Annotated in this window: 92 protein-coding genes and 1 pseudogene (2 of these 93 only partly in view); 58 read left to right on the top strand and 35 right to left on the bottom strand. The window is 62.6% G+C overall.

Going from position 1 to position 115,343, the window contains the following annotated elements; genetic code table 11:
• Window positions 1-877, bottom strand: partial view of a LysR family transcriptional regulator gene (locus tag BMZ57_RS15990; protein WP_010211237.1) — the 5' portion only. 65 nt of this gene lie to the left of the window's left edge; 877 of the gene's 942 nt are visible here — the first part of the coding sequence; its start codon is at window positions 875-877; the stop codon falls past the left edge of the window.
• A 109-nt stretch (window positions 878-986) separates the two neighbouring features.
• On the opposite strand from BMZ57_RS15990, the gene BMZ57_RS15985 reads away from it, so the two are divergent.
• Window positions 987-2,486, top strand: coding sequence for a CoA-acylating methylmalonate-semialdehyde dehydrogenase (locus tag BMZ57_RS15985; RefSeq protein WP_010211236.1), 1,500 nt, complete (start codon window positions 987-989; stop codon window positions 2,484-2,486).
• A gap of 232 nt (window positions 2,487-2,718) precedes the next feature.
• On the opposite strand, the gene BMZ57_RS15980 is transcribed toward BMZ57_RS15985, so the two are convergent.
• The 4 genes from BMZ57_RS15980 to xylA all read right to left on the bottom strand — a co-directional run bounded on the left by BMZ57_RS15980 (window position 2,719) and on the right by xylA (window position 7,828).
• Window positions 2,719-3,855 (bottom strand): sugar ABC transporter permease, encoded by a 1,137-nt coding sequence (locus BMZ57_RS15980; protein ID WP_021493353.1) that lies wholly within the window; start codon window positions 3,853-3,855, stop codon window positions 2,719-2,721.
• Window positions 3,856-5,403 carry a D-xylose ABC transporter ATP-binding protein gene (gene xylG, locus BMZ57_RS15975; RefSeq protein WP_175439642.1) on the bottom strand — a complete coding sequence of 516 codons (1,548 nt, stop codon included), beginning with the start codon at window positions 5,401-5,403 and terminating at the stop codon, window positions 3,856-3,858.
• Between the two features lie 5 nt (window positions 5,404-5,408).
• Entirely contained in the window at window positions 5,409-6,410 is a 1,002-nt protein-coding gene (xylF, locus tag BMZ57_RS15970; protein ID WP_069672696.1) for a D-xylose ABC transporter substrate-binding protein, read from the bottom strand.
• A gap of 101 nt (window positions 6,411-6,511) precedes the next feature.
• On the bottom strand, window positions 6,512-7,828 hold the full coding sequence (xylA, locus tag BMZ57_RS15965; RefSeq protein ID WP_010211232.1) for a xylose isomerase: 1,317 nt from the start codon (window positions 7,826-7,828) through the stop codon (window positions 6,512-6,514).
• 139 nt (window positions 7,829-7,967) lie between these two features.
• On the opposite strand from xylA, the gene BMZ57_RS15960 reads away from it, so the two are divergent.
• Window positions 7,968-9,143 carry a XylR family transcriptional regulator gene (locus BMZ57_RS15960; RefSeq protein ID WP_010211231.1) on the top strand — a complete coding sequence of 392 codons (1,176 nt, stop codon included), beginning with the start codon at window positions 7,968-7,970 and terminating at the stop codon, window positions 9,141-9,143.
• On the opposite strand, the gene BMZ57_RS15955 is transcribed toward BMZ57_RS15960, so the two are convergent.
• The 5 genes and pseudogenes from BMZ57_RS15955 to BMZ57_RS15940 form a co-directional block, all read right to left on the bottom strand.
• Window positions 9,140-10,405 (bottom strand): carbohydrate porin, encoded by a 1,266-nt coding sequence (locus tag BMZ57_RS15955; protein WP_069672695.1) that lies wholly within the window; start codon window positions 10,403-10,405, stop codon window positions 9,140-9,142. The two genes, BMZ57_RS15960 and BMZ57_RS15955, sit on opposite strands and share 4 nt — an antisense overlap.
• Window positions 10,406-10,462: 57 nt before the next feature.
• The gene (locus tag BMZ57_RS15950) at window positions 10,463-12,871 is read right to left on the bottom strand and encodes a glucose/quinate/shikimate family membrane-bound PQQ-dependent dehydrogenase (RefSeq protein ID WP_010211229.1); all 2,409 of its coding nucleotides are present in this window, start codon (window positions 12,869-12,871) and stop codon (window positions 10,463-10,465) included.
• A 210-nt stretch (window positions 12,872-13,081) separates the two neighbouring features.
• The gene (locus BMZ57_RS30165) at window positions 13,082-13,849 is read right to left on the bottom strand and encodes a methyl-accepting chemotaxis protein (RefSeq protein WP_370737454.1); all 768 of its coding nucleotides are present in this window, start codon (window positions 13,847-13,849) and stop codon (window positions 13,082-13,084) included.
• Between the two features lie 96 nt (window positions 13,850-13,945).
• Window positions 13,946-15,025: pseudogene (locus BMZ57_RS30160) on the bottom strand (cache domain-containing protein); the annotation flags it as partial.
• Between the two features lie 145 nt (window positions 15,026-15,170).
• Complete coding sequence (locus BMZ57_RS15940) at window positions 15,171-16,061, bottom strand: bestrophin family protein (RefSeq protein ID WP_010211227.1); 891 nt, start codon at window positions 16,059-16,061, stop codon at window positions 15,171-15,173.
• A gap of 300 nt (window positions 16,062-16,361) precedes the next feature.
• Between BMZ57_RS15940 and BMZ57_RS29530 the strand changes: the two genes are divergently transcribed.
• Window positions 16,362-16,514, top strand: coding sequence for a hypothetical protein (locus BMZ57_RS29530; protein WP_021493346.1), 153 nt, complete (start codon window positions 16,362-16,364; stop codon window positions 16,512-16,514).
• Here the strand turns inward: BMZ57_RS29530 and BMZ57_RS15935 are convergent.
• The gene (locus BMZ57_RS15935) at window positions 16,485-16,784 is read right to left on the bottom strand and encodes an ArsR/SmtB family transcription factor (RefSeq protein ID WP_032882858.1); all 300 of its coding nucleotides are present in this window, start codon (window positions 16,782-16,784) and stop codon (window positions 16,485-16,487) included. The two genes, BMZ57_RS29530 and BMZ57_RS15935, sit on opposite strands and share 30 nt — an antisense overlap.
• 90 nt (window positions 16,785-16,874) lie before the next feature.
• Here BMZ57_RS15935 and BMZ57_RS15930 point away from each other — a divergent pair, with 90 nt between their 5' ends.
• Together BMZ57_RS15930 and BMZ57_RS15925 are read left to right on the top strand one after the other, a co-directional pair.
• On the top strand, window positions 16,875-17,966 hold the full coding sequence (locus BMZ57_RS15930; protein ID WP_010211224.1) for an NADH:flavin oxidoreductase/NADH oxidase: 1,092 nt from the start codon (window positions 16,875-16,877) through the stop codon (window positions 17,964-17,966).
• A gap of 174 nt (window positions 17,967-18,140) precedes the next feature.
• Window positions 18,141-20,258, top strand: coding sequence for a TonB-dependent siderophore receptor (locus BMZ57_RS15925; protein ID WP_042571518.1), 2,118 nt, complete (start codon window positions 18,141-18,143; stop codon window positions 20,256-20,258).
• Between the two features lie 155 nt (window positions 20,259-20,413).
• Here the strand turns inward: BMZ57_RS15925 and BMZ57_RS15920 are convergent, their stop codons facing one another.
• Both BMZ57_RS15920 and BMZ57_RS15915 read right to left on the bottom strand, forming a co-directional pair.
• Window positions 20,414-21,136: a FadR/GntR family transcriptional regulator gene (locus BMZ57_RS15920; RefSeq protein WP_010211221.1), complete on the bottom strand. Its 723-nt coding sequence runs from the start codon at window positions 21,134-21,136 to the stop codon at window positions 20,414-20,416.
• Between the two features lie 48 nt (window positions 21,137-21,184).
• Window positions 21,185-22,921, bottom strand: coding sequence for an IlvD/Edd family dehydratase (locus tag BMZ57_RS15915; RefSeq protein ID WP_010211220.1), 1,737 nt, complete (start codon window positions 22,919-22,921; stop codon window positions 21,185-21,187).
• A 192-nt stretch (window positions 22,922-23,113) separates the two neighbouring features.
• Here BMZ57_RS15915 and BMZ57_RS15910 point away from each other — a divergent pair, with 192 nt between their 5' ends.
• Genes BMZ57_RS15910 through araH form a run of 7 tightly spaced genes read left to right on the top strand, consistent with a single transcriptional unit; the run spans window position 23,114 to window position 31,451 of the window.
• On the top strand, window positions 23,114-24,436 hold the full coding sequence (locus BMZ57_RS15910; protein ID WP_021493343.1) for an MFS transporter: 1,323 nt from the start codon (window positions 23,114-23,116) through the stop codon (window positions 24,434-24,436).
• A 15-nt stretch (window positions 24,437-24,451) separates the two neighbouring features.
• Complete coding sequence (gene araD1, locus BMZ57_RS15905) at window positions 24,452-25,441, top strand: AraD1 family protein (RefSeq protein WP_069672693.1); 990 nt, start codon at window positions 24,452-24,454, stop codon at window positions 25,439-25,441.
• A gap of 10 nt (window positions 25,442-25,451) precedes the next feature.
• Window positions 25,452-27,032 carry an aldehyde dehydrogenase (NADP(+)) gene (locus tag BMZ57_RS15900; RefSeq protein WP_042571520.1) on the top strand — a complete coding sequence of 527 codons (1,581 nt, stop codon included), beginning with the start codon at window positions 25,452-25,454 and terminating at the stop codon, window positions 27,030-27,032.
• A 36-nt stretch (window positions 27,033-27,068) separates the two neighbouring features.
• Window positions 27,069-27,932 (top strand): SMP-30/gluconolactonase/LRE family protein, encoded by an 864-nt coding sequence (locus BMZ57_RS15895; RefSeq protein WP_010211216.1) that lies wholly within the window; start codon window positions 27,069-27,071, stop codon window positions 27,930-27,932.
• A 37-nt stretch (window positions 27,933-27,969) separates the two neighbouring features.
• Window positions 27,970-28,974: a substrate-binding domain-containing protein gene (locus BMZ57_RS15890; protein WP_010211214.1), complete on the top strand. Its 1,005-nt coding sequence runs from the start codon at window positions 27,970-27,972 to the stop codon at window positions 28,972-28,974.
• On the top strand, window positions 28,971-30,473 hold the full coding sequence (gene araG, locus BMZ57_RS15885; protein ID WP_010211213.1) for an L-arabinose ABC transporter ATP-binding protein AraG: 1,503 nt from the start codon (window positions 28,971-28,973) through the stop codon (window positions 30,471-30,473). Before BMZ57_RS15890 ends, araG begins: the two co-directional genes overlap by 4 nt.
• Window positions 30,474-30,482: 9 nt before the next feature.
• Window positions 30,483-31,451 carry an L-arabinose ABC transporter permease AraH gene (araH, locus tag BMZ57_RS15880; protein ID WP_010211211.1) on the top strand — a complete coding sequence of 323 codons (969 nt, stop codon included), beginning with the start codon at window positions 30,483-30,485 and terminating at the stop codon, window positions 31,449-31,451.
• A gap of 53 nt (window positions 31,452-31,504) precedes the next feature.
• Here the strand turns inward: araH and BMZ57_RS15875 are convergent, their stop codons facing one another.
• Entirely contained in the window at window positions 31,505-32,653 is a 1,149-nt protein-coding gene (locus tag BMZ57_RS15875) for an aldose epimerase family protein (RefSeq protein ID WP_042571522.1), read from the bottom strand.
• A gap of 137 nt (window positions 32,654-32,790) precedes the next feature.
• Here BMZ57_RS15875 and BMZ57_RS15870 point away from each other — a divergent pair, with 137 nt between their 5' ends.
• Entirely contained in the window at window positions 32,791-33,558 is a 768-nt protein-coding gene (locus tag BMZ57_RS15870; protein ID WP_021493338.1) for an SDR family NAD(P)-dependent oxidoreductase, read from the top strand.
• A gap of 143 nt (window positions 33,559-33,701) precedes the next feature.
• Here the strand turns inward: BMZ57_RS15870 and BMZ57_RS15865 are convergent, their stop codons facing one another.
• A complete protein-coding gene (locus BMZ57_RS15865; RefSeq protein ID WP_021493337.1) occupies window positions 33,702-34,298 on the bottom strand; it encodes a glutathione S-transferase in 597 nt (198 codons plus the stop codon).
• Window positions 34,299-34,438: 140 nt separating this feature from the next.
• Entirely contained in the window at window positions 34,439-35,437 is a 999-nt protein-coding gene (locus BMZ57_RS15860) for an AraC family transcriptional regulator (protein WP_010211206.1), read from the bottom strand.
• A gap of 65 nt (window positions 35,438-35,502) precedes the next feature.
• Between BMZ57_RS15860 and BMZ57_RS15855 the strand changes: the two genes are divergently transcribed.
• Window positions 35,503-36,726, top strand: a complete 1,224-nt coding sequence (locus BMZ57_RS15855) for an MFS transporter (RefSeq protein WP_029529179.1) — start codon at window positions 35,503-35,505, stop codon at window positions 36,724-36,726.
• A 91-nt stretch (window positions 36,727-36,817) separates the two neighbouring features.
• Window positions 36,818-37,651, top strand: a complete 834-nt coding sequence (yghU, locus tag BMZ57_RS15850; RefSeq protein WP_010211203.1) for a glutathione-dependent disulfide-bond oxidoreductase — start codon at window positions 36,818-36,820, stop codon at window positions 37,649-37,651.
• Between the two features lie 114 nt (window positions 37,652-37,765).
• On the opposite strand, the gene BMZ57_RS15845 is transcribed toward yghU, so the two are convergent.
• Genes BMZ57_RS15845 through BMZ57_RS15835 form a run of 3 tightly spaced genes read right to left on the bottom strand, consistent with a single transcriptional unit; the run spans window position 37,766 to window position 40,492 of the window.
• Entirely contained in the window at window positions 37,766-38,692 is a 927-nt protein-coding gene (locus BMZ57_RS15845) for a sugar ABC transporter substrate-binding protein (protein WP_069672692.1), read from the bottom strand.
• 19 nt (window positions 38,693-38,711) lie between these two features.
• Window positions 38,712-39,491, bottom strand: coding sequence for a TIM barrel protein (locus BMZ57_RS15840; RefSeq protein ID WP_047542720.1), 780 nt, complete (start codon window positions 39,489-39,491; stop codon window positions 38,712-38,714).
• On the bottom strand, window positions 39,488-40,492 hold the full coding sequence (locus tag BMZ57_RS15835; RefSeq protein WP_069672691.1) for a Gfo/Idh/MocA family oxidoreductase: 1,005 nt from the start codon (window positions 40,490-40,492) through the stop codon (window positions 39,488-39,490). Before BMZ57_RS15835 ends, BMZ57_RS15840 begins: the two co-directional genes overlap by 4 nt.
• Before the next feature lie 186 nt (window positions 40,493-40,678).
• On the opposite strand from BMZ57_RS15835, the gene BMZ57_RS15830 reads away from it, so the two are divergent.
• Window positions 40,679-42,643: a sigma-54 interaction domain-containing protein gene (locus tag BMZ57_RS15830; RefSeq protein ID WP_069672690.1), complete on the top strand. Its 1,965-nt coding sequence runs from the start codon at window positions 40,679-40,681 to the stop codon at window positions 42,641-42,643.
• 10 nt (window positions 42,644-42,653) lie between these two features.
• Here BMZ57_RS15830 and BMZ57_RS15825 read toward each other — a convergent pair whose 3' ends face one another.
• Complete coding sequence (locus tag BMZ57_RS15825; RefSeq protein ID WP_010211198.1) at window positions 42,654-43,703, bottom strand: LacI family DNA-binding transcriptional regulator; 1,050 nt, start codon at window positions 43,701-43,703, stop codon at window positions 42,654-42,656.
• 162 nt (window positions 43,704-43,865) lie between these two features.
• On the opposite strand from BMZ57_RS15825, the gene BMZ57_RS15820 reads away from it, so the two are divergent.
• From BMZ57_RS15820 to BMZ57_RS15800, 5 genes are all read left to right on the top strand, one after another.
• Window positions 43,866-44,960 (top strand): fatty acid desaturase family protein, encoded by a 1,095-nt coding sequence (locus BMZ57_RS15820; protein WP_069672689.1) that lies wholly within the window; start codon window positions 43,866-43,868, stop codon window positions 44,958-44,960.
• Window positions 44,961-45,053: 93 nt separating this feature from the next.
• Window positions 45,054-45,374 carry a MocE family 2Fe-2S type ferredoxin gene (locus BMZ57_RS15815; RefSeq protein ID WP_010211196.1) on the top strand — a complete coding sequence of 107 codons (321 nt, stop codon included), beginning with the start codon at window positions 45,054-45,056 and terminating at the stop codon, window positions 45,372-45,374.
• A 2-nt stretch (window positions 45,375-45,376) separates the two neighbouring features.
• On the top strand, window positions 45,377-46,576 hold the full coding sequence (locus BMZ57_RS15810) for an NAD(P)/FAD-dependent oxidoreductase (RefSeq protein WP_069672688.1): 1,200 nt from the start codon (window positions 45,377-45,379) through the stop codon (window positions 46,574-46,576).
• Window position 46,577: 1 nt separating this feature from the next.
• A complete protein-coding gene (locus BMZ57_RS15805) occupies window positions 46,578-47,396 on the top strand; it encodes a sugar phosphate isomerase/epimerase family protein (RefSeq protein ID WP_010211194.1) in 819 nt (272 codons plus the stop codon).
• 50 nt (window positions 47,397-47,446) lie between these two features.
• On the top strand, window positions 47,447-48,403 hold the full coding sequence (locus BMZ57_RS15800; protein ID WP_029529177.1) for a Dyp-type peroxidase: 957 nt from the start codon (window positions 47,447-47,449) through the stop codon (window positions 48,401-48,403).
• A gap of 74 nt (window positions 48,404-48,477) precedes the next feature.
• Here BMZ57_RS15800 and BMZ57_RS15795 read toward each other — a convergent pair whose 3' ends face one another.
• Window positions 48,478-49,347: an undecaprenyl-diphosphate phosphatase gene (locus BMZ57_RS15795; RefSeq protein ID WP_010211192.1), complete on the bottom strand. Its 870-nt coding sequence runs from the start codon at window positions 49,345-49,347 to the stop codon at window positions 48,478-48,480.
• A gap of 180 nt (window positions 49,348-49,527) precedes the next feature.
• On the opposite strand from BMZ57_RS15795, the gene BMZ57_RS15790 reads away from it, so the two are divergent.
• From BMZ57_RS15790 to BMZ57_RS15765, 6 genes are all read left to right on the top strand, one after another.
• On the top strand, window positions 49,528-50,034 hold the full coding sequence (locus BMZ57_RS15790; protein WP_010211191.1) for a GNAT family N-acetyltransferase: 507 nt from the start codon (window positions 49,528-49,530) through the stop codon (window positions 50,032-50,034).
• Between the two features lie 256 nt (window positions 50,035-50,290).
• The gene (locus BMZ57_RS15785; protein ID WP_010211190.1) at window positions 50,291-51,847 is read left to right on the top strand and encodes an ABC transporter substrate-binding protein; all 1,557 of its coding nucleotides are present in this window, start codon (window positions 50,291-50,293) and stop codon (window positions 51,845-51,847) included.
• A 13-nt stretch (window positions 51,848-51,860) separates the two neighbouring features.
• A complete protein-coding gene (locus tag BMZ57_RS15780; RefSeq protein ID WP_010211189.1) occupies window positions 51,861-52,802 on the top strand; it encodes an ABC transporter permease in 942 nt (313 codons plus the stop codon).
• Entirely contained in the window at window positions 52,799-53,653 is an 855-nt protein-coding gene (locus BMZ57_RS15775; protein WP_010211188.1) for an ABC transporter permease, read from the top strand. Before BMZ57_RS15780 ends, BMZ57_RS15775 begins: the two co-directional genes overlap by 4 nt.
• Before the next feature lie 2 nt (window positions 53,654-53,655).
• Window positions 53,656-55,284: an ABC transporter ATP-binding protein gene (locus BMZ57_RS15770; RefSeq protein WP_038453125.1), complete on the top strand. Its 1,629-nt coding sequence runs from the start codon at window positions 53,656-53,658 to the stop codon at window positions 55,282-55,284.
• A 156-nt stretch (window positions 55,285-55,440) separates the two neighbouring features.
• The gene (locus BMZ57_RS15765; RefSeq protein WP_370737453.1) at window positions 55,441-56,679 is read left to right on the top strand and encodes an OprD family porin; all 1,239 of its coding nucleotides are present in this window, start codon (window positions 55,441-55,443) and stop codon (window positions 56,677-56,679) included.
• 170 nt (window positions 56,680-56,849) lie between these two features.
• Here BMZ57_RS15765 and BMZ57_RS15760 read toward each other — a convergent pair whose 3' ends face one another.
• Window positions 56,850-57,728: a GntR family transcriptional regulator gene (locus tag BMZ57_RS15760; RefSeq protein WP_010211184.1), complete on the bottom strand. Its 879-nt coding sequence runs from the start codon at window positions 57,726-57,728 to the stop codon at window positions 56,850-56,852.
• Window positions 57,729-57,869: 141 nt separating this feature from the next.
• Here BMZ57_RS15760 and BMZ57_RS15755 point away from each other — a divergent pair, with 141 nt between their 5' ends.
• From BMZ57_RS15755 to BMZ57_RS15745, 3 genes are read left to right on the top strand one after another with little or no spacing between them, the layout of a single operon-like run.
• A complete protein-coding gene (locus BMZ57_RS15755) occupies window positions 57,870-59,375 on the top strand; it encodes a serine hydrolase domain-containing protein (RefSeq protein WP_044286988.1) in 1,506 nt (501 codons plus the stop codon).
• A 12-nt stretch (window positions 59,376-59,387) separates the two neighbouring features.
• Entirely contained in the window at window positions 59,388-60,683 is a 1,296-nt protein-coding gene (aptA, locus tag BMZ57_RS15750) for an omega-aminotransferase AptA (RefSeq protein WP_069672687.1), read from the top strand.
• On the top strand, window positions 60,680-62,101 hold the full coding sequence (locus BMZ57_RS15745) for an aldehyde dehydrogenase family protein (RefSeq protein WP_069672686.1): 1,422 nt from the start codon (window positions 60,680-60,682) through the stop codon (window positions 62,099-62,101). The genes aptA and BMZ57_RS15745 overlap by 4 nt, the downstream gene beginning before the upstream one ends.
• Here BMZ57_RS15745 and BMZ57_RS15740 read toward each other — a convergent pair.
• A complete protein-coding gene (locus BMZ57_RS15740; protein WP_010211178.1) occupies window positions 62,088-63,026 on the bottom strand; it encodes a GlxA family transcriptional regulator in 939 nt (312 codons plus the stop codon). The genes BMZ57_RS15745 and BMZ57_RS15740 overlap by 14 nt on opposite strands.
• 173 nt (window positions 63,027-63,199) lie before the next feature.
• Here BMZ57_RS15740 and BMZ57_RS15735 point away from each other — a divergent pair, with 173 nt between their 5' ends.
• The 3 genes from BMZ57_RS15735 (at window position 63,200) to BMZ57_RS15725 (ending at window position 65,707) form a co-directional block, all read left to right on the top strand.
• A complete protein-coding gene (locus BMZ57_RS15735) occupies window positions 63,200-63,829 on the top strand; it encodes a TetR/AcrR family transcriptional regulator (protein WP_010211176.1) in 630 nt (209 codons plus the stop codon).
• A complete protein-coding gene (locus tag BMZ57_RS15730; protein ID WP_010211175.1) occupies window positions 63,826-64,503 on the top strand; it encodes a type 1 glutamine amidotransferase domain-containing protein in 678 nt (225 codons plus the stop codon). Before BMZ57_RS15735 ends, BMZ57_RS15730 begins: the two co-directional genes overlap by 4 nt.
• Before the next feature lie 79 nt (window positions 64,504-64,582).
• Entirely contained in the window at window positions 64,583-65,707 is a 1,125-nt protein-coding gene (locus tag BMZ57_RS15725; RefSeq protein ID WP_010211174.1) for an alkene reductase, read from the top strand.
• 74 nt (window positions 65,708-65,781) lie between these two features.
• Here BMZ57_RS15725 and BMZ57_RS15720 read toward each other — a convergent pair whose 3' ends face one another.
• Both BMZ57_RS15720 and BMZ57_RS15715 read right to left on the bottom strand, forming a co-directional pair.
• The gene (locus tag BMZ57_RS15720) at window positions 65,782-66,780 is read right to left on the bottom strand and encodes an NAD(P)H-quinone oxidoreductase (protein ID WP_069672685.1); all 999 of its coding nucleotides are present in this window, start codon (window positions 66,778-66,780) and stop codon (window positions 65,782-65,784) included.
• Entirely contained in the window at window positions 66,777-68,009 is a 1,233-nt protein-coding gene (locus tag BMZ57_RS15715) for a YbfB/YjiJ family MFS transporter (protein WP_044286991.1), read from the bottom strand. Before BMZ57_RS15715 ends, BMZ57_RS15720 begins: the two co-directional genes overlap by 4 nt.
• Window positions 68,010-68,121: 112 nt before the next feature.
• On the opposite strand from BMZ57_RS15715, the gene BMZ57_RS15710 reads away from it, so the two are divergent.
• A complete protein-coding gene (locus BMZ57_RS15710) occupies window positions 68,122-68,997 on the top strand; it encodes a LysR family transcriptional regulator (RefSeq protein WP_069672684.1) in 876 nt (291 codons plus the stop codon).
• Between the two features lie 101 nt (window positions 68,998-69,098).
• Complete coding sequence (locus BMZ57_RS15705; protein WP_010211169.1) at window positions 69,099-69,485, top strand: DoxX family protein; 387 nt, start codon at window positions 69,099-69,101, stop codon at window positions 69,483-69,485.
• 55 nt (window positions 69,486-69,540) lie between these two features.
• Here BMZ57_RS15705 and BMZ57_RS15700 read toward each other — a convergent pair whose 3' ends face one another.
• The 3 genes from BMZ57_RS15700 to BMZ57_RS15690 form a co-directional block, all read right to left on the bottom strand.
• A complete protein-coding gene (locus BMZ57_RS15700) occupies window positions 69,541-70,359 on the bottom strand; it encodes an alpha/beta fold hydrolase (RefSeq protein WP_010211168.1) in 819 nt (272 codons plus the stop codon).
• Window positions 70,360-70,446: 87 nt separating this feature from the next.
• On the bottom strand, window positions 70,447-71,838 hold the full coding sequence (locus tag BMZ57_RS15695; RefSeq protein ID WP_010211167.1) for an alginate export family protein: 1,392 nt from the start codon (window positions 71,836-71,838) through the stop codon (window positions 70,447-70,449).
• Window positions 71,835-72,731, bottom strand: coding sequence for a VOC family protein (locus tag BMZ57_RS15690; RefSeq protein WP_029529174.1), 897 nt, complete (start codon window positions 72,729-72,731; stop codon window positions 71,835-71,837). The genes BMZ57_RS15695 and BMZ57_RS15690 overlap by 4 nt, the downstream gene beginning before the upstream one ends.
• Window positions 72,732-72,878: 147 nt before the next feature.
• Between BMZ57_RS15690 and BMZ57_RS15685 the strand changes: the two genes are divergently transcribed.
• Window positions 72,879-73,946, top strand: a complete 1,068-nt coding sequence (locus BMZ57_RS15685) for an NAD(P)-dependent alcohol dehydrogenase (RefSeq protein ID WP_010211165.1) — start codon at window positions 72,879-72,881, stop codon at window positions 73,944-73,946.
• A gap of 131 nt (window positions 73,947-74,077) precedes the next feature.
• Here the strand turns inward: BMZ57_RS15685 and BMZ57_RS15680 are convergent, their stop codons facing one another.
• A complete protein-coding gene (locus tag BMZ57_RS15680) occupies window positions 74,078-74,377 on the bottom strand; it encodes a hypothetical protein (RefSeq protein WP_010211164.1) in 300 nt (99 codons plus the stop codon).
• Between the two features lie 217 nt (window positions 74,378-74,594).
• Here BMZ57_RS15680 and BMZ57_RS15675 point away from each other — a divergent pair, with 217 nt between their 5' ends.
• Genes BMZ57_RS15675 through BMZ57_RS15665 form a run of 3 tightly spaced genes read left to right on the top strand, consistent with a single transcriptional unit; the run spans window position 74,595 to window position 76,745 of the window.
• Window positions 74,595-75,239, top strand: a complete 645-nt coding sequence (locus BMZ57_RS15675; protein ID WP_010211162.1) for a TonB family protein — start codon at window positions 74,595-74,597, stop codon at window positions 75,237-75,239.
• Entirely contained in the window at window positions 75,236-75,781 is a 546-nt protein-coding gene (locus tag BMZ57_RS15670; protein WP_010211161.1) for an RNA polymerase sigma factor, read from the top strand. Before BMZ57_RS15675 ends, BMZ57_RS15670 begins: the two co-directional genes overlap by 4 nt.
• Before the next feature lie 37 nt (window positions 75,782-75,818).
• Window positions 75,819-76,745, top strand: coding sequence for a FecR family protein (locus BMZ57_RS15665; RefSeq protein WP_010211160.1), 927 nt, complete (start codon window positions 75,819-75,821; stop codon window positions 76,743-76,745).
• Here BMZ57_RS15665 and BMZ57_RS15660 read toward each other — a convergent pair.
• Both BMZ57_RS15660 and gspH read right to left on the bottom strand, forming a co-directional pair.
• Window positions 76,742-77,353 (bottom strand): type II secretion system protein GspJ, encoded by a 612-nt coding sequence (locus tag BMZ57_RS15660; protein WP_047542691.1) that lies wholly within the window; start codon window positions 77,351-77,353, stop codon window positions 76,742-76,744. The genes BMZ57_RS15665 and BMZ57_RS15660 overlap by 4 nt on opposite strands.
• Window positions 77,350-77,802, bottom strand: coding sequence for a type II secretion system minor pseudopilin GspH (gene gspH / locus BMZ57_RS15655; RefSeq protein WP_069672683.1), 453 nt, complete (start codon window positions 77,800-77,802; stop codon window positions 77,350-77,352). Before gspH ends, BMZ57_RS15660 begins: the two co-directional genes overlap by 4 nt.
• Window positions 77,803-77,895: 93 nt before the next feature.
• Here gspH and BMZ57_RS15650 point away from each other — a divergent pair, with 93 nt between their 5' ends.
• Window positions 77,896-78,327 carry a type II secretion system protein N gene (locus BMZ57_RS15650; protein ID WP_010211157.1) on the top strand — a complete coding sequence of 144 codons (432 nt, stop codon included), beginning with the start codon at window positions 77,896-77,898 and terminating at the stop codon, window positions 78,325-78,327.
• On the opposite strand, the gene gspI is transcribed toward BMZ57_RS15650, so the two are convergent.
• Complete coding sequence (gene gspI, locus BMZ57_RS15645; RefSeq protein ID WP_069672682.1) at window positions 78,314-78,679, bottom strand: type II secretion system minor pseudopilin GspI; 366 nt, start codon at window positions 78,677-78,679, stop codon at window positions 78,314-78,316. The genes BMZ57_RS15650 and gspI overlap by 14 nt on opposite strands.
• Before the next feature lie 148 nt (window positions 78,680-78,827).
• Between gspI and gspG the strand changes: the two genes are divergently transcribed.
• From gspG to BMZ57_RS15600, 9 genes are all read left to right on the top strand, one after another.
• Window positions 78,828-79,277, top strand: coding sequence for a type II secretion system major pseudopilin GspG (gspG, locus tag BMZ57_RS15640; protein ID WP_010211155.1), 450 nt, complete (start codon window positions 78,828-78,830; stop codon window positions 79,275-79,277).
• 8 nt (window positions 79,278-79,285) lie between these two features.
• On the top strand, window positions 79,286-80,155 hold the full coding sequence (gspK, locus tag BMZ57_RS15635) for a type II secretion system minor pseudopilin GspK (RefSeq protein ID WP_021493315.1): 870 nt from the start codon (window positions 79,286-79,288) through the stop codon (window positions 80,153-80,155).
• On the top strand, window positions 80,152-81,213 hold the full coding sequence (gene gspL / locus BMZ57_RS15630) for a type II secretion system protein GspL (RefSeq protein ID WP_042571537.1): 1,062 nt from the start codon (window positions 80,152-80,154) through the stop codon (window positions 81,211-81,213). Before gspK ends, gspL begins: the two co-directional genes overlap by 4 nt.
• A complete protein-coding gene (locus BMZ57_RS15625) occupies window positions 81,206-81,718 on the top strand; it encodes a type II secretion system protein M (RefSeq protein ID WP_010211150.1) in 513 nt (170 codons plus the stop codon). Before gspL ends, BMZ57_RS15625 begins: the two co-directional genes overlap by 8 nt.
• On the top strand, window positions 81,715-84,009 hold the full coding sequence (gspD, locus tag BMZ57_RS15620; RefSeq protein ID WP_069672681.1) for a type II secretion system secretin GspD: 2,295 nt from the start codon (window positions 81,715-81,717) through the stop codon (window positions 84,007-84,009). The genes BMZ57_RS15625 and gspD overlap by 4 nt, the downstream gene beginning before the upstream one ends.
• A gap of 352 nt (window positions 84,010-84,361) precedes the next feature.
• Window positions 84,362-85,780: a type II secretion system ATPase GspE gene (gspE, locus tag BMZ57_RS15615; protein WP_010211148.1), complete on the top strand. Its 1,419-nt coding sequence runs from the start codon at window positions 84,362-84,364 to the stop codon at window positions 85,778-85,780.
• Window positions 85,780-86,991, top strand: coding sequence for a type II secretion system inner membrane protein GspF (gene gspF / locus BMZ57_RS15610; RefSeq protein ID WP_069672680.1), 1,212 nt, complete (start codon window positions 85,780-85,782; stop codon window positions 86,989-86,991). Before gspE ends, gspF begins: the two co-directional genes overlap by 1 nt.
• Before the next feature lie 329 nt (window positions 86,992-87,320).
• A complete protein-coding gene (locus BMZ57_RS15605) occupies window positions 87,321-88,502 on the top strand; it encodes a substrate-binding domain-containing protein (protein ID WP_010211146.1) in 1,182 nt (393 codons plus the stop codon).
• 183 nt (window positions 88,503-88,685) lie between these two features.
• Window positions 88,686-101,258, top strand: coding sequence for a filamentous hemagglutinin family protein (locus BMZ57_RS15600; RefSeq protein ID WP_069672679.1), 12,573 nt, complete (start codon window positions 88,686-88,688; stop codon window positions 101,256-101,258).
• Window positions 101,259-101,333: 75 nt separating this feature from the next.
• Here BMZ57_RS15600 and BMZ57_RS15595 read toward each other — a convergent pair whose 3' ends face one another.
• The 3 genes from BMZ57_RS15595 to BMZ57_RS15585 all read right to left on the bottom strand — a co-directional run bounded on the left by BMZ57_RS15595 (window position 101,334) and on the right by BMZ57_RS15585 (window position 106,505).
• Window positions 101,334-102,920, bottom strand: coding sequence for a hypothetical protein (locus BMZ57_RS15595; RefSeq protein WP_044286997.1), 1,587 nt, complete (start codon window positions 102,918-102,920; stop codon window positions 101,334-101,336).
• Window positions 102,921-102,987: 67 nt separating this feature from the next.
• Entirely contained in the window at window positions 102,988-104,721 is a 1,734-nt protein-coding gene (locus BMZ57_RS15590) for a DUF8225 domain-containing protein (protein ID WP_010211143.1), read from the bottom strand.
• Complete coding sequence (locus BMZ57_RS15585) at window positions 104,718-106,505, bottom strand: tyrosinase family protein (RefSeq protein WP_080923194.1); 1,788 nt, start codon at window positions 106,503-106,505, stop codon at window positions 104,718-104,720. Before BMZ57_RS15585 ends, BMZ57_RS15590 begins: the two co-directional genes overlap by 4 nt.
• Before the next feature lie 158 nt (window positions 106,506-106,663).
• Between BMZ57_RS15585 and BMZ57_RS15580 the strand changes: the two genes are divergently transcribed.
• From BMZ57_RS15580 to BMZ57_RS15540, 9 genes are all read left to right on the top strand, one after another.
• Window positions 106,664-107,140 (top strand): Lrp/AsnC family transcriptional regulator, encoded by a 477-nt coding sequence (locus BMZ57_RS15580; protein WP_029529171.1) that lies wholly within the window; start codon window positions 106,664-106,666, stop codon window positions 107,138-107,140.
• 413 nt (window positions 107,141-107,553) lie between these two features.
• Window positions 107,554-108,147, top strand: coding sequence for a transposase (locus BMZ57_RS15575; protein ID WP_021493306.1), 594 nt, complete (start codon window positions 107,554-107,556; stop codon window positions 108,145-108,147).
• 59 nt (window positions 108,148-108,206) lie between these two features.
• Window positions 108,207-109,790, top strand: a complete 1,584-nt coding sequence (locus tag BMZ57_RS15570) for a ShlB/FhaC/HecB family hemolysin secretion/activation protein (protein ID WP_044288116.1) — start codon at window positions 108,207-108,209, stop codon at window positions 109,788-109,790.
• Window positions 109,791-109,814: 24 nt separating this feature from the next.
• The gene (locus BMZ57_RS15565) at window positions 109,815-111,614 is read left to right on the top strand and encodes a DUF2341 domain-containing protein (RefSeq protein WP_010211137.1); all 1,800 of its coding nucleotides are present in this window, start codon (window positions 109,815-109,817) and stop codon (window positions 111,612-111,614) included.
• Between the two features lie 11 nt (window positions 111,615-111,625).
• Entirely contained in the window at window positions 111,626-112,051 is a 426-nt protein-coding gene (locus BMZ57_RS15560) for an ExbD/TolR family protein (protein WP_010211136.1), read from the top strand.
• Window positions 112,052-112,054: 3 nt separating this feature from the next.
• Window positions 112,055-112,759, top strand: coding sequence for an energy transducer TonB family protein (locus BMZ57_RS15555; RefSeq protein WP_047542670.1), 705 nt, complete (start codon window positions 112,055-112,057; stop codon window positions 112,757-112,759).
• A 42-nt stretch (window positions 112,760-112,801) separates the two neighbouring features.
• Window positions 112,802-114,502: a putative porin gene (locus BMZ57_RS15550; RefSeq protein WP_010211134.1), complete on the top strand. Its 1,701-nt coding sequence runs from the start codon at window positions 112,802-112,804 to the stop codon at window positions 114,500-114,502.
• Window positions 114,503-114,520: 18 nt separating this feature from the next.
• Window positions 114,521-115,147 carry a DNA repair protein gene (locus BMZ57_RS15545; protein ID WP_069672678.1) on the top strand — a complete coding sequence of 209 codons (627 nt, stop codon included), beginning with the start codon at window positions 114,521-114,523 and terminating at the stop codon, window positions 115,145-115,147.
• Between the two features lie 20 nt (window positions 115,148-115,167).
• Window positions 115,168-115,343: the beginning of a YbjN domain-containing protein gene (locus tag BMZ57_RS15540; RefSeq protein ID WP_010211132.1), read on the top strand. The gene runs 277 nt beyond the window's last position; only the first 176 of its 453 coding nucleotides appear in the window; the start codon lies at window positions 115,168-115,170; the stop codon falls past the right edge of the window.

The raw sequence follows: 115,343 nt of genomic DNA, 5'->3' as shown, positions 1-115,343 counted from the left end.
CCGCTTTCGGCACATGTGGCGAGTACGGCCGGATCAGGTAGATCTCATCGGCAAACGCCCCCTTGAGCGTCCAGCCCTTGAGCACCTGCACCAATTTGCCGCTGGACAGGGCAGCGTGGGCGCTGAAATCCGGCAGCAGGGCGATGCCCAGGTGGTTGAGCGCCGAGTCGCGCAGGGCTTCGCTGTTGTTGGTGGCGAAGCTGCCGGCGATGGGCACGGTGAGGCGTTCGACGTTTTTAGTGCCGCGCTCGAAGGTCCAGGCGGGCTGATCGGTGCCGCGAGGGTAGAACAGGCAGTTATGCGCAGACAGATCGCCAGGTTCGCGGGGTTCTCCGTGACGTTGCAGGTAGTCCTGGCTGGCGACCAGCACCGAGCCGGTGTCGCACAGCTTCCACGCCACATGGGTTTCCGGCACCTGGAAACCGTGGCGGACGGCCAGGTCGTAGCCCTCGGCGGCCAGTGAACTCAGGGCATCCGACACGTCGAGCTGTAGGCGTACCTGCGGGTATTGCTGCAAAAACTCCGACAGATGCGGCACCAGTTGCTGACGGGCAAATGCCACGGGCGCTGTCAGTCGTAGCAGACCGCGAATCTCTCCCACCGAGTCGCGCACCGACGAGAAACTGCGGGCGATCTGTTCATAGGCGCTGCGCACTTCGCGGGTCAACGAAAGCCCCGCATCGGTCAGCCTTACACTGCGTGTAGTGCGCGTCACCAGGCGCGTGCCGGTGGCCTTTTCCAAGTCGGAAATACGCTGGCTCACGGCGGACTTGCTCACGCCCAGTCGTGCCGCCGCAGCGGTATAGGTGCCTTGTTCCTCCAGCACCGACAGCCAATGGATATGGGTCCACAGCCCTTCGATCTCGGCCTTTTCCATGATTGTATTGTTCGCATTGGTGGACAATAAGTTCTGGATTCTGCTCTGGTTCGGAACAAAGCGAAAGCCTATCGTGGTCCTCACTGTTACTCACCTGGGATCTACTGCCATGACCACCACCATCGAGCACTACATCAACGACCAGCGCGTGTCCCGCGATGATCGCTATCAGGACGTCTTCAATCCAGCCACCGGCGAAAAGACCGGTCGCGTCGCCCTGGCCAGTCGCCAGACCGTGTCCGAAGCCGTTGCCGCCGCCCAGGCCGCGTTCGCCGGTTGGGCCGACACGCCGCCGATCCGTCGCGCCCGTGTGCTGTTCGAATACCTTCATCTGCTGCGTGAGCGCAAGGACGACCTGGCGCGCATCATCGTCGCCGAGCACGGCAAGGTCTTCACCGACGCCCAGGGCGAAGTCGACCGTGGCATCGACATTCTCGAATTCGCCTGCGGTATCCCCAACCTGCTCAAGGGTGAGCATTCCGACCAGGTTTCCCGCGGCATGGACAATTGGACAATGCGCCAGCCTCTGGGCGTGGTCGCCGGCGTCACGCCGTTCAACTTCCCGGTGATGGTGCCAATGTGGATGTACCCGATCGCTATTGCGGCGGGCAACACGTTCATCCTCAAGCCAAGCCCGACCGACCCGAGCGCCTCGCTGTTCATGGCCGAGTTGCTGCGTGAAGCCGGTTTGCCCAAAGGCGTGTTCAACGTGGTGCAGGGCGACAAGGAGTCTGTGGACGCGCTGATCGAACACCCGGACGTCAAGGCGGTGAGCTTTGTCGGCTCCACGCCGATTGCCCAGTACATCTACGAAACCGGCGCCCGCAACGGCAAGCGCGTGCAAGGCTTGGGTGGCGCGAAAAACCACATGGTGGTGATGCCGGACGCCGATATCGAAAAAACCGTCGACGCCCTGATGGGTGCCGCCTACGGCAGTGCTGGCGAGCGTTGCATGGCCATCTCCGTAGCGGTGCTGGTGGGCGATGTGGGCGACAAAGTCATCGCCGCCCTGACCGAGCGTGCCAAGCACCTGCGCATCACCGACGGCCGTGATTTGAAGGCCGAGATGGGCCCGATCGTGTCCCGCGCGGCGCTGGAACGCATCAGCGGCTACATCGAACAAGGCGTACAAGCCGGCGCGCAATTGCTGCTCGACGGGCGTGACTATGTACCCACCGAACCGGGCCTGGAAAATGGCTTCTGGCTGGGGGCGACGTTGTTCGACCATGTGACTGAAGAGATGAGCATTTACCGCGAAGAAATTTTCGGCCCGGTTCTGGCGTGTGTGCGCGTGAATGACTTCGCCGAAGCGATCAAACTGGTCAACGCTCACGAATTCGGTAACGGTGTGAGTTGCTTCACCCGCGACGGCAACATCGCGCGTGAATTTGCACGGCGGATTGAAGTGGGCATGGTCGGCATCAACGTACCGATTCCGGTGCCGATGGCGTGGCACGGGTTTGGCGGCTGGAAGAAGAGCCTGTTTGGCGACATGCACGCGTATGGCACTGAAGGTGTGCGGTTCTATACCAAGCAGAAGTCGATCATGCAGCGCTGGTCGGAGAGCATCGAGCAGGGCGCCGAGTTTGCGATGCCGGTGTCCAAGTAATTTAAGTACACCTTAGGTCCAATGGGGGAGCGGGATTGTCCGCGATAGCACAGTGTCAGATCAGCAGGTCTGGCAGGGATACAGCGCTATCGCAGGCAAGCCCGCTCGCACATTTTTTCGCGTTCAGGCCGTGGCTTGTGTGGGGTTCAAGCGCTCGATAGAGCGTTCCACCGTGGTGTTGGCAATCTCCAGCCAATGCCACACCCCCGCAATCCAACGCCGTCGCTGCGGTTCATCGCCGACCCGCCCGCGTGCTCACATCCACCCAAACCGCCAGTACCAGAATGCTGCCCTTCACAATCATCTGCCAATAGCTGTCCACGTCCAGCATCGACATGCCATTGTCCAGGCTGGTGATCACCAAGGCCCCGAGCAATGCGCCATACACCGTACCCGAACCACCGCGCATTGACGTACCGCCAATAAAACATGCTGCAATCGCATCCAGCTCACCCATATTCCCCGCCGACGGTGAGCCGGCAGCCAGGCGAGCCGTGTTGACCAACCCGGCCAGGGCACACATCACGCCCATGATGCCGAAGATCCACAGTTTCACCGCCTGTACGTTGATGCCCGACAGGCGCGTGGCTTCCATATTGCTGCCCACCGCGTACACGCGACGGCCGAATACGGTCTGGCTGGTGACGTAGCTGAATACGCCCAATAAAACCAGCAGAAGCAAGACCGGGACGGGAATCCCGTCGTAGCTGTTGAGCGTCGTGACAAACCCCGCCAGTACGGCGCCGATCACCGCCACCCGCACCAGGTCACGTACCAGCGAGTGCGCCGCCAACCCATGCAGCGCGCGATTGCGCCGCTGCTTCCAGGTCAGGAAAACGGTCAGTGCAAACAACAGCACGCCCAGCCCGATCCCCACCGAATGCGGCAGGTAACCCTGGCCCACGTACACCAGCGAAGGCGACACCGGCGCGATGGTGGTGCCGCCGGTGATCCCCAGCAGAATACCGCGAAACGCCAGCATCCCGCCCAAGCCGACAATGAACGAAGGGATGCGCAAATAGGCGGTCATGTACCCATTGGCCAGCCCGATCATCAACCCGCACAACGCCACCAGGCTCAAGTTGGCCAGCAATGGAATGTGATAAACCACATCCAGGATCGCCGCCAGCCCACCCAGCAACCCGAGCAACGAGCCCACCGACAAATCGATCTCGCCGCTGATGATCACCAGCACCATGCCGCACGCCAATATCCCGGTGATCGACATTTGCCTCAGCAAGTTGGACAGGTTGCGCGGGGTGAGGAAACCGCCCTCGGTCTGCCAGCTGAAAAACACCCAGATCACCGCCACGGCGATGACCAGGGCGAGCATTTTGTAGCGGGTAAAAAGGTGTTTGACCTGATTCATCTACACGGTCTTCCGATCATTATTGTTGTGTTGGCTGAGCGCAGCGGCGAGCACTTGTTCCTGGGTGAGCCCCTCGTTGATGAAGTCACCGCGCAATTGGCCGTCGCCGATTACCAGCACGCGGTCGGAAACGCCGAGCACTTCGGCCAGCTCCGAGGACACCATGATGATCGCCACGCCTTCGGCCGCCAGCGCGCCCATCAACTTGTAGATCTCATATTTGGCACCCACGTCCACGCCCCGTGTGGGCTCGTCGAGGATCAGCACCTTGGGCTTGGCCATCAGCATTTTCGCCAGCACGGCCTTTTGCTGGTTGCCACCGGACAGGCTGGTGATCGGCAGGAACGGGCTGGCGGTCTTGAGGTGCATGCGCGCGATCTGCTGGTCGATGCTGCCCAGTTCGGCTTCGGCATCGATGCGGGTTCGGTGCGCATAGCTGTCGAGCACCGTCAGGGTGATGTTCTGGCCCACGCCCAGGTCGGGAATGATGCCTTGGCGCTTGCGATCCTCGGGCACCATGCATAACCCGGCGCGGATCGATTTGAGCGGCGTGCGTGTGTCGATCACCTGGCCGTCCAGCCACACCTCGGCGCTGTAGCGGCCGGGATAGGCGCCGAACAGCGCCGACACCAGTTCCGTGCGCCCGGCGCCCACCAACCCGGCGATGCCGAGGATTTCCCCACGCTTGAGCACAAAGGACACATCGTCCACGCGCTTGCGCTTGGGGTTGTCGACATCATGGCAGGTGACGTTGCGCGCCTCGAAAATCACCTCGCCCACCGCATGGGGCTCGGTGGGGTAGAGGTTGCTCATCTCGCGGCCGACCATCTGGGTGATGATCTTCGCGATGTCCATATCGGCCATGGCGGTGGTCGCGATGTGCTTGCCGTCGCGGATCACCGCAATGGTGTCGCACACTGCCGCCACTTCATCGAGCTTGTGGGAGATGTACACGCAGGCCACGCCCTTGGCCTTGAGGCCACGGATGATATCGAGCAGCACCTCGATTTCCGAACGGGTCAGGGCCGAGGACGGCTCGTCGAGAATCAACAGTCGCGCCTGCTTGTTCAGGGCCTTGGCGATTTCCACCAGTTGCTGGTAGCCGCCGCCGTACTGCGACACGGGCAGCGCCACGTTCATGTCCGGCACCTTGAGCTCGCGCATCAGCGCTTCGGCGCGGTGGAACATCGCCGGGTAGTTCATGCGCCCACCCGGCAAGGTCAGTTCGTGGCCCATGAAGATGTTTTCAGCCACCGACAGGTCGGGCACCAGGGTCAGTTCCTGGTGGATGATCACGATGCCGGCGGCCTCGGTTTCGCTGATGGACTGGGCCTTGAGCGGCTGCCCGTCCCAAAGGATTTCACCTTCCCAGGTGCCGTACGGGTAGACCGCCGACAGCACCTTCATCAAGGTGGACTTGCCGGCACCGTTCTCGCCACACAGGCCAACGCATTCCCCTGGCCGCACCCTGATATCGATACCGTTCAGCGCGTTGACACCGCCAAAGCTTTTGACGATGCCGTTCATTTGCAGCAGGTAGTCGGACATGGCGGTCACTGCCCGGCAATCTGCTCTTTGGTGTAGAACCCGTCTTTCTCCAACAGATCGATATTGGCCTTGGTCAGCGGGGTAGGGGTGAGCAGGATGGTGTCGACCTTTTTGCTGCCGTTGTCGTATTGCGAGTTGTAGGTGGGTTTCTCATTGCGCGCCAGCTGCACCGAAAGCTTGGCGGCTTCCGAGGCGATCAGCTTGAGCGGCTTGTACACGGTCATGGTCTGGGTGCCGTCGATGACGCGCTTGATCGCGGCCAGGTCGGCGTCTTGCCCGGAGATCGGCACCTTGCCCGCCAGTTTCTGTGCGGCCAGGGCCTGGATCGCGCCGCCGGCGGTGGCGTCGTTGGAGGCGACGATGGCGTCGATCTTGTTGTTGTTCCGAGTCAGGGCGTTTTCGACGATGCTCAGGGCTTCGGTGGGGTTCCATTCCTTGACCCACTGCTGGCCGACGACCTTGATGTCGCCCTTGTCGATGGCCGGTTGCAGCACCTTCATCTGGCCTTCGCGCAGGACCTTGGCGTTGTTGTCGGTAGGCGCGCCGCCGAGCAGGAAGTAGTTACCCTTGGGCGCCGCTTGCAACACGCCGCTGGCCTGCATTTCGCCGACTTTTTCGTTATCGAAGGAGATGTAGGCGTCGATGTCCGCGTTGAGAATCAGGCGATCATAGGACACCACCTTGATCCCGGCCTTCTTGGCTTCGGCGACGGCGTTGGTGAGCACGGTGGCGTTGAACGGCACGATGACAATCACGTCGACGCCACGTGAGATCAGGTTTTCAATCTGCGAGATCTGTTTCTGTTCGTTGGCATCGGCCGATTGCACGAAGACCTTGGCGTCGAGTTTTTCCGCGGCGGCGACGAAGTAGTCACGGTCGCGGGACCAGCGCTCCAGACGCAGGTCATCGATGGAGAAACCGATCTTCGGGTGGGCGGAATCGGCCATCGCCGGCAGGGCGAGCAGGGCCAGGGCCGTGGCGATAAGTGTGCGTTTGAATGACTTCATGGTAGTGCGTCCTTTTATTGTTGTTGGAAAGACACAGCGTGATGCGGGTAAGACTGTAGAGCGTCCCTCGACGCTCTGTGCAGAGATTTGTCGCGCAAATGTCACCGGTAGATAAAGCGATTCACCACGCCTTCAAGCATCTCCTGGCGACCACTCACCGCCTGCGGGTCCAGTTCGTGGGCAAATGCATGTTCGGCCAGTGATTCCAGGCTGAACTCACCGGCCAGCACGGCCTGGCCCAGCGGTTGCTGCCAACCGGCGTACCGTTGGTCCTTGAATTGCTGCAACCGATCGTTCTCGACCATCGCTGCCGCGCGTTCCAGTGCCAAAGCCAGTACATCCATGGCCGCCACATGCCCGTGGAACAGGTCCACATCGTCCAGGCTCTGGCGGCGTACCTTGGAGTCGAAGTTGTAGCCGCCATTTTTGAAGCCCCCGGCCTTGAGGATTTCATAGGTGGCCAGGGTCATTTCCTCGACGCTGTTGGGGAACTGGTCGGTGTCCCAGCCGTTCTGCGGGTCGCCTCGGTTGGCGTCGATGCTGCCGAAGATCCCCAGGGACACGGCGGTGGCAATCTCATGATGAAAGCTGTGCCCGGCCAGGGTTGCGTGGTTGGCCTCAATGTTCACCTTGATCTCATGTTCCAGGCCGTACTCATGCAGGAAGCCGAACACCGTGGCGCTGTCGTAATCGTATTGGTGCTTGGTGGGTTCCTGGGGCTTGGGCTCGATCAGCAGGTCGCCCTTGAAGCCGATCTTGTGCTTGTGCTCCACCACCATGCGCATGAAGCGCCCGAGCTGTTCGCGTTCGCGCTTGAGGTCGGTGTTGAGCAGCGTTTCATAACCCTCGCGGCCGCCCCACAACACATAGTTGGAACCCTTGAGGCGCAGGGTGGCGTTCATTGCACTGAACACCTGGGCGGCGGCGTAGGCAAACACTTCCGGGTCCGGGTTGCTGGCGGCGCCGGCGGCAAAGCGCGGGTTGCTGAAGCAATTGGCGGTGCCCCACAGCAGCTTGATGCCGGTGTGTTCCTGATGGCGTTCCAGGTGGTCGACCATCTGTGCGAAGTGGTGGCGATACTCCTTGAGCGAGCTGCCTTCGGGGGCGACGTCCGTGTCGTGAAAGCTGTAGTAGTCGATGCCCAGCTTGGAGAAAAACTCGAAAGCGGCGTCTGCCTTGCCGATGGCCAGTTCCATCGGGTCGCCACTGCGCTGCCAGGGCCGCTTGAACGTGCCCACGCCAAACATATCCGCCCCAGGCCAGACGAAGGTGTGCCAGTAACAGGCCGCCATGCGCAGATGTTCGCGCATGGGCTTGCCGAGGATGAGCTTGTTGGCATCGTAATGGCGAAAGGCGAGGGGGGCATCGCTGCTGGGGCCTTCGAAGCGAACCTTCTCGACACCGGGGAAGTACGGCATGGCGTTTTCCTTATTGTTCTTGGCGGTGACTCGATACTAACAACGGCGCTGCGCCTGCCGATTACGAAAATCATCAAGAGATGGTGCGATTTTGCGTGACAGGGGCTAGTCTGTTTTGACCGGCTTCAGGATAAAAACAATGAAAACCCTACCGCCCGTGCACCGCATTGCCCTGCTGTTCAACGGCAGCAAAATCTACGACCGTGGCATTATCGCCGGCATCGGCAATTACCTGAGCAGTACCCGCGCGTCCTGGGACTTGTTCCTCGAAGAGGACTTCCTGTGCCGCCTCAAAGGCATCGAGCGCTGGCAGGGCGACGGCATCATTGCTGACTTTGATGACCCGCTGATTGGCGAGGCGCTGGCCGGGAGCAAGCTGCCCGTGGTGGCGGTGGGGGGTTCCTACGAGGATGTGCGTGCCTATCCCAAAGGCATGCCCTACGTGGCCACGGACAACTACGCCTTGATCAAGCTGGCCTATGAACATTTGATCGAGGCCGGCCTGACGCGGTTTGCCTGTTTCAGCCTGCCCGAAGCCCAGGCCAATCGCTGGGCCCAGGAGCGCGAAAAAGCCTTTCGCCGCCTGCTGCAACGGGACGGATTGCAGGTCGAGGTCTATCGCGGGCTGGGCACCAGCGCACCGCTGTGGGACAGCGCCGTCGAACAGCAAATCGCCTGGTTGCACAGCCTCCCCAAGCCTATTGGCATTATCGCGGTCACTGACGCCCGCGCCCGGCAGTTGCTGCAAGCATGTCTCACGGCCGGCATTGCCGTGCCGGAGGAAGTGGCGCTGATCGGTATCGACAATGATCCGCTGACTCGGACGCTCACGCGGGTGCCGTTGAGTTCGGTTATTCAGGGCACCGAAACCATGGGCCGCACGGCCGCCGCGCTGTTACACCAGATGTTGCACGGCAAGCCGTGCAGAGGTGAGCAGATCCTGGTGCCGCCGGATGCGATTAATGTGCAGGCTTCAAGCTTGCATCAACCCTTGGGTAATCCGTACGTGATGCAGGCGCTGTTGTTTATCCGGCAGTACGCCTGCCAGGGGATCAAGACCGCTCAGGTGGCGGGATATGTGGGGGTATCGCGTTCATCGCTGGAGACACATTTTCGCAAGGCGCGTGGCTGCAGTGTGCATGACGAGATCCTGCGCTTCAAACTCGCCGCTGCCGCCAAGGGCCTGCAGAACCAGGCCCTGGCGATTGCCGATATTGCCCAGGCCTGCGGCTTCAAATCGGCGCAGTATCTGCACACGGTGTTCCGCCGCGAGTTTGGGTGTACGCCACGCGAGTATCAGCAGAGTGAGGCCTAGAACACGGCCTTGACTTGCAAGCCCAGCACCAGCGCGTTGTCGATGTTTTCGCCCGAGAATGCCCCCGGCTCGATGATGTACTGCACATCCGGGCGCAAGGTCAGCCAAGGCGTGGCCTGGTAGCCGTAGCTGAGTTCGATCAGCTGTTCGGCATTATTCAGGTTGGGGTAGTCGTTCCCGGCGTTGAGCGCGGCCAGTTCCTGCACCTCGCGGCTGCGCGGGTTGGGCACGGCGCGACCATAACCCAGGGCCAGGGTGTCACGCGGCCGGCCTTCGAACGGTTTGTACAACACCACGCCCGCGCCATACCACTTGCTGAACGGCGAGGCCGCTTCGCTGGCGGCGGAGTATTGGCCGAAGGCGTGCAGCACGCGGCCGGCGGAGGACTCCGAGGCCCATACGGCCTGATCAATCAACAGGTAGTGACCACCGCGACCGCTGACCACCTTGTTGCTGCCGATGCGTTTCACGTCGGAACTGTCGTAGTAATAGCCCAGCTTGTATTCGCCCGGCAGGCTGCCCGCGTGTTTGTACACCAACTCGATCGGCACCACGGTGCCGGTGGTGTGCTTGGGCCCCAGGTGCCAGGCGCGGCTGGAGTTGCCATTGCTTTGCGGGTCGACGTTGAACGCGGCGACGCGCAGTTGCCAGTTGGGGGCAAAGTCGTATTTCACCCGCGCACCCAGGTGCGCATTCGGGTAGTTGGTCCAGCCGCTGCCGCCGGACATGTTCAGCGGATGCCCGCAGAAACCGGCGTTCATGAAGTTGCACAGAATCCCGCTGTCCAGGCCGCCGAGGTCGTTGCCCATGGCCATGTAGCCGAGCTTGACGTTCAGCGCCGGAGTAAAGAGCGTGCGCTCGTAACTCAGCTCGGTCAGGCGAGTGTACAGGCCGCCGTAGTTTTCCTGAATCGGCAGGCGGTTGCCCACCAGGTCCTCGGAAGCGCTATTGCCACGACGGTCGTTGAGGGTGACCTGGATGCGGTCGCCATTGTTGAAACCGTAGAGCTTGCCCAGGTCGAACTGCACGCCGAGCTTGAGGTTCTGCGAGTAGCGCGCCGAGCGGTGTTGGCCGCCGTGGGCGTTGTAGGCGGTTTCGCCACTGTAGTCGCCGGTAAAGCGGATGCCTTGCGCGTCGAGCTCATGGCGCAGGCCACCCCAGTCGCCGGTCAGGGTGGTGTCATCGGCTTGCACGGGCAGGGCGGCACCCAGGGCAAGGCCCAGCAACAGGCGCCCAAGGGGAATGTGAGAAGTGGGGGTCATGCGGGTTCTTCCAAACAGAAGGCGCGGTGCCGGGGGAGGCACCGCGCGAAGAGGGGGTTATGGCAGGGCGTAGGCGATCACGTAGTCGCCACGGTCGGTGGACTGGCGTGCGCCACCGGCAGTGATCACGATGTATTGCTTGCCGGTTTTCGGCGACACGTAAGTCATCGGGCCACCCTGGCTGCCCACGGGCAGGCGGGCTTTCCAGACTTCATCACCGTTGCCGCTGTTGAAGGCGCGCAGGTAGAAGTCCTGGGTGCCGGCGATAAAGATCAAGCCGCCCTGGGTCGACAGGGTGCCGCCGAGGGTTGGCAGGCCGATCTTGATCGGCAGGTGCATGCGGATGCCCAGGGGGCCGGTGTCTTCAACGGTACCGACCGGTACTTGCCAGGCGACCTTTTGCGTCTTCATGTCGATCGCGGTCAGGGTGCCGAACGGTGGCGCCTGGCACGGAATGCCGGCCACCGACAAGAAGCGGTTCTTGTTCACCGCATAGGGCGTACCCTTGAGTGGCACGGCGCCCATACCGGTGTTCAGCGCTTCGCCACCGGACGAGGCCTGGGCCTTGTTTTGCGACGGCACCATCTGGATCCACAGGCCCAGGCGCATGTCGTTGACGAAGATAAACCCATGCACCGGGTCGGTGGAAATGCTGCCCCAGTTCATGCCGCCCAGCGAACCCGGGAAGCTCAGGGATTTATCAGTGCCTGGCGCGGTGTACAGGCCTTCGTAGCGCATGCCTTTGAAGTCGATGCGGCACAGCAGCTGGTCAAACGGCGTGGCACCCCACATGTCCGATTCGGTCAGGGTCTGTGCGCCGATCTGCGGCATGCCGACCGATTTTGGCTGGGTGGGCGAGTAGGGTTCGTTAGGGATGTTGGCGGCCTTGACCGGGACTTCCTGCACGTCGGTCAACGGCTTGCCAGTGGCCCGGTCGAGCACGTAGATCTGCCCGGCCTTGGTGCCGATCACTACCGCTGGCACCGCTTTGTCGCTGCCCGGCGGGGTGAAGTCGATCAGGCTCGGCTGCATCGGCAGGTCGAAGTCCCACAGGTCATTGTGGACGGTCTGGTACACCCATTTTTCCGCACCGGTGGAGGCGTCCAGCGCCAGTACCGAAGCGCCGTATTTGTGGTTGAGCTGGGTGCGTTCCACGCCGTAGATGTCGGTGGACGAACTGCCCATCGGCAAGAACACGGTGTTCATCAGCGGGTCATAGGACATCGGCGCCCAGCTGTTTGGGGTGCTGCGCACGTAGGTGCTGCCGTCGGCGGGCGCCTGCTTGTCTTCCGGGTTGCCTGGGTCGAAGGCCCAGCGCATCTGGCCGCTGATCACGTCGAAGCCACGGATCACACCGCCGGGCATGTCGGTCTGGACGTTGTCGGCCACGCGACCGCCCACCACCACGGTGGTGCCGGCGATCAGTGGCGCGGAGGACAGCTGATAGTAGCTGTCCGGTACGTTCCCCAGGCCGGCTTTCAGATCCACCTGGCCGTGGGTGCCGAAGTCTTCGCAGAACTTGCCGGTGTCGGCATCCACGGCGATCAGGCGTGCATCGATGGTGTTGGTCAGCAGGCGACGCTGGCACTGCGCACCGGCGGGAACGCTGGCGGGCATGATCGGCGAACTGTTGGGCTGGGTCGGCTGGGCAATCGGCGCGGTGGCGTCGAAGTAGGCCATGCCACGGCAACGCTGCCACACCGCCGATTTGGCGTTGACTTCGTTCTTCCACAGCTCTTTGCCGGTATCGGCGTCAAGGGCGATCAGGTTGTTGTGCGGCGTGCAGATGAACACTTTGTTGCCGATCTGCAGGGGCGTCAGTTGGTCTTCGGCGCCGTTGCCGTCGCTGATGGCCACGTCGCCGGTGTGATAGGTCCACGCCACCTTGAGCTTGTTGACCGTGTCGCGGTTGATCTGGTCCAGCGCGGCGAAGCGGCTGCCCCCTTCGGTATTGCCGTAGTGCGCCCAGTCTTTCTGTGCGTCGCCCGCAGCCACCGGGGTGATGCCTGGGCCGGCACCGGTCGGCGCCACGCTTGGGTGGGCGACGAACATATTGCCTGCCGCCACTGCAACGCCCGCCGCCAGTACGGCCGCCACGGCATAGGCGCCGCGCGCAGGCTTATTGACGAGCAGCGGGTAGACCAGCGCCACCACCATACCGATGGCCGCAAACATGAAGAGTCGCGAGAACAGCGGCCAGAACACCAGGCCCACATCCGCCACCGCCCAGATGGCCGTGCCGATCAGAAAGGCTGCGAACACCCATGCGCCGGCAGGCTTGCGGCAGGCGATCAAAAGCCCGGCGATTGCCATGATTGCGCCGCCGATCAGGAAGTACCAGGAACCTCCCAGGCTGACCAGTTTGACGCCGCCAATGGCCAGCGCGAGGCCGAGCAGGGCGATGATAACGCCCAAGCCCAGCAATAATAATCTAGAGACGCCAGCGGCGCGCGATGCTCGTTTCATGTCGAAAGGACTCGAATGTGAGAGGGCAAAGACGCGATTTTAGCAAGATAAGTAACTGGTTAGTACATTATAGTCCTGCAATAGACTATTACAGGTACTGCGATGATGACGTGTGGCTAAATGTCGCCCAGGGCGCAATGCAAGTGTGGTGAGCGGAGCAAGCCCGCTCACCAATGTGATGCGCTGAATGGGAGCAGGTTTCGCGCCCGATCAGAACTTAAAGCGACCTACCAATCCTTTGAGCTGGCCCGAAATGTCCGTCAACCGACCTGACCCGGTCTGCGCCGAGTGGGCAAAACCTTCGACCAGTTGCGCGTCGGCATGGATCTGCGCGATGTGCCGGTTGATCTCTTCGGCCACTTGGTGCTGCTCTTCGGCGGCCGTGGCGATCTGGGTGTTCTGGTCGCGGATCGAGTCCACCGAGCCGCGGATCTTGTCGAAGCTGTCGCGTGCCTGCTGGATACGTTCCACGCTGGTGTGAGACACCAGCAGGCTGCCTTGCATCTGCTGCGTCACCTCCTGGGTGCGGCGGGCGAGGTTGCCGAGCAGGCTGTCGATTTCGCCGGTGGAGTCGGCGGTGCGACGGGCGAGGGCGCGGACTTCGTCGGCGACCACCGCAAAACCTCGGCCTTGGTCGCCGGCGCGCGCCGCCTCGATCGCCGCGTTGAGCGCCAGCAGGTTGGTCTGCTCGGCAATCGAGCGGATGGTGTCGAGGATGGTGTTGATGTTTTTGCTGTCCTGCTCCAACTGCTGCATGGTCTGGGTCGAGCGTTGCAGGTCTTCACTGAGTTTGAGCACGCTGCCGGTGGCTTCGCCGATGTGCTGCTGGCCGTCGTGCACGTCGCGGTAGCCTTCGTCGGCACTGGTGGCGGCGGCGCTGCAGGAACGCGCGACTTCGTTGGCGGTGGCCACCATTTCGTTGAACGCGGTGCTTACCAGTTCTACGGCTTCGCGTTGGCGACCGGCCGCCTGGTTCATGTTGTGAGCCACTTCGCGGGTGTCGGCGGCGGCGCTCTGCAGGTCGGACGAGGCGTTGCCGATGCGTTGCACCAACTGGGCGATCATGCTCAGGAACTGGTTGAACCAGCCGGCCAGGCTGGCGGTTTCGTCCTTGCCTTGCACCTTGAGCTGGCGCGTCAGGTCGCCTTCACCTTCGGCGATCTCTTGCAGGCCGTCGGCTACGCCACGGATCGGGCGCACGATAACGCTGGCAAAGCTGGCACCGACTATTGCGAACACCAATGCCAATACCGCTGCAATGGCTGCAATCAACCAAGTCAGGCGCGTGGCGCCGGCCATCACTTCGTCGCGCTTGATCAGGCCGATAAAGCGCCAGCCCAAGTCTTTGGAGCTAACCATATTGGCCATGTACGCCACGCCATCAATCTCGATCTGGGTCACGCCGTCGCCGCGTTTAGCCAGTTCGGCATAGTTCGGGCCCAGGTCGGCCAGGGGCTTGAAGTTGTGCTTGGCATCGCTGGGGTCCACCAGCACGTTGCCGTTGCCTTCCACCAGCATCAGGTAGCCGCTGTCGCCCAGCTTGATGTTGCGTACCAGTTCGGTGAGCTGCTTGAGCGACACGTCCAGGCCGACCACGCCGAGGATATTCCCGGTGGCGTCGGCGACGGTGTGTACGGTGCCGATCAGCGTCACATCATCCGGCGCCCAATAATAGGCACCGGTGCGCACGGTTTTACCCGGCGCGGCGATGGCCGCCTGATACCAGGGGCGCACGCGCGGATCGTAGTTGTTGAGTTTGGTGTCGTCGGGCCAACTGGCGTAGCCGCCGTCTTTCAAACCCAGGGACAGGTAGGCAGTGCTGGGATGGCTCTTGGCGAACTGGTCGAAGATCTCCAGCAGCTCTTTATTCGTGGGGGTTAGCGGGATTTGTGCGGCGTCGGCGCCGGCGTAGCTCTTGAGGTCCTTGGCCGCGACAACGCGCGGGTCCTTGGCCACATAGTCGACGTTCTGGCTGATGCCATCGAAGAACTGCTTCATGCCGTTGTCGATCTGGCGGATCTCGCGGCCACTGCTGTCGAGGAAATTGGCCTGGGCCCCCTCGCGCAGATTCAACACGACCAGCACGGCCACCAGGATAACCGGCACGCACGCGATGGCGGCAAATGCCCAGGTCAGCTTTTGCTTGATATTCATGACTTCACCCGCGGGTATTTATAATTTTGGCAAGGAGAAAACAGTAGCGTCGAGCGTCGCATGTGTTGTTATGAGGGGGGTGTGGCCCATGCGTACTCCCTGTATATCGACTGAGGGAGCACGCACTTGAGGCCGAAGGGAGGGTTTAACCGATGCGCTCGCCACCCAGCGCATCACGCTGCATCGACTGCAGGTTTTTCTCGATGGTTTCGCAGATGGTGTCCATCTGGATCTGGTGTTCGCTGGAGTTGAACGGGCTTTGCAGGTCGGTGCCGATGCGCTCGATGGCCAGCAGCATGAAGCCCACCACCGTCGAGGCCAGCGGGGTGAACCAACCCAGGGACTCCACCAGGCCCACCGGTACGATCAGGCAGAACAGCGAGATAAACAGGCGCGGGAAATACACGTAAGGGTAGGGTAGCGGTGTGTTGGCGATCCGTTCCATGCCGCCCTGGGCGTTGGACAAATCCACTAGGGTCGACTCCAGCCGTGCCAGGCGAATGCTGTCGAGGTGACCGACCTTGTACTCCCGTGCCAGCAACGCCGCTGAACCGGTGAGGATATCGTTGGCAAAGTTGTTGGTGGCGCCGTTACGCGCAAACTCATCGCCGGGGATAAACGCGCGGACTTCTTCAGGGCACGGTTGGCCCTTGAGGTGCGCGGCCAGGCAATTCACATAGGCCACATGGCGACGCAGCAGGGTGGCCTTGACCGGGTTCACTTCGTCGTCGGGATCGTCCAGCAGGGTCAGTACCTGGCGTGCAAAACTGCGCGAGTTGTTGACCATCGCGCCCCACAGGGTACGGGCTTCCCACCAGCGGTTGTAGGCGCTGCTGTTACGAAAACTGATCAGCACCACCAGCGCCGAACCCAGCAGGGTCAGGGGCATCAGCGGCAGATTGATCTTGTAGGTGAGGAACAACATGAAGTCCACAGTGACGGCGACGTCCCACAACAACAGCCAGAACAGCGCCCAGCCCACGTAGCCCATGGTCTTAATGATCAGGCGGTACTTTTTGATGATGGCGGCTTTCAAACGAGGACCTCGCGAGCGGTAAGCAACAGTGCCTTAGCTCGGACGCGGGTTCACGGCAAAGGTTCGCCTGGCACCTGAATCGTTTAAGTGCCACACGTGTCGATCTCTTCCTGGCGCAGGACCTCAAGCGCTGCCAGCACGGCATGCGCTTGTCCAATGACGTTGCCCGCCATTACTTCATGGTCGTCTATTCATGATGGTTTCTCATTCGGGCGAGTACGTTGTTTTTATCGATGGCACTGACCACCTCAATGCCAAGTTTCACACAAGGACTGCCTGCTGCGCCTGGGGGACCTGAGCATGATGTTCAACGCACGGTTGGAGGCGCAGCGATTTGTCGACCAACTGCAAGGGCGCATTGGCGCACTCAAATTCGGCGGTGCGCCGAGCCGTGATGCTGTGCAGGGGGAGGCTGATCCTGGCTCAGTGCTGGGCGAGGATGCACCCGAGTAAACCCGGAAAGCGCGCCTCAAGCACCTCGGCACGCAACGAATTCAGATGCGTGGTGCCCGCGCTGCGGGTGTGCACCAGCCCGGCGTCACGCAACACGCGAAAGTGGTGGGACATGCTCGACTTGGGTCGCCCGCCATCCAGTTCGCCACAGGTGGCCTCGGGCACGCCGGCCAGGCAGCGCACGATTTCGAGGCGAACCGGGTCACTCAGCGCGTACAGCAGGCGTTCGAGGGTCAGGTCTTCAAGGGGAGGGTGTTTAAAGGCTCGCATGAAATGAATCATAGCAGGGGGGTATCGTTGAATACCATAGTTCGATTACCATCGAACTATCGAATCACTCACTCGCTCCCGGAGTTCTTCATGTCCGCTTTGTTCGAACCGTTCACACTCAAAGACGTCACCCTGCGTAACCGCATCGCTATTCCGCCGATGTGCCAGTACATGGCCGAAGACGGCATCGTCAACGATTGGCACCACGTGCACCTGGCCAGCATGGCCCGTGGCGGTGCCGGTCTGGTGGTGGTCGAAGCCACCGCTGTCGCGCCGGAAGGCCGCATCACCCCCGGCTGCGCTGGTATTTGGAGCGACGCCCACGCCGAGGCCTTCGTGCCAATGGTCAAAGCCATCAAGGCTGCTGGCTCGGTGCCGGGCATCCAGATCGGCCACGCCGGCCGTAAAGCCAGCGCCAACCGCCCGTGGGAAGGTGACGACCATATCGCCGCCTCCGATGCCCGCAGCTGGGAAACCATCGCCCCGTCGGCCATCGCCTTTGGTGCCAACCTGCCGCAAGTGCCGCGGGCCATGACCCTGGACGACATTGCGCGTGTGCGCCAGGACTTCGTCGACGCTGCCCGCCGTGCGCGTGACGCCGGCTTTGAGTGGATCGAACTGCATTTTGCCCACGGTTACCTGGGCCAGAGCTTCTTCTCCGAGCACTCCAACCAACGCACCGACGCCTATGGCGGCAGCTTCGATAACCGCAGCCGTTTCCTCCTGGAAACCCTGGCCGCCGTTCGTGAAGTCTGGCCGGAAAACCTGCCACTCACTGCACGTTTCGGCGTGATCGAATACGACGGCCGCGACGAGCAGACCCTCACCGAGTCCATCGAACTGGCCCGTCGTTTCAAGGCCGGTGGCCTGGACCTGCTGAGCGTGAGCGTCGGTTTCACCATCCCTGACACCAATATTCCGTGGGGTCCGGCGTTCATGGGCCCGATCGCTGAGCGCGTGCGTCGCGAAGCCGGTATTCCGGTCACCTCGGCCTGGGGTTTTGGCACCCCGCAGCTGGCTGAAGGTGCATTGCAGGCGGGTCACCTGGACCTGGTCTCGGTGGGCCGTGCTCACCTGGCAGACCCGCATTGGGCATACTTTGCGGCTAAAGAACTGGGCGTCGATAAGTCGTCCTGGACCTTGCCTGCGCCGTATGCACATTGGTTGGAACGCTATCGCTGAGGCGAAATAGCCTGCGTTCATCATCGAAAGCCACTCTCAGGAGTGGCTTTTTTTCATCTGTCGAAAAGTAACGAATGAGAACGCATGTCAATCGGTAATGAGTTGCTATAACATGCGCGGCAAAATAATTGGCAAATATGCCGCTCCATTTGGCTCATTTACTAGGTCATTCCCATGCGTCGTACCCTGGTTTCCCTGTGTGTGCTTCAGGCGTTTTCCCCGTTGAGTTGGGCAGAGGTCGAGTCGGCTGAAAAAGCCGGCATCGAGTTGCAGGCCACCAGCATCACCGGCACTGCCGACTATGAAACAGCGCAGGGGCCGGTGCAGGGCTACCACGCCACACGCTCGGCGAGCGCGACGCGTACCGACACGTCGATTCATGAAACCCCGCAGTCCATCAGTGTGGTCTCCAAAGACGTGGTCGAGGACATTGGTGCTACCCGCCTGCAGGACGCGCTGGATTACGCCGGCGGTGTCGGGCGTGCCAACAACTTCGGCGGGCAGGGGCTCACCACCTTTACCGTGCGCGGCTTTACCACCGGCGAGTTCTACCGCAACGGTTTTCCGATCAACCGTGGTTACCCGAACATGCCGGACGCCAACACCATCGAACGCCTGGAAGTGCTGCGCGGCCCGGCGACCATGCTCTATGGTCGTGGCGATCCGGGTGGCACCTTCAACGTGGTCTCCAAGCAACCGCTGGCCGAGCCTACGGTGACCCTCGGCAGCCAGCTGGATGATCAGGGCATGCAGCGCGCCACCCTCGACGCCTCCGGGCCGCTGGACGAGCAAGGTCGCCTGGCCTATCGCCTGAATGTGGTGGGCGAGGGCGGCGAGACCTTCCGTGACCATGTCGAGACCGAGCGTTACGGCGTGACGCCGGTCATCACTTGGCAAGCCACCGACGACACCAAGGTGATCTTCGAAGGCGACTTCATGCGCAACAATCACCCGCTGGATCGTGGCCTGACGCGCTTTACCAATCAGAAAGGCACCGCGTCGCGCGATACCTTCTGGGGGGATAAAGATGTCGGTAAATTGCACAACGACAACAACATGGCCCAACTGCGTTTCGAGCACCTGCTCAACGACAATTGGACCCTGGGCGGTGGGTTTCAGTGGTTGGACGGTACCTTGCAGGGCAACGCGATTGAAGCCAATAGCCTGGCGGCGGACGGTCACACGCTCAACCGAAACTTCAACTACCGCAAGCTGGAATGGACCGATAAAGATGCCCAGCTCAACCTGACCGGGCATTTCTCCACGGGGGCTTTTGATCACACCTTGCTGACGGGGGTTGAGTTTGAGGATTACGACTATAAGTCGATCATCCAGCGCTCCAGTGCCGCCTACACCAGCGATATTTTCAACCCGGTCTATGGCAAACCGCGCCCGGCGCTGACCAGCACCCCGACTCACGATAAAGAAAACCTTAAAACCTACTCGGCATTCATTCAGGATCAGGTCGCGCTGACCGAACGTCTGAAAGTGTTGGCGGGTGCGCGCTTTGAACGCTTCGAGCACGAGTACGAGACCTATGTAGCGGGTGGTAAAAACTGGAAGGCCAGCGACAACTCGGTCACTCCACGCGTGGGTGCGATCTACGACCTGACTGACACCCTGGCGATCTATGCCGACGCAGCACGCTCGTTCAAGCCCAATACCGGTGCTAGCAGTGGCGGAGTTGGATTTGAACCTGAAAAGGGCAAGTCGTATGAGATGGGCATCAAATGGGAAGGGTTGGATCGCCAGTTGAGCGTTGATGCCGCGATCTATCAGATCGACAAGAAAAATGTGCTCACCACCGATCCTTTGGACCCGAACTCAAAAGTCGCCGCTGGACAGGTGCGCAGCCGTGGGTTCGACCTGAACGTTGCCGGCAACCTCACCCCGGAATGGCGTGTCATCGGTGGCTATGCGTATGTGGACGCCGAAGTGACCAAAGACAACACCATTCGGGTCGGCTCGCGGTTGGCCAACATCCCGCGCAATAGCTTCAGCTTGCTGAACGTGTACGAATTTCAGGATGGCAGCCTTAAAGGGCTTGGGTTGGGCGCCGGCGCCAAATATGTCGATGAGCGCGTTGGCCAGACCTCCAATACGCCGTTCTCGATGGACGCCTACACCGTGGTCGACCTGCTCAGCTACTACAAGGTCAACGACAAAGTCCGGCTGAACCTGGACGTGAAGAACCTGTTCAACCGCGACTTTGAAGAAGGCGCGTTCGGGAACTTCTACGCCTACCCAGGCGAGCCGCGCACGGTGCAGGTCGGTATCGCCTACACCCTCTAACGGCGTACACAGGTAAAAATGTGGGAGTGGGCTTGCCCGCGAATGCAAAGTGTCAGTCACTGAATGTATTGGCTGATACACCGCATTCGCGAGCAAGCCCGCTCCCACATTTGGATCGAGTTACACCCGATAAAGCCCGGTTGCCGGCTCCCGCTTCAGAGCGGCGTCAGCACATTCATCACCGTATCCAACGCCACCCGCGTGTCATCCAACTGCACCAGCGACGCATGCCGCGCGCCCAGCGCGTCGCGGTTCTGGATTGCGGTGAGAATCGCCTTGTGCCGGGGCAGGCTCAGGCCCTGGATGTCCGGGCGGCGGTTGGTGATGTTGATCGACTCGCGCAACGGCAGCGACAGCATATTGCACATGTAGGCCAGCAGGTCGTTGCGGGTGGCGTCGGCAATCGCGCGGTGGAAGTCCAGGTCGGCCTGAAGCAGCTGTTCGTGGGTCTGCGCGGTTTCCATGCCCAGGTAGGCTTGTTCGATGGTGGCAATGTCTTCATCGGTGGCGGTGGTCGCAGCCATGGCGGCGATTTCCGGTTCGAGGATGCGTCGCACGCCGGCCAACGTGTTGAAGAACTCACTGTGGGGCGTGGACTGCATCAACCAGGACAATACGTCCGGGTCGAGCAGGTGCCATTTCAACCGAGGCCGCACCACCGCGCCCACCCGTGGCTTGGAATACACCAGGCCCTTGGCGCTGAGCACCCGCGTAGCCTCACGCAACACCGAGCGGCTGACCTTGTACTCCTCGCAGAGCGTGGCCTCCATGGGCAGCCGTTCTTCAGGCTTGAAGCGACCGGAAACGATGTGCATGCCCAAGTCCTGAACGATCTGGGCATGCTGGCTCTTGCGCGGCTTGGACGGCTGGTGATCCATGACTACAGGGAGGCTCTGGCTTGAATTCGCCGCATCATAGCATCCCAATTAGTGGGAATGCCTTGGGACTTCCGCCCCGCGGCAACCCACCAGGAAGTCAAAGTCACAGCCCTGGTCGGCCTGCAGCACATGGTCGATGTACAGCTGGCGATAGCCGCCGACGATGAGTTTCTGCGGCGGCGCCAGGTCGGCCATGCGTGCCGCCAGCTCTGCGTCGGGGATGTCCAGGTGCAAGCGGCCGTTGGCGCAGTCCAGTTCGATCCAGTCACCCTCCTTGACCGTGGCCAGCGGCCCGCCGGCCGCAGCCTCTGGCGCCACGTGCAACACCACCGTGCCATATGCGGTGCCGCTCATGCGCGCATCGGAAATCCGCACCATGTCCGTCACGCCCTGGGCCAGCAGCTTGGCGGGCAGGCCCATGTTGCCGACTTCGGCCATGCCTGGGTAACCCTTGGGGCCACAGTTTTTCATGACCAGGATCGAGTTGGCATCCACGTCCAGTTCCGGGTCATTGATGCGCGCCTTGTACATGTCGAAGTTCTCGAACACCACCGCACGACCTCGGTGCTGCATCAGTGCCGGGCTGGCGGCGGACGGCTTGAGCACCGCACCGAGCGGCGCCAGGTTGCCGCGCAACACGCAGATGCCGCCATCGGCGCGAATCGGGTTGTCGAGGGTGCGGATCACTTCGTCCTGGCCGTAGATCGGCGAGTCCTGGGTGTTCTCGCCCAAGGACTTGCCGTTCACGGTCAGGGCATTCGGGTGCGGGATCAGGTTGGCTTCACCGAGGCGGCGCAGCACGGCGGGCAGGCCGCCGGCGTAGTAGAACTCTTCCATCAGGAAGCGGCCCGAGGGTTGCAGGTCGACAATGGTCGGCATGCCACGGCCGATGCGGGTCCAGTCATCCAGGTCAAGTTCGACGCCGATGCGCCCGGCGATGGCTTTGAGGTGGATCACCGCGTTGGTCGAACCGCCGATGGCCGCATTCACGCGGATCGCGTTTTCGAACGCCTCTTTGGTGAGGATCTTCGACAGCTTCAAGTCTTCGCGCACCATTTCGACCGCACGCATGCCCGACATATGCGCCAGCACATAGCGCCGCGCATCCACCGCCGGAATCGCCGCGTTGTGGGGCAGGGAAGTGCCCAACGCCTCGGCCATGCAGGCCATGGTCGACGCGGTGCCCATGGTGTTGCAGGTGCCTGCCGAGCGTGACATGCCGCCCTCGGCCGCGAGGAAATCATCCAGCGTAATCGTGCCAGCCTTGACCTGTTCACTGAGCTGCCACACCACTGTGCCCGAGCCAATGTCCTGGCCCTTGTGCTTGCCGTTGAGCATCGGCCCGCCGGTGACGACGATGGCTGGCACATCGCAACTGGCCGCGCCCATCAGCAGGGCGGGGGTGGTTTTGTCGCAGCCGGTCAATAGCACCACGCCGTCAATCGGGTTGCCACGGATTGCTTCCTCTACGTCCATGCTTGCCAGGTTGCGGGTAAGCATCGCGGTAGGGCGCAGGTTCGACTCGCCATTGGAGAACACCGGGAACTCCACCGGGAAGCCGCCGGCCTCGATCACGCCGCGTTTGACGTGCTCGGCAATCTGGCGGAAATGCGCGTTGCAGGGGGTCAGCTCTGACCAGGTATTGCAGATGCCGATGATTGGCTTGCCATGAAACTGATGGTCGGCAATGCCCTGATTCTTCATCCAGCTGCGGTACATGAAGCCGTTCTTGTCGGCGGTACCAAACCACTGGGCAGAGCGTAGGCCGGGCTTTTTATCAGGCATGATCGATTCTCTTATTGTATGACTATATGTTCTATGCGTGCTTAAACATAAGCGCAAAAACGCTGCTTTGGAAGAGTTGTTTTGCAAATAGTCATACTATATAGTCGGCTTCAACAGAGGTATGACCCTGGCGGATTTCCGCGAGAGGCGTCCCCCGAGCTTCTATAAAAACAACAATCGGAGATCGACCCCATGAGCCAGGAACTGCGGCTTATTCGGCGCATCACGCTGAAACTGATTCCCTTCCTGATCCTGCTGTACCTGATCGCCTACGTGGACCGCTCCGCTGTGGGCTTTGCCAAGCTGCACATGGGCGCCGACGTCGGCATCGGCGACGCCGCCTATGGCCTGGGCGCGGGGTTGTTCTTCATTGGCTACTTCCTGTTCGAGATCCCCAGCAACCTGATGCTCGACCGCTTTGGCGCACGGCGCTGGTTTGCACGCATCATGATCACCTGGGGCGCTATCACCATCGGCATGGCCTTCGTGCAGGGGCCGCACAGCTTTTACGTGATGCGCTTTCTGCTCGGCGCGGCAGAGGCGGGGTTCTTTCCGGGTGTTCTCTACTACATCACCCAATGGTTTCCGGTGCGCCATCGCGGCAAGATCCTTGGGCTATTCATCCTGTCCCAGCCTATTGCGATGATGATTACCGGCCCGGTGTCCGGTGGTTTGCTGGGCATGGACGGCATGCTTGGTCTGCATGGCTGGCAGTGGCTGTTCATCGTGATCGGCACGCCGGCGATCCTGCTGACCTGGCCGGTGCTGCGCTACTTGCCGGACGGCCCCAAGCAGGTCACCTGGATGAGCGAGGACGAAAAGGCCTGGCTCACCGGAGAGCTCGCCAAAGACCTGCAAGCCTACGGCCAGACCCGCCACGGCAACCCGCTGCATGCCCTGAAAGACAAGCGGGTGTTGCTGCTGGCGCTGTTCTACCTGCCGGTGACCCTGAGCATCTATGGCCTGGGCCTGTGGTTGCCGACGCTGATCAAGCAATTCGGCGGCAGCGACCTCACCACCGGCTTCATCTCCGCCGTGCCGTATATCTTCGGCATCATCGGCTTGCTGATCATCCCGCGCAGTTCCGATCGGTTGAATGATCGCTACGGTCATCTTGCGGTGCTTTATGTGCTCGGTGCCATCGGCCTGTTCTTCAGTGCCTGGTTGAGCGTGCCGCTGCTGCAAATGGCGGCGCTGTGCCTGGCGGCGTTCGCGATGTTTTCCTGCACGGCGGTGTTCTGGACCTTGCCGGGGCGCTTTTTTGCCGGCGCCAGTGCGGCGGCGGGCATTGCGCTGATCAACTCGGTGGGCAACCTCGGTGGCTATATCGGCCCGTTCGTGATCGGTGCGCTCAAGGAATACACCGGCAACCTGGCGTCGGGCTTGTACTTTTTGTCCGGGGTGATGGTGTTCGGGTTGGTCTTGACCTTCGTGGTCTACCGCTTGCTGGAGCGCAAGCACGTGCTGCCTGCCGACCAATTCGCCGCCAGTGCCCGTGGCGCTACACGTACTTAATCTGGGAGAAGTTTCATGCGTTTAGTTCAGTTCGAGTTAAGCAACGGCGAACGCCGGGTCGGCGTGGTAGAGGGCGATAGCCTGCGTGAAGTGCAGACGGCACGCAGCGTGCGCGAATTGGCCCTGGCCGCCATCGAAGCCGGCGTCGGCCTGGCACAACAGGTCAATAACCTCGGCCTGGGCGACAGTCACGACTACGCCACGTTGCTGGCCGGCCTGAAAATCCTGCCGCCGCTGGACCACCCGGACCCGGCGCATATGCTGATCAGCGGCACCGGCCTGACCCACCTGGGCAGCGCCTCTGCGCGGGACAAGATGCACCAGGCCGGAGACGACACCGCACTGACCGACACCATGCGCATCTTCAAGTGGGGCGTGGAGGGCGGCAAGCCCGCGGGCGGCCAGGCGGGCGTGCAGCCCGAGTGGTTCTACAAGGGCGACGGCAGCATCGTCGTGCGCCCCGGCGCAGCTTTCCCGGTACCGCCGTTTGCCGAGGATGCCGGTGAAGAGCCGGAGATCGGTGGCCTCTACGTCATCGGCCCGGACAGCAAGCCCTATCGTGTCGGGTTCGCGGTGGGCAATGAATTCTCCGACCACGTCATGGAGCGCAAGAACTACCTGTATCTGGCCCATTCCAAGCTGCGCAGTTGCAGTTATGGCCCGGAGTTGCGCGTGGGTGAGTTGCCCCAGCACCTGGCGGGCACCAGCCGTATCGTGCGTAACGGTGAGGAAATCTGGCGGAACGAATTCCTCAGCGGCGAGGCCAATATGTGCCACAGCCTGGAGAACCTCGAATACCACCACTTCAAATACCGCCAGTTCCTCAAGCCTGGCGACGTACACATCCACTTTTTCGGCACCGCCACGTTGTCGTTCGCGGACGGTATCCGTACCCAGCCGGGCGATGTGTTCGAAATCAGCCAGGCCGAGTTCGGTGCGCCGCTGGTCAACCGTGTTGGCAGCAGTGATGCGGCTTTCGAACCCGGCAACGTCATTACCCTTTAAGGAGAAAAACATGACCTCGTTCCTCGGCCACAACTACATCGGCGGTCAGCGTAGCGCCAACGGCAGCGTCACCTTGCAAAGCGTCGACGCCACCAGCGGTGAAGCCTTGCCGCAGCATTTCTACCAGGCTACGCCCCAGGAAGTCGACGCCGCCGCCAAGGCTGCCGCGCAGGCTTATCCTGCCTACCGCGCGTTGAGTGCGGCACGCCGCGCGCAGTTCCTGGACGCAGTGGCCGATGAGCTGGACGCGCTGGGTGATGAATTTGTCGAGCTGGTCTGTCGCGAAACCGCGTTGCCGGCCGCGCGTATCAAGGGCGAGCGTGGGCGTACCAGCGGCCAGATGCGTCTGTTCGCCACCGTGTTGCGTCGGGGTGATTTCTACGGCGCGCGCATCGACAAAGCGCTGCCTGACCGCCAACCCATGCCGCGCCCGGATTTGCGTCAATATCGCATTGGCCTGGGGCCGGTGGCCGTGTTTGGCGCCAGCAACTTTCCCCTGGCCTTCTCTACGGCGGGCGGCGACACCGCCGCCGCGCTGGCGGCAGGCTGTCCGGTGGTGTTCAAAGCCCACAGCGGGCATATGGCGACGGCAGAACGCGTCGCCGATGCGATCATCCGCGCGGCCGAAGCCACCGAGATGCCGGCGGGTGTGTTCAATATGATCTTCGGCGGCGGTGTCGGTGAAGCACTGGTCAAGCATCCGGCCATCCAGGCGGTCGGCTTTACCGGCTCGCTCAAGGGCGGCCGTGCATTGTGCGACATGGCGGCAGCGCGCCCGCAACCGATCCCGGTGTTTGCCGAGATGTCGAGTATCAACCCCGTGATTGTGCTGCCCCAGGCGTTAAAAGCACGGGCCGAAAGCGTCGCGCGTGACCTGACGGCATCGGTCGTCCAGGGCTGCGGCCAGTTCTGCACCAACCCTGGTCTGGTGATCGGTGTCGCATCGCCTGAATTCACCGCGTTCACCCAACAAGTCGCCCAATTGATCGGCGACCAACCGGCACAGACCATGCTCAACGCCGGCACCCTGAGCAGCTACGGCAAAGGACTGGAGAAACTCCTGGCTCATCCGGGTATCCAGCACCTGGCGGGCAGCCGACAGGCCGGTAACCAAGCGCAACCGCAGTTGTTCAAGGCCGATGTACGCCTATTGATCGACGGCGATGAAGTGCTGCAGGAAGAAGTCTTCGGCCCCACCACGGTGTTCGTCGAAGTCGCCGACCAGGTCCAACTCAGCGCCGCGTTGCACGGCCTGCACGGCCAGCTCACAGCAACGATCATTGGCGAGCCGGCCGACCTGCAACAGTTCGCCGAACTCACTCCCCTGCTGGAGCAGAAGGTCGGCCGCATCCTGCTCAACGGTTACCCGACCGGTGTGGAGGTCTGCGATTCGATGGTGCACGGCGGGCCGTACCCGGCGACGTCGGACGCCCGTGGCACTTCGGTCGGCACCTTGGCCATCGACCGTTTCCTGCGCCCCGTGTGCTTCCAGAATTACCCTGATAGCCTGCTGCCCGACGCGTTGAAAAACGCCAACCCGTTGCGTATCCAGCGGCTGGTGGATGGCACGCCATCTCGCGACCCGCTGTAACGCACACCTGAGAACAATAAAAATTCAGGAGGCATCATGTCGTGTATCGCCGTTACCCCGCACCGTGCGCAATTGGGCGAGGGCCCGTTCTGGGACGCGCCGACCCAGGCGCTGTACTGGGTCAATATCGCCGGCAAACAGGCGCTGCGCCTGATGGGCGGGCAATTGCAAGTGTGGCAGTTGCCCGAGCATGTCTCGGCGTTCATCCCGTGTGAAAGCGGCGATGCCTTGGTGACCCTGAGCAGTGGCGTCTATCGCCTCGACCTGGCCACTGAAGCCCTGACGCTGCTGTGCGTAGCGGACCCGCAACCGGGTAACCGCGGCAACGAAGCGCGCTGCGATGCCAGCGGCCGCCTGTGGCTGGGCACCATGCAGAACAACATTGGCGAGCAGGGTGAAGACCTGCCCATCACCCGACGTTCCGGTGGCCTGTTTCGCATAGATGCAGATGCGCAGGTCACGCCGTTACTCAGCGGCCTGGGCATTCCCAACACCTTGCTGTGGAGTGATGACGGCCGCCACGTGCATTTCGGCGACAGCCTGGACGGCACGCTGTACCGGCACGCTATCCAACCCGACGGCCAACTCGACCCAGCGCAGACCTGGTTCGGCCCACACGAGCGCGGCGGGCCGGACGGCTCGGCCATGGACGTTGACGGCTACATCTGGAACGCCCGCTGGGACGGCAGTTGCCTGCTGCGCCTCACGCCCGACGGCGAAGTGGACCGCATCGTCGAACTGCCCGTCAGCCGTCCCACCAGTTGCGTATTGGGTGGCCCGAACCTCACCACCCTGTACATCACCAGCGCCGCCAGTCCCTTGGATCACCCCTTGGACGGTGCGGTGTTGGCCATGGAAGTTGATGTCCCTGGAAAACCTTGTCATCGCTTTGCTGGATAAAACCCAAGACTTAAAACAACAACAAGGAGTCACCCGTATGAATCGTCGTCGTGGTTTGCGTTCCCTGTGCTGCGCCGCTGTGGCGGTCTCGGCCATGAGTTTGAGCGGGCTGTTGCTGGCCGCTGAGGAAGTGAAAATCGGTTTCCTGGTCAAACAGGCCGAGGAACCATGGTTCCAGACCGAATGGGCCTTTGCCGAGAAAGCCGGCAAGGAACATGGCTTCACCGTGATCAAGATCGCCGTGCCCGACGGCGAGAAAACCCTCTCGGCCATCGACAGCCTGGCTGCCAACGGCGCCAAGGGTTTTGTGATCTGCCCGCCGGACGTTTCCCTCGGCCCGGCCATCGTCGCCAAGGCCAAGGCCAACGGCTTGAAAGTCATCGCGGTGGACGACCGATTCGTGGATGCCAAGGGCAACTTCATGGAGGACGTGCCGTATCTGGGCATGGCGGCCTTCGAAGTCGGCCAGAAGCAGGGCGCCGCCATGGCCGCCGAAGCGAAAAAACGCGGCTGGGACTGGAAGGACACCTATGCGGTGATCAACACCTTCAACGAGCTCGACACGGGTAAAAAACGCACCGATGGTTCGGTCAAATCCCTGGAGGAAGCGGGTATTCCCAAGGATCACATCCTGTTTACTGCCGCCAAAACCCTGGATGTCCCAGGCAGCATGGACGCCACCAATTCGGCCCTGGTGAAACTGCCCAGTGGCGCGAAAAACCTGATCATCGGCGGCATGAACGACAACACCGTGCTGGGCGGCGTGCGCGCCACCGAAAGCGCCGGCTTCAAGGCGGCCAACGTGATCGGCATCGGCATCAATGGCACCGACGCCATCGGCGAACTGAAAAAGCCAAGCAGTGGTTTCTTCGGCTCGATGCTGCCTAGCCCCCATATCGAGGGCTATAACACCGCGCTGATGATGTACGAGTGGGTCACCAAAGGCACCGAGCCTGCCAAATACACCGCCATGGATGAGGTGACCTTGATCACCCGTGAGAACTTCCAGGCCGAACTGACCAAGATCGGGCTGTGGCAATGACCGCTGCTGCCTTGCGATTTGACGGCATTGGCAAAACCTTCCCCGGGGTCAAGGCGCTGGATGGCATCAGCTTCAGCGCCCACCCTGGGCAGGTGCACGCGCTGATGGGCGAGAACGGCGCGGGCAAGTCGACGCTGCTGAAGATCCTCGGCGGCGCCTACATTCCCAACAGCGGCACGCTGCACATCGGCGAGCAGGTCATGGCCTTCAAAAGCGCCGCCGACAGCATTGCCAGCGGTGTGGCGGTGATCCATCAGGAACTGCATCTGGTGCCGGAAATGAGCGTGGCCGAGAACCTGTTCCTCGGGCATTTACCGTCGCGTTTCGGCGTGGTCAACCGGGGGCTCCTGCGCAAGCAGGCCCTCGCTTGCCTCAAGGGCCTGGCGGATGAAATCGATCCGGCCGAGAAACTCGGGCGTCTGTCCCTGGGCCAGCGCCAACTGGTGGAAATCGCCAAGGCGCTGTCCCGAGGCGCCCATGTAATCGCCTTCGACGAGCCCACCAGCAGCCTCTCCGCGCGCGAAATCGACCGCTTGATGGCGATCATCGCGCGTCTGCGCGATGAGGGCAAAGTGGTGCTCTACGTGTCGCACCGCATGGAAGAAGTGTTCCGCATCTGCAACGCGGTCACGGTGTTCAAGGACGGTCGCTACGTGCGCACGTTCGAGGACATGAGCGCGCTGACCCATGACCAGTTGGTGACGTGCATGGTCGGTCGCGATATCCAGGACATCTACGACTACCGTCCGCGTGAGCACGGCGAAGTGGCGCTCAAGGTCGACGGCCTGCTGGGCCCCGGTCTGCGTGAGCCGGTCAGTTTCAACGTGCGCAAGGGCGAGATTCTTGGCCTGTTCGGGCTGGTAGGCGCAGGGCGGACGGAGTTGTTCCGCCTGCTCAGCGGCCTGGAACGTGCCAGCGCCGGGCAACTGGAGCTCTGCGGCGAGCCCTTGCACTTGCAGTCACCACGGGACGCCATCGCCGCCGGCGTGCTGCTGTGCCCGGAAGACCGTAAGAAGGAGGGCATCATTCCGCTGTCCAGTGTCGCCGAGAACATCAATATCAGCGCACGCGGTGCCCATTCCACGTTCGGCTGGTTGCTGCGTGAAGGCTGGGAGAAGGGCAACGCCGATCAGCAGATCAACGCCATGAAGGTCAAGACACCCAACGCGGCGCAAAAAATCATGTACCTCTCCGGCGGCAACCAGCAGAAGGCCATTCTCGGCCGCTGGCTGTCGATGCCGATGAAGGTGCTGCTGCTGGACGAACCCACCCGCGGCATCGATATCGGCGCCAAGGCCGAGATCTACCAGATCATCCATAACCTGGCTGCCCAAGGCATTGCGGTGATCGTGGTGTCCAGCGACTTGATGGAGGTGATGGGCATCGCCGATCGCATCCTGGTGCTGTGCGAAGGCGCGCTGCGCGGCGAACAAACCCGTGAGCACGCGACTGAATCCAACCTGCTGCAACTGGCCTTGCCGCGCAGCGTGGCGAACTGAGAGACGACTATGACCACTCAACACAACGTGCTGCCCACCGCGCGCAAGCCGCTTGACCTGCGCGCCTTGCTGGACAACTGGGCGATGCTGCTGGCCGCCGTGAGCATCTTTTTGCTGTGCGCCTTGCTGATCGACAACTTCCTCTCACCCCTGAATATGCGCGGCCTGGGTCTGGCGATTTCCACCGTGGGCATCGCCGCCTGCACCATGCTGTTTTGCCTGGCGTCGGGGCACTTTGACCTGTCCGTAGGCTCGGTGATCGCCTGCGCCGGCGTGGTGGCGGCGATTGTGATGCGCGACACCGACAGCGTCATGCTCGGCATTGGCGCTGCGCTGCTGATGGGCCTGATGGTAGGGCTGATCAACGGCATCGTCATCGCCAAGCTGCGGGTCAATGCGCTGATCACCACCTTGGCGACCATGCAAATCGTGCGTGGCCTGGCCTACATTTTTGCCAACGGCAAGGCGGTGGGGGTGTCCCAGGATCAATTCTTTGTCTTCGGCAATGGCCAACTGATGGGCGTGCCGGTGCCGATCCTGATCACTATCCTGTGCTTCCTGTTCTTCGGCTGGCTGCTCAACTACACCACTTACGGGCGCAACACCATGGCCATCGGCGGCAATCCGGAAGCCGCGTTGCTGGCGGGCGTGAATGTGGACCGCACCAAGATCCTGATCTTTGCCGTGCATGGGGTGATCGGGGCGTTGGCCGGAGTGATATTGGCGTCGCGCATGACTTCCGGCCAGCCGATGATTGGCCAGGGTTTCGAGCTGACGGTGATTTCGGCGTGCGTATTGGGCGGGGTGTCGCTGAGCGGCGGGGTTGGGATGATCCGCCACGTGATCGCCGGTGTGTTGATTTTGGCGATCATTGAGAATGCGATGAACCTGAAGAACATCGACACCTTTTATCAGTACGTGATCCGCGGCTCGATCCTGCTCCTGGCCGTCGTCATCGACCGCATGAAGCAACGCTGAGTCATGCCCTGTGAAGACTAGATGTGGGAGCGGGCAAGCCCGCTCCCTAAGGTTTAATCGGCGGAGAATTTGAAGACGGTGTTCTGGGTGTAAGTCTGCCCTGGGTTCAGGCGGGTCGAGGCAAACTTGGGTTGGTTGGGCGCATCTGGAAAATGCTGGGTCTCCAGCGTGAACCCGCTCCAGTGCAGGTAGGTCTTCCCAGCCTTGCCCTTCACCGACCCATCCAGGAAGTTGCTGGTGTAGAACTGCACCCCAGGCTCCGTGGTAAACAGCTGCAAACGCCGTCCGGACTCAGGATCATGCACCTCGGCCGCAAGCTGTTTCACATCACCTTTGGTATCCAGCGCCCAGTTGAAGTCGAACCCTCCCTGTTTCGGCTCGGCGAATTTGAGCTGCGGGTGATCGTCCTTGATGTGCTGGCCGATCGGCGTGGGCTTGAGGAAGTCCATCGGCGTGCCTTTGACAGGTGCCAGTTTGCCGGTAGGGATCAAGGTGGCATTCACCGGCGTGTAATGACTGGCATGCAAGGTAGCGACTTGCTTGAGGATGTCGCCATTGCCCGCACCGGCGAGGTTGAAGTAGCTGTGGTTGGTGAGGTTGAGCACCGTGGGTTTGTCGGTGGTGGCGGTGTAATCGATGTGCAGTTCGTTGTTGTCGTTGAGGCGGTAGGTGACCTCGGTCTTCAGGTTGCCGGGGAAGCCCATTTCACCGTCCTTGGACAGGTAGGTGAGGGTCACGCCCACGGAGTCCTTGGCCTTGACGGGCGTGGCTTTCCATACGTGCTTGTCGAAGCCCTGGGCGCCGCCATGCAGCGAGTTGGGGCCATCGTTGAGCGGAACCTGGTAACGCTTGCCGTCGAGCTCGAAGGCACCGCCCGCGAGGCGATTGCCGAAGCGCCCGATGGTCGCGCCGAAAAACGCCGTACCGCTTTGATAGCCCTGCACGTCGTCGAAGCCCAGCACCACGTCCTCGACCTTGCCGTGCTTGTCCGGCACCTTCAGCGACTGCAACACGCCGCCGTAGGTAATCACCGTGGCTTGCATGCCATGGCTGTTGCGCAACACGTACTGTTCGACGGCGGTGCCGTCGTTGGTTTTACCGAAAGGTTTGTGCTCGCTGGTAAGGCCTGCAGCCTGGGCGCCGCCACTGGCGACCAGCATGGACAGGGCGAGGCCGGAGAGCAGGTAACGAGGGTGCTTCATGGTCGAACTTCCTTTTGTTGTTTTGGGTGGAATAGTTCTACTAATGTGCGATATTTTGTCGGTTTGACAGCGAATTTATAGCCTTTAACGCCGTTTTTGCAAAATAAAATAAGACTAATTAAGCGAGGCACCTCTATATGAACACTCAGCATGCGGTTTACCCCGACCTTGAAGGCAAGACTGTCCTGATCTCCGGTGGCGCCTCGGGTATTGGCGAATTCATGGTGCGCGCCTTCGCCGCCCAAGGTTCCAAGGTCGGCTTTGTCGACCGCGCCCAAAGTCAGGGCGAGCGCCTGGCGGCGCTATTGAGTTCGCGCGGGCACACCGTTGAGTTCGTGAATTGCGACATCACCGATGAGATCGCCTACAAGGCTGCCATTGGGCGCTTCGAACACTCCCTGGGACCGATCTCCGTGCTGGTGAACAACGCCGCCAATGACGCGCGCCACACCTTGGAGGAAGTCGACTCGGAGATGTTCGACCGGCTCATCGCCGTCAACCTCAAGCACGCTTTCTTCGCCGCCAAGGCCGTGGTGCCAATGATGAAAAGCGCGGGCGGCGGGGCGATCATCAACCTCGGCTCCGTCGGCTGGATGATGGCCTCCGCTGGCTACCCGGTGTACGCCGCCAGCAAAGCCGCCGCCCACGGCATGACCCGTGCGCTGGCTCGTGAACTGGGACCGAGCCGCATCCGCGTGAATACGCTGGTGCCGGGTTGGGTGATGACGGAAAAACAACTGGCGATGTGGGTCGACGATGCCGCCAAGGAACTGATCAGCCGCAGTCAATGTTTGCCGGGCAGCGTGCTGCCGGAACACATCGCCAACATGGCGTTGTTCCTTGCCTCTGATGCATCGGCGATGTGTTCGGCGCAGAACTTTATCGTGGATGGTGGGTGGGTCTGAGTCGGCCCCGTTCGACTCACGGTGGCAGAGAGCTTATGGGGGAGCGGGCTTGCCCGCGAAGGCAGAGCGTCAGTCGGCACATGTACCAACTGGACACACCGTTTTCGCGGGCAAGCCCGCTCCCACACACCGCTCTGCATCGTTTATTCGATAGGGTAACGCTTGAACGCCGGGTGCTGCTCCAGCCGCTCGGCATGGCGCTTGAGGTTGGGAAACGCATCTGCCTTCACAACCGACGCCACGGTGAACTGGCTGAACGACCAGGCCACCGCCGCCGTAATCGAGGCCTGGGTCAGCGCCTCGCTCTCAGGCAGGTGCTTTTCCAGCAGCGAGTAGGCCGCGAGCAATTGCCCGCTGACGCGATCCAGCCAGGGCGCATGTTGCTTCTCGGCTGGACGCAGGTTGTGTTCGTAGACGATTTGCACGCTTTTCTCACAGGCCGCCAGGGCCAGCCCGAGTGTTTGCAGGTCCTGGGCGCGTGCGTTGGGTTGCTGCGCGAGCAGCTTTTTATCCAGCGGGGCCAGGGCTTCCAGGTAGTCCAGGATCAGGCTGGAGTCCATCAACACCGTGCCATCGTCCAGCACCAGGGTAGGCGCCTTCACCACCGGGTTGATCTGGGCGAACTCGTTGAAGGTGCGGAATACGGACAGCGGTTCATGCACAAAATCCATCCCGTACACGTCCAGGGAAATCGCCACGCGGCGTACGTAAGGCGAGTCCAGCATGCCGATCAGTTTCATGAAGCCTCCATTGCTAACAAGGTGATGGCTCAAGAGAGTAAGGGCTGAGGATCGGCGTGCGCAATGGCCCCCCATCATTGCTGATAGGCGACCGCCAGTTGTCTTCACAGGATGGGTCATGATGTCTGCGCGGCGGTCGTTCATGCCGGGCTCCGCAGGTTCTGGCGGCTGGCGCCAGGTGGCTGGCCGGTAATGCGCTTGAACGCGCGGCTGAATGCCGCCTGGGAGGTATAACCCAGGCGCAGCGCGACTTCTTCGATAGGCAACCGCTCCAGGGTTAGCCATTGGCTGGCCAGGCGCATGCGCAACTCCGTCACGTAGCGCAGTGGCGGGATCCCCAGGGTGGCCTGGAAGCGCTCGGCAAACACCGACCGGGAGGTATGACAATGCGCAGCCAATTCCGCCACGCTCCAATCGCGTCCAGGTTGCTGGTGCAAAGCGAGCAGGGCACCGGCCAATCGCGTGTCGCGCAACGCCGCCACCAGTCCCGATGCGTTACCGCAGGCACATTCCACCCAGCCTCGCACGATCATGGCGGCGACCACGTCGGCCAGGCGCGCGAGGATGCCGGAGTAGCCGATGCGCGCAGCGGATACTTCACGTTCCATCACCGCCAGGATCGGCATCAGGCCGGGATAACGCTGGCCCTGGGCATCGATCAGCATCAAGGCCGGCATCAGGCTGCCGAGTCCCTGGATACTGCCAAGTTCGAACGCCATGCAGGCGCTGAACAGCAAGGTACTGGGCGGCGTGTCGGGCGAGGCATCCACGGCGCACACGGTATCGCCCAGGGAGGTCGCGTCAAAGCCGTTGATGTCCTGCACCGGCCGATCCGCCGTGGATGACAGCGCATGGGCGCCGCCATGGGAGATGAACACGGCATTACCCGCCGACAACTCAAACAGGCTGCCGTCGTCGGTACGCAAGGTCGCCGTCCCGGCGGCAAGGAAGTGAAAGTAGGCATGTCCGGGTTTGGCCTCAAAGCCCATGCCGAAGCTCGGCCCGGCCTGGATACGCCGGTACTGCACCCCACTCAGGCGCATGCCGCGCAGCAGCTCGTCGATGAGGCCGGAGGACAGGTTGAACGGGGCCGCTGGGGTCATGGTCGGGGTTTCAGTCAAAAACTCAAGGGTTTGCATCATAGATCATCCGGATTGACCTACCTAGACTGGCCGTCGCGCAAATTTCCCGAGGATGTCGTGTGATGAATGATTGTGTAGCTCAAGCCTCTGTCCGTTCGCAGGCAGAGCCCGCCACCCCAGCCTGGATGGCGGTGTTTTCCCTGGCCATGGGGGTGTTCGGGTTGTTGACGGCGGAATACCTGCCGGCCAGCCTGTTGACGCCAATGGCGGTGGACCTTGGGGTGTCCGAGGCGCTGGCCGGCCAGGCCGTGACGGTGACGGCAGTGGTGGCGTTGTTCGCCGGGCTGCTGGTACCCGGCCTCACGCGTGGTATCGACCGGCGCGTGGTGCTGCTGGGGTTCTCCCTGCTGATGATTGCCTCGAACCTGTTGGTGGCGTTCTCTTCCAGCCTGGCGGTGCTGCTGTTGATGCGCATTTTGCTGGGTGTCGCCCTTGGCGGTTTCTGGAGCATGGCGGCGGCGGTGGCGATGCGCCTGGTGCCGGCCGCGCTGCTGCCCCGTGCGCTGTCGATCATCTTCAGTGGCATTGCGGTAGGCACGGTGGTTGCCGTGCCACTGGGCAGCTACCTCGGTGGTATGTACGGCTGGCGCAGTGCGTTTGTTGCCGCAGCGGCCGTCGGTGGGGTGACGCTGGCATTCCAGCTGTTCACGCTGCCACGCCTGGCCCCGACGGGCACCGCACGCCTGCGCACGGTGCTGGACGTGCTGTTGCGCCCGGGCATCGCCATCGGCATGTTTGGCTGTGTGCTGGTACACACCGGGCACTTCGCGCTGTTCACCTACATCCGGCCTTTTCTGGAAAGCACCACGGGGGTGGGCACCGAAGGGTTGGCCTTGATGCTGCTGGGGTTCGGTGCAGCCAACTTTGTTGGCACGCTGCTGGCCGGTTGGATGCTGGTACGTTATCCACTCGGCACGTTGGTGCTGATGCCGGTATTGGTGGGCCTCGCGGCACTTGCCCTGGTGTTGCTGCCAGCCTCGCTGCCAGGCCAGGCATTGCTGCTGGCGTTGTGGGGCATGGCCTTTGGCGGGGTGCCGGTGGCGTGGTCGAACTGGGTGGCCCGCGCCGTGCCGGATCAAGCGGAAAGTGCCGGTGGCATGGTGGTGGCGTCCGTGCAATCGGCCATTGCGGCGGGTGCGGCCGGTGGGGGCGTGATGTTCAGTCTCAGCGGCATCGGCGGGGTGTTTCTCGGTGCCGGTGTGTTGATGGTGCTGGCCGCCTTGTTGATTGCGCTGCGGGTAAGCGTGCCGCGCAGTGGAGCCCTGGGCGTGCCGTTGCATCTTTGAAGCGGTCTTGGGATCAGTGTGTGACGCGCCATCAACCTTTGGTTTAGTCTGGAGCGCTTCGCTGATCGCTAACGCCTCTGGAGCAGTAAGCATGACCGATTACGTACCCCCAAAAGTGTGGACCTGGGACACCGAGAATGGCGGCACCTTCGCCAGCATCAACCGACCGATTGCCGGCGCGACCCATGACAAGGAACTGCCGGTAGGCAAGCACCCACTGCAGTTGTATTCCCTGGCCACGCCTAACGGTCAGAAGGTCACGATCCTGCTGGAGGAGCTGCTGGCGCTGGGTCACAGCGGTGCGGAATACGATGCCTGGCTGATCAAGATCGGCGACGGCGACCAGTTCGGCAGCGGCTTTGTCGGAGTCAACCCCAACTCGAAGATCCCGGCGCTGCTGGACCGCAGCGGCGCCACGCCGATCCGTGTATTTGAGTCGGGCGCGATCCTGCAGTACCTGGCCGAGAAATTCGGTGCGTTCTTCCCCACCGAACCTGCGGCCCGTGCCGAATGCTTGTCTTGGCTGTTCTGGCAGATGGGCAGCGCGCCGTACCTGGGCGGTGGTTTCGGGCATTTTTATGCCTATGCGCCGAGCAAGATGGAGTACGCGATCAACCGCTTTGCCATGGAAACCAAGCGTCAGTTGGACGTACTCGACCAGCGCCTGGCAGTGAGCGAATACATCGCGGGCGATGAATACACCATCGCCGATATCGCGATCTGGCCGTGGTATGGCGGGTTGGTCAAAGGTCGCTTGTATGGCGCGGCGGAGTTTTTGGCGGTGCATGAGTACAAGCATGTGCTGCGCTGGGCGGATGCGATTGAAGCGCGACCGGCGGTGCAGCGGGGGCGGCGGGTGAATCGGGTGTCCGGGGAGCCTGCCGAGCAGCTGGCCGAGCGCCATTCTGCAAGCGACCTGGATTAAAACTGTGGGAGCGGGCTTGCTCGCGAATGCGGTGTGTCAGTCAACCAATTCATTGGCTGATCCATCACATTCGGGAGCAAGCCCGCTCACGCAGTTGGATTTGTGTACTCCGAGCTATTTGTAGCGCTGCTCGAACACTGCCACCTGTTCAGGCTTGATCAGTTCGAACGGCACCCACACCTCCGGCTCAATCGCCTCACCCTTGATCATCCGCACCGCCGCCTGCACTGCCTGGGTCGCCTGGGCCTTCGGGTCCTGGAACACCGACGCCGTCAGCAAGCCCCGCTTGATCGCCGCCAGCCCGTCGGGCAAGCCATCGATACCCACAATCGCCACATCGCCCTTGGCTTTACCCGCTTGCTGCAACGCCATGGCGGCACCTATCGCCATTTCATCGTTATTGGCCACGATGGCATCGAACTGCGTACCCGCCAGCAGCCAGTTACTGGTCAGGTCCATGCCTTTGCTGCGTTGCCAGTCGGCGCTTTGCTGCTCGACCACCTTGATACCGGGAAAGTCCTTGAGCACCTGTTTGGCGCCCTCGGTGCGGTCATGGGTGGCGTTTTGTGCAAGGTCGCCCATGATGATCGCCACATTGCCCCTGCCAGCGAGTTTTTCCGCCAGGTAGCGCATTTGCAGTTGCCCGGCCTCGATGTCGTTGGAAGCCACGGTAACCACGCCTTTGGGCAGGGTGCGCTCGTCCGGGTGACGGTTGACGTACACCAGTGGCGTCTTGGCTGCCACGGCGGCGCGGGTCATGTTGGCGGTGGCGGCGGTGTCCACCGGCAGTACGATCACCGCGTCGACCTTCTGGTTGAGGAAACCTTCAACCTGATTGAGCTGACGCACCACATCGCCCTGGGCGTCTTCGAATTGGATCTGCACGTCCTGCTGCCTGGCAGCGGCTTCCAGGCCGGTGCGCACGTAGGTCATGAAGTTATCGTCGACCCGAGCAATGCTCACGCCGATGCGATAGGCGGCGAAGCTCCATTGGCTGAACAACAGCAACAGCGTGGCAGCAAACAATGAATAGCGATTCATAAAGGTGATCCTTTTATTGTTATAGGGTGAATGCCTGGCGGAAACGCTCCAGGGCCAACTCGCTGTCGCCGCTGGCCCAGCCCTCCAGGGCGACCACGCCGCTGTAGCCCATGGCGTGCAGGGCCCTGGCAATGGCAGGGTAGTGAATTTCACCGGTGCCGGGCTCCTGGCGTCCCGGCACGTCGGCCACCTGGATTTCACCGATGGCGCTGCCGGCGCGCTGGATCAGCTCGATCAGGTTTCCTTCGCCGATCTGCGCGTGGTACAGGTCCAGGTTCATCTTCAAGTGGGGGCTGCCCACGGCCTCGATCAGCGCCAGGGTATCGTCGGCGCGGGCGAAGGGCGTACCGGGGTGGTCGACGTCGGTGTTGAGGTTTTCCAGCAGGAACACACGGCCGGCGTCTTCCCCCAGGCGGGCGATTTTTTCCAGGGTTTTGCAGGCGCTCAGCCACATGCGACCGGTGGTCTGGCTCACGGGTTGAACGGGCAGGCCGCCGTCACCCAGGCCGGTGCCGTGCAGGTTGAGGCTGGGGCAGTTCAAGTGTTCGGCGACGCTCAAAGACTCACGGGCGCTGTCGAGCAATTGGCGGATGCCGTCGGGGTCGGTGAGGGTGCCGCTGATATAGCCCGTCATGGAGGTGAAATCGACGCCGGTGGCGGCCAGGGCGGCGATGTCCTTATTGGTCCAGTTCCAGATTTCCGCGCTGAACCCTAGCGCGTGAATACGCTTTACGCGCTCGATGAAGGGCAGGTCGAGAAACACCATCTCGGCACTGATCGCCAGTTTGAATGGGCTCATATGGCCACCGCCTTGCCGGTTTCGAACGACTCGATGCAGGCACGGGCAATCGCCAGGGCCGCCCGCGCATCCTCTCCGCTTGCCATCGGCTTGGCGCCGCTGCGCAGGCAGTCGACAAAGTGGTTGAGCTCGGCGATGTAAGCGTCGCGCAACAGGTCGGTGTCCAGGCGCTGGGTGTCGGCCTGAATGCCTTGGGCCAGGTAGCGCATCAGGTCGGAATCGTTGAGGCTGCCCATGCTCAGCATGCCGGCGCTGCCGAACACTTCGCCGCGTACGTCGTAGCCATACACGGCCTGGAAATTGGCCTCGGCGGTGGCGATGGCGCCGTTGTCGAAGCGGATCGCAACCACGGCGGTGTCGAGGAAGCCTTTGCTTTTGTATTCCGGGGCAATCAGTGCGTCCGCCATCACGTAGACCTGCACAGCCTCGGCGCCGGGGTTGAGGTAGCGCAGGGTGTCGAAGTCGTGGATCAGGGTTTCGAGAAAGATCACCCATTGCGGCGAATTGGCCGGGTTGTTCAGCGCCGGGTCGCGGGTCAGCGAGCGCAGCAACTGCGGAGTCCCGATGCGGCCGGCGGCGACGTCGAGGTGCGCGGTGCGAAAGCTCTTGGCGAAACGCCGGTTGAAGCCGACCTGCAGCGGCACCCGCGCATCGGCGGCGGCAGCGATGGCGCGATCGGCTTCATCGAGGGTGATGGCCATGGGCTTTTCGCAAAAGATGCCCTTGCCGGCGCGGGCGGCGCTGATCACCAGCTCGGCGTGGCTGCGGGCAGGGGCGGCGATGAGTACGCCGTCGATATCCGGGTCGTCGAGTAACTGCTGCGGGTCGGTATAGACCTTGCTCACGCCTAATTCAGCGGCAAGGCGAGCGGCCTGGCCAGGCGTCGGGTCGGCAATTGCCGCCAGGCTGGCACCGGGGATATGCCGAGCTGCGGTCAAGCCGTGGAAACTGCCCATGCGACCGGCACCGATCAAACCCAGGCGGATGTTCTGTGTACTCATGAAATAACCCCTTGTTGTTATTGGCCCCAGGACGGTCCTGATGGGCAAATGCACATGAGCAAGGGATATGCCAATTCATAACTCATTGATAAAAAAGGGTTAATGTTTATGTGAAAACAAAAAGTGTTCATTCTGATGACATGTCTATACTGGCATGTCAAAAACGTGAACATGGAAACGGCCCTCATGAGCATGGCGTTCAGCGTGCAAGACCTTGACTACCTGACGGCCCTGGGGCCTGCCGCGTTGAATGATGGCCCGGTTCTCGCGCTTGAGCAGGCATGGCACGACTGCCTGGCCGGCCAGGTCGAGCGCCCGGCGCACGTGCGCCAAGTGATCTGGGCGTCGTGGCGGCGCAGTGTCGAGGCGGGTATTGACCCGGCAGACAACGCGTACCGCTTCGTCGCCGCGGACACCCTGGCCGCCACCCAGGCCGACCACCGCGTGCTGATCGCCGCCGCCGCGCAAGTCATGCACGGTTTGCTGGCCTACAACCCGCGCGGTCATATCAACCTCACCGACGCCGATGGCACCACCCTGTATTTCTGCGGGCTGGACATCACCCCCGTGGGCAGTCGCCTGGTGGAATCGGTGCAAGGCACCAACTGCACCGGCCTGGCGCTGGCCGAGGATCACCTGGTGTACGTGCTGGCCGAGGAGAATTTCGGCATCGGCCTGCGCCAGCGCCGCATGCACTGCGCCGCCGCACCGATCAAGAATACCCAAGGCCAGACCGTGGCCATGCTGACCCTCACCGCTGAACCCGGCTGGTTTCACTTCCATACCCTCGGCACGGTGCAGGCCGCAGCCGAAGCCGTATCGCGGCAGATGGCGCTGCATGGTTTGTTGGAAGAACAGCAAACCGTCCTCGAAGTGCTCAACGAAGGCCTGGTGGTGCTGGATGAGCGAGGGTGTATCAAGGCGCTCAACCGCTATGCGCGGCAACTGTTCGGGGTGGGGCTGGAGCTGATCGGTCGGCCGTTCCAGCAGCTGGGCCGTAGCGAATTAAGCGACTCGATGGGGGCGGCCGTTCGCGACCGCGACTGCACCTTCCACCTGCACAACCGCAGTCAACTCGCTTGCCTGGTCTCGGTGTGCCCGCTGGAGCAGGGCGGGGTGATCGTGTCACTGCGAGAGAACCGCCGCATCCGCGAAATCACCCGGCGCATTATCGGCACCCAGGCCAGCTACACCTTCGACACCATTCAGGGCAGCTCGCGGGCGATCCAGGACGCGCTGCACCTGGGGCGCATCGCCAGCCGCAGTGATTCCACCACCCTGATCCTTGGCGAAAGCGGCACCGGCAAGGAGCTGTTCGCCCAGGCCATCCACAATGGCAGCGACCGCTGCAACGGCCCGTTCGTGGCGGTCAACTGCGGCGCGATTCCACGAGACCTGGTGCAAAGCGAGCTGTTCGGCCACGTCGAAGGTGCGTTCACCGGCTCGGCCCGTGGCGGCTCGGCGGGCAAGTTCGAACTGGCGGATGGCGGCACCATCTTTCTCGATGAGATTGGCGACATGTCCTTCGATGCCCAGGTCAGCCTGCTGCGGGTGTTGCAGGAGGGTGAAATCACTCGGGTGGGCGCGAAAAATTCGCGGCAAGTGGACGTGCGCATCATCGCCGCCACCCACCGCAACCTTAGCCAGGCGGTTGCGCAGGGCGCGTTTCGCGAAGACCTCTACTACCGCCTGAACGTGCTGAACCTGACCGTGCCGCCGCTGCGCATGCGCCGCGAAGACATTCCACTGCTGGCGCGGCACTTCCTGGCCCGCTGCGCACGCTCGCTGCGTAAATCGGTGCAGGGCTTTTCGCCGGAGGCGATGGCATTGCTGTCGGCCTATGGCTGGCCGGGCAATGTGCGCGAGTTGGAAAACAGCATCGAACGGGCGACCAACCTGGCGATGGGGGCGCTGATCGAACCGGTGGATCTGCCGCTGGAAAACCGCCAACGCGCCCCGCTGCGCGCCTACGAACCGCAAGCCGCCCAGGACCTCAGCAGCCACGAAAGGCACGCCATCGTCGCCGCACTCACAAACACTGGCGGCAACATCCGCCTGGCTGCCCGACAACTGAACGTGTCGCGGGGTGGGCTGTACAACAAGATGAGTCGGTTTGGCCTGAATGCCGCAGATTTCCGCAGCCCCTTGTAGGCGCCGTGTGTCAGTGACCCATGTTTTCCGACGTCACGATCTGCGGCGGGATATACACCCGCTGCTGTACCGGATCGAACGCCTCAGTGCTCTGCAACTGCACCATCAACTGCACCAGCGCTATTGCTGTCTGCCCCGGCTGCGAATCCATCACCACATCAATCAACCCCTGGCGCAGTGCGTGGCGTGACAGCTCGGTCGACTCCTGCAAGATGCAACACAACGCCGGCCGCTTGGGCAACTGTGCCAGGGCGCTGATGATGCCGTCACCGCCGCCGCCCACCACGCATAACCCGCGCAGGTCGCTGTGGCGGCTGAGCAGGTCGAGGGTGGCTTCTTCGGTGATATCGCAGTTGTCGAGGTTGATCAGCGGCTCCAACGGCTTGAGCCCCGGCGCGTGCTCGGCCAGGTAGCTGTGCAGGCCTTCGACCCGCGCCTGGTGGCCGAGAAAACGATGGCCGCCGAGCAGAATCCCCACGCTGCCTTTGCGCGCGCCACAGGTGCGCGCGAGCAGCCAGCCCATGGTGCGGCCGACCACATGGTTGTCCTGGCCTACATAGGGTTCTTCGGCCTGTTCGTGAATGTCCGATAGCAGGGCAACCACCGGCACGCCGGCTTCGCGAATCTGCTTCAGGCAGGCGTTGATCAGCGGATGGGCAAAGCTGACCACCGCGAGGCCATCGCACTGCACGGCCAGCTGTTCGATTTGCGCAACGATGGCGGCGGGCGTGCGATCAACGATGTAGTCGAACTGGCACGTCAGGTTGGCGCCCGCATGCTGCTCGGCGGCGGCGCTGATCGCGTGCGCCAGGCTGGCATAGAACGCCTGGGCGGTAGCCAGTAACAGGATGCCGAAGCGATAGGTTGGCCGGCGTTCGCGGATACGCTGGCCGATCAACCGCGCCGCGAAATACCCCACGGCTTCGGCTGCCTGGAACACCTGCTCGGCGGTTTCAGGATTGACCGGCGCGCGTGCATTCAACACGCGGTCAACGGTGGCCACACTGAGCCCGGCATGGGCGGCAACGGTGGCGATGGTTGGGCGTTTTTTGTTGTTCATGACAGGCCCCTTGAGCGTCTTGATAGAAAACTATCAAGCCCCGCTGGGCCTGGATGATAGCTTGATAGGGAATGGATTCAAGGCCTTGAGGGTGAATTACCCGTTCTCTATGGTGGGTTTCGCACAGCACCAGAAACCACCCGCTTGTGGAGAACAATAACAATGCCTGAACACACCGCTCCTATCTCGCGTCGCGACTACAGCCTCACCGGCCCCGAAGCCGCCCGCGCCTTTGATAAAGGCCTGGTCTCGGCCAGTTGGTACCAATCCCCCATCTCACGTAAGCGCATGAAAGAACTGATGCAGCGCCGCGACGGCCCGGCCCTGCTCGACACCGCTATTTGGGTGAGCGCGCTGTTTGCCACCGGTTTTGGTGGCTACTGGTTCTGGGGCACCTGGGCCTGTGTGCCGTTGTTCCTCGCCTACGGCGTGCTGTACGGCACCGCGTCCAACCCGCGCTGGCATGAAACCGGTCACGGCACCGCGTTCAAGACCCGCTGGATGAACGACGTGCTGTATCAGGTCGCCAGCTTCATGTGCATCTTCGAACCCCATGTGTGGCGCTGGAGCCATGCCCGCCATCACACCGACACCATCGTGGTTGGCCGCGACCCGGAGATCGTCGAACCGCGCCCGCCGAGCTTCTTGATGATGTTCTTGAGCCTGTTCAACCTGCCCCTGGCCTGGAAGACGTTCAGTGGCGTGGCGCGCCATGCCATTGGCAAGATGAGTGCCCAGGAGGCGGACTTCATTCCCGAATCCGAATGGCCCAAAGTGTTTCGTGCGGCGCGCATCTGGGTCGGTATTTATGCCGTGGTGATCGGCACCGCGTTGTACCTGCACAGCTGGCTGCCGCTGATGCTGGTTGGCCTGCCCAGCCTCTACGGCGCCTGGCTAGGTTACCTGTTCGGCCTCACCCAGCATGTCGGCTTGGCCGAAGACGTGCTGGACCACCGCAGCAACTGCCGCACCATCTACATGAACCGCGTGCTGCGTTTTATCTACATGGACATGAACTACCACCTCGAACACCACATGTACCCGATGGTGCCGTACCACGCGCTCGCGCAATTGCACGAAGAAATCCGCAGCGACTGCCCGCCGCCTTACGCCAACCTGTTCGAGGCGTACAAGGAAATCTTGCCGACGATCTGGAAGCAGCGCAGCGACCCGACCTACTTCATCCAGCGCCCACTGGCACACAACCCCCGTGGCGAGGGAGCTTGCTCGCGCTGGGCTGCGCAGCAGCCCCAATAAACCCCGCGCTTATTTTCAGACAAACCTGAACGCTCGATCGGGGGGCCGCTTCGCAGCCCAGCGCGAGCTCGCTCACTACAAGGTAAAAACACCATGAACGATCAATGGATCGACGTCTGCGCCGTGGGCGAAATAGACGCGGAAGACGTGCTGCGCTTCGACCACGGCCCGCATACCTACGCGGTGTACCGTTCGGCCGAGAATGAGTTTTTCGCCACCGCCGGCCTGTGCACCCACGAGAACATCCACCTGGCCGACGGCCTGGTGATGGACCACGTGATCGAGTGCCCCAAGCACAACGGGCGCTTTGACTACCGCTCGGGCAAGGCCCTCGGCGCGCCGGTGTGCGTCAACCTCAAGACCTATCCGGTGCGGGTCGAAGCGGGGCGGGTGTTGCTCGCCGTCACGGTGTGATGATGAACGCCCCTCTGATCATCGTCGGCGCCGGCCATGCCGGTGGCCGTGCGGCACTGACCTTGCGTGAAGAAGGCTACACCGGGCGCCTGATTCTGATAGGCGATGAACCGCACTTGCCCTACGAGCGGCCGCCGTTGTCCAAAGGCCTGTTGCAGGGCACAGCGGACCTGGCCGGATACAGCTTGTGCGACCGCGCACGCCTGGCCGAACTGGGCATCGAGCACATTGCGGGTAACCCAGTGACGCATCTGCAGCCGCAGCAGCATCGCCTGCAACTCGCCGACGGCCAGTGGCTGCCGTATGCCGGTCTGCTGCTGGCCACTGGTGGCCGGGCGCGACGCTTGCCCCAGGAGCAGGCCCATGTGCTTTACCTGCGCACCCATGACGAGGCGCTGGCCCTGCGCAGTGCGTTGAAGGCTGGTACGCGGCTGGTGGTGGTCGGTGGTGGCTTTATCGGCCTGGAAGTGGCAGCGACGGCACGTGGCCTGGGCTGCGAGGTGACGCTGCTCGAAGCCGGCCCGCGCCTGGCGGGGCGGGTGTTGCCGCCGGTCATCAGCGAGGCGCTGCTGACGCTGCATCGTCAGCACGGGGTCAACGTTCGCTTGAATGTGGCCTTGGAATCCATCCAGGCCGACGCTGTGTGGCTGGTGGACGGGCAGTGCTTGCCCTGCGACCTGGTGGTGGTTGGCATCGGCATGCAACCCAATGTCGAATTGGCCGCAACGGCGGGGTTGGAAGTAGGGCAGGGCATTCGCGTCGATAGCCACCTGCGCACCAGCGCGCCGGGCATTTATGCCGCCGGTGACGTGTGCGAGTTTCGCTTGGGTGGCGAATACCAGCGCCAGGAAACCTGGCGCAACGCCGAGGCCCAGGGGCGGCATGCGGCGCTGAACCTGCTGGGTCGCGAGCTGCCGTTCGAGGCACTCCCCGGTTTCTGGTCCGACCAGTACGACTGGGGCGTGCAGACCGTGGGTGTGATTACACCCTTGATGGTCAGCCGCCCATTGGCGAGCGGTGGCATGCTGCTGTTCTACCTGGATGCCGATCAGCGCTTGCAAGGTGCCTGCGGCTGGGCACCGGGCAACAGCGTGGCCAAGGACATAAAGCTCTGCGAACGCCTGATCAGCGCACACCTGTCGCTGGCCCCCGCCAGCCTGGCCGACCCCGAGCTGTCCCTCAAACACCTGCTGCGAGGCTGATATGCGCCAATTCCTGGTGTTCCAATCGCTGTGGGCCATGCAAACTGAACCCGGTTCGCTCGATGCCCAACTCGACCGCATCAAGGCCGCCGGTTTCGACGGCATTACCGACCATTACTTCAAGCCCGCTGAGGTCGCGCGCCTGCACGCCGCCGCCACGGCCAGGGGCCTGCAGATCGAAGGCCAGTTGTTTCCGCAAACGGTGGACGACCTGGCGGCCGCGCTGGATGTGATCAGCGGCTACGGCTGCCACCACCTCACCCTGCAAGCCGACGTACGCCCGCGTACCCAATCCGAGGCGGCCCGATTGGTCGAAGGCTGGCAGCGCCTGGCCGAGCAGGTGGACTATCCGGTGCTGCTGGAAACCCACCGTTATCGGCTCACCAATGACCTGCTGTTCACCCTCGACTTGCTGGCACAGATGCCCGACTTGAAACTGCTGGCCGACCTGTCCCACTACGTGGTCGGGCGTGAACTGCCCGAGCCTGGCGCCGCTGAGGACGACGAGCAGATTCGCCAAATTCTGCGCCACAGCTGGGGTTTCCACGGCCGCGTCGCCAGCAGCGAACAGGTGCAGGTCTCCCTGGACTTTCCCCAGCATCAAGCCTGGGTACGGCGTTTTACCGAGTGGTGGCGCTACGGGATCGAAGACTGGCTGACCCGGCCCGACACACCGCAGAGCCTGGCCTTTACTTGCGAACTGGGCCCGCCGCCCTATGCGATTACCGGCGCGGACGGTCGCGAAATCAGTGAGCGCTGGGCAGAAGCGCTGAAGATGCAGGCGTTGATTCGTGAAGTGTGGGAAAGCTGTCGGAAATGATCTGCTAATCTGCGCGGGTTCAATCTCGCCCTTTAGCCTGGACTTTCACCATGACGCCATCCTCCGTTCAGCCGCCCCTTGAGCCGCAATCTGTCTGCCATCCCATCACCAGTAGCGCGATTTTCATGGTTGCCACCGTCGCCCCCGGCGGTGAAGACCAGGTGCGTGGCTGGTGCGCGGACCTCGCCGGGCTGGTGCGCTCGGTGGGCAAGCGGGTGCCAGCGGGCAACCTGACCTGCGTCTGCGGGTTTGGCTCGGACGCGTGGGACCGACTGTTCGGTGCACCGCGCCCGGCGGCGCTGCACCCATTTCGCGAGTTCGGTGTGGAAGGGCGCAAAGCCGTGTCGACACCGGGGGATATCCTGCTGCATATCCGCGCCGAACAGATGGACCTGTGCTTCGAACTGGCCACCCACGTGATGGCGGCCCTGGGCGACAGCGTGAAGGTGGTGGATGAGGTCCAGGGTTTCCGCTATTTCGATATGCGCAGCATCATCGGCTTTGTCGACGGCACCGAGAACCCGGTGGGGCGCAAGGCCGTGGGGTTCACCATCGTCGGTGATGAAGACAACGAATTCCGAGGCGGCAGCTACGTACTGGTGCAGAAGTACCTGCATAACATGACCGCCTGGAACAGCCTGACAGTGGAGGCCCAAGAGAAGGTGATCGGGCGTACCAAGCTGTCGGATATCGAATTGGACGAAGAGACCAAGCCCAGCAATTCCCACAGCGCGCTGACGGTCATCACCGACAAGAACGGCGAGGAAGTTAAGATCCTGCGGGACAACATGCCTTTCGGCCGGCCGGGCGCAGGCGAGTTCGGCACCTACTTCATCGGCTATGCGCGCTCGCCGGAGCCTCTGGAATTGATGCTGGAAAACATGTTCGTCGGCCGTCCGGTCGGTAACTATGACCGCCTGCTGGACTTCAGCACGGCGGTCACCGGCGGCCTGTTTTTCGTGCCTTCGGCCGACCTTCTGGAGGAACTGGCCGAGCGCAAACTGTAGGCGCGAGCTTGCTCGCGAAGGTCGTCAACGATAACGCGGCGCCGCCCTTGTGTGCTTCGCGGGCAAGCTCGCTCCTACAGCAAGCCGGTGCTGACTGCCACGATCAGGAAGATCCCCAGCAACGCGCGATAGATTACGAACGGCCAGGTGGAGAACCGCTCCAGGAACTTCATCAGGCCCCAGATCGCAAAGAACGCCGAGATGCTCGCGACCACCAGGCCGAACAGCAAATGGGGCCAGGCATGGGCGGGCATATCGGCATGCAACAGCACCCACAGCTCCTTCAGGCCGGCGAGGGCGATGGCCGGTAGGCCGAGCAGGAACGAGAACCGCGCGGCCTCTTCACGCTTGAAGTTGAGGAACAGCGCGGCGGTGAGGGTGGAGCCGGAACGTGAGACGCCCGGAATCAGCGCACCAATCTGTGCAATGCCCACGATCAACGCATCCCGCAGGCGCATCTCACTAACCTCTCGGGTATGGCGTGCGCGCACTTCGGCCACCGCCAGCAGCACGGCCATGACCACGCAGGAAATGCCGATCACCATCAGCCCGCGCAACGGCGAGTTGCACGCATTCAGGGTCGAAGACAGCACCAGGCCGGCAATGCCGATAGGGATGGTCGCCAGCACAATCGCCACCGCCAGCTTGAACCAGCGGTCGTTGTAGTCACCTCGGCGTACCGCGCCGATGCTGCCGGTGGTCACTTGGCGCACATCGCGCCAGAAATAACTGACCACCGCCGCCAGCGCCGCCAATTGCATGGCCGCGGAAAACGCCGAGCCGGGGTCCTGCCAGCCGAGCAGGGCGGGTACTACGCGCATATGGGCGGTGGACGACACCGGCAGCAGCTCGGTAATGCCCTGGATCACGCCCAGGATGAAGATCTGCAGGTAATCCAGGGAGGCAAAACCTACATCCAGGCCGGCGGAACAGACGTTGCTCACAATACGTGTCCTTGAAAGAGGGGAGGCAATTTCGCGGAGTTTATTCGAAATGTTTCAGGGGGTTGGGGCAGGCAACACCTATTTGCAATCGGTTCAGCAAGTAGAAAGGTTGGCCGCTCTATTGGCCTGCTCCCAGGTTTTGTGAACAATGGCGCCCTGTGTTTTTTCACCGAGAGTCTCATGCCCGAAGTCACCGTCGAATTGATCCAGACCGGCCCGGAGCACGCCGAGCTGATCCGCAATCTTTACCAGTACTACGCCTATGAATCTTCTGACTGGGAACAGGAGGATGTCGAGGCCGATGGCCGTTTCTATATCCATGACGAACACCTGAGCCGTTACTGGCAGGACCCGCAATGGAGCGCCAACCTGCTGCTGGTGGATGGCTATATCGCTGGTTTCCTGTTGATCGAAGGCAGCGAGCTGCCGGGCATCGACGCCCTGGAGCTGGCCGACGTGTTCGTCCTCAAGCGCTATCGCCGCAAAGGCATCGGCCGCGCCATCGCCAGCCAGGTGCTGTGCAGCGGCGAAGCCGATTGGCTGGTGCGCTTCTATGATCAGGACGAAGTGTCCCAGGCGTTCTGGCGCACGGTGCTGGATAACCTGCCGCGTCCGGTGCAGACGATTGAGCTGGAGGATGACCCGCAGTTGGTGAGTTACCTGATTACGCGGGCGGCGTTGCACTGATTGACGCGCGCCGGCTCATCCCTGAAAGAGGCTTCGGCCTCTTTTTTTTGCCTGTGACTTAGCCATCAATGTTTTTATATGCTTAAAAAAACATTTACAAGGATGATGCTTGCTGTGAATATGTTCAGGCGAATTTAAAAAAACAAAAACATCCGCGGTACTGATTTCGATCAGGCCATAACAACAACGACCTAACACAGGCTTGAAGCCGGCTCCTGCCCCTGGCCGGTCTTTTCAGCGAAGGAGAACATCTCCCGTGAATCGCTTACTCAATGGAACGCTGTGCGTCACCCTTGCATTGGGCGCCGGCCTTGCGCAGGCCGAGACCGCCTTGCGTGTCGGCCTGAACGCCGATATCCGTAGCACCGAACCCGGCGTCAACCGTGACGAAAATACCGACACGGTGATGCTGCACATCGTCGAGGGCCTGGTGGCCCACCGTGAAGACGCTTCCGTCGGCCCGTTGCTGGCCCGCGAGGTCAAACGCTCTGACGACGGCATGACTTACACCTTCACATTGCGCGACAGGGTGCACTTCCAGAACGGTGCGACGCTGACCGCCCAGGACGTCAAGTGGACGTGGGAACGCTACCTCAACCCCAAGACCCAATGGCGCTGCCTGGCAGAGTTCGATGGCCGCGGTGGGGCGAAAATCACCGGCATCGACACCCCGGACCCCCTCACGGTTGTCTTCCATCTCGACCAGCCCAGCGGCCTGTTCCTGGCCTCGATGGCGCGCCCCGATTGTGGTGGCAGCGGCATCCTGCACCCCGACTCGCTGGCGGCGGACGGCAGCTGGAAAGCGCCGATTGGCACCGGCCCGTTCAGCCTCGGCGAATGGAAGCCCGGACAGTACGTAGTGCTGTCGCGCTTCAAGGACTACAGCCCGCGCGATGACGCCGGGCCGGACGGCTTTACCGGCAAGAAGACCGCCCTGGTCGACGCCGTGCGCTTCATGGTGATTCCCGATCCTTCGTCGGCCAAGGCCGCCTTGATGTCCAACAACATCGACCTGTTGCCCAACGTCAGCGCCAGCGACGCCCAAGAGCTGAAATCCACGCCGGGTGTGCAGATCTCGTTCAGCCCGATCATGGCCATCTGCGGCCTGCTGTTCCAGACCAACGACCCGCTGCTCAAGGATGTGCGCATCCGTCAGGCCATCGCCCATTCCCTCGACTACGGGCAGATGGTCACTGCGCTCTCCAACGGCACCTCCGAGCCGAACAACTCGGCGATCCCGCAAACCAGTCCGTTCTACAGCGCCACCGCCAAGCAGGGTTATCGCTATGACCCGCAGGAAGCCCAGCGCCTGTTGAAAGAGGCCGGCTACCACGGCCAGCCGATCAAGATGATCGTCAACAAACGCTATTCGCAAATGTTCGACATGGGCCTGCTGAGCCAGGCGATGGCCGTGGCCAGCGGCTTGAACATCCAGATGGAAACCCTGGAATGGGGCACCCAACTGGAACGCTACCAGAGTGGCAACTACCAGATGATGGCGTTCTCTTACTCCTCGCGCCTGGACCCGGCCACCAGCTTCGACTCGCTGATGGGCGACAAGACCAAGGAACCGCGCAAGGTCTGGGACAACCCACAGGCCCAGGCGGTGCTGCGTGACGCGGTGCGCGAGAGTGACACGGCCAAGCGCCAGGCGCTGTTCGACCAGTTGCACACCATGATGATCCACGACACGCCGATGGTGATCATCTACAACGGCACGGTCGCCGCAGCGCTGCGTGACAGCGTCAAGGGCTTCCATTCGTGGCCGGTGTCGTCGCCACGGCTGTGGGGCGTCAGCCTCGCGGCGCAATAACGGGGCCTCCAGCATGTTGCGTTTTATCCTGCAAAAACTGGCCATGGCGGTCCCCACCCTGTTGCTGATCTCAGTGATGGTGTTCGCGCTGATCCGTCTGATTCCGGGTGACCCGGCGCTGCTGATGCTCGGCGACATGGCCGACCCGCAAAGCCTGGCTGACATGCGCCACACCCTCGGCCTGGATCACTCGCTGGTGACGCAGTTTCTGATCTGGTTCAAGGCCGTGTTGAGCTTTGACCTGGGGTTTTCCATCAGCACCAAGCAGGCTGTGTTGCCGCTGATTCTCGACCGCTTCAGCGTCAGCGCGACCATCGTGCTGGTGGCTGTGCTGTTCGCCACGCTGATCGCGGTGCCCATTGGCCTGATTGCCGCGTGGAAACAGAACAGCGCGCTCGACCTGGGGCTGGTGTCCATCGCGACCTTGCTGCTGTCGATCCCCAGCTTCTGGCTCGGGTTGCTGTTGCTGCACGCGTTCGGCATCCAGCTCGGCTGGTTGCCGGTGGTGGGCTACGTCAGTTTCTCCCAGGCGCCGTGGCAAGCCATGAGCTACATGGTGCTGCCGGTGGTGACCTTGACCCTGGTGGAAGTCGGCGCGATCACCCGCATGGCGCGGGCCAGCACCATCGAAGTGCTGCGCCTGGAATACATCGCGCATGCCCGGGCCAAGGGCTTGTCGGAGCGCGCGGTGTTGTGGAAACACGCGTTGCCCAACGCCTTCGCGCCGACCTGGACCCTGGTGGGGCTGATTCTCGGCAACCTGCTGGGTGGCATCGCGGTACTCGAAACCGTGTTCACCCTGCCAGGCATCGGCCGGCTGATGGTGGACGCGATTTTCGCCCGCGATTATCCGGTGCTGCAGGGCTGCTTGCTGCTGATCACCTTTATCTACGTGCTGGTCAACCTGTGTGTGGATCTGCTCTATCCGCTGTTCGATCCAAGGGTGAAGTTATGAGTTCGACTATTGCCGTGCCCGTAGCGGCCAAGCGTCGGCGCGTGTGGGCGCCGGCCAACGCCTTGATCGGTGGCGGGCTGCTGGTGGTGTTGATTGCGCTGGCGTTGATGGGGCTGGTGTGGTCACCGTTCGACCCGCTGAAGATCGACCTGATGTCGCGCTTCCAGGCCCCGTCGGCTGCTCACTGGCTGGGCACCGACGAATTTGGCCGCGATGTGTTCAGCCGTCTGTTGATCGGCGCGCGCACCAGCTTGTGGGTGAGCCTGTTGACGGTCAGCGTTGCCGTGCTGGCAGGCACCTTGATTGGCATGCTTGCCGGTTACCTGCGCGGCTGGACTGACCGCGTGTTGATGATGTTCAACGACGCGCTGCTGGCTTTTCCCGGCATCCTCATGGCGCTGGGCATTATGGCGATCATCGGCGCAAGCAAGTACGGCATCGTGCTGGCCCTGGGCATCGCCTACACGCCGTCGGTGGTGCGCGTGGTGCGCGGCACCGTACTGTCCCTGCGTGAGCTGGAGTACATCGAAGCCTCGCGGGTGATCGGCAACTCCGAGCTGTACACCATGCTGCGCCACATCGCGCCGAACTGCCTGGCGCCATTGTGCGTGTTGGCCACCAGCATGTTCGGCTGGGCGCTGCTGTCGGAAAGCGCCCTGAGCTTCCTCGGCCTGGGCGTACCGCCGCCGGCGGCGACCTGGGGCAACATGCTTGCCAGCAGCCGGCCGTACATCGCTTCGGCACCCTGGCTGGGGGTGTTCCCCGGGCTGTTTATCTGCCTGACATTGCTGGCGATCAACCTGTTTGGCGACGCCCTGCGTGATCGTCTTGACCCCCGGATGAGGAAGTGAACATGTCCGCCAATCCTGTTTTGTTGAACGTCGAACACCTGAAGATCCGTGTGGGCGAACACGGCCCATTGGCGGTGGATGACCTGAGTTTCAGCATCGCGCCGGGTGAGATCGTGGCGCTGGTGGGGGAGTCCGGCAGCGGCAAGACCATGGCTGCCCGCGCGGCCATCGGCCTGCTGCCGTTGCCGATGCAAGTGTGCGGCGGACGTCTGGATTTCCAGGGGCGCGACCTGGCGAGTGTCAGCACTGAAGCGCTGCGTGCGATTCGCGGCGCCAGCATCGGCATGGTGTTCCAGGAACCGATGGTGTCGCTCAACCCGGCATTGAAAATCGGCCAACAGATGAGCGAAGCGCTCAAGCTGCACACCGACCTCGACCCTCCACAAATCCGCGAACGTTGCCTGACCATGTTGCGCCGTATCGGCATCAAGGCCGCCGAGCGCTGCCTGGAGTCCTATCCGCACCAATTCTCCGGTGGCATGCGCCAGCGCATCATGTTGGCCTCGGTGATGCTGCTGCGCCCGGCCTTGCTGATCGCCGACGAACCGACCACGGCCCTCGACTGCCTGGCGCAACTGGACGTGATCGAGTTGATGCTCGAACTGACCCGCGAGCAGGGCACCGCGATCCTGTTTATCAGCCATGACCTGTCGCTGGTAGCGCGGTACGCCCACAAGGTGGTGGTGATGCGTCACGGCAAGGCGGTGGAGCAGGGCAGCATCGAAGACATCCTGCTCGCGCCCAAGGCCGAGTACACCCGCCAGCTGTTGGAAGCGTTGCCGCGTCGGGGCGTGCTGGCGCCTTTGCCGGTCAGCAACGAGCCTTTGGTTGAAGTGGATCAGGTGTGCATCGAACACCCTGGGCCGACCACGTTCTGGGGCAAGCGTCAGCACACCCGCGTGGTGCATTCCGCCAGCCTGGTGATCGCCCCCGGCGAAACCCTGGCGCTGGTGGGCGGCAGCGGCTCGGGCAAGACCACCCTCGGGCGTTCCCTGGTGGGCCTGATCAAACCCTGTGCCGGCTCGATCCGCTTCAAAGGCGTGGACATCCTCAAGGCCGCCAACCGTACCCATCGCCTGCAATGCCAGATGATCTTCCAGGACCCCTATTCGTCCCTGAACCCGCGGATGAAAATCGGAGAAATCCTCGCCGAACCGTTGCGCCACGAACCTGGCCTGAATGCCGCCGAGCGCCGTGAACGGGTAACGCAAACCCTCAAGGACATCGGCCTGGGCGAGCAGTTTGTCGAGCGTTTCCCCCACCAGCTCTCCGGCGGCCAGCGCCAGCGCGTCGCCATTGGCCGGGCATTGGTGCGACACCCGCAACTGGTGATTGCCGACGAACCGATCTCGGCGCTGGACATGACTATCCAGAAACAGATCCTCGAACTGTTCGAACGTCTGCAGGCGCAGTACGGTTTTGCCTGCCTGTTCATTTCCCATGACCTGGCGGCGGTGGAGCGCATTGCCCATCGGGTTGCGGTGATGCATCAGGGCAATGTGGTGGAAGTGGGCGCGCGCGAGCAGATCTTCGATCACCCGCAGCACCCGTACACCCGGCAACTGCTGGCCGCCGCCAGCCCGCTGGAGCAACTGCCGGACGGTGGCTACCGAATACGACCGGCCATTTAAACCCCTGATTTCACCCGGCGCGCAGACCCTCACGTCTGCGCGATGGGGAATGTCGTGCCCAGAAAAACAATAAGACCTACTCACCCATAACGACTGCCAGGAGCCAAGAACATGCACAACAACACTCTCAACCTGATCTTGAAGGGCGTCGGCCTCATGAGCGGGGGGCTGCTGTGTGCCCCGGCCCAGGCTGACTTCATCAAGGACAGCAAGGCAGATCTGGACCTCAAGAACTACTACTTCAACCGCGATTACCGTGAAGACGCCGGGCAATCCAAGCGTGAGGAATGGGCCCAGGGATTTATCCTCAACCTCAAGTCTGGCTTTACCGAAGGCACCGTCGGCTTTGGTGTGGACGTGGTAGGCATGCTCGGCCTCAAGCTCGATTCCAGCCCGGACCGCTCCGGCTCCGGCCTGTTGTCCAGGGACAACGATGCCACGCCGGGCAAGCCGAGCTATTCCAAGCGCGCCCATGACGAGTATTCCAAGTACGGCGTGACCGGCAAGGTGCGCTTCGCCCAGAGCGAGCTGCGCAGCGGTTACCTGCTGCCGGACCTGCCGACCTTGCAGCCCAACACCAGCCGACTGTTCCCGCAGACCTTCCGGGGCACTCAGGTGACGTCCACGGACATCGCCGGGCTGGCGTTGATCGGCGGGCAGATCGACCAGACCAAGCAGCGCGAATCCACCGAATACGAAGACATGGGGCTGACCAGCCAGAGCGGTGCCTACAAAAGCACCGCCAAGAGTGATCGTTTCCGCTTTGCCGGTGGCGATTACAAGCTCACGCCGGGGATGACGTTGAGCTACCACTTTGCGCAGTTGGAGGATATCTACCAGCAGCATTTCGTAGGGTTGAAAAACAGCTTCGCCCTGGGCGGCGGCACGCTCAAGACGGATATCCGTTATTTCGATGCGGACAAGTCCGGTGCTGGCTTGGCGGGCAAGGTGGATAACCGTGCGCTGAGTACGCGGGCGATGTTCAGCTACAAGGGGCACAGTCTGGGTGGGGGGTATCAGGAGCAGTATGGGGACACCCCGTTTACTTATGTGGACGGGACCAATACCTATCTGTTTTCCGAGTATCAGTTGAGTAATTTCTCGCAGACCAATGAGCGGGTCTGGCATGCGCGCTATGACTTTGATTTTGCGGCGCTGGGTGTACCGGGGCTGACGTTTTCAACGCGTTGGGCCAAGGGTGATCAGGCGCAGGTGAAGGGGTTTGCGGGGGAGGGACGTGAGTGGGAGCGGGATATTGATTTGGGGTATGTGTTTCAGTCTGGAACGCTGAAAGGGGTGTCGTTGCGTTGGCGCAATGGGTTGAGCAAGGCTAACTATTTACGGGATATGAATGAGAACCGGGTGATTGTCGGTTATACCGTGGCGCTTTGGTAATGAAAGTGGGGGCGACGTGGTGTGAGTGTGGGAGCTGGCTTGCCTGCGATGGCGGTCTGTCGGTGTACATGTCCATTGCGACAGGGGTTGCGTGTGTGGTTAAGGTCTGGCCGGTTTCGAGCGTGCTTCGAGGCCGGGTCGGGCCCGTCAGGGGCATGGGGGCGCGCCCCTCATCCCTTGTTGCGTGCCACGCGCAACTTGCTCGCCACATCCAGGTGTCGATGCAGCAGCGTCGACGCCCATTCGTTATCGCCTTGCTCCAGGGCATCCAGAATCGCCAGGTGTTCACAGCACGAGACCTTGACCCTTTCCTGATTGTTCACGGTGTGGAACTCGGTCAGTCGACGCAACCGGTTCTGCTGCTGGATCGCCTGCAGGATGTAGCCGTTGCCCGATGCCGCCGCCAGCAGTTCATGGAATTCGGCGTTGTATTCGATAAAGCGTTGCCCATCGACTTTGCCTTCCAGCAGTTCCATCTGGCGTTCGCGGCAACGACGGAATTGTTCGGGGTTGATCTTGAAGGTCGGCTCCAGCAACCCGGCTGGCTCCAGCAGCATGCGGAAGCGGTAGCTCTCGAAGCGAGTCTGCGGGCTATTCAGCGTCGGCAGGAACTGCCAGCCGTGTCCGTGCTTGCGTTGCATCACGCCTTCGTCGGAAAGGCGCAACAGGCAGCGGCGCAGCACGCTTTTGCCGACCCCATAGCGGCGCAGCAGGTCGCTCTCGGAGATCTGGTCGGGCAGCACCTGGTTCAGACGGTCGTCGATCAGCCGCGTGTACAACTCGTCCTCTTCGTTGTGCAGCTCGGTGAAGTGCTGCGCCAAGCCTTCGGTGGTTTCCAGCGGTACGCGATAGCCCTGTTGCGGCAGCGGCTCAATGGCTTTCTGTTCGGCCAGGTACGCCAGTGCGCTGCGAATGGGCGAGCGCGAGACGCCCAGGCGTTGGGCCAGTTCCACTTCCTTGAGGTGCAGACCGGGTTGCAGGTCGCCGCTGGCGATGGCGGCAAGGATCTGGCCGGCGACTTTGGTCTGCAGCGAGGTGAGTTGGGACATGGTGCGAGGTCGTTCCTGTGACAGGGGAGGCAAGGATACCCGGAAAAACTGAATTATAGGGGCCTCAAATACATCAGGTCCGCAGCGAATAAAACTTTATCTGCACTATTTGAAATATAAAAACATCATTGAGGACCCATCATGACCTACATCCCGCTGCCCAGAGCCTTGCCCCATGAGCGCGGCGTCGACCCGGCCGGCGTTGTTGACTTCCTCCAGGCCGTGACCGAGCAAGGCCTAGAGCTGCACAGTTTCCTGCTGTATCGCCAGGGTGCGGTGGTGGCCGAGGCGTACTGGCAGCCCTATTCGGCGCATCGCCTGCACGTGCAGCATTCGGCCACCAAGAGCTGGACGGCCACGGCGATCGGCCTGTTGATCGACGACGGTCGCTTGAGCCTCGATGCCAAGGTGGTGAGCTTTTTTCCCGAGCTGTGCCCGCAACCCATCAGCGCCAACCTGGCGGCCATGACCGTGGAAGACCTGCTGACCATGCGCACCGGTCACACCCGTGGCATTTCTGGCGGCGATTGGCGCAACCTGCAAAGCAGCTGGGTCGAAGCCTTTCTCAATGAGCCGGTGGACGAGCCACCTGGGCAGTCGTTTATCTATAGCAGTGCGTCAAGTTTCATGTTGTCGGCCATCGTCACCCAGGTCACTGGGCAGACGATGCACGCGTTGTTGCAGGCGCGCGTCCTCGACTATCTGGGCCTCGATCACCTGGAGTGGGACCTGGCTCCCGGTGGGTTCAACTCTGGAGGCAATGGCTTGAGTTGCACCAGCGAAGATTCGTTGAAGTTTGGCGTGTTGCACCTCAACCACGGCCAATGGCAAGGGCGCCAGTTGCTGTCGCCAGAGTGGGTCGGTGAGGCCACGCGCAATCAGGTGCAGGACGTGTGGATGGGTGAGTTCGACGGCAAGCAGTACCTGCCGCGCGACAAGAACAAAGCCAATGAAGCCCAGCGTGAAGGCTATGGGTACCAATGGTGGATGACCGAACACGGCGGTTATTACGCCTCGGGCGTGTTCGGCCAGCAGTGCATGGTGCTGCCGGAACAGGACACGGTGATTGTCTTCACCTGCGGCCTGCGCCTGGGGGAAAAGCGCTTGCACGCGGCGCTGTGGCAGCACCTGTTCCCGGCGCTGGGGCGTACCGCCGTTGATGCCAATGCCAGCCAGGCGCAACTGGATGCGCTGATCGACGGCCTGCGCCTGCCGACGCTGCAGGGTCTGCAAAGCTCGCCCGCCAGCCGTGCACTGCAGGGCCGTTTCGCCATTGAACCGAATGAGGATGGCGTGCGCGAAGTGGCCTTCGATTTCCAGGCGGATTACTGCGATTTCACCCTGGTGGATCATCGCGGCACTCATCACGTGCGCGCCGGTTTCCGACAGCCGATCGAGACCCTCACCAGCCTTACCGGCAATTACTTGCACCACCAGTATCAGCCAGAACAGACCGCTGTGGTCGCGCAGGCCTGCTGGTCCACGGAAGGTGAGTTACGTATGGACTGGCGCTTCGTCGAAACCGCCTTTGGCGACCACGTTACCGGCCGCGTGCAGGACGGGCGCCTGCGTTTCGACCGGGGCGTCAACACCAACGCAGGTGCCCTGCAACGCCCGACCCTGATCGGCTCACGAATCCCGCTTTAAGGAGTACAACTGATGACCTCTTCCCTGTGGGCACCCTTTACCGCGATGCGCCCCTTCAACCGCCAACCGATGCTGTTCGACCGCGCCGCCGGCATGCACTACACCACCACCGAAGGGCGCGATGTGCTCGATGCGATGGCCGGGTTGTGGTGCGTCAATGCCGGGCATGGCCAGCCCCGTATCGTCGAGGCCATTCGCGAAGCGGCAGGGCGCCTGGACTTTGTGTCCTCGTTCAAAATGAGCCACCCGGCGGCGCTGACCCTGGCGGATCAGTTGGTTGCCAAAGCGCCGGCCAACCTGGACAAGGTGTTCTTTACCAACTCCGGTTCCGAGGCCGTGGACACCGCTTTGAAGATCGCGCGCGCCTATCATCAGGCCCGAGGCGATAGCCGGCGCACCAAGCTGATCGGCCGCGCCAAGGGTTACCACGGCATGGGGTTTGGCGGTCTGTCGGTGTCGGGCATCGGCCGGCAGAAGCGTGACTTCGGGCCGTTGCTCGGCGACGTGGCGCACTTGCCGCTGCCCTATGACGCTGGCTCGCGTTTCAGCCTCGGCCAGCCGGAGCAGGGCGCGCATTACGCGGATGCGTTGCTGCACTTACTGGAAGTACACGACCCGGCTACGGTGGCGGCAGTGATTGTCGAACCGGTCACCGGCTCGGGTGGGGTCTACGCGCCGCCCCTGGGCTACCTGCAAAAGCTGCGCGAGATCTGTGATCGGCACGGCCTGCTGTTGATCTTCGATGAAGTCATCACTGGCTTCGGCCGCGTGGGCCATGGGTTCGCCGCCGAGGCCTTTGGCGTCACCCCGGACTTGATGACCTTGGCCAAGGGCCTCACCAACGGCGCGGTGCCCATGGGCGGCGTGCTGGTCAGCGGCGCGGTGTACGAGGCGTTCATGCAAGGCCCGGAACAGGCCATCGAGCTGATGCACGGTTACACCTATTCGGCCCATCCACTGGCCTGCGCCGCCGGTTTGGCGACCCTGGAGGTGCACGAAGAGCTGGGCCTCAATGCGCATGTGCGGCAGATTGCGCCGTTGTGGCAGAACACCGCGCTGGCCTTGCGTGAGCAGGCGCTGGTGCTGGATGTGCGTGCCATCGGCCTGCTTTGCGCGGTCGAGCTCAAGCCCCGCGAGGGCGCCCCCGGAGCGCGGGCGGCAGAGGTGGCCCAGCGGTGTTTCGAGGCGGGCGTACTGGTGCGCGCCTCCGGCGAAAACATCGTGCTGTCGCCGCCACTCATCATCAACCAGGAACAGGTCGCGCAGGTGTTCAGCGCCTTGGGCAAGGCACTTGAGGCGACGCGATGAATCACCTGGATTTTTACATCGACGGGCAGTGGGTCAAGCCTCTCGGCGGCGACACCTTGCCGGTGGTCGACCCGACGACGGAGCGAACCGTCGCCACCATCAGCCTCGGCACCCTGGCCGACCTCGACCGCGCCGTCACCGCGGCCAGGCGGGCCTTCGACAGCTATGGGCAATGGACGCGCGAGCAACGCCTGGAAGTGCTGGCGGCGATCATCGATGGCTATCGCCAGCACAGCGAAGCCCTGGCGCAATGCGTGCACCAGGAAATGGGCGCGCCGCTCTCGCTGGCGCGCAGTGCCCATGTGCCCGCGGGGTTGGGCCACTTGCAGCGTGCGTATGACGTGCTCAAGACGTATGCCTTCGAATATGCCCACGACAGCACCCTGATCAGCCGCGAACCGATAGGGGTGTGCGGCCTGATCACACCGTGGAACTGGCCACTCAACCAACTCACCTGCAAGCTCGCGCCGGCCCTGGCCGCGGGCTGCACGATGGTGCTCAAGCCCAGTGAAAAGGCGCCGCTGTCGGCGATGCTGCTGGCCGATATCCTGGACCATGCCGGGGTGCCCAAGGGCGTGTTCAACCTGGTCAATGGCGACGGTCCTACGATGGGCGACGGCATCGCCCGGCATGCCGGGATCGATATGGTCTCGTTTACCGGTTCCACCGGCGCGGGCATCGCTGTGGCCAAGGCGGCAGCGGACACGGTCAAGCGTGTCTCTCAGGAGCTGGGCGGCAAGTCGGCCAACCTGATTCTTGCCGATGCGGACCTGGACGCTGCCGTGCGACACGGTGTGAGCAGCTGTTTTCGCAACAGCGGCCAGTCCTGCAATGCGCCGACGCGCCTGCTGGTGCCCCGGGCCTTGCAAGCGCGGGCGGTGGCGATCGCCCAGGAGATTGCCGCGCAGGTCTGCTTTGACGATAGCAATCGAGCGACTGCCATGGGCCCCCTGGCCAACCAGGCGCAGTTCGAACGGGTGCAGGCGCTGTTGGCGGCCGTGGACATCCCACCGGTATGCGGTGGTGCAGGGCGGCCGCAAGGCATCAACCGCGGCTTCTACGTGAGGCCCACGGTCTTTGCCGATGTCCACCCCGACCTGCCGATTGCCCGCGAAGAGGTGTTCGGGCCGGTGTTGGTGATCATTCCCTACGACAGCGAAGAACAGGCGATTGCCATCGCCAATGACAGCCCCTATGGCCTGTCGGGTTACGTCACGGCCGGCACGCTGGAAGGCGCGCGCAGGGTCGCCCGCCGTCTGCGCACGGGGATGGTCCATCTCAATGGCAGCAAGGCGGATAACGGCGCGCCCTTTGGCGGGTACAAGCAGTCCGGTAATGGCCGTGAGTGGGGGGTATTTGGCCTGGAGGACTATCTGGAAGTGAAATCGCTGTTTGGCTATCAGCCTAACCTGGGATAAACAGCGCCTGCTGCATCACCTGCGGCGGCTGCCCAAACGCCCTTAAAAACGCCTGACGCATGCGCTCGCGATCCCCAAACCCGGTTTCGCGGGCCACCACCTCAACCGGGTGGCGACTGGTCTCCATCATCGCCCGTGCGGCTTCTACCCGAAGGGACTCGATGGCCTTGGCCGGCGTTTGCCCGGTTTCTTCACGGAACACTCGGCTGAACTGGCGCGGACTCAGGCGGGCGACATCGGCCAGGGCTTCCACGGACAGATCGTGGGTCAGGTTCTCGCGGGCGTAGGCCAGGGCCAGTTGTACGCGGTCCGATTTCGGGTCCAGTTCCAATAGCGCCGACAACTGCGATTGCTCACTGCCGCGCCGCTGGGCGATCACCAGCTTGCGCGCGATGCGGCGTGCCAGGTCGCTGCCCAAGTCGTTCTCCACCATGGCCAAGGCCAGGTCGACGCCGGCACTCATGCCGGCGCCGGTCCACACGTGGCCGTCGACGATAAACAGCTTGTCTTCTTCCAGGCGAATGTCCGGGTAGCGCTTGCGAAAGGCCGGGGCGTGAATCCAGTGGGTGGTGGTGCGCTTGCCTTCCAGCAGGCCGGCTTCGGCCAGCACGAAAATGCCCATGCACAATGAGGCGACGCGCCGCGACTGGGCCGAGGCGGCCTTGACCAGTTCCAGCAGGTTGGCTTCCGGCAGGCGGAATTCCAGGTAGCCGCTGACGATCAGGGTGTCGTAACCCTCCGGCCGGATCGGCGTGGTGTTCACCGAGAACCCTTGGGACGTCATCACCGCGCCGCCGCTCTCCGAGACCAGATGAAATTCATAGGCCGGCTCGCCGCGCAGCAGGTTCGCGCACTCGAACACCGAACCCAGGCTGAGGCTCAGGGATTGGAAGTTCGGGTAAACCATCAGCGCAACGCTGTGCATCGTCATTCTCCAAAGGGCGCGGGAAGGGGGATTGTCGGCGCGTGCCGGGTAAACGGCAACTGCCTTCGCGTCATGTCCGGAATCCTTGCGGATCTGACATTGTGCGGGTCTGGACAGCCTCCTAAGATTCCCTCAACGAACTAGACGACTGGTCTAATCGGACGGGATGAAGCATGAACAGCGAAACCAAAAGTGCAAAACAGACCATTCTGGATACCGCGCAACGTCTTGTCGGTCGCAAAGGATTTTCTGCGGTAGGCCTGAACGAAATATTGCAAGCCGCCCAAGTACCCAAAGGTTCGTTTTATCACTACTTCACCTCCAAAGATGCGTTCGGCGTCGTATTGCTCGACCACTACTTCGACCACTACGTGCACGGCATGCAGCAATTGTTCGACCAGCCGGGTTTAACCCTTCACGCCAAGTTGATGCGTTATTGGCAGTCTTGGATCAACAACCAGACCGGCTGTACCGATGCAGGCAAATGCCTTGCCGTCAAACTCGGTGCCGAGGTGTCAGACCTTTCAGAGCCGATGCGCCTGGCCCTGCAGCGCGGCACCGCACGCACCATCGGCTTGCTCGCCGAGGCCTTGCAGCAGGGCGTCGACGACGGTTCGGTCATCATTACGCAACACCCCGAAAGCCTGGCCCAGCGCCTGTATGCGTTGTGGCTGGGGACCAGCGTCATGAGCAAGATCACCCGCACAGCGGCGCCTTTCGACGAGGCACTGGGGTTGACCCGGCAGTTGTTGGGGCAGCCTGAACAGACTGACAACCACACTTATCGAGGCACTGGAAAATGAAAGTATTAATGGTACTGACCTCTCACGACCAGCTCGGCGATACCGGGCGCAAGACCGGCTTCTGGCTCGAAGAGTTTGCCGCCCCCTATTACGCGTTCAAGGACGCCGGTGCCGAGATTGTGCTGGCTTCACCGGCCGGCGGCCAGCCGCCTCTGGATCCGGTAAGCGACCAGCCGGACTTCCAGACCGAACAGACCCACCGCTTCGCCGCCGATACGGCTGCGCAACAGGCCCTGGCGACCACGCTGAAGCTGGATTCGGTCAACGCCGATGACTTCGACACCGTGTTCTACCCAGGCGGCCACGGCCCGCTGTGGGACCTGGCGGAGTCGCCGGTGTCGATCGCCCTGATCGAGTCCTTCGAGCGCGCTGGCAAGCCGATCGGCTTTGTCTGCCATGCACCGGGCGCCTTGCGTCACGTCAAGGCGGTCAATGGTCAACCGTTGGTCAAGGGGCGTCGCGTTACCGGGTTCTCCAACTCGGAAGAGGCAGCGGTGGAACTGACCGATGTAGTGCCGTTCCTGGTTGAAGATGAATTCAAGCGGTTGGGCGGCCTTTATGAGAAAGGTGCTGACTGGCAATCCTTTGTCATTACCGATGGTTTATTGGTAACCGGGCAAAACCCTGGTAGTTCCAGTGACGTCGCCAAAGCCCTGCTGACACTCACCGCTTAACTTAACTAACCGCTTACTGCATTGGCGACTTTTATAAGTCGCCAATGCTTTAGCACGTCCAGAATTTGGAAATTATTGAATGACTGACAATGTGCTTAATACCCCAGTAAAGCTGGGTCACCATACGCTGAACAACCGTATTGTGTTGCCGCCGTTGACACGCCAGCGCAGTGCCCAGCCGGGTGATATCGCCACCGACTTGATGGCTGACTATTACCGCCAGCGTGCCAGTGCCGGTTTCATGGTCAGCGAAGGCACACAGATTGAACCGCGTGGCCAGGGTTATGCCTGGACGCCAGGCATCTACACCCCGGCGCAGATTGACGGCTGGCGCAAGGTCACCGACGCGGTGCACGCCGAAGGCGGGGTGATCTTCGCCCAGCTGTGGCACGTTGGCCGGGTGTCCCATAACGCCTTGCAGCCAGACGGCGCGGCACCTGTCGCACCGTCGGCAATCCAGGCGCTGCAGGCCAAGGCCTTCATCGAAACGGCACCGGGCGAGGGTGAGTTGAAGCAACCGCCTGTGCCGCGTGCCTTGACCACCCTGGAGATCGAGGAACTGGTCGGGCACTACGCCCAGGCGGCGCGCAATGCGCTGGATGCCGGGTTCGATGGGGTAGAGATCCATTCGGCGAATGGATACCTGGTCAACCAGTTCATCTCGGCCCACGCCAATCAGCGTGACGATGAATACGGTGGCTCGCTGCACAACCGCCTGCGCTTTCTGCGCGAGATCGTCGAAGCCGTCAGCGCAGTGGTCGGGCCAGAGCGCCTGGGGGTGCGTTTCTCACCGCTGTTCAGCGGCACTGATCAGGACCGGGTGTATATCGGCCTGGTGGAAGACGACCCGCACCACACCTACCTCGAAGCGATCAAGGTGCTGGAGGCGTCGGGCATCGCCTATGTGTCCATTGCCGAAGCCGACTGGGATAACGCCCCGGTATTGCCCGAATCGTTCCGCCGCGCAGTGCGCGAAACCTTCAGTGGGCGCATCATCTACGCCGGCCGCTACACCGCTGAACGCGGCGCTGATTTGGTCGAAGCCGGGCTGGCGGACTTGATCGCGTTCGGGCGGCCGTTCATTGCCAACCCAGACCTGCCGCAGCGGATTTTCAACGGATGGCCGTTGAATCCGCTGAAGGCCGAGGGTTTATATGGCGGGACGGCAGCGGGGTACATCGATTACCCGGTATACGCCGAGTAGTCCCGCAAAGCTGACCCATGTGGGAGCTGGCTTGCCTGCTCCCACACTGGATCTTCACAAGGCCACGATCAGCGTTACTCCACCCGCAACACAATCTTCCCAATATGATCCCCACCCTCCATCCGTGCATGGGCCTGGGCGGCGTCGGTGTAGGCGTACACCTTGTCGATAATCGGCAAGCAACGCCCGGCGGCCAGCACCGGCCAGATGTATTCGCGCAGTTGCTCGGCGATGGCGGCTTTTTCGTCTTTGCTGCGTGCCCGCAGGAGTGAGCCGGTAATCACCGCACGTTTGGCGAGGATGCTCAGCAGGTCGACATCATTGGCCTTGCCGCCTCCCAGGAACCCCAGCATCACCAGGTGACCGTCCATGGCCAGGGCCTTGAGGTTGTTGTTGAAGTACGAGGCGCCCATGATGTCGAGGATCACATCGACGCCCTGATTGTCGGTCTGCTGCGCAATGACGTCGGCAAAATCCTGCTCGCGATAATTGATGGGCTCGGCGCCCAGCTTGGCAATCGCTGCACACTTATCGGCGCTGCCAGCGGTGGCGAAGGCCTGGATGCCGAACTCGCGGCACAGCATCAGTGCGGTGGTGCCGATACCGCTGGTGCCGCCATGGATCAGCACGCGCTGGCCGGTGTGCGCATCGCCGAGGCCGAACAGGTTGGCCCATACGGTGAAGAACGTTTCCGGTACCGCAGCAGCTTGAATCCAATCCATGCCTTCAGGAATGGGCAGGGCCTGACTGGCCGGCACGCTGCAAAACTGCGCGTAGCCACCGCCGTTGGTCAGAGCACAGACTTTGTCGCCCAACTGGTATTCGCTCACGCCTTCGCCCAGCACCACGACTTCACCGGCTACTTCCAACCCTGGAATCGGACTGAAGCCCGGTTTCATCGGGTACTTGCCGGCGCGTTGCAGGGCGTCAGGCCGGTTGACCCCGGCGGCATGCACGCGGATCAGGATCTCGCCGGGGCCTGCGACAGGCACCTCGGCGTGGCGTGGTTGCAGCACCTCAGGCCCGCCGGGGGTGGTGATTTCGATCAGGGTCATTTCTTGAGGAAGCGTCATTTCAGATTACCTGCAGCGATGAGCGTATGGGTTGGGACCGTGTCGAGCGGCCGACGGTTCAGCACAATCATGCCGAGTTCCAGTGCCAATGCGACCACAATGGCCCCGGCAGCGATCATGAACAACAGCGCATGCTGGCCGCCGCTGCTGTTGAACAGCGCCGAGTAGGCAAACCCGGACAGCGCCTGGAACGTCGCGAAGGACACCGTGGCGCGGCTCCACGCCACGTGTTGCTGATGATGGTTGGGCAGCAGTTCATGCACCCGCGCCAGTGCCAGCGGCACGATACCTGGCGGGAAGGAACCGAGGACCACCGCGAGCACCGCCAGGGCGGTAAAGGAGCCGGTAAACGGCAACAGGCCGACCGCAATCGCCTGCACCACCAGCACCACGCGGATACTCAAGCGGGCACCGAGTTTGTCGGCGAGGAACCCGTAGGTCACCGGCCCTACAATCGCGCCCAGGCCGTACATTACCCAGATCATCGCGCCGATATGCGCACCGTCACCCAGGCCTCGGGCCACGTAGTCGACCAGGAACACCATCGCCGGCACCAGGCCCGCCGCCATGAAGGCGTACTGGGCAAACAGCAGGTACACGCCGGAGGGTGTCTGCGCTGAAGTGCCCGTGGGGGCCGCTGCTTCATGCAGTGTGCCGGTGGGCCAGGCGAACCAGCTGGCGCCCGTCAACACCAGCGCCAATAGGCCCAGGCCAAACCAGGTCTGTTGCAAACCCAGGTTCAACAAGGGCGGTACGAGGGTGCCGGAGCCAGCAATGCCCAGGCCGATACCGAGGAAGATCGCGCCGCTGGCCAAGCCACGGCGTGCCGCCGGTACGTGGGGCAACACGGTCGCCGCCACCAACACCATGATCGCGCCACCGGCAATCCCCGACAGCAACCGCCAGGCGAAGAACCACACCACCGACAACGGGAAGCCACAGGCGAAGAACGCCAGGGTCACCGCCACCATCATCATGCGCAGCGCGGTCTTGTTCGAGGTGCGCTGGGCGATGGGGCGGCCGATCAGCGCGCCGATCAGGTAACCCACCAGGTTGGCGGCGCCGAGGTAGACCACATCATTGGCGGAAAACCACTGCGCCTGGATCAAGGTCGGGATCAACGGCGTATAGGCGAACCGCGCCAGGCCGATACTGACCAGGCTGGCGCAGAGGCCGGCGAAGATGGGCAGCCAGACTGAGCTGCGGGGTGGGGCGTGTGTGTCGAGCATGATGGCGGTCCCGGGTATTTTTCTCTGGCGCCCAGCATATCCGGGTTTTCTGATGCAATAATGCTGCGATTAAACGGCGCACCGATGCATATATGCATCACGAGGAGCAAGCATGAATTGGGATGATGCACGGGTCTTTCTGGCGGTCTGCCGCGAATCCACACTGCGCGGCGCCGCACGGGTGTTGGGCGTGGATCAGGCCACGGTGGGTCGGCGGGTCAACGCGCTGGAAAAGTCCTTGAGCGCCACCTTGTTTCTGCGCACGTCCGAAGGTTACGCACTCACGGCAGTAGGCGAAGCCGCGTTGCTCTCGGCGGAGAAAATGGAACGCTCAGCCCTCGACCTGGAGCGCCAGATCCAGGGCCTGGATGACCGCCTGACCGGCACCGTGCGGGTCAGCACCACCGACTCCCTGGCCATCGACTTCCTGATTCCGTCGATTGCACGCCTGCACGACAAACACCCCGACGTGCGCGTGCAACTGGATGCCTCCACCCAGATCCTCAGCCTGGCCAAGCGCGAAGCCGATATCGCCGTGCGCAACACCCGCCCGGACAACCCCGACCTGATCGCCCGGCGCATTGCACGCTGGCCGGTAGGGCTGTTTGCCTCTCAGGACTACATCGACCGCCACGGCGTGCCGGAGCAGGGAAGCCTGTTCGAAGGCCATGACCTGGTCGTCTACCAACCCTACCTGCAAAGCCAGAAGGACATGACCCTGGTCGCTGAGCCCCCGGGGCGCGGACGCATTGTCGCGGCCTTGAGTTCCAGCCTGCTGGTGCGCCGCTCCATTGCGGCCGGCATCGGCGTCGGCGAGATCCCGGTGTACACCGGCGAACGTGATGGGCTGGTGCGTCTGTGGCCCGAGCGCACGCGGCCCTTGCCGTATGACGTGTGGCTGGTGACCCACGCCGACCTGCGCCATACCGCACGGGTGCGGGTGGTGATCGATGAAATTGTCGCGGCATTTGCGGGCACGGGGGAGTAGTCAGCACAGGCTTGCAATTTCCTGTGGTGTGGCGGGCCCACAATCGCCTCCGATATCACCGTCGCGCAGGTGCCGGCGGTGTTCACCCAGGCAGGTCGCTTATGAACGAATCAAAAACTCAGGATATTGGGCTGTTGTTTCTGCGGGGCAGCGGGGCGCTGTTCCTGCTTTGGGTACACGGTTTGCCCAAGGTGTTGAACTACAGCGAACAGCTGAAGGTGATCGAAGACCCGTTTCACTTGGGGGCGCACGTCACGCTGTTGCTGGCGATTTTCGCCGAAGTGCTGTGCCCTTTGTTGATCGTTGCGGGGGTGTTGGTGCGCCTGGCGTGCCTGCCGATCCTGGCGGTGCTGTTGATCGCCATGCTGGTGGTGCACCCGGAGTGGACGTTGTTTGAGGGGCAATTCGGCTGGCTGTTGTTGATCATCTTCACCAGTGTACTGATTGCCGGGCCGGGGCGGCTGGTATTGAACCAACGTTTCTCTTGAGCAAAAAAAGGCCGGGCAAGCCCGGCCGAAATAAGGAGAGGGTGGTACAGGTATTTCAGCGGTTCAGGAACGCCAGCAGGTCTTCATTCAAGGCCTGGGCATGGGTCACGGCGAATCCGTGTGGCGCCTCTTTGTAGACTTTCAGTTCGGCGCCTTTGATCGAGGCCGCGGCGACTTTGCCGGTGGTCTCGAACGGTACGATCTGGTCGCCGTCCCCGTGGATGACCAGGGTCGGTACGTCGATCTTGGCCATGTCCGGGCGGAAGTCGGTCTCGGAGAAGGCGGTGACGCAATCCACGGTCGATTTGAGGGACGCCAGCATCGCGATTTGCAGCGTTTGGGTCAGTACGCCTTCAGAGACCGTCTGGCCCTTGTTGATGCCGAAGAACGGTGTGTTGAAATCGCTGATAAATTGCGCGCGGTCCTTCAGCAGGCCGGCCTTGATGCCGTCGAACACGTCTTTGGGCACGCCTTGCGGGTAGTCTGGTTTCTGGCCGAAGATCGGCGTGACCGCACCCAGCAGCACCAGGCCGGCAACGCGAGCACTGCCGTGGCGCGCGATATAACGCGCCACGTCGCCGCCGCCCATGGAGAAGCCCACCAGGGTCACGTCCTTGAGGTCCAGGTGTTCGATCAACTGCGCGATATCGTCGGCGAAAGTGTTGTAGTCGTTACCGGTCCACGGCTGGTCAGAGCGGCCGAAGCCACGGCGGTCGAACGCGATGGTGCGAAAGCCACGGCTGCTGAGGTATTCCATCTGGTATTCCCACATGTCGGCGTCCAGTGGCCAGCCGTGGCTGAACAGCACGGGCTTACCGCTGCCCCAGTCCTTGAAGTAGATCTGGGTACCGTCTTTGGCAACAAAAGTGCTCATGGAAAACTCCTTGGGTAGCGAAAAAAGCTCAGCGTCACTATTGGTGTAAACCGTACGCGGGGCTTGTACGGGTGTGCTTGGTTGGGCCTACCAGCTGAATTTCAGCTCGACCCCCAGGTAATTGCTGTCATCACCACCGGCATCACGCAGGGTCTGGCCGACGTCGTAGTGCACGGCCTCGACGGCGCCGGTGAGGTTGGGGCTGAACACATAGTCGGTGCGCAATTGCGCGTAGGCACCGGTCCAGCGATCACCCTGGCCTGCGGTGCCGGCCACCGGCAAGTTGGGCTGGGTGTACACCGCATCGCTGGTGGTTTGGCGCCAGAGCAGGCCGATGGCGGTTTGCACGCTGAGCTTGTCGATCGGCTTGACGGTGATCGACGGCTTGACGTGAATCAGGTTGCTGTAGCCCGTGTAGCCCGCCAGGGAAAAGTAGTAACCGTTGGGGAACAGCGGGTTGAACGTACCGACAGTGCCATCCCCAGTCTTACGGTCGCCCGAGGCGATGTCCAGTTGCAGGCCCAGGCGCGGTTTCCAGGCCAGGCTGTCGAAGGTATAGCCGGTGCGACTGCCACCGGCCCAGGCGCGGATATCCTTGTTGCCCACCGAACCACTTTGCAGCATCGCTTCGACGTCCCAGTCAAAGCCCATGGCCGCGCCACCCAGGCGTGCGTCGAACAGGTGGCGGGTTTCGTCGCCGTCTGCGTCCAGGTAATGCGCCGCGCTGCGTTCATACACGCCGTAGTAGGCCGACAACTCGTTCTTGCCGCCCACCAGGCGCTCGACCCGCACCATGTGGAAGCGCGCGTCGCTGTTGGACTTGTCGTCGAAATGCCGCCCGTCCTGATACTGCACCGGCTGGCTGGCAATCCCGATAAAGCGCCAGTTGGATGTCTCCCAGTCGGCCCACAGCGCGTCGAAGGATTGCCGCACATTCGGGCCGTCCCGTGATGAGATGAAGCGCTGCAGGTCGAAGGCGAAATCCTGACGCCCGACACGTGCCTTCAGCGTGCCGCTGCTGAAGGCATTGACGTACTCGGCAAAGGCCAGGCGCAGGTCGACGCGATTCTGGTCGGCGCCGCCGATCGTCGTCTTGTCATACGCACGCACATCTTCGAGCTGGGTGAACACTCGCCAGTTTTCGTTCAGATGCAGGTCGGCATGCACCTGGAAGCGTTGGATCAGGTAGCGATCACGCTTCACATCGCGCACGCCGAAACCACTGGCATCGTTCATCTCGAAGCGCTCGCGCAGGGTCGCGCCCAGAGACAGGTAGGTAAACGGGTTGGCACCTGACAACGGGATGTACTTCAAGCTGTCCAGCGGTTGCGTGCGCAGCGCCGGGTTTTGCAGTACCGACCAGTCTTCCTGCCAGCGATTGGCCTTGATGGCCGGGCGTGTCGCTTGCTCATCGGCGTGGACGCTGCCGGCGAGCAGCGGCCACAGCACGGCCAGGCCCCAGCCTGTGCGACGGGTCATTTTGCCGCGTTGAGTTGATGGATCTCGGCGACGTAACCGCCCGGGAACTCGACCAACGCACTGCGACGGTCTTTACTGTCGAAGGCGGGCACCACCACTTTGGCGCCGGAGCCGGTGGCCTTGCCCAAGGTGGCCGTCAGGTCAGCCACTTGATAGCCGGTGGTTTCATGGCCGAACGGATAGGGCAGTTGCCCGTTGGTGACCAGCACTGCCATGCGCCCGAACGGCGACTCGATGTCGACACGACGATAGCTGCCGCTGGCTTGACCGATATCCACGCCACGCGCGTGTTTGTCATCGGCCAGGACTTTGCCGTGGGAGAAGCCCAGGAACGACTTGATAAAGCTGTCGGCACGGTCGGGGCTGAGGTACACGCGGTTTTCCGGCACGGTCTGGAACGCGGCGTAATCCGGGGTCTTGGTGTGCCAGTAGAGCTGCATGTTCACGCCGCCTGGCCACTGCACCACCGCGTCACGCCCGATCGGATCCGGGAAGTCGCTGACGATCACCGCCGCACCGTTTTCCCGGGCCGCCTTGAGTGCCAGGTCCATGTCCTTGACCAGGTAACCGTTGCGCTCCTGGCCGAACGGGTGCGGGATCGGCGTAGTGAAACCAAACAACGACACCGTGCCCGCCGGGGTTTGCAGCAATTGCGAGGTGGTGCTGCTCGGCACCGGCAGTACATTTACTACCACCTGGGGGGTGCTTTTGCCGCCGAAGGTGGCCAGGAAACTCTGGGCAAAACGGTCGACATCGGCCGGTGCTACGTAAACATGGCTGGTGTCGTATTGCGGTGCCACGGCCACTGCGGGCGTTGCCGCGAACGCACTGCCCATCATTTGGCCGGCCAGCAGCGTCAGTGCCAGGGAAACCTTCATCACTCGTTTACACATGCCCACTCTCCAGCACTGTCTATCGGATCGAAGCCATGAGCTTAGGGACGAGGCGGCGGTGCGAATTGTACAGGCGTGCTTGATTGAACGATTCAGCGTCTATGCTAGTCATCTGACTTCAAGCATCCGATTACACAGGTGAACGTAATGGCCAAGACTTACAGCTACGCCGCCCAGAATGCCAAGGATTCCCTCAAGCCCTTTACCTTCGAGCGCCGTGCGCCGGGGGCGGATGACGTACAAATCGATATTCTCTATTGCGGCGTGTGCCACTCCGATCTGCACACCGCCCGCAACGAATGGAACAACACCCTGTACCCCTCTGTGCCCGGCCATGAAATCGTCGGCCGTGTCACGGCGGTGGGCACCAATGTCAGCACGTTCAAAGTCGGTGATTTGGCCGGTGTCGGCTGCATGGTCGACAGCTGCCAGCACTGCGCGTCCTGCGCCGAGGGCGAGGAGCAATACTGCGAGAACGGCTTTACCGGCACCTACAACGGCCCGGTGTTCGGCGGTGAAAATACCTTTGGCGGCTATTCGGACAGCATCGTGGTCAAGGAGAAGTTCGTGCTGCGCATCTCCCACGATGATTCCAACCTGGCCGCCGTGGCGCCGTTGCTGTGCGCGGGTATCACCACCTATTCGCCGTTGCATCACTGGAAGGTCGGCCCCGGCAAAAAGGTCGGGGTGGTAGGCCTTGGTGGGCTTGGGCATATGGCCGTGAAGATCGCCCATGCGATGGGCGCGCACGTCACGCTGTTCACCACGTCGCCGAACAAACGTGAAGACGGCCTGCGCCTGGGCGCCGATCAAGTGGTGGTGTCAAAGAACCCGGACGAAATGGCCAAGGTCGCCAACAGCCTGGATTTCATCCTCAACACTGTCGCCGCTCCGCACAACCTCGATGCCTTCCTCAACCTGCTCAAGCGTGACGGCACCATGACCCTGGTCGGCGCCCCCGACAGCCCGCACCCGTCGCCGACGGTGTTCAACCTGATCTTCAAGCGCCGCGGCCTGGCCGGGTCGCTGATTGGCGGCATCCAGGAAACCCAGGACATGCTGGACTTTTGCGCCAGGCACGGGATTGTCTCGGACATCGAAATGATCGACATCCAGGGCATCAACGAGGCGTATGAGCGGATGCTCAAGGGCGATGTGAAGTATCGGTTTGTGATTGATATGGACAGCTTGAAGAAGGAAAGCCACGCGGCCTGATACACACTGCGTGTCCAAAGGTGGGAGCGGGCTTGCTCGCGAAGGGTGGGTGTCAGTTAACGTATGTGTAACTGACCCACCGCATTCGCGAGCAAGCTCCCTCCCATATTTTTTATATGTCTACTCACGGCTCAAGGCCGCTGCGGCTTCACCGACGTACTGAACGTGTTGCCCATACGCACGCTGGTCGCCGCCGGGGTGGCTAAACCGACCTTATTGGGCGGGCGCTTCTCGATGGAAATATTCTGCGCCTCGCGGTTTTTCTGCGTCGCCTTTGTGGCATTCGTGTCATTACCCATCTGTTGGCTAAGGCAGCCATAGTCGGGCGCCTTATAGCCATCCACCGTGACCTCTGCGCAATTGTCGGCATGGGCGAGTAAGGGCAGAGCGGCGCACAGCAACAGGCTGACAAGGGACGGTAACGCTTTCATCAGGGCCTCCTGGCGGGCCCGAAGGAGTGGGCCGATAAGGCTGCAAAGTGTAGTGCAGCAGGCTTCTCATCACCGTGATGTTTTTTTTGCTATCACCGTAACATCAGATTCATAAACTGGCCTCAGGATGACGGTTTTCTAGGGCGCGTCGGCCGTGCAGCGATGCAAAGCAGGGGGTGAACAGGGGGCCTGGAGGCGCGTCGCGTGCGCCCTGGTCTTGCTGTTGCTGCTGGCCGGCGGTCGTCCGGCGCAGGCAGAGTCACCGCTGCTGTCGTTGAATCTGCCGGCGCAAGACCTGGAACACGCACTGCAAGCCTACAGCCGCGCCACCGGGATGGCAGTGCTGGTGGACCGTGAGTTGACGCGGGGCCGGCGTTCCATCGGGGTGCGCGGGCGCTTTACCGCGCAAGAGGCATTGGCGATGTTGCTGACAGGGAGTGGCCTGATGGCACGTTATGCACGCAGCGATGCGTTTACCTTGCAGGCACCGCAAGTCAGCCCGCCGACCACTTCACGTGGTGCGGCGGCACGCAGCGCCGCGCGGATCAACAACAGCTACGCGTCGGCGTTACAGCAAGCCATTGAGACCAGCTTGTGCCGTTCGCCGCTGACCCGGCCCGGCAGTTTTCGTGCGCTGGTGCAGGTCTGGGTCAACCCGGACGGAGTGATCGAACACAGTCGGCTGGTCAGTTCCTCCGGCGATGAACAACGCGATGAAGCACTGGTGCGCAGCCTGAGTGCGGCCCGGGTCGAACGCCCGGCACCCAGCTCGCTGCGCCAACCGGTGACTTTACTTTTGATGCCTGACACAACAGGAACGCGCATGGAATGCACAGCAGCAAAAGGAGCCTGGGGCGGATGAAAGACACCGGGCACAGTACGATGGTCAGCTTGTTCCTGGCGTCCTACGAAGACTTCAAGGTGCGTTTGCGCAAGCGCCTGGGCTCGGAGGACCTGGCCAATGACGTATTGCACGAGACCTACCTGCGGGTCGATCGTATGGAAGTGCCGCCAAACCTGGCGCAACCCAACGCGTACCTGTACCGCATGGCCTTGAACATCGCCGCCGACCGCCGCCAGGCCGACGCGCGTTTGCTCACTGGCAGCGAGGTCGAAGAACTGCTGCAAAGCGCCGACGAAGCCCAGGACCCGTCACGCGTGGTGGGCGGCCAGAAAGAAATCCAATCCCTGGTCAAGGCGCTGTATGAACTGCCGGCACGCCGCCGCAAAATCCTCATCGCCGCCCGCCTGGAAGAGGCGCCGCACCTGGAAATCTCCCAGCGTTTTGGCATTTCCACGCGTATGGTCGAGAAGGAAATCAAGGCCGCCCTGGGCCACTGTGCCAAGCGCCTGGAAAGAAAAGTGATTCAGCGGTTCGGTCCCGGTGCCGGAAAACCGTCTTAGTGTCGAGTCCCTGATAAATCCGTGAGTACGTGCGCGCTTGAATATTTTTAACCTCTCCACCGCCCGGCCATCCGCCGCCAGCCCCCTGCACGATGAAGCCCGCGAGTGGCTGGTCCTGTTGACCTCGGGGCGTGCCACCGTGGCTGATGCCAAGGCGCTCAAAGCCTGGTGCGCGCAGAGCCCGGAACATGCCCAGGCATTCGAGCAGGCCAAGGCGCTGTGGCAGCAATTGGCCCCGGCTCTGGAGCACGTCTCGCCACCGCGCAGCTTTGGTCGTCGCGCCTTCCTGGGCGGTGCGATCGCCGCATCGGCGGCCGTGGTGATGGTGCGCGTCGGCGTACCCGGTGGCTTTGCCGGGCTTACGGCGGACTACCGCACCGAAGTCGGCGAGCAACGCCAAGTGGTGTTGAGCGAAGGGATCAGCCTGGAACTCAATACCCAGACCCGCATCAGTCGGGTGGGGCAGGGCATTGAATTGCTCGAAGGTGAAGTCGAGGTGGTTACCCACGTTGCACAACCGCTCAAGGTCCAGGCCGGCGAAGGCTGGGTGAGTGCGGCGCAGGCGCGGTTCAATGTGCGTCATACCGATCACACGGTCTGTGTCACCTGTATCGAGGGTTCGCTGTCGGTGGACGTTGCCGGCAACAGTGTGAGCCTGGGCAGTGGTCGACAACTGACCTATGGCAGCGCCGGGGTCAGTGAAGTGATCACGGTGGATACCCAGGCAGTGGTGGCCTGGCGTGAGCAGGTGCTGGTGTTCAACAACGCCACGCTGGCGACGGTGGTGGATGAGATCAATCGCTACCGGCCGGGGATGCTCGTGTTGCTGAACAACGAGCTGGGCCAGCGCCGCGTGCAGGCGCGGTTCAGCCTGCAACAGCTGGCCGGGGTAGCGTTGTTGATTCGCGATGCGTATGGCGCCAAGTGTACGGAATTGCCGGGTGGGGTGGTGTTGTTGAGTTAGTTCAACGGCCCCACCACCTGTCGATACCGTTCCACCCCCTGCGGCGTCTGTCGCACCAGGCTGATCTCCAATCCCAGTGGATCCTCGCGACGGTTACCGCTCAACTGTCGCCACCCCTTATCGGCTTCCCAAACCCGCACCTGCAAATCACTGACGCCGGTTAACACCACCACCCCATCCTTTGCCGCCGGCAGAGGAAAGCGGTCCCGCGCTGGGGCCGCTGCCCGATACAGCGAATCGCCCTTGAGCCACCACCGCACCCGTTGCAGCCCATCGCCTGCGACCGGGGCGCTGCGGATCACGTCCAGTCGAAAACCCTTACTGTCGGAACTGCGCACCGTGACTGCCGCCAGCCCCTCGGTTTTAGCCTCCCCGTCTTCCGGCGCGCTGGGGAGGGTGAGTTCGACACTGGCCCGTAAACTGATGTCCCGCTGCATCTGGTTCAATGCCCTCAGCAGCACCTCGGTCTGTTCCGTACTGGCCTGCAAGTGCTGATCGGCGCGGGTAACGCTGTCCAGGCCGCGCCAGGCGATCAAGCTGACCAATGCCATGAGCATGATCGCCACCATCACTTCTATCAGCGTGAAGCCTTGCTGGGACTGATTCATGGCAGGCGCTCCACGCGCATCAAACCGGCGGCGTCGCGGTGCAGGCTGAGACTGTGTTGCCCATCGGAGAGCACTACCCGCAGCGGCGGGCTGATCCATTCGGCATTCAGTACCAGGGTCTGGCGCGGTTCGATGTTGATCTGCATCGGTGTGCTTTCCCAGAGGCGCGGGCGCAGTTGACTGTCGCCCTGGAAGGATTCCACATGCACCCCATCATCACTGCGACGGTTGAAGCGAAAGCCCTTGGCGTCGGCGCGCCAGGTGATGGGGCGACCATCGGCGTGGGCTTCGGCCTGGGCCACTTGCAGCAGTTGGCTCAGGCGCTCGGCGTCCTTGCGCAGCAGGTGCAGTGGGTCAGGTTTGATCGTGAGGCTGATGGCGGCGCTGGCGATGCCGATAATCACCAGCACCACCATCAGCTCGATCAGGGTAAAACCTTGCTGTTTCATCACGGGCTTCCTGGAGAACTGGCGAGTCTGTGAAATAAAAGCGTGCGAATTGACCTGTAGGCTGGTGCCACGGACAAACAGGAGGTCCCTCCGATGACATTCGCCCATCGTTTCACCCTGGCCCATGGCGTGCAGGCGCTGGGTGTGTTGGCCGCCTTGGCGGGTGTGGCGGTCTGGACGCCGCTGCTCCTCACCAGCGCCGAATCCCACACGCCCCAAGCGACCCCCCAGGCATTGGCGGCACGCAGCGATAACCCGGCGTTGCAATGGTTTTCCAATACGCCGACGGCGCTGCAGGTCAAAGTCACTGGCGTGCTGGCTGGTGCCCGGGGTGCGGTGGCGATCCTCAGCCTGAATGACGGCCCGCCGCGCAGCTTTCTGCTGGGTGAACGCCTCAGCCCAGGCGTACGGCTGACGGCCATCAGAGGCGACGGTGTGGAGATCGAGCGCGGTGGCGAGAAGCTGCACGTCAACCTCGACACGTTGCCGGAGGGGCCCGCGTTGCCGCGCCTCACTCGGCCATGACCTGGGTGTCCAGGCGGGCCAGGGGCGGCGCTTCGCGGCGGGCGTCGAGCACCTGCAGGTTGACTTGAAACAGGCGGCCATCGGCGTTGATGCTCTGCTCACAACGCAGTTTCAAGCGGCCCTGGTCGCACTCGAAGGTCCGCTTGCCGCTGCGCAGGTGCCCCTCCAGGCGCAGTTCCGCCAGGCGACTCTGCGCCGCCAGCAACGCGATGGATTTGTCGCGCAACAAGCCGTTGCTCTGGGTCATCAGCCCCGCCACGCGCACGGCGGCGGCCATGGCCACGGCGATGATCGCCAGCGCCACCAGCACTTCAATCAGGGTAAAACCTTGCTCCTTGCGACGGCCGTACATGGCGCTCTCAAAGCCGGGAAACAGGCCCGCAGACTAGCGCCGGCAGTTGACCGATTGGCGACCGAAACTCCCGAGGATTTTCAATACGACTGACATGTGTTCTTGCAACACTGCGCCACGAATTGCACTCAAGCCAAGGAATGTCGAGATGGATATCGCGCGCCTAACGTCCCCATTGCCAGGCCCTCGCGGGCAGCGTGGCTTTACCTTGATCGAGATCATGGTGGTGGTGGTCATCCTCGGAATCCTCGCGGCAATGGTGGTGCCCAAGGTGCTTGATCGGCCGGACCAGGCACGGGCCACCGCAGCGAAACAGGATATCGGCGGGTTGATGCAGGCGTTGAAGCTCTATCGCCTGGACCACGGCACTTATCCGAGCATGAACCAGGGGTTGAAAGTCTTGGTGGAGCGCCCGGCGGATGCGAAGAACAGCAACTGGCGCGCTTACTTGGAGCGCTTGCCCAACGACCCTTGGGGCAAGCCCTATCATTACCTCAACCCAGGCGCCAACGGCGAAGTGGATGTGTTCTCGCTGGGCGCCGACGGCCAGCCGGATGGCGATGGCGTAAATGCCGATATCGGCTCCTGGCAGTTGTAAGGCCGGCCATGAAACGGTATTCGCCCCCAGCGGCGAAGCAGCGCGGCATGGCGATAATCAGCGCCTTGCTGATCGCCGCGGTGGTGGCGGTGCTGGCCGGTGCCATGCTCACGCGCCAGACCGTGTTCACCCGCAGCCTGGAAGCCGAGCAGTTGCGTATCCAGGGCCAGTGGCTGTTGCAGGGTGGCCTTGAACGCAGCCGCCAGATGCTCTGGGACGCGCGCCAGAAGGACGTGCTGACCCGCCTCGATCAACCCTGGGCGCGTGCCCAGGGTGGCGCATTTGAGGGGCGGATTGTGGACGAGCAGGGCAAGTTCAACCTGCGCAATCTGGTCAATCGCCAGCAGGTGGACAGCGAGCAATTGCAGAGTTTTGAGCGACTGTGCCGACTGATAGGTGTCGATCCGGCGGTGAGCCGGCGTATCAGCCAGCGGGTGATCGCCTCCTATGAACCGCCCGCCAAATACCCGATGCTGCGCAGCCTGGATGACTTGAGCGGGATCGAAGGCCTCGACCCCAACGTGTTGCAGCGCATGCAGGCCTATATCAGCGTGTTGCCCGGTCCTACCTGGGTCAACGGCAACACCGCCAGCGCCGAAGTACTCAGTGCGGTGGTGCCGCAGCTCAGCCTGTCCCAGGCCCATGGGCTGGTGGCCGAGCGTGACAGCGGGCATTGGTTTATCAACCGGGGGGATTTCGTCAATCGCCTGCGCTTGCCGCAGGTGGCGGTGGACGCGGTGCAGGTGGGCATTACCAGTGAGTGGTTTCGCCTGCAGGGCCAGGCTCGCCGTGAGCAGCGGCGGGTGACGGTTGATGCGTTGTTGCATCGCCCCGAAGACCGCGAGCCTCGGGTGATCTGGTCGCGGGTGGGCGTATGAAACGCTTGCGCATAGGCTTGCCGCCGCTTGATCAATTGACCGCTGAGAGCCAGGTCAAATTTGCCTGGCTGGACCGTGGTGTGGTGATTGAAGAGGGTTATGAAAGCTTGGCGCAGGTGGGTAGGAACCGTCAGGCAGTAGAGTGTTTTCTACACCCTCGCGACAGCCTGCTCACCAGCCTGGAGTTGCCGCCGCTGCCCGCCGCGAAAACCGCAGCCGCCGTGGCCTGCGCTGCGCAGGCGTTGATCTTGGGACCAGTGGAACAGATGCAGGTGGCTCACGGCCCGCGCGAAAGCGATGGGCGTGTGCAGGTCGCCTGGGTGCCCAAGGTCGGGTTGGAGCGGCTCGCGCAGCTGCCACTCAAGCTGCGCGGTCTGTACCCGGCACCCTTCGCCTTGCCGGTGGGCGCCGCGGCGCTGGATGACGGCTATCTGTTGACGCGCGACAGCCTGCAACAAGGCGCGGTGCATCCGCTCGGCTTGCAGGCGCTGGATGTGCAACTGGTAGACGCGGCGCAGCGTTGGAGTGGGGGTGTTCCCCATTGGGGTTTGCACGGGCGTCTGCGGCGACCCTCGACCGTTGGATGGGGCAGGGCGCTCGCCTGTGTTGCGTTCGCCACCGCCCTTTGGACCCTCGGCCTCAACCTGTACGCCGCACGTCAGGTGGAGGAAGGCCAGCGACTCAAGGCCTTGATGAGCCAGCAGGTGCGTCAGGCATTTCCACAATTGCCGGTGGTGCTCAACCCTTTGCAACAAGCCCGACAACAGGTGGCCGCCCGCCAGACCGGCGCTGCCGCCGATCCAGGCCAACGCTTCACCAGCCTGTTGCAACTGGCTGGCAGCAACCTGCCGTTCATGGTGGGCAGTGTCGACAACCTGAGCTTTGAACAGGGCCGTTTGCACGTGGAATTGCTCGCCGACAGTCGTAACCCGACGGCCGAGGGTGAATGGCAGGCCGCACTGGCCCAGGCCGGCTTCACTGCCAGCCGCGATGGCCATGCCTGGACCCTTGGCCCGGCGCAGGCTGCGGAGCAACCCGTAGGTGCCGGCGATGAGTAACGTGAAGCGACTGCGCGGCCAGGCCCAAGTGTTCTGGAGCGGCCTGGCCCTGCGCGAGAAACGCCTGCTCGGCGGCGCCGGCCTGGTCCTGGCGAGCCTGCTGACCTGGCTGGTGCTGGTGCAGCCGGCGTTGAAGAAGATCGATTACTGGCAGGCCGAAATCCCCAAGCTACGTGCTCAGGCCGAAGCCTTGCAGGTGTTGTTGCAGGACGTCGCCGCGCCGAGGCAGGGCGACGAAACCGCGCTGCGTCAAGCCCTGGACAACGCCGGCTTGCACGGCCATTACCAGTTGCAGGCGCTGGAACCCGGCGGTTGGCGCCTGACCTTCGACAACGCCCCGGCCGAGGCGGTGCTGGGTTGGCTGCTGGGCAATGCCCGTTCGTTTTCCCTGGAGGTGTCCGAGGCGCGTTTGCAGCGTGCCGTCGATACCGTCGATAACTCGGCCGGCACTGTGTCCGGGACCGTTCGCATGGATCAGGCGCTTGGCGCTAAGGAAGCTTCATGAAGTGGTCAGTCCCGCCTTTTCGTATGGTTGCACCCCTGCTGGTACTGGCGTTGAGTGCGTGCAGCAATCCGTCAACTGCACCCTTGCTGGTGGACAGTGAACTCGGCCAACCCCTGGCCGACACGCGTCGTAGTGGCGAGACCGTGCTGGATCGCCAGAGTGAACCTGCACCTAAACCTCCCGTACAACACCGAGTCACCAACAGCGCACGTGGCCACGCCCCAGCGGTGGTCAAGGCACGCAACCCGCTGGGTGACCAGCCCGTACAGCTCAACTTTGTCGACGCGGATATCCAGGCGGTGGTGCGCGCACTGTCCCGTGCCACCGGCCAGCAATTTTTGGTGGACCCTCGCGTGAAGGGTAATCTCACCCTGGTCAGCGAAGGCCAGGTACCGGCGCATCAGGCCTATGACATGCTGCTGGCGGCGCTGCGCATGCAGGGCTTCAGCGTGGTCGATGTGGGGGGCGTCGCCCAGGTGGTGCCTGAGGCCGATGCCAAGCTGCTCGGCGGGCCGATCTACACGGCCGGCAGCAGCGGCATGCAGACGCGTACCTTCCGCCTGCAATATGAAAACGCAGTCAACCTGATCCCGGTGCTGCGCCCCATCGTGTCGCCGAACAACCCGATCAATGCCTACCCCGGCAATAACAGTATTGTCATCACCGATTACGCGGAAAACCTCGCACGTGTCGCGCAGATCATCAACGGCATCGACACCCCCAGCGCCATCGACACCGATGTGGTGAGGGTGCAGAACGGCATCGCCGTGGACATCGCCGCCATGGTCTCCGAGCTGTTGGAGACCCAGGGCGCCGACCAGACCCAGAAGATCAACGTGATCGGCGACCCACGTTCCAATTCGATCATCATCCGCTCCGGCAGCCCGGAGCGCACCGAGCTCGCGCGCAACCTGATCTACAAACTCGACAACGCCCAGAGCAATCCGAGCAACATGCACGTGGTGTACCTGCGCAACGCCCAGGCGGGCAAGTTGGCCCAGTCGCTGCGTGGGTTGCTGACCGGTGAAAGCGATTCCGGCGTCAGCGACGATGCCCGTGGCAAGCTCAGTGCCATGGGCGGCAATGGCAAAAACACCGAAGGTACGAGCAATGCGCAAAACAGCAGCGGCACGCCCACCGGCAGCGGCGCGCAGTCAGGTTATGGCCCGTCCACCGGTTCGACGACGGGCACCAGTGGTACCTCCCAGGATCAGGACACTTCGTTCAGTGCCGGTGGCGTGACAATCCAGGCCGACGCCACCACCAACACCCTGCTGATCTCCGCGCCGGACCCGTTGTACCGCAAGCTGCGCGAAGTGATCGACATGCTCGATCAGCGCCGCGCCCAGGTGGTGATCGAAAGCTTGATCGTGGAAGTCGGCGAAGACGATGCCACCGAGTTCGGCGTGCAATGGCAGGCCGGCAACCTCGGTGGCAAGGGAGGGTTTGGCGGCGTCAACCTGGGGGGCAGCGGTGTGAACAGCACACCTACCAGCAAGACCAGCATCGACGTACTGCCCAAGGGCCTGAACGTGGGCCTGGTCGATGGCACCGTGGATATTCCCGGCATCGGCAAGGTGCTCGACCTCAAGGTGTTGGCCCGCGCGTTGAAGAGCAAGGGCGGTACCAACGTGCTGTCCACGCCCAACCTGCTGACCCTGGATAACGAGGCCGCAAGCATTTTTGTAGGGCAGACGATTCCGTTCGTCACCGGCAGTTATGTGACCGGCGGCGGGGGCACGAGCAACAACCCGTTCCAGACCGTGCAACGTGAAGAGGTGGGGCTCAAGTTGAATGTGCGGCCGCAGATTTCCGAGGGCGGTACGGTGAAGCTGGATATTTACCAGGAGGTCAGCACCGTGGATGAGCGGGCTTCGGTAACGGCGGGGACGGTGACCAATAAGCGCGCTATCGATACCAGTATTTTGTTGGATGACGGGCAGATCATGGTGCTTGGCGGGTTGCTGCAGGATGGGTATAGCCAGAGTAATGACGCGGTGCCGTGGTTATCGGATATTCCGGGGTTGGGGGCGTTGTTTCGTAATGAGAAGCGCAGTGTGAGCAAGACCAACCTGATGGTGTTTTTGCGGCCTTACATTATTCGGGACAGTGGGGCGGGGCGCAGTATTACGTTGAACCGGTATGAGTTTATGCGCCGGGCGCAGGGTGGGTTGCAGCCGGAGCACAGTTGGGCGATGCCGGATGTGCAGGCGCCGCAGTTGCCTTCGGTGGAGAAGGCGATTCCTGGGCAGCAGGGGCCTCGGGCGGTGATAAGGGCGGTGCCGCAGTGAGCGCCGGGTACATATCCGTTGCTGCGAGGTGGGAGCTGGCTTGCCTGCGATGGCATCAACGCGGTGTCTCTGATGGACCGAGGTGCCTGCATCGCCGGCAAGCCAGCTCCCACAGAAAAGCAATCTGCGGTACACAAAAAACTGCTTTTGATTTTAGGCGCACCGTCAAACACGCTGGCCGGAATTCGGCAGGGGTTACGGGCACATCGAGTCTAGGCGAGGTGCCGAGTGTTGGGGCAGGAGCCCTTTGCTTACTGTGGGGCTTTTCCACAGTGACCCGCCGTGAAGCCGGAACCCTAAGCCGCTGTTACCGCAGCAACGGATATGTACACCCCTCCAAAGGGCAAACCCAATGAGCCTATTGCCGTACGCCTGGGCCAAATCCCAACGCATCCTCCTGCGCCCCGGCGACCAAGGCATGCTACTGACGGTTTGCCCCTCAACCCCCGGCTGGTCGATCAGCGAAGTCCACCGCCAATTCGGCCAAACCCACCTCGAACAAGTACGCGATGACGAACTCGACGGCCTGCTCACCAGTGCCTACGCCGACACTGGTAGCGCCGCCGCCGTCGTCGGCGCGGCTGAAAACGAGGTAGACCTCGACCGCCTGATGCAAGATATGCCCGAGATCACCGACCTGCTCGACACCCAGGACGGCGCGCCAGTCATCCGCATGATCAACGCCTTGCTCACCCAGGCCGCCCGCGACGAGGCCAGCGACATCCACATCGAACCCTACGAAACCCACTCCGTAGTGCGCTACCGCGTCGACGGCACCCTGCGTGACGTGGTGTCGCCACGCAAGGCGTTGCATGGCGCGCTCGTGTCACGGATCAAGATCATGGCCCAGCTCGATATTGCCGAAAAACGCCTGCCCCAAGACGGTCGTATTGCCCTGCGCGTGGCCGGGCGGCCCATCGACATTCGGGTGTCCACGGTGCCCACCGGCCATGGCGAAAGAGTCGTCATGCGCCTGCTGGACAAACAAGCCGGGCGCCTGCAATTGGAGACCCTGGGCATGGCGCCGCAATTGCTGGCACGCCTGGATACGCTGATCCGCCAACCCCACGGCATCGTGCTGGTCACCGGCCCCACCGGCAGCGGCAAGACCACCAGCCTGTATGCCGCCCTGGCGCGGCTGGACGCGAGCACCAGCAATATCCTTACCGTGGAAGACCCGGTGGAGTACGACCTGCCGGGTATCAGCCAGATCCAGGTCAACGCCAAGATCGACATGACCTTCGGCCTGGCCCTGCGGGCGATCCTGCGCCAGGACCCGGACATCATCATGATCGGCGAAATCCGTGACCTGGAGACCGCACAAATCGCTGTGCAGGCATCACTCACAGGTCACTTGGTGCTGGCGACCTTGCACACCAACGATGCGGTGTCGGCGGTCAACCGGCTGATTGATATGGGTGTCGAACCGTTCCTGTTGGCGTCATCGTTGCTCGGCGTGTTGGCCCAGCGCCTGGTGCGGCGCCTGTGCCCGCACTGCAAGCAGGAAGACCCGTCCGCTCCCGGTACTTGGCGCCCTGTGGGCTGCGCACAGTGCAACCAGATCGGCTATAGCGGCCGTACCGGGATCCATGAGTTGTTCTGCGTCGACGACGATGTACGCAGCCTGATCCACCAGGGCGCCAACGAGCAGGACCTGCGCCTGGCCGCCCGTCGCGCCGGGATGTTCAGCATGCGTGAAGACGGCGAGCGCTGGGTGCACAGCGGCGCCACCGCGCCGGAAGAAATCCTGCGTGTGACACGGGACGCCTGATGAATCGCTATCGCTATGAGGCCGCCGATGCCAACGGCAACGTCGAGGCCGGGCATGTGGAGGCCGACAGCCAGAGCGCGGCGTTTGCCAACTTGCGTAGCCGAGGCTTGACGGCGTTGCTGGTGCAGATCGAGGGTAATCAGCAAGCCGCGGCCGGCAGCAGCCTGTTCACTGCCAAGCTGTCGGACAACGACCTGGCCTGGGCCACGCGGCAACTCGCAAGCCTGTTGGGCGCGAGCCTGCCGTTGGAAGCCGCGTTGAGTGCCACGGTGGAGCAGGCCGAGAAAAAACATATCGCCCAGACCTTGAGCGCGGTGCGCGCCGATGTGCGCGGTGGCATGCGCCTGGCGGATGCGTTGGCGGCGCGGCCACGGGATTTTCCGTCGATTTATCGCGCGCTGATTGCGGCGGGGGAGGAGTCCGGCGACCTGGCCCAGGTGATGGAACGCCTGGCCGACTACATCGAAGATCGCAACAACCTGCGCGGCAAGATCCTCACCGCGTTTATCTATCCTGGCGTGGTGGGGTTGGTGTCCATTGGCATTGTGATTTTCCTGTTGAGCTATGTGGTGCCGCAGGTGGTCAGTGCGTTCTCCCAGGCGCGCCAGGATTTGCCCGGGTTGACCCTGGCGATGCTCAATGCCAGCGATTTCGTCCGCGCCTGGGGTGGGTTGTGTTTTGCCGGGATGGTCGGTGGTTTCTGGAGCTGGCGCCTGTATTTGCGCAACCCGGTGGCACGTTTGAGTTGGCATAGCCGGGTGTTGCGCTTGCCGCTGATCGGGCGTTTCGTGCTGGGCCTGAACACTGCGCGGTTCGCCTCGACCCTGGCGATTCTCGGCGGTGCCGGGGTGCCGCTGTTGCGCGCCCTGGAAGCGGCGCGGCAGACCCTGTCCAATGATCGCCTGAGCCAATGTGTCAACGACGCCACCGCCAAGGTGCGCGAAGGCGTCAACCTGGCCCCAGCGCTGGCGGTGGAAAAGGTGTTCCCGCCGGTGTTGATCCACCTGATCGCCAGCGGTGAAAAGACCGGCGCGTTGCCGCCGATGCTGGAGCGTGCGGCGCAGACCCTGTCGCGGGATATCGAGCGCCGGGCCATGGGCATGACCGCGTTGCTGGAGCCGTTAATGATTGTGGTAATGGGCGCCGTGGTGTTGGTGATCGTCATGGCGGTGCTGTTGCCGATCATTGAAATAAACCAGCTGGTCACCTAGCTCACCCGACCGACCTCGGGTGCCTTGTAGCGTCACATTTTCACACCCTGCGCGGGCTCCAGCCACGCCTGCTGAAACCTCGCTGTCACCTGCGCCCAAACCGCTCGAAACCGTGACCAAAACACCCGAGAATCTTTTTAAAAATCAAGGCGTTCCTCCCGAGGTTTTTTCCCATAACCGTCATCGGAAACTGCGACTTTCTCTCCCATGGTTTTACCCCTGGCCACCCCCGTAGCTACCCCAGGTAGTTCAGGCTCGGGACCGAAGCCATGGCGTCATGCAAGAGCCCTCTACCCCAAACGTACAAACACGACGAAAGGAGATTCTTCATGTTTAAGCGCAACGTTCTCGCGGTATCCGTGACCCTCGCCGCACTGTGCTCGGCCCAGGCTGCAATGGCAGACATCAATGGCGGCGGCGCGACTCTGCCACAGCCGCTGTATCAAACCGCTGGCGTACTCACCACTGGCTTCGCTCCGTACATCGGTGTGGGCAGCGGCAACGGCAAATCGGCGTTCCTGAACAATGACTACACCAAGTTCGTGGCTGGCGTGACCAACAAGAACGTGCACTGGGCTGGCAGCGACTCGAAGCTGAGCGCCACTGAGCTGTCGACCTATGCGTCCACCAAGCAACCTGCCTGGGGCAAGCTGATCCAGGTGCCTTCGGTAGCCACTTCGGTTGCCATTCCGTTCAACAAGGCAGGCACCAACGCGGTTGACCTGAGCGTTGACCAACTGTGTGGTGTGTTCTCCGGTCGTTTGACCACTTGGAACCAGATCACCAACTCCGGCCGCACTGGCCCGATTGCCCTGGTGTATCGCAGCGAGTCCAGCGGCACCACTGAACTGTTCACACGCTTCCTGAATGCCAAATGCACCGAAGCCCAACCTTTCGCTGTGACCACCACCTTCTCTTCAAGCTACGGCGGTGGTCTGCCATCGACGGCGGTGGCCGCCACTGGCAGCCAGGGCGTGATGGATGCATTGAACGCCGTTGAAGGCCGTATCACCTACATGAGCCCGGATTACGCGGCGACCACCCTGGCCGGTCTGGATGACGCCACCAAAGTCGCCAAGGTTGGCGGTGTTTCCCCTGCACCTGCCAACGTCTCGGCTGCAATCGGCCTGGTTCCAGCGCCAACCGAAGCCCGCGCTGATGGCTCGTTCATCGACGCTACCAACCCGGACAACTGGGTGCCGGTGTTTGCTGCCACTGCAAGCGGCCCAGCCACCTTCGCTTACCCCTCCAGCGGCTACCCGATCCTGGGCTTCACTAACCTGATCTTCAGCCAGTGCTACGCCGACGCTACCCAGACCACCCAAGTGCGCAGCTTCTTCGCTCGTCACTACGGTGCTTTCGGTAACAACGACACCGCCATCAGCAACAACCGCTTCGTACCGCTGCCAGCCAACTGGAAAAAAGCCGTGCGTGACACCTTCGCCACAGCTTCCAACGCTCAAGGCATCGGCAACACCAGCGTCTGCAACGCCATCGGTCGTCCGCTGTAACCCAAGCTTCCACGACCCGCACTACCGATCAGCAACGGCCTGTGCCGTTGCTGATTTTTTTGCGTTAACAGCCCTGCATGAACTTTCCATGACAGAAGTTCAGTCCCGCGCCTTGCCAACCGCCTAACCCTCATACGTGAGGCTGTCTTGCTCCCAGGCGATAACAAAGAAGGAAGAGTCCCGATGGTCCGCTGCAAAACACCGGTTAACCTCAAAGCCCCAGTGACCGTCCTGCGCCTCAAGCCTTTGGCGCAGGCCATCGCCTTGTTGATGGTGGCCGGTAATGCCCAGGCGGCTACGGCGTTCAGTTCCGGCTGGTTTGCCGACAAGGGCGCTTCCCAGGCGAGCACGGCCGCGCGGACCGGTGCCGGCCAGGTGCCCGGAATTCCTTCGCTGAACCAGCAGGCACAGGCCAAGCAGCAGTTGGCGCGTTCCATCAGCACGTTGAACACCAGCGTCGCGGCGATTGCGGCTCAGCAGGCGGCGCAAGCGGCGGGGCGTCAGGCAGCGTTCGGTCAGGTCTCGAACATCCCAGACGGTTTGGGCAAGGGCGGCCTGCAGGTCGATAACAGCCTGACCCAGGGCTGGACCAACGCCAAGGGCCCGATCCAGAGCCAATCCGGCGGCAAGACCACGGTGACCATCGAGCAGACGGCCGACAAGGCGATCCTCAACTGGGAAACCTTCAACGTCGGGCGCAATACCACCGTCGATTTCCAGCAGCAGTCCACTTGGGCAGTGCTCAACCGCGTCAATGACCCGAATGCGCGGCCCAGCGAAATTCAAGGCCAGATCAACGGCGCCGGCACGGTGATGATCATGAACCGTAACGGTGTGGTCTTCAGCGGCACCAGCCAGGTCAACGTGCGTAACCTGGTGGCGGCGGCCGCGACCATGACTGACGACCAGTTCACCCAGCGCGGGCTGTACGTCGACACCAATGGTACTCAGCCCACGTTCACCGACGCGGCGGGCAAGGTTGAAGTACAGCGCGGCGCGCTGATCCAGACGCACACTGCCGCTACCTCCACGGACTCAGGCGGCTATGCCTTGTTGCTGGGCAGCGAAGTGGAAAACGCCGGGACTATCATCACTGCCAAGGGCCAGGCCACCCTGGCGGCCGGCGACAGCTTTTACATTCGCAAGGGCGTCGGTACGGCGGGCAACGACCGCTCCACCACCCGTGGCAACGAAGTGGCGACCAGCCTCAAGGCCGGCAGCACCGCGGGGAACGTCACCAACAGCGGCCTGATCATGGCCTCCACCGGCGACATCACCCTGACCGGCCACCAGGTGCAACAAAACGGCGTGGCCCTGGCCAGCACCTCGGTGGATACACGCGGCACGATTCACTTGCTCAACGCCGCCAGCGACACCCGCGGCAGCGTGACCCTGGGCGAAGGCAGCACCACCGCGGTCCTGCTCGACGCCAGCGGCAGCACGGCCCTCAACAGCCAGAAAGACAACGGTCTGATCAAGCTCGACGGCACGCCCGCCAACCTGATCACCGGGCAGTTCAATAACCTCAGTGCTGTGGTTGACCGTACCGATCAGTCGCGCATCGAGATTGTCAGCGGCGGCACCGTGGACTTCCAAAAGGGCTCGATCACGTTGGCCACCGGCGGCCAGGTAGCGGTCAGCGCCGGCCAGCGCAGCCTGGTGCGCGATGGCGCGATGATCGACGTGTCGGGTGCCATCGGCGTCAAGGTGGCGATGGAGTCCAACGCCATCAAGATCAACGTGCAGGGCAATGAGCAGCGCGATGCGCCGGTCAACCGCGACGGTGGGCAACTGATCAACAATGATGTGTGGGTCGATCTGCGCGAGCTGGTGTTCGTGCCGGCCGGCACCAACGGCTACGCCACCGACCGTTGGTACACGGCCGGCGGCTTGCTGGAAGTGGGCGGCTACCTCGGCACCCAGGGCCACTCGGTGGGCGAATGGATGGCCCAGGGCGGCACCGTGACCTTTACCGGCAAGGAGGCGGTGACCCAAAAGGGCGCGCAGATCAACCTGTCGGGCGGCACCGTGGATGTGCAGGCTGGTTACATTCAGCAGACCTGGCTCAAGGGCCCGGATGGCCGCTTGTATGAGGTGTCGAAAGCGCCGGGCGACATTCTCTACTCCGGTTTCTACAAGGGCTATGAAGACACCAGCGTCCGCTGGGGCCAGACCGAGTCTTACTACAACCCGCTGATCGCTCCCCAACGCCGCTATGAAGCCGGTTACACCGTGGGCCGCGATGCCGGCAAGCTGGTCATCGGTACCTCCAGCGCAGTACTGGAAGGCCAGGTGATCAGTGATGTGTTCCAGGGTGATCGCCAGACCCAGGCACCGACGATCAACCTCGACGGCTACCAGCAATCCCAGAAAGCCAGGGCCCAGCGTGCGCAACTGATCATTGGCCAATACATTCCGGTCTACAACAAAACCACCGGCACGCTGCGCTATGCCCTGAGCGGTACGTCCGACCAGGTGCTGATCGACAGCAACACGCAGAAAATCGCCGACGGCCTGGACCTGGGCACTGTGCTGCCGTCCGATCGCCAGGGCAAGATCCTGCTCGACAGCGATCAGCTCAATGGCGCCCGGTTGGGCGCGGTCAAAGTCGCTGCCAAGCAACAGGTGAACGTCAATGGGGCGCTCAGCGTGGCGGACGGTGGCGATATCACCTTGTTCGGGCCGGGTGTGCAGATCAATGCCAACCTCACCGCCCACGGCGGCAGTGTCAACGCCGGCAACATCCTCAGCCAGGTCGACCCGCTCAAGGCCGGCGAGGTGACGGACACGATCCTGGCCGGTGGTTCGAATGTGAACGTCGCCGCCGGCGTCAAACTGGACACCAGCGGTCGCTGGAATAACCTGGCCCTGGACCCGGCCGCCAGCGCAGGTGTGGCCTATGTGAACGGCGGCAAGGTATCCCTGCGCAGTGCCAGCAATGTGAACCTGGCCGCCGGCAGTGTCGTGGATGCGTCTTCCGGGGGCACCCTCGGCGTGGATGGCAAACTCACGGGCGGCAAGGGCGGCAATGTGACCCTAGGCGCCCTGGGTGCCCTGGCCTTGGAGGGTGACGTGCGCGGCTATGGCGTCAACGGCGGCGGCACCCTGGCGTTGCAGGCGCATAAAGTACAGATCGGCGAAAGCACCAATGCGGTGGGCAGCGACACCCTGAAACTGGCCGGTGATTTCTTCAACAAGGGCTTCTCGGCCTACGACATTACCGGCAATGAAGGGCTGATCGTCACCGACGGTACTCAGGTCGACGTCAGCCTGCCGGTCTTTCGATTAGGCGCACAGGCCTCGGGTATGCCAACCGGTAGCGATCCTGCCACCGCACTGGAACGCTGGACGCCGCCGCTGTATCAGGAAGACGCTGCCAAAGGCGTGCTGACCCAACGCCGGGGCGCCGGTGTGAGCCTCACCGCCGGCCATGTCAATTCCACCGCCGCGCAATTGGCGACCACGGCGCTCACCGTCGGCCAGGGCGCGGTGATCCATGTGGACCCCGGCCAGGCGATCAACCTGCGCAGCGTCGGCCAATTGACGATGGACGGCACGCTCAATGCCTGGGGCGGCAACGTGAGCCTGGGCGGCTTGACGACGGGCGCCTCTGAAGCGGTGAATGCCATCGGCCATGGCCGCTCGATCTGGGTCGGCGAGCAGGCGGTGATCGACGTCTCGGCACGGGCTGCGACGGCGGTGGACAACCGTGGGCGCACTTATGGCCTGGTGCGCGACGGCGGCAGCCTCAACATTGGCGGCACGTTCGACCTGAACACCGGCCTGGCCAAGGCCAGTGATTTGTTCGTGGTGGTGCGTAACGGCGCGCGCCTGGAGGCCTCCGGCACCCAAGCCCTGATAAACGTGCCGGGGCAAGGCGCTGTGCAAGCGGCCAGCAATGGCGGCAGCATCACGCTGGCGTCCAATAACGGCTTGTACCTAGAGGGCAGTTTTGTCGCCAGGGCCGGGGGCGCCGGTGCGGCGGGCGGTAGTCTCAACGTGGCGTTGGACACCCCGTATTACCAGAAGGCATCTGTCACCGATCGCGTCCTCAAGGTGCGTGAACTGGTGTTGGGTCAGGCGCATCAACCGACGGCGCTGGCTGGCACTGCTGAAGACGCTGCCGCGAGCCTGGCGTATGGGCAGGGGCGGTTGGGTGTGGATCAAGTCAGCGCGGGTGGTTTCGATAACCTGGCGCTGTTGAGCAACGGCCTGTTGAGCTTTGACGGTGACGTTACCTTGAACATGGGCCAGAGCCTGCGCCTGTACAGCCGTGGATACGGCCTCAGCGACAATGCAGCAGGCAACTCGCGCATCAACCTGTCCGCGCCGCACCTGCTGTTGGCGGGTTTCCTCGCACCTGAAGAGACGGGCAAAGACCTCTATGTGCGACCGGTGCCGGTGCTGCCGGCCCCGTCCCAGCAGGCAACCGAGGCGCAATTGACGGCCACCGGCAGCCTGATCGACGTGCGCGGCAATGTCATCTTCGGTAACCGCAGCCACGTGTTTCGGGCGGACAACAGCCAGGCCAGCCTTGAGCGTCGGGGCTTCGACCAGGTCAACCTGACCAGCCAGGGCGACCTGCGCTTTCTCGCCGGTGCGGCCGAGAATGACATCATTACCGGTGTCAGCACGCAGTTGCTGACCCAGGGCGATATGACCTTGCGCGCCGCGCAACTGTACCCGGCCACTGAAGTCAGTGCCCGCGTCATCGCCGGCTACCGGGGGCAGTCGACCACCACCTCCCTTGACCTGGATTTTGATCCCTTGCGTACGCTGACCATCGGTCGCGTGGGCAGTGCCGACGCGCCTATCCCTTATTCGGCGTTCGGCCGCCTGCAACTGGGCGCGGCCACGGTGCGCCAAGGTGGCGTGGTGCGCGCGCCCCTGGGGTTGATCGATATCGGCAGCATGGGCAGCAGCGTTGTGCAACTGTTGCCAGGCAGCCTGACGTCGGTGAGTGGCAAAGGCCTGGTGCTGCCCTATGGCGGAACGCTGGACGGCCAGGTCTACAAATACAACGGCAAGACGGTGAAATTTATCGGTCAGGGGGGCGTGGTCACTCGCGAAGGTGACCTGAATGTCGGGGTCATCCTCGGTGGCAAGACGATCAGTGTGTTGCCTGACGCCACGTTAGACTTGTCCGGCGGAGGCGATTTGCTGGGTGCCGGCTTTGTTTCAGGGTGCGGTGGTTCCACGGATGCGCGCTACAACCCGTTGGTGCAGTTTGGTGCCAATGGCGGGTTCGTGCTGCCGGGGCTGTCCACCAACCCGATCTATGCGATTGTGCCGGGGATCCAGCCAGGCGCCGCGCCGGTCGCGGCGGAGGGCGGGGCCGTGACGCCGTTGGTCGGCCAGCAGATCACCATCGGCGCCGGTGTGCCCGGTTTACCGGCGGGCACTTACACGCTGATGCCGTCGACCTACGCGTTGATGCCAGGTGCCTTCCGCGTCGAGATCAATGGCCTGGCCGGGCAGGGCAGCGGGACCGCGACCACCTTGATGCGCAACGGTTCGTGGGCCACTTCCGGGCACCTGTCGATCGCCCATACCGGGATCAGCAACAGCGTGGCCAGCCAATTGACCCTGACCTCGGCCGACACCCTGCGCCGCTATTCCGACTACAACGAAACCCGTTACGCCCAGTTCGCCAGGGCCGATGCGGCCAGGTTGGGTGTGCCACGGCCGATGCTGGAGGCCGATGCGAAGACCTTGAAACTGGCCCTGCGTCCGGGAGACGGCGCCGAGGCCTTCTCGTTCCAGGGCATCGGGCGCTTCGGGGCCGCATCGGGAGGGTATGGCGGCACGGTGGCAGTGATCGACCGCAGTACCCAAGGAATCGAAGTGGTCGGCGCGGGGCAGTCGGCGACAGCCGGGTTCGCCGGCATCACCTTCAACGCCGACAGCCTGAATGCACTGGGGGCTTCGCGGTTGGTGGTGGGGGGGATGACGGTTGTGGAGTACGGCCAGTCCGGGAACTTCATTTACCTGGCGAACGGGGTCAATCGCGCCGATAGCAACGTGATCTTGCGAAATGGCGCAACCCTTGCGGCGCCGGAAGTGTTCCTGGTGAGTAACACCGGCTCGATCATCGTGGAGCAGGGGGCCTCGATCAACACCCTGGGGCGCGGTAATGCCAGCTACGATGCCCGTGACGGCTATATCTACCAGGTGGCCAACACGCTGGCGGTGTCCAATGGCCTGCTCAACGTGATCAGTGCGCCCAAGGTGGGCAGTGTGATCAGCCAGGGGATCAATATCGGTGCCTGCAGCAGTGGGGTGTGCGGTGGCCAGACCGGGCTGTACTCCAACGGCAGCATCGTGGCCCTGACCGACAGCACCTTCCAGCTCGGCGAACAGGTGCGTTACGGCACCCGTCACCTGAACCTGGGCGTGAGCACCCTCAATCTGGGCAGCGCCGAAGCCCTGGCCGCAGCGGCGGCGGCGAATCGCTTGCCGACCGGGCTGACGCTCAGCCAGGCACTGCTGGATCGATTGCTGCGCGGCGATACGCAGTTCGGCGCCCCGGCGCTGGAAACCCTGCAGCTCTCGGCCCGCGACGGATTCAACTTCTACGGTAATGCGGTACTCGACACCTATGACCCGCTCACCGGCAAATCGCTGCTGAGCAACCTGATGCTATCCACCCCGGCCCTGTACGGCGCCGGGGGTGCCAACGACGTGGCGTCGATCCACACCGCCAACCTGATCTGGCTGGGCGCGATCACGGCGCCGGGCGCGGTGGTAGCGGGTGGCGCGGGCACCGGCAGCGGGCGCCTGGACGTCAACGCCGAACGGATCGAGTTCGGTTATGGCGCCTTTGGCCAGCCGAGCAACGTGAAAAGCTTCGACCGTCTGGCCCTGGGCTTTGCCAATGTCACTCTCAACGCCAGCGAGCGCATCACGGCCAACCATAAGGGCAGCCTGTCGGTGTATCAGCGCCAGGGCGCGTATGACCCGGTCAGCGGCTTTCAGTACAGCGGCGGCAACCTGACCATTCGTACGCCGTTGATGACCGGTGAAGCCGGCTCGGTGAACGTGATCAAGGCGGGCGGTGCGATTGATATCGGCGCCTCCGCCGGCCCGCGTGGCACGGCCAGCGGCCAGGGTGCCGAGCTGTCGCTGCAAGGCGAGAGCATTCGGGTGGCCAGTGCGGTGGTGCTGCCCAGCGGCAAAGTCAGCCTCAGCGCCCGTGGCGATGTGATGTTGACCGACGACGCCTTGATCGACGTGGCCGGTCGCGCCATCCCCTTCAACGACGTGACCCAATACGGCTGGGGCGGCGATGTGCTGCTGGACAGCCGCAGCGGCAATATCCTGCAGGCGGCGGGGTCGACCATCGACCTGTCCGCCAAGCACAACCAGGCCGGTAAGCTGCGCGCTGTGGCAACGGACGCGGCCGGGGGCATCGTCGACCTGCAAGGCAAGATCCTCGGCAGCAGCAGCGGCCACTACCTGGCCGGCGGCACCTCAATACCGTACCTGGCCGGCACCGTGGAAATCCAGGCGCAACGCCTGGGCAGCAGCGGCGCCCTCGACCAACAGTTCGCCGACCTCAACCAGCGCCTCAACAACGGCGAAGTCTTCGGTGCGCGCAGTTTCCAGCTCAAGCAGGGTGACCTGACCATCGGCAACGGGCTCAAGGCCGGCACCATCAGTGTGTCGGTGGACAATGGCAGCCTGCGCGTCAACGGTCTGGTGGACGCCAGCGGCGAGCGGGTCGGCAGCATCAACCTGGCGGGCAAAAATGGCCTGACCCTGGACAGCACGGCGGTACTCGACGCCCATGGCAGCAAGCTGCGGGTGGACAGCTACGGCAAGATCATCGACGCGCCGAACCGCGCCAGTGTGGTATTGGGGTCGGGCACCGGCCAACTGACCCTGGCCGATGGCGTGCGCATCGACCTGCGCCATGGCACCGACGGCGCGGCGGGCAACGATGGGCGCAATCGCGGCACCCTGGCGCTGAACGCGCCTCGGTTGTTCAACCCGGACGGCAGCAGCAATGACATCAATATCGATGCCAGCGGGCGCCTGATTGTCCAGGGCGCACGCTCGATAACCCTCAACGGCATGGCCACCTACGACGATGCGCCGGAAAAAACCGACCCGACCGCCAGCGGCAGACCGTATCAGGAGATCACCCAGGGTTACCTGGATGGCAAGCACGCCTTGAGCGAGGCGTTTATCAATGCGGCGAAGAGCAACCTGAACTTGCTGAACAACAAGCTCGCCGGGTTGAACAACGCCACTTATGCCGATGCCTTCCATCTGCGTCCTGGCGTGGAAATCGTCAGCAAGACCCCGGACGGCGATTTGGTGGTGCAGGGTGATCTGGACCTGTCCGGCTACCGCTATGCCAGCCTCAACCCCAATAGTCAGAAGGACAACTCTATTTATGGTTCCGGCGAGTCCGGCAGCCTGACCCTGCGCGCCGGCGGCGACCTGAATATCTACGGCAGCATCAACGACGGCTTCGCCAAGCCGCCGGTGTCCGAGGATGACAAAGGCTGGGTGCTGTTGCCGGGTGTCGATTTCAGTGGTGGGAATATCGTGGTGCCGGGCAACGGTGTGACCCTGGCGGACGGCACCGCCTTCCCGGCCGGAGCCACGCTTAACTACGACTTGCCGATCAAAGGCTTGACGGTGGCTGCCGGCACGCGCTTGCCGGTCGTCGCGACATTGGCCCAGGACCTGGTGCTGCCCGCTGGCAGCGTGTTGTCGGCCGATGTGCGCGATGGCAGCGGTAACCTGCTGTTCGCCGCCGGCACCTTGCTCAGCCAGGCGCAAACCCTGGTGGCGGGCACACAACTGGGCGCCGGCATGCTGTTGACCGAGGGCACCCGCCTGCAAGCCATGACCTGGCCTAAAGGGGTGCCGTTGCCCACCGTGCACGGTGCAACGCTGGCCAATAACAGCGTATTGCTCAGCGGCAACAAGGCCTTGCCAAAAGGCGGGTTGATCCCCGCCGGCACCGATGTGAAGTTGCCCAACGGGGCGACGTCGGTGCAATTGCGCGTCGGCGTTTCCGGCGCCGCCGGCCAGGTATGGGCGATCTCGCCGATGCTGGCTGAAGGTACTCAATCGTGGTCGTTGCGTCTGGTGGCAGGCGCCGACACCGAGGCGGCTGACAGCCGTATCCTGCAAGCCCATCCGCGCAGTGGTGAGATCCACTTGGCGGATAACCACTACGGCATGTTCGCCAAGGAAATGCCGGCCAAAGGTGTGCAGACCTGGACCGCCCAGGCAGTGATTGATATGGGATTTGCCGGGGTGGTCGTTAAGGAGGGCGACCCGATTGACCAGGCGGTACTCGACGGCTTCGGGTTGGGTTCAATCGAGGACTTCTGTGCCGCAACGCCGGAGTACTGCAAGCCCAAGGTGACGTATGTGTTTACTCAATATGCCGCGGATGATTTGGCCAATAATGGGATCAACGTCGTCGTCGGCACCGAAATGACCGATGCTTTTTTCCAGAGTATCGGTTACCCCTCGGTTGAGGAGGTGTGTGCCACTGCTCCGGACTATTGCCTGCTGAAGGCAGACAAGGAATACGCCGCCGTACCCTCAAGCACGCGATTTAGCGTCATCCGCACCGGCACAGGTGACCTTGAGCTGTTGAGTGCGGGCAGCCTGAGCATGGATTCGTTGTACGGCGTCTACACGGCCGGCACCTCGTCGACCGGCACCTTTGCCGGCGACCCTTACAACCTGCCCAAGGCGAAGCCGGCAGGCGCTGACCCTGCGGCCAAAACCGTGCTGAATGACACCGGCAGTTTCTTTGAAAAGTTCGTCAATGGTTCGCCCACCAGCATCTACCGTGCCTGGTACCCGGAGGCCGGGGGCAACCTGACGCTGACTGTCGGCGGCGACCTGACCGGCAACATCACCAGCGTCACCGGTTTGAACCCTGCGCGACCCAACCCACGGGATGCCGGCGTGGACTCGGCGGCCGTCGGCAACTGGTTGTGGCGCCAGGGCAGCAGCGACGTGGCGACAGGCGGGCAAGCCCAGCCGACGGCGTGGTGGATCAATTTCGGCAGTTACACCGCGACGACGGCGGCGGACAAACTGCTCGGCTTTACCGGCTTCGGTGCCCTCGGCGGCGGGAACGTGGATGTCGATGTCAGCGGCAACGCCGGCGTATTGAACACGCTGGGCTACAGCACCCAACATGTCGAGGCGAACCCGCATAGCCAGGGCCTGGTGCTGGCCGTGGGCAGTACGGGCCGTGTCGCCAGCGATGGCAGCCTGCAGTTGACCGGTGGCGGCGATCTGCGTGTGCGCATCGGTGGGGCACTGAACCCGGCCAGCGTCGCCGATAGCGGTGACCATCGCGATGGTGTACTGGTCAACCTGCGGGGTGACGTGCAGTTGCGCAGTGCCACCGTGGGCAGCGTCGACGTGATGTATGGCAGTGTCGCCGGCGTCCAGAGCCCCGGCGAAACCCGTGCATACGATCCACTGGTCGCGACCCGTGGGGTGGCTCGCGGCGGGATGACCCTGGTGCCAGGTGACGCCACATTCAACCTGCAGACCCTGGGTGACCTGGTGGTGCAGAACGTCGAAGACCCGGGGCGAGTCGTGCTTTCCCATCTGTCCCCCTTCGCTCAAGGGGCTGAACAGGGCACCGGTACCAGTTGGTTCACACTGTGGACCAAGGGCACGTCGATCGACCTGTTTTCCTTGGGCGGCAACCTGACGCCCTTCAGCCGATCCGACGCGACGGCCGACTTGGCGGTGGTCTATCCGTCGATCGTCAGGGCTACGGCCGCCAGCGGCAGTCTGTATTACGGTAAAGCGGCCCAGGCGCAGGCCAACGGCGACAACAACTACACCTACCCACTGCTATTGGCGCCCGGCGAGAACGGCCAGCTGCAGTTCATGGCCCAGGACTCGATCTACGCCGGCGGCATGACCGTCAGCCAATCCGGGACGGCGCAGAGCACCACGGCGACCCCTTGGCATCCGGCGTATCAGGGCCGCATCGGTAACGCGGTGAAGGCCAGCAACCTGTCGGTCAACGGCAACTCGGGTAGCCAGCCGTTATTTGTGTTCGGGCCGGGTACGGCTGCGCTGTCACCCGGTGGCAGTGCTGAACCTGCGCGTTTCTACGCGATTGACGGCGATCTGGTTGGGGTCAGCAGTGGCCGAGTGATTGCGTTCGGTACAACGGTGGGCAGCTTGCACGAAGGCCAGACCTGGTATGAGGGCAATGGATCGGTATGGATGATGGCTGGACGGGATATTGTCAGCAGCGGTCGGCGCTTCGGTCAGGACTCGCTTGCTGTTGCAGGCATGCGCACCCAGGATAACCTGATCATTCACGACAACCCTAACGACATCTCCGTGGTGTCCGCCGGACGCGACATTCTCTACAGCAACTTCCAGGTCGCTGGCCCCGGCCTGCTGGAGCTGTCGGCGGGACGCAATATCCTCCTGAGCGGTTCCGGGGCGTTGGGTGAGTCCAGCGTGACCAGCCTTGGGCCCCTATTGGCCGGGGACAACCGTCCTGGGGCGAGTATCGTCATGCAAGCAGGTGTCGGCCCCCATGGACCGGATTACCTGCGCTTCGTCGAGGCGTACCTGAACCCCGTCAACCTGGCGCAACCTGGCGAGTCGATTCAAGGCAATAAGGTCGCCAAGACGTACGAAAACGAACTGGTCACCTGGCTCGCCGAGCGCTTCGGTTTTGTCGGCGATACCGCACAGGCACGCGCCTACTACGCGGCACTGCCCGCCGAGCAGCAACGGGTGTTCGCCCGCGACCTGTACTTCGCCGAACTCAAGGCCGCGGGGCGTGAGTACAACACTGACGGCAGCGTGCGCCAGGGCAGTTACCTGCGTGGTCGTGCCGCCATTGCCGCGCTGTTCCCGGACAAGGACGTGGCCGGCAACCCGATTGCCTACACAGGCGACATCACACTGTTCGGCGGCTCGGGTGTGCACACCAACTTCGGGGGTTCGATCCAGATGTTCACCCCAGGCGGCAGCCAGACCTTCGGCATCGAGGGCGAAGCGCCGCCGTCGACGGCGGGGGTGATTACCCAAGGCGCCGGCGATATCCAGCTCTATTCCATGGGGAGCATCCTGCTCGGCCAGAGCCGCATCATGACCACCTTCGGGGGTTCGATCATGGGTTGGACCAGCGAGGGCGACATCAACGCCGGTCGAGGCTCCAAGACCACCGTGGTGTACACACCGCCCAAGCGTGTCTATGACAACTGGGGCAATGTGGCCCTGTCGCCGTCCGTGCCGAGCACCGGTGCGGGGATCGCCACGCTCAACCCGATTCCGGAAGTGCCGGCGGGGGACATCGACCTGATCGCGCCGTTGGGCACCATCGACGCGGGCGAAGCGGGCATTCGTGTGTCGGGTAACGTCAACATCGCCGCCTTGCGTGTCGTGAACGCGGCGAATATCCAGAGCCAGGGCAAGTCGTCCGGGGTGCCGGTGTCTGCTGCGGTCAACACCAACGCCATGACGTCGGCCAGCGCGGCGGGGGCGGCGGCGTCCCAGGCGGCGGAAGACGCGGCGCGCAGCCAGCAGGCGGCGGCCAAGCAGGGCCGGCCGTCGATCATGACGGTTGAGGTGTTGAGCCTGGGCAACGAACCATTGCCGCAGGAGCCTGCACCGGCGCAGAAAACCTCCGGCTACAACCCTGACAGCCCGGTGCAGGTACTGGGCGCGGGGCCGCTGAGTGAACAAGCGCGGGCACGGCTGACGGAGGAGGAGCGCAAGCAGATCAGTTTGTAAGGCGTTTGAAGGCCGTGTGGGAGCGAGCCAGTCGCGCCGCCGCTCCCACATTTTCGCCCTGTGTTGGGCTTGCGATTACGGGCTGTCCTTGAGGGTCTTGAACGCCTCGATGCGTTTGATCAGGCGCGCGTTCTTCGCCGAATCGGCATTACCAAACAGGAAGGAGAAGTCCGACGTCAGTTGGGAGGCGCCGGCAATCGCCGCGTACTGGTGGCAGTCGTTGCAGTTCTTGTTTTGCACGTAGGTTTCGAGGGTGGTGTTGGCGACGACGACACTCTGGTCGCTGACAAACGGTCCATAGGACAGCGGCACCTTCACGTTGGGCCCAGGGCCCGGATCGTTGGGCGCGTTAGGCGTTTTGGACCACAGCACATTCACCAGTTTGTAGTACTGGAACACCGATTGGCCCTGGGTCTTCTGGGCGAAGGTCTGCTGCACAGCGGTGTTCAGCATCTGCAGGTCCTGGGGCGTGGCATTGACCCGCGTGGCCTGCACCGGCTGATCAAGGGGCGTGCAGTCGGGCGGCGTGTGGGTGGCATCGCATTGCACCCGTGCGACGTTGGGCGTGCAGGCATCACCGGTGCAGGTCGGGTTGTTGAAACTGTAGCCCTCGGGCGCAGCCGTGCCGTTGTCCGGCACGTTGTCGACCTGCTCGAAGGTGGTCCAGATGAAGTTCGGCTGAGTCTGGGTCTTGTTGATGATGTGCAAGCCCACCAGCCCCACCACTTCCTGGGTGCACTGCAGCGTGTCGGGGCGCTGCAGCCAGGCGACGGTGGTCAGGTAACGCCCATACAGCTGGGGTTTGTTGGTGAGTACGCGCCAGGCTGCCTTGAGTTCCAGGGCGCCGAGTTCTTCCTGGGGCAGTGCTTTGGCCGGCAGCTCGCGCACCAGTTTGCCGGCGGGCAATGACAGGCCGGCGGGGTGCCGGTTGTCGCTGTTCTGCGCCACGATCAGTTGGTTGGCGGCGTCGTACAGCCCGTTATCGACGATGTAATCGAACTCGGCCTTGCCGACCTTGCGCTCGAAAAACACCAGGTTGCCCGACTGGTCCGTAAGCCAGCCACCGGAAGCCTCCATGATTGAGTCCGGCAAGGTCACCTGGGTGCCGCTGGACAAATGGAAACGGTGCTTGCGGTTGATCGCGCTTTCAGACGTGGCCGCCATGAATTTACGCGCGCCCGTGGCAAACGCCTTGAGGTTGCCGGTGGCGGTGCAATTGGACGGCACCAGGGTTTCCACGCCCCAACCCGAGGGTTTGGGGGCGCCGGGCAGGAAGATCTCGCTGGCATCCTTATAGCTGGCCCACACCGGGGCATTGCCCATCGGCTGGCCGGACGTTGGCGGTACGCCGAACTGGGCCGCGGTGCTTTGCGTGTCCGGCTCACCGGCCAGGCTCGGGTCGGCTGGCCAGCCGGGATTGACCGGCCAGTTCATGGCGATGAACAACTGCCAGCCGAAACAATTGAGAAAGTCCTGCTCGGTGCCAAAGTTGTTCACCGGCAGGAAGCCGCCGCTGGTGGGATCGAACACCAGTTGACTGACGCAGCTCTGGGTGTCCGAGGCTGCAATGGCCGGTGCGGGGGCGAGGGGGAGAAGGGCGCAGGGTATCCAGCACAACACACTCAAGCGTGCCCGACGCAGCGGGCGAAGCCATCTGTTCATGGTCGCATTCCTTGCTCAAGACTCAAGAAGCGGCCGCCCACGCCAGGCAGGGGCGGCCGGCAGGCACTCAGACGCCAGGCACCAGCGCCAGGCCGCTTTCCCACGGGTGCTGGGTGGCGCTGGGGTTGGCGGCTTCGCTGGGGTTAAGCGCGCGCACGCTGACCAGCCCCGGCACCGCGTTGCTGCTGACGGTGACGGTCATGATGTAGCCCTGGGTGCCGCCGCTGTCGGTCTGCCCTGGAATCGCCGAGGCATCCGGCAGGAATTCCGTGACCTGGGCAGTGATCCCTGGATTGGAAAACTGCACCCGCGCATCCGCCGCAGTGGTATTCGGATCGGCCCCTTGCACCACCAGCACGAACTGGCCTGAGCTGCCGGGGGCAAAGCTGGCCGGCAAGTCGCTGGGGGACTGTCCGTAGAACAGGTCAATCGGCAGCAACTGCACCGGCCAGGGTTGCGCATCGGTGGTGTTCGCCGCTACGCAATCGCATTCCTCGGGCGTGGCGGTGAGCGGTGCCGGGGTGACGCTGAGGGCCACACTCAGCTCGTTGGCGATCACCCACACGTAATCAATCGGCGTGCCGTTGATGGTGATTTCGTTGATCGAGAACCCCGCGCTTTGGGGCACCTCGAAGACGGCTTGCAGGATCTGGTCGGACTTGTTCGGCCCGGTGCCGGCAGTGCCTCGGGTGACATGCCAGTAGCTGCTGACATCCTGGCCTTGAGGGCCTTTCCAGGTGCTGAAGGATTTCGGTTGTTGCAGGTACAGGCCGATGGGGTTGGTCAGTGAAATCAGGGCTTTGACGGCTTCCTGGTTAGCGGAGAAACCGATATGCGGATCGGAGTTGCGGTAGTTCTGCCCGTATTGGGCGCAGCAGATCAGGCTCTGTTGGTTGGCGCTGCTCTTGATCGGCCGCAGGATGGTGGCCGCGGCCGCGAGGTAGATCTCGGCACTCAAGGTATTGGGGCCGGAGGTCAGGTGCATCGCGCCGCCCGACACGCCCGGTATACGCACAGTGCCGCTGTTCCATTTGTTCACGGTGTCGTAGGCGGGCTGGCCGGTGGTCGGGTCAAGCACCGGCTCGCCGGCCTTGCCGGTCGGGCCGTTGGCGGTGTAGCGCAGGTACAGGTCTTCGATCTTCACTTGCGGGTCGACGTACGCTTTGTACAGCCCGAGCACGGCCTGCGGGTCGATGTTCCACATGGTCAGGAAATAGGCCGGGTTCTCGCTGGTGAACATGATGCTGCGCATGTTGCCGTCGGGGTCGCGGGTGATCGACCACTCGCAATATTCATCCAGCCAGCCCCGTGGGCCCGAGGGTGAAAAGTCAGCGTAGGGGCCGTTCCAGTTGATGGACTTGCACAGCACGCTGGGGATCTGCAGCTGGGTCGCTTTCGGGTCCGGGTACAGCGAATACAGGGTGTTGTTGAGCGTGATCTGACCGTGGTCGGTCAGCTGCATCACCTGGTCAAGGGTCATGGCCTTGCCGCCCAATTGTGGGACCACGGCGGCGCCGTCGTTGTAGAAAAACGTCCACAGCCGGTTGGGGAAGGGCTGCCAGGTGATGGTCACTGGCGTCTGCGTGCCGTAGCCGCTGTCCAGCGGGTTGTAATAGCCCGAACGCGGTGCGTCATTGAGGTTGGACCAGGGGTTGCCGATCACCGACATCTGGGTCCAGCCGGTGACGTTGTTGTTCCAGTCGGTTTCGAAGGTCGGCAGCTGGTTTTCCAGGCCCAGCTTGTTGTAGTCCTTGGGGGCTTGCTCGGCAGGCGAGGTGAATTGGGTGAAGGGCGTGCTCATGTTGGTTCTCCAGCATTGGTGTTGGTGGAGCAGCAACCGGCGTCCGGAGCGGGGCCGGCGGAGGTTTGGCGTGGGTTGTCCCACACCAGTTGGGCGATAAAGCCAGGCAGGGGCGCGTATGCATCGGGCGTCAACACCTGGCCAGTATCGGGATGGGTCACGATCAGCGATAACTGCGCCGCATCGGTCGGTTTGAGGTTCAGCGCCTGGGCGTTGCGCGCGGCATTCAGTGCGCGGGAGACGCCTTGGGTGATGCAGCGGCCCTTGTCATCCACCAGGCCCATGCCGATGCGGCTGAAGCGTCCGACGTAATGCGGGTTGTTGGCATTCGCGTGTTGCGCCGTGGCACCGGGCTGATTGAGGAAGACGTCGATCAGATAGGTGTCGTGGGTGCAGCGCACGTGGTCGAACACCACCCAGGGGCCGGTGGCTACGGACTGTTTCTGATGGCAGCACGCAGCCTTGGCCGCGCCGAACTGTGGAGCCACTGGGGTGCCGTAGTCGTAGCCGATGTGCCGGCTGTCCTGGGCCATGTCGCCGAGGCTGGTGTAGCGCCAGGCATCGGCGCTGGTGAAGGTCACCTCATCGGCCTGGTGCCCGGCGAAGGGTTGCAGCAGGCATTGGGTGGTGTACTGCGCCGCCGGATTGGCGCGGATCCAGACTTCCAACATGCGGTCGATATTGGCGTGATAGGAGCAGAACACCGGGTCGAACGCGGTGTAGGCGTTGTCGGCCATGTCACCGCCGATCCAGCCGTGATAGTTGTCGTGGGGCTGCTCGTAGAGCCCGTCGAAATTCAGTGTGCGGTTGGGGTACAGGTTGTTCGGTTGCGGCGGGTCGAAAAAGGTGATGTTGGCCCAGGGATAACCCGGTACTCCCTGGGGCTGGCTGAACGTGGTGAACGCGAGCGCATCGACCACCTGCTGCTGGAAGATCCGGCTCATGCCATACAACTGGGTCCGCTCGAAACGAAAGGCCTCGCCTTGGGTATAGAACAGCGGGTTGCGCTGCACATACCGGCAGTCGACGCCTTCGACCGGCGTGCTGGCGCAGACCTTGGAGCAGCCGTCCTTGGCCGCCGCATAACGCAACGGGTTGCGTCGTACTTCGCCGGTCTGCGGGTGCACATAGGTTTCATCGAGAAACGCTTGGGGCAGGCCGGCCTGAGGGCTGCCGTCAACGCTGGCATCTACGGCCATCCAGTCCCAGTAAGGAATCGCGCAGTCGATCAACGCTTCCAGGTACAGCAGATAGGCGCGATGCCACAGGGCGAAGGCTTCCTGGTAATGCAGGCACCAGTTGGTATGGATATAGGCGTAACGCTGCCAGGGCGAGCCGCTGTCAGGGTCGCCGATGTGCATCACGTCATCCAGTTTGGCACGGTAAAGGTTCAGCGCCTCGGCGCTCAGCGAACGGATGTCCTGGCGCACGCGTTTGACCGGGTACGGCAGCGCCGGTGGCGGGATGCGCTCGGCCAGGTCGAATGGCGAGATGCTGTCCAGCCGCCAACCCTGGTTGACCCACAGGCGGAAGGTTTCCAGCGCGTCGATCGGCCAGAATTGTTGCGGGTCGGTGGTCAGCGGCATATTGCGCGAAGCGAGGTGCTGGTAGATGGTTTCCGACCAGGTCTTGACCGACGCCGGGTCTTCCAGGAACACATCGTAGGCATTCATGCAGCCTATCCAAGTGGCCGCGACGGCGGCGCGCTGGCTGGCGGGTATCCAGTAGGGCGCGCTGAAAAGTCCTTGGATATCAGCGGTCCATGTCGGTTTCGCGACTATCATAAGATCCCTCTCATGCCGCCATGAGGCCAGGTGTTGGCCGGGCTGCTAAGCTGAATCGATGTTAACTAGCCACTGCGCAGGATTTGTGCAAATTGGCCCGTCATTGCGACGGATTCATTGCAATTTTCAAGGACGATTTGGAACCGATGACAGACGCCATGGATTTGAAGATTCTGGGCAAGTTGCAAAAGGATTGCGACCAGAGCCTGGAATTGTTGAGCGACAGTGTGGGGCTGTCATCCACCAGTTGTTACCGGCGGATCCGCCGCATGGAAAGCGTGGGGATTATCAAGGCGAAAGTGGCGGTACTGGATGAGCGCAAGCTGGGGATCCAGGTGACCGCTTTTTTTCTGATCAAGCTGGATCGGGACAGCAATGATATTGATCGCAGGATGCAGCACATACTCTTGAGTCATCCGGAGATTCAGGATTGTTATTTGATGACCGGGGAGTTTGATTTTGTGATGGTGGCGAAGTTTCGGGATGCTGCGGAGTACACCGAGTATATCTATCGGTTTTTGGAGACTTATCGGGATATTCCGATTCGGACTTATTCCTCGACGTTGGTGGTGCGGACGGTTAAGAAGTCTTATGAACTGCCGTTGCAGGGGGTTGGGTTTTGTTCTGGGGGGTGAGTACATATCCGTTGTTTAGGTAACGGCGGGTATGGGGTCCGCCCTTACGGCGGCTCACCCGGCGTCCTGCCGGGGCGCCCCAGATCAAAAGCAAAAGCCCGGCGGCTTTAGTGCCTCGGTTCAGGTCTGGCGTACTCGTAAAAATGTGGGCGCTGGCTTGCCTGCGATGGCATCACCTGGGTGTGCCCGATGTACCGATTCGCCTGCATCGTCGGCAAGCCAGCGCCTACACGTAACTGCCTTTGATCCAACCACCAAGAATTGCCCCCCACCCAATCCAAAATGAAGCTTTCATGACAAAAGTTCGGTAGCCCATGGCCACTCCCGTCTCCTCTGTGTAACGCGCTTGAGCCCACCAGAAAGGTGGGCTTTTCAGCCGCAAGCAGGATGCCAGGAGTGGGGCAATGGGAACTATGGAACGTTACTCGAAAGTCGGCATGCAGGAGCTCGATCAGCGCCTGTCAAAGATCGTCGAAGCCGCGCGCAAGAAGCCGGTGTCGGTCTATCGCTATGGCGCCCCCTGGGTCTGGATCGTCTCCCAGGACGATTGGCAGGGCACCCGCAAGGAAGTCTCCAGCTACATCCCGGCCAGCCATTCCCTGGTGTTGCTGCGCCCACAGATCGATGAAGTGCTCGACCAGCACCGTGACTGGCTCAACGCCGAACCCGCGATGTCGATCGCCCCACAGACCATCCTGCAGATCCTCCTGCTGCAACTGTTGTACTCGGTGCCCAGCGAGCAGCAATTGCATGAACAGCTGAACTACAACCTGCTGTTCCGCTGGTTCGTCGGCCTGGACCTCAACCAGAAGGTCTGGAGCATTCATGCCCTGACCCGCGACATCGCCACGCTGCTGAACAACCCGCGTGCGGTGCAACTTATCCAGAAAATCATCGGTGACGTGTTTTGTGGCGCCTTGCTGCACATGCCGGAGTTCTCGTTGAACTTCGCCCTGCTGCACACCTGGCTGGCACGCCACGGCAGCACCTCGATCACCAGCAATTGAGCAGGCCGCACGCCGGACATCCGGCGATGGCGCAAAAAATCAGACAGTCAGGGGGCGGTGTGGAGCATCTGTTCAAATTAACGTTGGCGCTGTGTTGCGTGACGCTGGGGAGCCTGGCGCAACCGGTGTCGGCCGAGGAAGACGAGGGCGTGCGCAAGGTCGACGTCAACGAGTACTTCGTGCGTGGCAATACGGTCCTGGATGCGGCGACGATCGAGGAAGCGGTGTATCCGTTCCTGGGGCCGCAGAAGACCTTGGGCGATATCGAAGGCGCCCGCGATGCGTTGCAGAAGATCTACCAGTCGCGTGGCTACCAGTCGGTGTTTGTCGAGTTGCCGGAGCAGAAGGTCGATGACGGTATTGTCTACCTGCAGGTGAGCGAGACTAAAGTCGGCCGGGTGCGCGTGGTGGGTGCCAAGCATTATTCGCCGGTGGAAATCCGCGAGCAAGTGCCGGCTCTGGAGGAGGGCGCGGTGCCGGACTTCGCCACGGTACAGACACAGTTGGCGGGCCTCAATCGTGGCGCTGGGCGCCAGGTCACGCCGCTGGTACGCGAGGGGCAACGCCCCGGCACCATGGACGTGGATTTGCAGGTGGAAGACCAGAACCCCTGGCACGCCAGCCTCGGCCTCAACAACGACTACAGCGCCGACACCGAGAAGCTGCGCTCGGTAGCGACCCTTGGGTATGACAACCTCTGGCAATTGGGCCACAGCATTGCCTTGACCTACTTCACCGCGCCCCAGGACACCGAAAATGCCAAGGTGTGGTCGGGCTCCTACAGCGCACCGCTCAACGAGCGCTGGACCTTGCAGTTCTCCGGTTACCAGTCCGATAGCAACATTGCCACCATCGGTGGCAGCAACGTGCTGGGCAAAGGGCATTCATACGGTGTGTCAGCCATCTACAACCTGCCTGCGGCGGGTAACTGGGCCAACTCATTCTCGTTAGGCGTGGACTTCAAAGACTTCGACGAACAGATGAAATTCGGCGCCAGCAGCGACCAGGTGCCGCTCAAATACGCGCCGTTCACCTTGGGCTACAACGGCTTTCGCTACACCGAGCAATCGCAATTGGGCTTGGGCCTGAACCTGGTGGTGGGCACCCGCGCGTTCTTTGGCTATGGCAGCGATGCCGAAGCGTTCGAGTACAAGCGCTACAAGGCCAGTGCCAGTTTTGCCGTGCTCAAAGGTGACCTGAATTACACCTACACCTTCGCCAACGATTGGCAGTCGGCGACCAAGGGCGGCTTCCAACTCGCCTCCGGCCCGCTGGTCTCCAACGAGCAGTACTCCGCCGGTGGCGCCACCTCGGTGCGCGGTTACCTGGCGGCCGAACGCACCGGGGACGAAGGGTATTTGCTCTCCCAGGAGTTACGCACGCCGTCCCTGGCCAAGTTCCTCGGCAGCTATGTGCAGGAGTGGCGCTTCTACGCGTTCGCTGAAGGTGCGCGCATGCGCCTGCACGACCCGCTGCCCGAGCAAGAAGACGAATACAGCCTGGCCAGTGTCGGCCTGGGCACCCGCGCCAGTTTGAGCAAATGGTTGTCCGGCAGCCTGGATTGGGGCTACCCGCTGCTCGATGGACCGAACACCCAGAAACAGGACTCGCGACTGCACTTCAGTGTGCAGGCGACTTTCTGACTTTTTCTTCCGGAGACTTCACCCATGCAACGCCTATTCCTGAGCCTGTTGATCTGCCTGGGCTTCACGCTCCCGGCCACCGCCCACGCCTGGTGGCAGGACGACTGGCACTACCGCAAGCAGATCTCGGTAGACACCACCGCCCAAGGCGCCGCGATCAACCAGGCCCTGGGCCGCACCGCGCTGTTGGTGCGCCTGCACACTGGCAACTTTACCTTTGATGGGGTCAAGGATGACGGTGCCGACCTGCGTTTCGTGAGTGCCGATGACAAGACGGTGTTCAATCATCAGATTGAGAGCTTCGATCCGTTGATGGGCATGGCGCTGATCTGGGTCGATGTGCCCAAGGTCGAAGGCGGCCAGCGCCAGGACTTGTGGATGTACTACGGCAACCAGAAGGCACCGGCCACCGCCAACGGCCAACTGACCTTCGACCCGAACTACACCGCGCTCTACCATTTCGACGGGGCCAACGGTACACCGGCCCGGGACACCACGGCCTACGCCAACACCGCGCTGAACGCCACCGGTGTGAGCATCGACGGAGTGATCGGCCGCGCCTTGCAGTTCAACGGCCAAGCGTTGATGTTGCCGGCCAGCCCTTCGCTGCAACACGCCGCAGGTGGCGCGTTCACCTTCAGCGCCTGGTTGCGCCTGGACCAGGCCAGCGGCGAGCAAGTCGTTCTGGCTCGACGTGATGGCCCTCACAGCCTGTTGCTGGGGCTGAACCAGGGCATGCCGTTCGTGGACATCGACGGCCAGCGCGCCGTGTCGACTCAACCGCTGAACCCCGGCCAATGGCAGCACCTGGCGTTCACCGCCGAGGGTGACAAGGTCTCGCTGTATGTGAATGGCCGCGAAACCGCCACCCTGGCCGTCGCTTTGCCGGCGTTCAACACCCCACTGGCCATCGGTGCCGATCTGCCCGAAGCCGGCAACACGCGGCCGCCATTCGCCGGGGCCATCGATGAGCTGCGCCTGTCCAAAGTGGCGCGTCCGGCGGCACTGTTGCTGGCCGATGCCAGCGCCCAGGGCGCCGAGTCAAAACTGGTGGCCTACGGTGTGGATGAAGAACAGTCCGGCTTCGGTTTCGGCAGCCTGGGCTTCCTGCTCAACGCCGTTCCGGTGGATGCCTGGGTGATCATCCTGGTGCTGGTGGCGATGATGTTCCAGTCATGGGTCATCATGTTGCGCAAGAACCGCCAAGTCAGCCGTGTGAGCAGCGCCAACGAGGTCTTCCGCGAGCACTTCGCGCAGATCGGCACGCGCCTGGAGATGTACGCCGACGATGCCCCGTTGGGCGAACGCCTGGCTCATTCTTCGCTGTGGCGCCTGTACCTGGTGGCGGTGAAGGAGATCCGCACCCGCCGCGCTCAGGGCGCCGACACCTCGTCGGTCTCCGCCGCCACCATCGAAGCCATCCGCTGCTCCATGGACGGCGTGCGCACCCGCGAAAACCAGGTGCTCAGTTCCAAGCTCTCGACCTTGTCTAACGCCATTGCCGGCGGCCCGTACATCGGCCTGCTGGGTACCGTGCTGGGGATCATGGTGGTGTTCCTCGGCACGGCCATGGCCGGTGACGTGAACATCAACGCCATCGCCCCCGGTATGGCGGCGGCGCTGCTGGCCACGGCCATGGGCCTGTTCGTCGCGATCCCGGCGTTGTTTGGCTACAACCGCCTGATCACGCGCAACAAGGAAGTCAGCGCGGACATGCGCGTGTTTGTCGACGAGTTCATCACCCGCCTGGCGGAGATGCACGGCGAGAGCCAGCACAGCGAAGCGGCGCACCGTCGTGACCACCATGCGCCGGTTCTGGCCTGAGGAGAATCGCCATGGCTTCCGTAAATGCCTCCCACGACGATGACGATGACGCCGCCGTCGACAGCATCAACATCACGCCCCTGGTGGACGTGCTGATGGTGGTGCTGGTGATGTTTATCCTCACCGCCACCGCCCAGGTGTCGGGCATCCAGATTCACCTGCCCAAGGCCAGCGCCTCGGTGTCGTTGTCGGAGGCCAAGACCAAGGCCATCTCCGTGAATGACGGTGGCCAGGTGTTTCTCGACGCTTACCCGGTGACGCTCGGCGAGCTGGAAGAACGCCTGCGCATCGAGAAAGCGCTGAACCCGGATTTTCCGGTCATCGTACGTGGCGATGCGATGGTGCAGTACCAGAAGGTGATCGAAGTGCTCGACCTGCTGCGCCGACTTGAGCTGTCCCAGGTCGGGTTGGTCACCGGCAAGCCGAGCCAGGGCTGAACCATGACTGCACAGATCCCGATCGCGCCCTTGTCCGTAAAAAAGAAGCCGCCGTTGCGCCCGTTGAAGTGGGGTGCCGGCCTATTGCTGGGCGCCGTGGCGGCCTGGTGCTTGTGGCAGTGGGCCAATGACATGAGTGGCGTGCGCCGCGAAGCGCCGAAGGTGCCGACGATCATCCCGTTGCCGCCACCACCGCCACCGCCGCCGGAGAAACCCAAGGAGCCTGAGCCCCAGGTCGAAGAAAAAATCCCGGAGCCGGTGCCAAGCCCCGAGCCCGAGGAGGTCAAGCCAGCCGAGGAAGCGCCGCCTTCGCCTAACGAGGATCTGGCCAACCCGATGCAGATCGACGGCGACGCCCAGTCGGGCAATGACGGTTTCAACATCGGCGCCGGCAAGGGTGGTGGCATGGCCGGCAGTGGCGGCGGCGGCTTGGGGACGGGCACCTATAAGCAATACCTGGCCGGCACGTATCAACGGCTGATGCGCGAAGACCCTGAGCTGCGCAAGAAGGCCTTCTCGATACAGATAGACCTGTGGTTGGGCGCCGACGGCCAAGTCACCAAGGCACTGGTGGCCAAGTCCAGCGGGGATGCCGAGACCGACGCGCAGATGCTCGCCTTGATCCAGGCACCGCGTGCCACCCAGAAGCCGCCGGCGTCGCTGACGCTGCCCATGCGCCTGTCCCTCAAGGGCCGGCGTCCGGATTGAACAAACCCTTTTACAACGGTTTTTTACAGGAGTTGCGTACACATGATTTCCCCCGTGAATCGACTGACCCTGGCGGTCGGCATGGTCATCGCGACCCTGGTCGGCCAGGCGGCTGCCGCCCCGGTCGCGCCCTCGGAAAACGTCACCATCAACCTGATCCGCCTGTTGGTGCAGCAAGGCGTGCTGACCCAGGACACGGCCAATGGGCTGATCGCCCAGGCCGAAAAAGAGGCACAGCAGGCACGCCAGGCCAATGCCGCACCGGTGGTTGCTGCAGGCCCGACTGCCGCACCCGGCGATGTGCGTGTGCAGTACGTGCCGCAGGCGGTGAAGGATCAGATTCGTGACCAGGTCAAGGCCGAGGTCATGGCCACCGCCAAGCAGGAAAACTGGGCACAGCCCAATACCTTCCCGGACTGGGTCTCGCGCATCAGCTTTGACGGTGATATCCGCCTGCGGGACGAGTCGCGTTACTTCTCGGGCAATAACAGCAACGAGATTGTCGACTACGCCAAACTCAATGAGAGCGGCCCGTACGACACCAACAAGGACACCAACACCAAGCTGCCACCGCTGCTCAACACCACCAAGGACCGCGAGAACCTGTTCCGCCTGCGTGCGCGCCTGGGCATGAAAGCGGTGCTGTCGCCGGACTGGACCGCCGGCATCCGTGTCGGCACCGGCTCCGACAACAACCCAGTGTCCACCACCCAGACCCTGGGCGGCGGCTTTGGCAAGAAAGACATCTGGCTCGATCAGGGATACCTGAGCTGGAAGGCCACCCCGGACGTGACCCTCACCGCCGGGCGTTTCGCCAACCCGTTCTATTCCACCGACATGATGTATTCGGGTGACTTGAACTTCGACGGTATCGCTGCCAACTTCAACCATGCCCTGAACAGCCAGTGGGGCCTGTTCGGCACCTTGGGTGCGTTCCCGGTGGAGTACACCTCCGACTCGGCCAGCAGTAACGGGTTCGACAAGGAAGACAGCGAGACCAAGTGGCTGTTTGGTGGTCAGATCGGCGCCAACTGGAAGATCAACCGCGAAAACAGCCTCAAGGGCGCGGTGGCCTACTACCACTTTGATGATATCGAAGGTGAACGCTCCGGCGCTTGCCGCCCCTGGTCCGGCCAGCCGGCCTGTGACAGCGACGGCTCGCGCCTGGCCTTCATGCAGAAGGGCAACAGCGTGTTCCTGCTGCGCGACATCGCCCCCAACCCGGCCACCCCTGGCCTGACCCCGCAACCGCAGTTCGTGGGCCTGGCGTCCAAGTTCGACGTGCTCGACCTGAACCTGGCCTGGGATGCCGAACTGCCCAGCGATTTCAAGCTACGCACCCAAGGCAACTTCATTCACAACCTGGCCTACGACAAGGGCGAAATGCTCAAGCGCAGCGAAGGCGAGATCGTCAACAACATCAACAGCAAGGGCCAGTTTGAAAGTGGCGGCAATGCGCTGATGGTCTCCTTCACCCTCGGCAGTGCGCTGGAAATGCGCAAGCGCGGTGATTGGAACGTGTTGGCCGGCTACAAGTACATTCAGCCTGACGCCCTGCCTGACGGCTTCAACGATTCGTCGTTCCACCTGGGCGGCACCAACGCCAAGGGGTACTTCATTGGCGCCAACTACGGCATCGAAAAGAACATCTACGCCAGTGCGCGTTGGTTGAGCGCCTCGCAAGTGTATGGCGCGCCGTTCGAAGTCGATGTGATGCAACTGGAACTCAACACGCGCTTTTGATGCGCAGGGAGATGCCACATGAACACGCGAATCTGCGGGCTGTTGCTGCTGCTGGTCACCACTGGCGCGTCGGCTGAAGGCATGGAGGAGCGCCTGCGTACGCAACTGCGCAGCACCACCCAGCAATTGCAGGCCCTGCAAAGCGAACAGGCCCAGGCCAGCGCCGCGCGGATTGCGGCTGAAAACCAGGCCAAGCAGGCCCAGGCACACATCAAGCAGTTGACGGCTGAGTTGGACAAGGCCCGTGGCGTGGCCGAGCAAATGGCCGGTCAGCAACACAGCCTGCACAGCCAGGCACAGGCCCAGGTGGCGGCCAGTCATGAGCAGATCGGCAAGTTCAAGAAGGCCTATGACGAACTGCTGGTGCTGGCCAAGGGCAAAGAGGCTGAGCGAGCGCGCTTGCAGGCACAACTGAGCGAGCGTGACACACAAGTGCAGCAATGTTCAGTCAAGAATCAACAGATGTACGGCGTGGCTCAGCAGTTGCTCGCGGCCTACGAAAAAATCGATGTGGCCGAGGTGATGAGTATTCGCCAGCCCTTCGCCAGCAGCGCGCGGGTCAAGTTCGAGGAACTCGCCCAGGGCTTTGGCGACGATTTGTACAAGAGCCGTTTCGATGCGCCCCAGGCAACCGCCAATCATTGATAGACAGGGAAGAGATCACCATGAGCGAATTGATCACCAGCGTCACCCCCCAGAGCCTCACCGAGTTGCTGCAGGAGGCCGGCTACCGGGTCAACCAGACCGAACAAAACGGCATCGTGCAATTGCTCAGCGCCAGCCAGGGCATCGGCTTTGCCGTGCGCTTCGGTAACCCGGCGGCAGAGCAGGGTGCGTATGT

The organism is Pseudomonas simiae, from assembly GCF_900111895.1.
In the GTDB taxonomy this organism is placed as follows: Bacteria; Pseudomonadota; Gammaproteobacteria; order Pseudomonadales; family Pseudomonadaceae; genus Aquipseudomonas; species Aquipseudomonas simiae.
The sequence above is the reverse complement of the archived record's forward strand: the minus strand, read 5'-3'. Positions and strand labels throughout refer to the sequence as shown.

Coding starts and splice junctions, on each gene's coding strand:
- BMZ57_RS15775 (WP_010211188.1), top strand. CDS start 52,799: ATGAGTTCGACTATTGCCGTGCCCGTAGCGGCCAAGCGTCGGCGCGTG.
- BMZ57_RS15550 (WP_010211134.1), top strand. CDS start 112,802: ATGATTTCCCCCGTGAATCGACTGACCCTGGCGGTCGGCATGGTCATC.
- BMZ57_RS15545 (WP_069672678.1), top strand. CDS start 114,521: ATGAACACGCGAATCTGCGGGCTGTTGCTGCTGCTGGTCACCACTGGC.
- gspD (WP_069672681.1), top strand. CDS start 81,715: ATGAAGTGGTCAGTCCCGCCTTTTCGTATGGTTGCACCCCTGCTGGTA.
- BMZ57_RS15555 (WP_047542670.1), top strand. CDS start 112,055: ATGACTGCACAGATCCCGATCGCGCCCTTGTCCGTAAAAAAGAAGCCG.
- BMZ57_RS15660 (WP_047542691.1), bottom strand. CDS start 77,353: ATGAATCAGTCCCAGCAAGGCTTCACGCTGATAGAAGTGATGGTGGCG.
- BMZ57_RS15955 (WP_069672695.1), bottom strand. CDS start 10,405: ATGACCCCCACTTCTCACATTCCCCTTGGGCGCCTGTTGCTGGGCCTT.
- BMZ57_RS15935 (WP_032882858.1), bottom strand. CDS start 16,784: ATGCGAGCCTTTAAACACCCTCCCCTTGAAGACCTGACCCTCGAACGC.
- xylF (WP_069672696.1), bottom strand. CDS start 6,410: ATGAAGTCATTCAAACGCACACTTATCGCCACGGCCCTGGCCCTGCTC.
- BMZ57_RS15710 (WP_069672684.1), top strand. CDS start 68,122: ATGAATTGGGATGATGCACGGGTCTTTCTGGCGGTCTGCCGCGAATCC.
- gspH (WP_069672683.1), bottom strand. CDS start 77,802: ATGAAACAGCAAGGTTTTACCCTGATCGAGCTGATGGTGGTGCTGGTG.
- xylA (WP_010211232.1), bottom strand. CDS start 7,828: ATGCCGTACTTCCCCGGTGTCGAGAAGGTTCGCTTCGAAGGCCCCAGC.
- BMZ57_RS15960 (WP_010211231.1), top strand. CDS start 7,968: ATGAAAACCCTACCGCCCGTGCACCGCATTGCCCTGCTGTTCAACGGC.
- araD1 (WP_069672693.1), top strand. CDS start 24,452: ATGCGTTTAGTTCAGTTCGAGTTAAGCAACGGCGAACGCCGGGTCGGC.
- gspL (WP_042571537.1), top strand. CDS start 80,152: ATGAAACGCTTGCGCATAGGCTTGCCGCCGCTTGATCAATTGACCGCT.
- BMZ57_RS15700 (WP_010211168.1), bottom strand. CDS start 70,359: ATGAGCACTTTTGTTGCCAAAGACGGTACCCAGATCTACTTCAAGGAC.
- BMZ57_RS15740 (WP_010211178.1), bottom strand. CDS start 63,026: ATGCACAGCGTTGCGCTGATGGTTTACCCGAACTTCCAATCCCTGAGC.
- BMZ57_RS15575 (WP_021493306.1), top strand. CDS start 107,554: ATGGAACGTTACTCGAAAGTCGGCATGCAGGAGCTCGATCAGCGCCTG.
- BMZ57_RS30165 (WP_370737454.1), bottom strand. CDS start 13,849: ATGAACCAGGCGGCCGGTCGCCAACGCGAAGCCGTAGAACTGGTAAGC.
- BMZ57_RS15725 (WP_010211174.1), top strand. CDS start 64,583: ATGACTGACAATGTGCTTAATACCCCAGTAAAGCTGGGTCACCATACG.
- BMZ57_RS15925 (WP_042571518.1), top strand. CDS start 18,141: ATGCGTCGTACCCTGGTTTCCCTGTGTGTGCTTCAGGCGTTTTCCCCG.
- gspI (WP_069672682.1), bottom strand. CDS start 78,679: ATGTACGGCCGTCGCAAGGAGCAAGGTTTTACCCTGATTGAAGTGCTG.
- BMZ57_RS15650 (WP_010211157.1), top strand. CDS start 77,896: ATGACATTCGCCCATCGTTTCACCCTGGCCCATGGCGTGCAGGCGCTG.
- BMZ57_RS15605 (WP_010211146.1), top strand. CDS start 87,321: ATGTTTAAGCGCAACGTTCTCGCGGTATCCGTGACCCTCGCCGCACTG.
- BMZ57_RS15680 (WP_010211164.1), bottom strand. CDS start 74,377: ATGAAAGCGTTACCGTCCCTTGTCAGCCTGTTGCTGTGCGCCGCTCTG.
- BMZ57_RS15950 (WP_010211229.1), bottom strand. CDS start 12,871: ATGAAACGAGCATCGCGCGCCGCTGGCGTCTCTAGATTATTATTGCTG.
- BMZ57_RS15840 (WP_047542720.1), bottom strand. CDS start 39,491: ATGAGCCCATTCAAACTGGCGATCAGTGCCGAGATGGTGTTTCTCGAC.
- BMZ57_RS15855 (WP_029529179.1), top strand. CDS start 35,503: ATGAATGATTGTGTAGCTCAAGCCTCTGTCCGTTCGCAGGCAGAGCCC.
- BMZ57_RS15825 (WP_010211198.1), bottom strand. CDS start 43,703: ATGAACAACAAAAAACGCCCAACCATCGCCACCGTTGCCGCCCATGCC.
- araH (WP_010211211.1), top strand. CDS start 30,483: ATGACCACTCAACACAACGTGCTGCCCACCGCGCGCAAGCCGCTTGAC.
- BMZ57_RS15735 (WP_010211176.1), top strand. CDS start 63,200: ATGAACAGCGAAACCAAAAGTGCAAAACAGACCATTCTGGATACCGCG.
- BMZ57_RS15685 (WP_010211165.1), top strand. CDS start 72,879: ATGGCCAAGACTTACAGCTACGCCGCCCAGAATGCCAAGGATTCCCTC.
- yghU (WP_010211203.1), top strand. CDS start 36,818: ATGACCGATTACGTACCCCCAAAAGTGTGGACCTGGGACACCGAGAAT.
- BMZ57_RS15835 (WP_069672691.1), bottom strand. CDS start 40,492: ATGAGTACACAGAACATCCGCCTGGGTTTGATCGGTGCCGGTCGCATG.
- BMZ57_RS15810 (WP_069672688.1), top strand. CDS start 45,377: ATGAACGCCCCTCTGATCATCGTCGGCGCCGGCCATGCCGGTGGCCGT.
- BMZ57_RS15580 (WP_029529171.1), top strand. CDS start 106,664: ATGGATTTGAAGATTCTGGGCAAGTTGCAAAAGGATTGCGACCAGAGC.
- BMZ57_RS15720 (WP_069672685.1), bottom strand. CDS start 66,780: ATGACGCTTCCTCAAGAAATGACCCTGATCGAAATCACCACCCCCGGC.
- BMZ57_RS29530 (WP_021493346.1), top strand. CDS start 16,362: ATGATGTTCAACGCACGGTTGGAGGCGCAGCGATTTGTCGACCAACTG.
- gspE (WP_010211148.1), top strand. CDS start 84,362: ATGAGCCTATTGCCGTACGCCTGGGCCAAATCCCAACGCATCCTCCTG.
- BMZ57_RS15730 (WP_010211175.1), top strand. CDS start 63,826: ATGAAAGTATTAATGGTACTGACCTCTCACGACCAGCTCGGCGATACC.
- BMZ57_RS15755 (WP_044286988.1), top strand. CDS start 57,870: ATGACCTACATCCCGCTGCCCAGAGCCTTGCCCCATGAGCGCGGCGTC.
- BMZ57_RS15920 (WP_010211221.1), bottom strand. CDS start 21,136: ATGGATCACCAGCCGTCCAAGCCGCGCAAGAGCCAGCATGCCCAGATC.
- BMZ57_RS15820 (WP_069672689.1), top strand. CDS start 43,866: ATGCCTGAACACACCGCTCCTATCTCGCGTCGCGACTACAGCCTCACC.
- gspK (WP_021493315.1), top strand. CDS start 79,286: ATGAAACGGTATTCGCCCCCAGCGGCGAAGCAGCGCGGCATGGCGATA.
- BMZ57_RS15815 (WP_010211196.1), top strand. CDS start 45,054: ATGAACGATCAATGGATCGACGTCTGCGCCGTGGGCGAAATAGACGCG.
- BMZ57_RS15830 (WP_069672690.1), top strand. CDS start 40,679: ATGAGCATGGCGTTCAGCGTGCAAGACCTTGACTACCTGACGGCCCTG.
- BMZ57_RS15585 (WP_080923194.1), bottom strand. CDS start 106,505: ATGATAGTCGCGAAACCGACATGGACCGCTGATATCCAAGGACTTTTC.
- BMZ57_RS15690 (WP_029529174.1), bottom strand. CDS start 72,731: ATGTGTAAACGAGTGATGAAGGTTTCCCTGGCACTGACGCTGCTGGCC.
- BMZ57_RS15765 (WP_370737453.1), top strand. CDS start 55,441: ATGAGCGGGGGGCTGCTGTGTGCCCCGGCCCAGGCTGACTTCATCAAG.
- BMZ57_RS15715 (WP_044286991.1), bottom strand. CDS start 68,009: ATGCTCGACACACACGCCCCACCCCGCAGCTCAGTCTGGCTGCCCATC.
- BMZ57_RS15780 (WP_010211189.1), top strand. CDS start 51,861: ATGTTGCGTTTTATCCTGCAAAAACTGGCCATGGCGGTCCCCACCCTG.
- BMZ57_RS15565 (WP_010211137.1), top strand. CDS start 109,815: ATGCAACGCCTATTCCTGAGCCTGTTGATCTGCCTGGGCTTCACGCTC.
- BMZ57_RS15895 (WP_010211216.1), top strand. CDS start 27,069: ATGTCGTGTATCGCCGTTACCCCGCACCGTGCGCAATTGGGCGAGGGC.
- BMZ57_RS15800 (WP_029529177.1), top strand. CDS start 47,447: ATGACGCCATCCTCCGTTCAGCCGCCCCTTGAGCCGCAATCTGTCTGC.
- BMZ57_RS15845 (WP_069672692.1), bottom strand. CDS start 38,692: ATGAATCGCTATTCATTGTTTGCTGCCACGCTGTTGCTGTTGTTCAGC.
- BMZ57_RS15705 (WP_010211169.1), top strand. CDS start 69,099: ATGAACGAATCAAAAACTCAGGATATTGGGCTGTTGTTTCTGCGGGGC.
- BMZ57_RS15870 (WP_021493338.1), top strand. CDS start 32,791: ATGAACACTCAGCATGCGGTTTACCCCGACCTTGAAGGCAAGACTGTC.
- BMZ57_RS15875 (WP_042571522.1), bottom strand. CDS start 32,653: ATGAAGCACCCTCGTTACCTGCTCTCCGGCCTCGCCCTGTCCATGCTG.
- gspG (WP_010211155.1), top strand. CDS start 78,828: ATGGATATCGCGCGCCTAACGTCCCCATTGCCAGGCCCTCGCGGGCAG.
- BMZ57_RS15900 (WP_042571520.1), top strand. CDS start 25,452: ATGACCTCGTTCCTCGGCCACAACTACATCGGCGGTCAGCGTAGCGCC.
- gspF (WP_069672680.1), top strand. CDS start 85,780: ATGAATCGCTATCGCTATGAGGCCGCCGATGCCAACGGCAACGTCGAG.
- BMZ57_RS15600 (WP_069672679.1), top strand. CDS start 88,686: ATGGTCCGCTGCAAAACACCGGTTAACCTCAAAGCCCCAGTGACCGTC.
- BMZ57_RS15695 (WP_010211167.1), bottom strand. CDS start 71,838: ATGACCCGTCGCACAGGCTGGGGCCTGGCCGTGCTGTGGCCGCTGCTC.
- BMZ57_RS15915 (WP_010211220.1), bottom strand. CDS start 22,921: ATGCCTGATAAAAAGCCCGGCCTACGCTCTGCCCAGTGGTTTGGTACC.
- BMZ57_RS15745 (WP_069672686.1), top strand. CDS start 60,680: ATGAATCACCTGGATTTTTACATCGACGGGCAGTGGGTCAAGCCTCTC.
- BMZ57_RS15890 (WP_010211214.1), top strand. CDS start 27,970: ATGAATCGTCGTCGTGGTTTGCGTTCCCTGTGCTGCGCCGCTGTGGCG.
- BMZ57_RS15770 (WP_038453125.1), top strand. CDS start 53,656: ATGTCCGCCAATCCTGTTTTGTTGAACGTCGAACACCTGAAGATCCGT.
- BMZ57_RS15860 (WP_010211206.1), bottom strand. CDS start 35,437: ATGCAAACCCTTGAGTTTTTGACTGAAACCCCGACCATGACCCCAGCG.
- aptA (WP_069672687.1), top strand. CDS start 59,388: ATGACCTCTTCCCTGTGGGCACCCTTTACCGCGATGCGCCCCTTCAAC.
- BMZ57_RS15760 (WP_010211184.1), bottom strand. CDS start 57,728: ATGTCCCAACTCACCTCGCTGCAGACCAAAGTCGCCGGCCAGATCCTT.
- BMZ57_RS15790 (WP_010211191.1), top strand. CDS start 49,528: ATGCCCGAAGTCACCGTCGAATTGATCCAGACCGGCCCGGAGCACGCC.
- BMZ57_RS15625 (WP_010211150.1), top strand. CDS start 81,206: ATGAGTAACGTGAAGCGACTGCGCGGCCAGGCCCAAGTGTTCTGGAGC.
- BMZ57_RS15910 (WP_021493343.1), top strand. CDS start 23,114: ATGAGCCAGGAACTGCGGCTTATTCGGCGCATCACGCTGAAACTGATT.
- xylG (WP_175439642.1), bottom strand. CDS start 5,403: ATGTCCGACTACCTGCTGCAAATGAACGGCATCGTCAAAAGCTTTGGC.
- BMZ57_RS15595 (WP_044286997.1), bottom strand. CDS start 102,920: ATGAACAGATGGCTTCGCCCGCTGCGTCGGGCACGCTTGAGTGTGTTG.
- BMZ57_RS15670 (WP_010211161.1), top strand. CDS start 75,236: ATGAAAGACACCGGGCACAGTACGATGGTCAGCTTGTTCCTGGCGTCC.
- BMZ57_RS15590 (WP_010211143.1), bottom strand. CDS start 104,721: ATGAGCACGCCCTTCACCCAATTCACCTCGCCTGCCGAGCAAGCCCCC.
- araG (WP_010211213.1), top strand. CDS start 28,971: ATGACCGCTGCTGCCTTGCGATTTGACGGCATTGGCAAAACCTTCCCC.
- BMZ57_RS15985 (WP_010211236.1), top strand. CDS start 987: ATGACCACCACCATCGAGCACTACATCAACGACCAGCGCGTGTCCCGC.
- BMZ57_RS15560 (WP_010211136.1), top strand. CDS start 111,626: ATGGCTTCCGTAAATGCCTCCCACGACGATGACGATGACGCCGCCGTC.
- BMZ57_RS15980 (WP_021493353.1), bottom strand. CDS start 3,855: ATGAATCAGGTCAAACACCTTTTTACCCGCTACAAAATGCTCGCCCTG.
- BMZ57_RS15805 (WP_010211194.1), top strand. CDS start 46,578: ATGCGCCAATTCCTGGTGTTCCAATCGCTGTGGGCCATGCAAACTGAA.
- BMZ57_RS15930 (WP_010211224.1), top strand. CDS start 16,875: ATGTCCGCTTTGTTCGAACCGTTCACACTCAAAGACGTCACCCTGCGT.
- BMZ57_RS15865 (WP_021493337.1), bottom strand. CDS start 34,298: ATGAAACTGATCGGCATGCTGGACTCGCCTTACGTACGCCGCGTGGCG.